Below are 114,407 nucleotides of genomic sequence, written 5' to 3'. Positions count from 1 at the left end.
GCTGCCCTTCTCGCTGTTCAGCGTGGAAGCGGCCAAAGCCGGCTCGCCGATCACCATCACCACCCTGGTGGCCTTGCTGGTCTGCCTGATCCCCACCACCATCGGCGGCCTCTTGTCCGCCATCGGCGTGGCCGGCATGAGCCGGATGATGGGCGCCAATGTGATCGCCACCTCCGGCCGCGCGGTGGAAGCCGCCGGCGACGTGGACGTGCTGCTGTTGGACAAGACCGGCACCATCACCCTGGGCAACCGCCAGGCCTCCACCTTCATCCCGGCTCCCGGCGTCAGCGAGCAGGCGCTGGCGGACGCCGCGCAACTGGCCTCGCTGGCCGACGAAACTCCGGAAGGCCGCAGCATCGTGGTGCTGGCCAAAAAGCAATTCAATCTGCGTCAGCGCGAACTGGCCAGCCATGAAGCCGTATTCATCCCCTTCACCGCGCAAACGCGTATGAGCGGCATAGACTACGACGGCCGCCAGATCCGCAAGGGCGCCATCGACGCCATCCGCCGCCATATCGCCGATCAGGGCGGCCAGTTTCCGGACGCGCTGGCCAAGAGCGCCGATGACGTGGCGCGTCGCGGCTCCACTCCGCTCTTGGTGGCGGAAGGCAACCGCGCCTTGGGCGTGATTGAGCTGAAGGACATCGTCAAGGGCGGCATCAAGGAGCGCTTCGCCGAGCTGCGCCAGATGGGCATCAAGACAGTGATGATCACCGGCGACAACCCGCTGACCGCCGCCGCCATCGCCGCCGAAGCCGGCGTGGACGACTACCTGGCCGAGGCCACGCCGGAGGCCAAGCTCAAGCTGATCCGCAGCCACCAGGCCGAGGGCAAGCTCGTGGCGATGACCGGCGACGGCACCAACGACGCGCCGGCGCTGGCCCAGGCCGACGTGGCTGTGGCGATGAACACCGGCACCCAGGCGGCCAAGGAAGCCGGCAATATGGTGGACCTGGACTCCAACCCCACCAAGCTGATCGAAATCGTGGAAATCGGCAAGCAGATGCTGATGACGCGCGGCTCGCTGACCACCTTCTCCATCGCCAACGACGTGGCGAAGTACTTCGCCATCATTCCCGCCGCTTTCGCCAGCACTTACCCGCAATTGAACGCGCTGAACGTAATGGGCCTGAACAGCCCGGCCTCGGCCATCATGTCGGCGGTGATCTTCAACGCCGTCATCATCGTGTTCCTGATCCCGCTGGCGCTGAAGGGCGTCAAATACCAAGCCAAGAGCGCGGCGGAGCTGCTGCGCGGCAACCTGCTGATCTATGGCCTGGGCGGGCTGCTGGTGCCCTTCGCCGGCATCAAGCTGATCGACATGCTGCTGGGCGCGCTGGGCCTGGTATGAGCACTGAAAGGAAAAACCAAATGAAACTGTTACGTCCCCTGCTGGTGGTGTTTGGCGGCCTGACCCTGATCACCGGCCTCGCCTACCCGCTGCTCACCACCGGAGCGGCCCAGGCGCTGTTTCCGTTCCAGGCCAATGGCAGCCTGATCGAGCGCGACGGCAAGATCGTCGGCTCGCGGCTGATAGGCCAGAACTTCAGCGGCCCGCAATATTTCTGGGGCCGTCCATCCGCCACCGGTCCAATGCCGTACAATGCCGGCGGGTCCAGCGGCTCTAACCTAGGCCCTACCAACCCGGCGCAGCTGGACGCGGTGAAAGCCAATGTGGCGCGCATCCGCGCCGCCCACCCGGCGCAAAGCGGCCCGGTGCCGGTGGACCTGGTCACCGCTTCGGCCAGCGGCCTGGATCCGGAAATTTCCGCCGCCGCGGCTTTCTACCAGTTGGAACGCGTCGCCGCCGCCCGCAAGATGGAGCCGGCCGCGCTGCGCAAGCTGGTGGAAAGCCGGGTGATAGGCGAAACCTTCGGCTTGCTTGGCGAGCCGCGCGTCAATGTGCTGGAATTGAATCTGGCGCTGGACCAGGCCGCCAAAGCCTGATCGCCCTTCGGCGCCGGGGGCGCAGCGGGGCTTGCTCCGCCTCGTCCCCGGCGCCGATGAATGAATAAGAACGTGTTTACGATCTAGCGGGCTAGAGCGAGACAAGGCGTTGCGGCTGAGAAAGCGGAATGCGCAAGTGGCACGTGAGCATTTCCAGGACGATTTCAACGCCCTTTTCCATCCATCCTGCCGACGCGCGGCAGATCGTAAACAGGCGCTAAACAAAGCTCGCATATGACCGATTCCCGTCCCGATCCGGACGCCCTGCTCGATGAGCTCAAACGCGAAGAACTAGACGCCCAGCGCGGCCGGCTGAAGATTTTCTTCGGCGCCTGCGCCGGCGTCGGCAAGACTTACGCCATGCTGGCGGCGGCCCGCGCCAAGCGCCAGGACGGCGCGGCGGTGCTGGTGGGCGTGGTGGAAACCCACGGCCGCAAGGAAACGCAGGAACAACTGGCCGATCTGGAAGTCCTGCCGCCAAGACAGATCGCTTATAAAGGCCACGAACTGGCTGAATTCGATCTGGACGCGGCGCTGGAACGCCGGCCCCAGCTGATCCTGATGGACGAGTTCGCCCACTCCAACGCGCCCGGCTCTCGCCACCCCAAACGCTGGCAGGATGTGGAAGAACTGCTGGCCGCCGGCATCGACGTTTACACCACCCTCAATGTCCAGCACCTGGAAAGCTTGAACGACGTGGTCGGCCAGATCACCGGCATCGTGGTGCGCGAAACCCTGCCCGACCATGTGTTCGACCGCGCCGACGAAGTGGCGCTGGTGGACCTGCCGCCAGACGAGTTGCTGGGCCGCCTGGCCGCCGGCAAGGTCTATCTGCCTCAGCAAGCCGAACGCGCGGTGAAGAACTTCTTCCGCAAGGGCAATTTGCTGGCGCTGCGCGAACTGGCGCTGCGCCGCACCGCCGACCGCGTGGACGCCCAGATGCGCGCCTACCGCGCCGACCAGGCCATCAACCCGGTGTGGCATGCACGCGAGCGGCTGCTGGTCTGCGTCGGCTCCAGCGCCGGCATCGACAAGCTGATCCGCAGCGCCAAGCGCCTGGCCGCCAGCCTGGACGCGGACTGGATCGCCGTCTACGTGGAAACGCCCCAGCAGCGCAAACTGTCCGAGGATCAGCGCGCCCGCGTGCTCAAGGGCCTGAAGCTGGCGCAGGAGCTGGGCGCGGAGACCACGGTGCTGGGCGGCAGCGAGTTGGCGCCCACGCTGCTGGCCTATGCCCGCAGCCGCAACGTGTCCAAGCTGGTGCTGGGCAAATCCGCGCGCGGCGGCTGGTCGCGGCTGTGGCGCCGCCCGTTGGCCGACGAACTGAGCCGCCGTTCCAGCGACGTCGATCTCTTCGTGGTGGCCCATGAGCAGGAAGACGCCTCCGCCAACGCCGCCGCCAAAACCGGCGGCAGCCTGTTGTTCGAAGATCAGGACAGCCCGCGCTCGCGCTTCGGCTACCTCGCCGCCTTCGTCGCCTGCCTGCTGACCACCGCGCTGGCCGGCCTGCTGATTCCGCACGTGGCGCTGGCCAACGACATCATGATCTACCTGCTGGTGGTGGTGCTGGTGTCGGTGCGCTACGGCCGTGGTCCCGGCATGCTGGCCTCGCTGCTGTCGGTGGCCTCCTTTGATTTCTTCTTCGTGCCGCCGCATATGTCGTTCGCGGTGTCGGACACCCAATATCTGATGACCTTCGTGGTGATGTTGCTGGTGGCCTCCATCATCAGCCAGCTCACCGCCCGGCTGCGCTTCGAAGCCAATATCTCCACTTATCGCGAACGCCGCACCCGCGCGCTGTACGACCTGGGGCGCGAACTGGCCGGCGCGCTGACCGCCGCGCAGATTGTCGATACCGCCGTCAGCCGGCTGGAACCGCTGTTCGCCGCCAAGGTCAGCCTGTTCCTGCCCAATAGCGGGGACGAGCTGCGCTCGGCCGGCGAGGGCCGCGGCGATGCCGATATCGGCGTCGCGCAATGGGTTTACGACCATCAGCAGCCGGCTGGCCTGGGCACCAACACCCTGCCCGCCAACGCCGCGCTTTATGTGCCGCTGCGCGCGCCCATGCGCAACCGCGGCGTGATCGCGCTCCTGCCGGAAGTCACCGACCAGGCCTTCCTGCCGGAGCAGCAAAGGCTGCTGGAAACCTGCGCCGCCCAGATCGCGCTGGCGCTGGAACGCGTGCATTACGTGGAGGTGGCGCAGGACGCCATCGTGGCCATGGAGTCCGAGCGGCTGCGCAACAGCGTGCTGTCGGTGGTGTCTCACGATCTGCGCACACCGCTGACCACCATGGCCGGGCTGTCCGAGCGGCTGTGCTCGTCCAATATGGACGACGGCCAGCGCGCCGAGATCGCCGCCGCCATCCAGGACGAGGCGCTGCGCATGAACAAGCTGGTGACCAACCTCCTGGACATGGCGCGACTGCAATCCGGCGTCAAACTCAACAAAGAATGGCAGATGCTGGACGAGGTGGTGGGCAGCGCGCTGCGCGCCGCCGAACGCGGCCTGCGCGGCCGGGAGCTGACGCTGGAGCTGGCGCCGGACCTCCCTGTGCTGGAGTACGACGCCGTGCTGCTGGAGCGGGTGCTGGTCAACCTGCTGGAAAACGCCGGCAAATACACCCCGCCCGGCAGCCACATCACACTGGCGGCGCGGCGCGAGGGCGCGGAGGTGGTGGTGTCGGTCAGCGACGACGGCCCCGGCCTGCCGCCCAATATGGAAGAACGCGCCTTCGACAAATTCTCGCGCGGCGCGGCGGAATCCAGCACCCCCGGCGTGGGGCTGGGTCTGGCGATCTGCCGCTCCATCGTGGAAATCCACGGCGGCCGCATCAGCGCGCGCAACCGCTCGCCTCACGGCGCGGAATTCCGCTTCAGCCTGCCGGCAGGACAAGCGCCGGCGCTGCCGGAAGAACGCCCCGAACCGCGAGCCTAAACCTGAGCGAAACCCTATCATGCAAGACGCACCGATCAGCATCGTCGTCATCGAAGACGAAAAACCGATCCGCCGCTTTCTGAGCGCGGCGCTGGAAGAGGAAGGCCTGACCGTCCACGAGGCGGAAACCGGCAAGCAGGGCCTGATCGAAGTGGCCACCCGCAAGCCGGACCTGGTGATACTGGACCTGGGCCTGCCGGACATGAACGGCCAGGACACCATCAAGCAACTGCGGGAATGGACCGACCTGCCCATCCTGGTGCTGTCGGCGCGCACCCAGGAAACCGAGAAAGTAGCCGCGCTGGACGCAGGCGCCGACGACTACCTGACCAAGCCCTTCGGCGTGGCCGAATGCCTGGCGCGCGTCCGCGTGCTGCTGCGCCGCCGCACCCACGGCAGCGCCGCCGCGCAGCAGGTGTTTCAGTTCGGCGACATCAAGGTGGACTTGGTCAACCGTCTGGTGGCCAAGGCGGAGACGGCGGTGCACCTGACGCCGATAGAATACCGGCTGCTGTCCACCTTGATACGCAGCGCCGGCAAGGTGATCACCCATCGCGAGCTCTTGCTGGCGGTATGGGGGCCGTCGTTCTCGGAGCACAACCAGTATCTGCGCGTCTATATGGGGCATTTGCGCCAAAAGCTGGAAGACAATCCGGCGATGCCGCGCCACATCCTCACCGAGACCGGAGTCGGCTATCGGCTGGTGGAGGGTTGAGCAGGCCGCCGCTTAGAGCGGCTAACAAAAATCAGTTTTACGGCTGAGGCAAGGCGCGCCGACGCAGGCAGTACTTGAGTACGGCAAGTCGGCGCAACTCAGCATCAGGAATTTTGTTAGCCGCTCTTAGAAGCTGTTCATGCTCCAGTGAGCCAGGGGAATGTGCAGCCGCTCAAGCGCTGCGCCCCACCCCGTTCTCCACCGCGAACACCGCCGCCTGCACCCGGCTGCTGAGGCTGAGCTTCTTCAGGATGTTCTGCACATGGATCTTGACCGTGCTCTCCGCCAGGTCAAGGCTGCGCGCGATTTCCTTATTGCTCTTGCCCTGAGCCAGAAAGCCGAGGATTTCGCGTTCGCGCGGGGTCAGCCGGTCCAGTTCCTGCTCCGCCGGTTCCACCGGCGCCGCCGCGCCGTGGCGGAACTGGGCCATCAACTTGGCGGTCATCGAGTCGCTCATTACCGATTCCCCGGCGGCGGCGCGCGCCACCGCCTGGGTCAGAAAGTCCGCGTCGATGTTTTTCAATAGATAGCCGCGCGCGCCGGCCTTCAGCGCCGCGGTCAGGTCGTCGGCCTCCTCGGACACCGTCAGCATCACCACCGCCCGCTTGGGCTGGTCCTGCAGCATCAAGGTCAAGGCCTCCACGCCGGAGATGCCGGGCATGTTCAGGTCCAGCAGCACCACGTCCGGGTCCAGCTGCTTGGCCAGCTTGACACCCTCGGCGCCGTCCGCCGCCTCGCCGACAACGTCGAAGCCGGCTTGTCGCGCCAGCAAGGCCTTGATTCCACTGCGGAACAAGGTGTGATCGTCCACCAGTAGAATGCGTATGCTCTGTTCTGACATCATCGAATCCAGGGGTTTTTAAATTCAGATATGGACAGTATGAGAGCTGTCTAGCCGTCGCGCCAGTGGCTCAAGCGGCCATGCGCCGCGCACGCGGCAGCAGCAGGCTGACCAGGGTGCCCGCCTCCGGGGTGGATTCAATGTCCAGTTGCAAGCCGGCGCGTTGCGCGCGTTCCTGCATGATGGACAGGCCGAAATGGCCGTCGCCCTTGTTCCGCACCGTATCCAGATCGAAGCCGACGCCATTGTCCAGCACGCTTAGCACGAAGACCTCGCCGTCGTCGCTGAGGCTGACCGTAACCTGGCTGGCCTCGGCGTGCTTGCGCACATTGGACAAGGCCTCTTGCAGGATGAACAGGATTTGCAGCTGCTGCTCCGGCATCAGCGGCGCACCGGCCCCGGTGGAGCGCAGTTCCACCCGCAAGCCAGTCTGCTTGCGGAATTTGTCCAGCAAGCTGCTTACCGCCTGACTCAGGCTCTCCGACAGCTTGGAGCGGAAATTATTGAGCAGTTCGCGCACATCATCGTAGCTTTCCTTGACCCCGGCCTCGAACAAGGCCAGCGTGTCGTCCACCAGCCCCGGATCCCCGCTGTCCAGCGCCTGCCGCATGATCTGGGTTTGCAAGTTCAGGAAAGACAGACCTTGCGCGATGCTATCGTGCAGGCCCTGGGCCACCAGGTTGCGCTCTTCCAACACAGCCAGTTCGCGCTCCTTGGCCGCCAGCCTCAGGTTTTCGATCGCCACCGCCAAATGCTGACCCAACATCTCCAGTTGCCGCACTTGTTGCGGCAGCAGAATACGCGCCTGGCGAAAATGCAAATTGAAAATGCCCAGCGTGCGGTTCTGCGTCGCCACCGGAAAGGCGCTGACTACGCGGAAGCCTTCACGGCTGCATTGCTTGTCCGGCAGGCCGCGCATGTTCTCCACCCGGCTCTCGGCCTTGGCGGCGGCTTCTCCGCACAAGCAGTCGCCCACTTTCAAGCAGTGTTCGTCGCGCAGCAGTCCCTCCGGCAAGCCGTCGTCGGCCACCACGAACACCATGCCCTGGCCGTAGTCGGTCAAACGCACAGCGCCACCGTCGGCGTCGAAAGCGCGCATCACCCGGGCCAGAAAACCCTTGCACAGCGCTTCCAGCGGCTGGGATTGATTGCAGAAGGAGGTGATTTCGTACAGCAGCGCCAGCTCCTGGTTTTTCTGCTGCAGGCTGGCGGTCTTGCCGCGCACCCGCTCTTCCAGAGTGGCGTGGGATTCGGACAAACAGGCCGCCATCAGATTGAAGCCGGTGCTGACCTGGCCGAACTCGTCGTCGGTTTCCACCGGCACCCGCACGCTGTAATCGCCTGCAGCCAACTGGCGTATGCCCTGGTGCAACTTGTCCAGCGGCCTCAGCACGATCAGCAGCATCAGATAGATCAGCGCGACGGTGCCCACCACCGCCATGCTGGCGAGCAAGAGCTGCAACAGGCGAAGGTAGTCTGTATTGCGGGCGTTGTAGGCTTCCATGCCGCTGACGAAGGTGTTGATGTCCTCCACGTAGAGCGCCACGCGCTCGGCGAAGCGGGCGGCCTCCGCCGCGTTGTCGCCGGGCCGCGTCAGCGCGTTCAGCAGCACCGGTTTCAGTTGCTCGCGCCACTGCCTTTCCACCTGACTAAGCGCCTGCTGAATGTCGGCCTGGCGGGGCACCAGCAGCGGGCGCGCGGGGTCGCCGCGGCGCAGCCGCTGCAAGATGGCTTCGTAATTGAGCATGTCGCGACGCAAGGCGTCGGCGCGCGCGCCGTCCTGGCCGCTGAGCTGCAAGTCCAGCGCCAGCCGAGTGACGCGCATGCGCAGGCTGCCGGCGTCGTTGATCGCCGCCGCGCCGCCCTCTTGCTGCCAGGACAGCCACAGCGTGGCGCCGATGGAACCCAGCGCCACCAACAGAAACACCGCCAGCACGCCGATGATCTTGGCGCTGAGCCGCTGCCCCAGCGGGCCACCCAGCACCGGGGACACGTTCAGCCGCATCGCCGTTGTCCTAGCCACCGGTCATCGACATGAAGCGCACCAGCTTTTGCGGCTTCTCGCTAAATTCATGACGCTCCGGCTTCAGCTCTATCGCGGTACGGATTGCAGCTTCCAGTTCGGCATCGGAGATACCGGCGCGCAGCAAGGGGCGCAGTTCGAAACTTTCCTCCTGGCCCAGGCACATGTACAAGGTGCCGTCCACAGACAGCCGCACCCGGTTGCAGGTGGCGCAGAAGTGTTGGGATATCGGGGTGATCAGGCCCAGCGAGAAACCGCCGTCCCGGGTTTTCCAGTAGCGGGCCGGACCGCCGCCCAGGGTGGCGGCCTGTTCGACCAGATCGAATTCGGTTTGCAACTGGCGCAGCACCGGCTGCAAGTCCAGATAACTGGCGGCGCGGCCGGTGTCGCCCATCGGCATGGCTTCAATCAGCCGCAGCACGAAGCCATGCTGGATACAGAAGGCGACCATGGCGCCGATGTCGGCGTCGTTGACGTCCTTCATCGCCACCATATTGATCTTGATTGGGGAAAAACCGGCGTCCTTGGCCGCCATCAAGCCTTCCATCACCCGCGGCAGGCTGTCGCTGCCGGTGATGTCGTGCACGCAGTCGCGGCGCAGCGAGTCCAGGCTGACGTTGACGCGGCTCACCCCCGCGGCGCGCAGCGCCTGAGCGTGGCGCGCCAGCTGAGTGGCGTTGCTGGTCAGCGACAGATCGTCGAGGCCGGGCAGCGCGGACAGGCGCGCCGCCAGCTCCGGCAGATTGCGGCGCAGCAGCGGTTCGCCGCCGGTCAGCCGCAGCCGCCGGGTGCCGAGCCGCGCGAACGCCGCCACCACCCGTTCGATTTCGTCGAAGGTCAGCCAGTTGGCTGGCTCCTCGAAGCCTTTGAAGCCTTTGGGCAGGCAGTAATTGCAGCGCAGGTCGCAACGGTCGGTCACGGACAGACGCAGATATTCGATGGAGCGCCCGAAGCGGTCGGTAAGCATGAGTTCCTCCATGGCAGCCAATGATACCGCTTAGTCGCAACCAAGTGGCCCGGCTGTCGCCGCCAATCTGATATTTCCTGATTCAATTTTACTAGCTAGACCGAAAATTCGCAGTCCAACCAAAGCACGCAGGCCCCTAGTCACTTCTAACTAGGGGCCAGTCGGCTGAATTGAAACCTGAAGAGCGGCTTGCGCGGCAGCGTCGAAGCGCAGCGGACCGTAAACCGGTTCTCAGAGCCTGTTCAAAATCTCGCGAGCAAGAGCGAGACAAGGCGAAAACAGCAGAGAAAGCGGAATGTACAAGTGGTACATGAGCATTTCGAAGCGGTACTCACCGTGCGGCGTCTCACGCAGCGCAGCAGATTATGATCAGGCTCTCAGGCGTGCTTGAACTTGTCCACCAACTCCACCAGCTCGCTGGCCGAAGCGTTGAGCCGGTCGGACAAATCCGCCACCTCCTGCACCAGGCCGGAGTTCTCCTCCGCCAGCGAGGCGATCACGCTGATATTGTTGGCCACCTCGCCGCTGGCCGCGGTCTGCTGCGCCATCGCCGCCGCGGTGCCCTGGCTCTTGGCCGCCGCTTCGCTGGCTTCCTGGTGAATTTCGTCCAGATCGTTGACGGTCTGGCCCACCAGCTCCAGGCCCGACTCCATGCGCTGACGCGCCTCCTGCATATGGTGAGCGGCGGTCTGGGTCTCGCCGCGGATGTCTTCGATCAAAGAGGTGATGTCCAGCGTCTCCTTGCCGGTACGTTCGGCCAGCTTGCGTACCTCGTCCGCCACCACCGCGAAGCCACGGCCCATCTCGCCGGCGCGCGCCGCCTCGATCGCCGCATTCAAGGCCAAGAGATTGGTCTGGTCGGCGATCTCGCGGATGGCGGTGATGATGGAGCGGATGTCCTCGGACTTCTGCTGCAAGGACTCTATCCGGCCGCCGGCGTCGTCCAACACCGTCGAGGTCTGGTTCATCGCCTGGGTGGTGCTTCGCATGCGTTCGCGGCCGTCGCTGACGCTGCTCTGCATCTGCTGCGCCACGTTCAACGACAGCCGGGTATTGGCGCTGACCGACTCGATGCCAGCGCTCATCTCCTCCACCGCCGCGGCGATGCCGGCGGCCGACTGGCTCTGGGTTTCCGAAGCCTTGGCGGCGCGGTGGGAAATCGCCAGCATTGCGTGCGCCGCCTCCACCAGGCTGTGGGCGTTGTGATTGACTTGGTTCAGGGTTCGGGCGAAGGCCTCCACCAAGTGGTCGAAAGCCTTGCCCATGCGCGCGATTTCATCATGGCCGCGGATATCGGCGCGCGGCCTCAGATCAAAATCCCGGCTCATCGAGGTCATCAGCAGCTCCAGTCTTTGCACCGGCGCATGAATGCCGCGGTAGATGGAAAAGCCCAGGCCGCCCAAGGCCAGAATCACCAAAGCGGAACCGCCCAGCGTCACCCACAGATCGACGCGAGCCTGGGATACTTTGGACGCTACCTGACCTGCCAGATCGGACAACAATTTGTCCTGCAGCGTTTTCAGCGCGCCGATGCGCTGGGTCGCCGCCTGAAACCACGCCGCCGGCGCCACGCCGACCGGCTGGCCCAGAGCTTGGCCCAATAGCTTATCCCGCAGTGTCTGCAGGGCCTTGGCCTCCTCGCCGCCCTCCACCGCGTCCACCTGGGTGCGCAGCGCTTCGTCCGCCATCAGCCTCAGCTGTCCGGCGCAGGCGTCCTGCTTGGCCTTGAGGCCCACCGCCTGGGCAAAGCTTTTCTGGTCGAAAACGCCGCCGTTGAGCACGCCGTTGACATAGCCGCGCTCTCGGCCGGCGAACTCCTTCTCGCACTGCAGGCTGAGCAAGGCCGCGGTGCTGCGCAGCAGATCGCCGTCGCTATTGGCCTGCGTCAGCTTGGCTATCAAGCCGATCAAGGCATCGATGCGGATGGAATAAGAAGCAAAGGCCTCCAACGCCGGCATTGCGCGTTTCTCCACATCGGCACGCAACCGGGACAGGCTGTCCAACTGGCTGCTCACGGCGGACAGATCGCCTGCCAAGCTGCTGGCGGCGTGGTTGGCCGCCTCGTCGCGGAAGGCGGCCAGGTCCTTGTCGCTGGCCAAACGCGCCTGTTGCAAGGGCGGCGGCAGGCCGGCGGCCTGACCGCTGAGAAAGCCGTTGCTCAGGCCGCGTTCAGTCTGCAAATCATGGATCAACTGGCTGGAACGCGCCGCCACCTGGATCAGGCGATCCGAGCGTTGCAATTCCGACAGGGTCTGGAAACGATCGACGGCCAGCACCGAGGCGAGGCCAATCAGCGCGGCGGAAAAAGGCAGCAGCAGCAATAGCAGCTTGCTGGCGAGGGATAGCCTGGACAGCATGGCGGGCTCCGATCTCTATCGACTGTTTCTCTTGATTTTCCATGACAATGGAAACCAACACCCATCAATATAGATCAAGCCCGGCCCATGCTGAATACGGCGATGTGACTAATGACTATGGTCGACGGGACACTCAGCAACGGCCTTTCTTGGCCTGTCCCGGCGGGCAGAAATAGCCTTTGTCGTGGTGGTGACGATGACGGTGCTTGCGGTAACGACGACCGTCGTCGTCGCGGCGTTCCGACGCCGCCGGCTTGCCGTAGTCGTGGCCGATGGCCGCGCCGGACGCGCCGCCCACCGCGCCGCCGATGATGGCGCCGTTGCGGCCGCCCACCGCCTCGCCCACCGCCGCGCCGGCCGCGCCGCCCAGCGCGCCGCCGACGATGGTGGAGGTGTCCGCCATGGCGGTGGAGGCCAGGCCGGCCAGGCTCAGCGATAAGATGACAAGTGCGCGTTTCATGCGGCTAACTCCTGAATTTAAACGGATGGCCCAGCTTAACCGTTTGGTTGACAGCCGGCTGTTTCGAATTGTTAGGAATTGTTCGCTCTTGTTATCGCTTCACAACTTATCGAGTTTATATGTAGCCGGACGGCATGAAAAACAGCGGGGCATCCAAGGATGCCCCGCCGCGACCTCATGCTGAATCTAGGCAAACCAGCCGGATCAACCCCGCGGCCGCACCAGCTGCCAGGCCCGGCCCAGATACGTCACTGCGCCGAAGCCGCTCCACACGTGCACCAGACGGGTGAACGGGAAGATCACGAACAAGCTCATGCCCATGAACAAGTGCGCCTTGAACACCGGCGAGGCGTCGACAATGAAGAAGGCCGCGTCGCCGCGCAAGGTGACGATGTGCTGAGCCCAGCTCATCAGCAACACCATCTCGTGGCCGTCCAGGTGCTGCGCCGACACCGCGATGGTGCTGAGACCCAACAACAAGGTGGCCAGAATCCACAGCAACACCAGCTTGTCGCGCCAGGTGGTGTTGGCCGCCAGCCTGTCGCAGGTGAAGCGGCGGTGCAGCAGAATCAGAATGCCAATCAGGCACAGGCCGCCCATGATGCCGCCGGCCGTCATCGCGAACACTTGCTTGAAGCTGTGGCTGACGCCCAGCGCGTCCCACACCGCCACCGGGGTCAGCAGCCCCACCAAATGGCCGAAGAACAGGCCGATGATGCCGAGATGGAACAGGATGTTGCCCAGCCGCAACTGGCCGCGATACAGCAGCTGCGAGGATTCGCTCTTCCAGCTGTATTGCTCGCGGTCAAAGCGGATCAGGCTGCCCAGCAGGAACACCGCCAGCGCGATGTAGGGGTAGATGCCGAATACGAATTGGTGCAGATAGTTCATGTTGCTCTCCTGGCAGCGGGATTCAGCCCTGCGGCCGCTGCGGGTAAAAATTCACCGGGGCGATGGCCGGCCGCGCCGGCTTCAGCAGCGGCTCCACGCCGTCGGCGCCGGGGCCGAAGGTCTCCAGCATCTCGTCCATGTCGCGCACCGGCGGCACGGTCAGCGCCTCCGGCGTCACCGGCGACAGCAGCACCAGGCCCTGCAGCACGCCGGCGTAGTGGGAGTGACTGTCGGCCAGCTTGCCGGCCACGTGGGCGATCACGTGCACCGCGTCGGAGAGCAGCCGGGCTGCCTCCTCCGGCTGACACTGCGCCAGAAACTCCAGGAACAGCGGCAGGTAGTCCGGCAGCTCGTTGCCCGCCGGCTCGAAGCCCTGGGCCTGGTATTCGGCCAGCAGGTCCACCATGGCCTGACCGCGGGCGCGGTCCTCGCCGTGGATGTGCTCGAACAGATGCAGCGAATGGCTGGGGTTGCGGTCGAAGGTCTGCACATAGCGTTCTTGCAGGGTGATCAGATCCTCGCCTTCCAAGGACAGCAGCAGCGGCTCCAGCAGCCGGGCGATGCGCGGCTCCGCCGCGACTTCGACGCGGATGTCGTCCGCCGCCGCGACCAGGTCCGGCTCCGGGTAGCACAGCAGGGCGGATAAGGCTTGATAGATGCGCATGGCGTTCTCCCTCACTGACCGGAATTGGACTTGCGGTCGCGCCGCATGTCGTGGAACACAATGGGGGTGGCTTTCTTCTTGCCGAACAAGCTGGCGTCGGACTCGCCGCCGGAGCAGCCGTTGCCGAAGGTGAAGCCGCAGGACGCCTTGTCCTCGAAAGTGTTTTCCACCAGTTCCTTGTGGCTGGACGGAATCACGAAGCGGTCTTCGTAATTGGCGATGGCCATCACCTGGTACATTTCCTCCACCTGGGCCGGATTCAAATGGGTGCCCTTGAGGGTGGCGGCGTCGGACACCTTCTCCACGCTCTTCTTGCGCATATAGCGCCGCATCGCCACCATGGTTTCCAGCGCTTTCACCACCGGCTCTTCCTTGCCTGCCGTCAGCAGATTGGCCAGGTACTGGATGGGGATGCGCAGATCCTTGACGTCCGGGATGATGCCGTTCTCGCCGATCAGACCGTTTTCCATCGCGGACTGGATGGGCGACAACGGCGGGATGTACCACACCATCGGCAGGGTCCGGTATTCCGGGTGCAGCGGGAAAGCCACTTTCCACTCCATCGCCATCTTGTAAACCGGGGAGCGCTGCGCGGCGTCCAGCCAGCTTTGCGGAATGCCCTGCTTCTGCGCCTCGGCGATCACTTCCGGCGCGTTCGGGTCCAGGAACACGCCCAGCTGCGCCTCGTACAGGCTCTTCGGGTCTTCCACCGCGGCGGCTTCGTCTATCTTGTCGGCGTCGTACAAGAGCACGCCCAGATAGCGGATGCGGCCGACGCAGGTTTCCGAGCACACCGTCGGCTGGCCGCCCTCGATGCGCGGGTAGCAGAAGGTGCACTTCTCAGCCTTGCCGGAGGTCCAGTTGTAATAGATCTTCTTGTACGGGCAGCCGGACACGCACATGCGCCAGCCGCGGCATTTGTCCTGATCGATCAGCACGATGCCGTCGTCTTCGCGCTTATAGATGGAACCGGACGGACAGGACGCGACGCAGGCCGGGTTCAGACAGTGCTCGCACAGCCGCGGCAGATACATCATGAAGGTGTTCTCGAAGGCCGAGTACATTTCCTTCTGGATGCCTTCGAACAGAGCGTCCTTGCTGCGCTTGGCGAATTCGCCGCCCAGGTCGTCCTCCCAGTTCGGGCCCCATTCGATCTTGTCCATCTTCTTGCCGGTCAGCACCGACACCGGCCGCGCAGTGGGCGGGGTCTGCATTTCCGGCGCGTTCTGCAGGTGTTCGTAGTCGTAGGTGAACGGCTCGTAGTAATCGTCTATCCCCGGCATATTGGGGTTGGCGAAGATATTGCCCAGGATTTTCAGCCGGCCGCCCTGACGCGGCTCCAGCTTGCCGTTGGGCTGGCGCACCCAGCCGCCCTTCCACTTTTCCTGGTTTTCCCATTCCTTGGGGTAGCCGATGCCGGGCTTGGTTTCCACGTTGTTGAACCAGGCGTATTCAATGCCGTCGCGGCTGGTCCAGACGTTCTTGCAGGTGACCGAACAAGTGTGGCAGCCAATGCACTTGTCCAGATTCAACACCATGCCGATTTGAGCGCGGATTTTCATTGTTGCTCTCCTGCCGGACTATCCATCCAGTCCACTGTGTTCATCTTGCGCACCACCACGAATTCGTCGCGGTTGGCGCCCACGGTGCCGTAGTAGTTGAAGCCCCAGGACAGCTGCGCGTAGCCGCCTATCATGTGGGTGGGCTTGGTCACCGCGCGGGTTACCGAGTTGTGGATGCCACCGCGCTTGCCGGACACTTCCGCGCCTGGCACGTTCACGATCTTCTCCTGGGCGTGGTACATCAGCGTCATGCCCTGCGGCACCCGCTGCGACACCACGGCGCGGGCGGTCAGCGTGCCGTTGACGTTGAACACCTCGATCCAGTCGTTGTCCACGATGCCGGCCTTCTTGGCGTCGTCCTCGGACAGCCATACGTGCGGGCCGCCGCGGCTCAGCGTCAGCATGCGCAGGTTGTCGGAATACGTGCTGTGGATGCCCCATTTCTGGTGCGGGGTCAGGAAGTTCAGCACCAGTTCGTGGTTGCCGTTGCCGTGCTTGCCCAGCACCGCCTGGGTGGTTTTCAGGTCCACCGCCGGCTTGTACACGCACAGGCCTTCGCCGAAGGCGCGCATCCACTGGTGATCCTGGTAGAACTGCTGGCGGCCGGTGATGGTTCTCCAGGGAATCAGCTCGTGCACATTGGTGTAGCCGGCGTTGTAGCTGACTTCTTCGCTTTCCAGGCCGGACCAGGTGGGCGAGGAAATGATCTTGCGCGGCTGCGCCTGCACGTCGCGGAAGCGGATGCTGTCGTGCTCGCGCGGCTTGGCCAGGTGGGTGTGGTCGCGGCCGGTGATCTTGGACAAAGCGTCCCAGGCCTTTACCGCCACATGGCCGTTGGTTTCCGGCGCCAGGGTCAGAATCATCTCGGCGGCGTCGATCGCGGTTTCCAGCTTGGGCTGGCCCTTGCCGGCGCCTTGGCTGGCCACCTGATTCAGGCCGCGCAGGATGTCCACTTCATGGCCGGTTTTCCAGCTGATGCCCTTGCCGCCGTTGCCGGCTTTTTCCAGCAAGGGACCAATGGTGGTGAACTTGTCGTAGATCGCGCCGTAGTCGCGCTCCACCACCGTCATCTTGGGCATGGTCTTGCCCGGCATCGGCTCGCACTCGCCTTTTTTCCAGTCCTTGGGATCGAAAGGCTGGCCCAGTTCTTCCGGGGTATCGTGCATCAGCGGGGTCAGCACCAGATCCTTCTGCACGCCCAGGTAGTCCTTGCCCAGCTCGGACAGCTTCTTGGCGAAACCCTTGTAGATTTCCCAGTCGGTGCGGGACTGCCACAGCGGCTGCACCGCTTCGGACAGCGGGTGGATGAAGGGGTGCATGTCCGAGGTGTTGAGGTCGTCCTTCTCGTACCAGGTGGCGGTGGGCAGCACCACGTCGCCGTACAAGCAGGTGGTGGACATGCGGAAGTCCAGCACCACCAGCAGGTCCAGCTTGCCTTCCGCCGCCGGGCGCACGGTGATCTCGGTGGGCTTGATGCAATCGTCTTCCGAGTTCAGCACCGCGTTCTGGGTGCCCAGCAGGTATTTGAGGAAGTATTCGTGGCCCTTGCCGGAGCTGCCCAGGATGTTGGAACGCCACACGAACATATTGCGCGGGAAGTTCTGCGGGTTGTCCGGGTCGTTGCAGGCCAGGTCCAGCTTGCCGGACTTGAGGCCGTCCACCACGTAGGCGGCGGCGTCCTGGCCGGCGGCGTCCGCAGCGCGGGTCACGTCCAGCGGGTTGGCGGACAGCTGCGGCGCGGACGGCAGCCAGCCCATGCGTTCGGCCTTGGCGTTGTAATCGATCAGCGCCATTCCGGCCATGCGGCCGTCGGCGGTGGGCGCAAGGATTTCGCCCACGCCCAGTTTTTCATGCCGCCACTGGCTAGTGTGCGCGTAGAAGAAGCTGGTGCCGTTCATCTGCCGCGCCGGGCGGTTCCAGTCGCCGGCGAAGGCCAGCGGAGCCCAACCGGTTTGCGGGCGCAGTTTTTCCTGGCCCACGTAGTGGCACCAGCCGCCGCCGGACTGGCCGATGCAGCCGCACAGCATCAACATATTGATGATGCCGCGGTAGGTCATGTCCATGTGGTACCAGTGGTTCAGCGCCGCGCCGACGATGACCATGGATTTGCCCTGGGTCTGGTCCGCGTTCTGCGCGAACTCGCGCGCCACCTGGATCACCAGCTCCGGCTTCACGCCGGTGTGCTTTTGCTGCCAGGCCGGGGTGTAGGGCACGTCGTCCATGTAGTCGACGGCGACATTGCCGCCGCCCAGGCCGCGGTCTATGCCGTAGTTGGCCGCCATCAGGTCGAACACCGTGGCCACCAGGGTTTCGCTGCCGTCGGCCAGGCGAATGCGCTTGGCCGGCACATTGCGGGTCAGCAGTTCATCGTGCTCCGCGCCGAAGTAAGGGAAGCCCACGCCCACCACCGCGTCGCTTTCCTTGATCAGCGACAGTTTGGCGGACACCTCCCGGCCGTTGCCGCCGTCCTTCTGTTCCAGGTTCCACTTGCCGGCCTTGCCCTCGGCCTGGCCCCAGCGGAAGCCAATGGAACCGTTGGGCGCGACGATGTCGCCGCTGACCTCGTCGATCAGCAGGGTTTTCCAATCCGGGTTGTTGTCTTCGCCCAGGCTGCCCTCCAGATGGGAGGCGCGCAGGAAGTAGTCCGGAATGCAGCGCTCGCCGTCTTGCTTCAGCGCCACCAGCATCGGCATGTCGGTGTAGCGGCGGATGTAGTCGGTGAAGTAGCCAGACGGATTATCAAGGTGGAATTCCTTGAAGATCACATGGCCCATCGCCATTGCCATCGCGGCGTCGGTGCCCTGCTTGGGCGCCATCCAGATGTCGCCGAACTTGGCCATTTCGCCAAAGTCGCTGGACACCGCCACCGTCTTGGTGCCCTTGTAGCGCACCTCGGTGTAAAAGTGGGCGTCCGGGGTGCGGGTCATCGGCACATTGGAGCCCCACACCATCAGATAGGTGGAGTTGTACCAGTCCGCGGACTCGGCCACGTCGGTCTGCTCGCCCCAGGTCTGCGGGCTGGCCGGCGGCAAATCGCAGTACCAGTCGTAGAAGGACAGCGGCACCCCGCCGATCAGGCTGAGGTAGCGGCTGCCGGCGGCATAGGACACCATGGACATCGCCGGGATCGGCGAGAAGCCCACCACCCGGTCCGGACCGTATTTCTTGATGGTGAAGGCGTTGGCGGCGGCCACGATCTCGTTGGCCTCGTCCCAACTGGCGCGCACGAAACCGCCCTGGCCGCGCTTGGACTTGTACTGCTTGGCCAGTTCCGGCGTCTGGCTGATCTTTTCCCACGCCTCCACCGGGCTCAGAGTCTGGCGCGCTTCGCGCCACAGTTTGGCCAGACGGCCTCGGATCATCGGATATTTGACGCGCTGGGCGGAGTAGACGTACCAGCTGTAGGATGCGCCGCGCGGGCAACCGCGCGGTTCGTGATTGGGCAGGTCCGGCCGGGTGCGCGGGTAATCGGTCTGCTGGGTTTCCCAGGTGATCAGGCCGTTCTTCACATACACCTTCCAGCTACAGGAACCGGTGCAGTTCACGCCGTGAGTGGAACGCACCACCTTGTCGTGCTGCCAGCGCTGGCGGTAGGCGTTTTCCCAACCGCGATCCTCGTTGACGACGGCGCCATGACCATTGGCAAAGGTGGAGCGGATCTTGCCCAGTAAATTCAAACGGTCGAGAAAGTGACTCATCTTGCCTCCAAATATCGGGGTCCGCGCCGCGCGGGCCGGCGGCTCCAGCCACCGGGGGAAACGGACCTTTTCACTTGATTGCAAGCTTAGAACCTAGCGACAAGCATCGACATTCGCCGAAGGTCGACGCCGGGCGGCGCATTGGCACTAGTCGCGGTTAGTACTTTGGCGAGAAGAACTAGCCAGAAAGAACTAGTGGCGATATTCGACCCTTGCCGTCGAAAAATAAAATGTTATAACATAACAAAAACAACGACAGCCCAGCGCTCTCGCCATCCGCATCGCCATCACTCAATCGGACCCATGCCATGACGCCCACGCCCTCTTCCGCCTCGCTAGACCCCAGACTGCCTGTCACCGTGCTGTCCGGCTTCCTCGGCGCCGGCAAGACCACCTTGCTCAACCACATCCTCAACAACCGCGAAGGCCGCCGCGTGGCGGTGATCGTCAACGATATGAGCGAGGTCAATATCGACGCCGCCCTGGTGCGCGAAGGCGGCGCCGCGCTGTCCCGCACCGAGGAAAAACTGGTGGAAATGAGCAATGGCTGCATCTGCTGCACCCTGCGCGAAGACCTGCTGCTGGAAGTGTCGCGGCTGGCGCGCGAAGGCCGCTTCGACCAGTTGGTGATCGAATCCACCGGCATCGCCGAACCGCTGCCGGTGGCGGAAACCTTCACCTTCGCCGACGAGCAGGGCCGCAGCCTGGCCGACTCCGCGCGGCTGGACACCATGGTCACCGTGGTGGACGCCTGTCACTTCCTGCGCGACTACGCCTCGCGCGACCATCTGCGGCAGCGCGGCGAATCGCTGGGCGAGGCCGACGAACGCACGGTGGCGGATCTGTTGATTGAACAAGTGGAGTTCTGCGACGTGATCGTGCTCAACAAGACCGATCTGATCAACGCCGCGGACCAGGAGCGGCTGGCCGGCATTCTGCGTCAGCTCAACCCGCGCGCCCGCATCGTCGAAGCCCGCTTCGGCCAGGTGCCGCTGGACGCGGTGCTCAACACCGGCCTGTTCGACTTCGACGCCGCCGCCGACGCGCCCGGCTGGCTCAGCGAGCTGCGCGGCGAGCACACGCCGGAAACCGAGGAATACGGCATCGCCAGCTTCGTCTACCGCGCGCGCCGCCCCTTCCACCCGCAGCGCTTCTTCGAGCTGGCACAGCGGGAATGGCCGGGCGTGCTGCGCTCCAAAGGCTATTTCTGGCTGGCCAGCCGCCCGGCCCACGCCCAGCTGTGGTCGCAGGCCGGCGCGGTGTGCCGCCACGAGCTGGCCGGCCAATGGTGGGCCGCCACCCCGCGCGAATACTGGCCGCAGGACGAAGACAGCCTGCGCCAGATCGAAAGCCACTGGCGGGACGGCATCGGCGACGCGCGCCAGGAGCTGGTGCTGATCGGCATCGCCATGAACGAAGCCGAACTGCGCCGGCAATTGGACGACTGCCTGCTGGACGAGGCCGAAATGGCCGCCGGTCCCGCCGCCTGGGCGCTGCTGCCGGACCCATTCCCGCCTCTGGAAAGCGCCGCCGAGGACCCCGCATGAACGCCCCGCTGCCCGATATCGCGCGCAGCGGCGGCGCCGCCGCGCTCTTGCCCTTGAACTGGGTGGGCATGGACGGCATCGCACTGCCGCTGCGGCTGGCGGACGCCGCCCACGGCTGCGTCGCCGCCCGCGCCAGCGTGCAAGTCAATCTGCCCCGGCCGGCGATCAAGGGCATACACATGTCCCGGCTCTACCGGCTGCTGCAGCCCCACGCCGACGCCGCGCCGCTGAGCCCGGCCGCCCTCAGCCGGCTGCTGCAAGAGATGGAGGACAGCCACGCCGACTGCGGCAGCAACGCCGCCCGCGCCGAATTCCGCTTCGAACTCTTGTGCCAGCGCCCGGCGCTGGTCACGCCGGGCCTGTCCGGCTGGAAAGCCTACCCGGCGGCGCTGGGCGCCGAACTCGATGGCGACGGCTGCCGACTGTGGGCCGAGGTGGAAATCGCCTACTCCTCCACCTGCCCCTGCTCCGCCGCGCTGGCGCGCCGGCTGATCGCCGACGCCTTCCGCCAACAGGACGGCGCGGCCACGCCGGACGCGGTTTACGACTGGCTGCTGGAACACGCCACCCTGGCCACCCCGCACAGCCAGCGCAGCCAGGCGCGCTTGCGTTTCGATATCGCCGCCGACGCCGCCGGCTGGGACCTGGCGGCGCGCATAGACCTGGCCGAGCAAGCGCTGGCCACCCCGGTGCAAACCGCGGTCAAGCGCGCCGACGAACAAGCCTTCGCCGCCCTCAACGGCGCCAATCTGATGTATGTGGAAGACGCCGCGCGCCGGCTGCAAGCGGCGCTGGCCGGCCACGGCCTGAGCCGGGTCGACGTCCGCCATCAGGAAAGCCTGCACCCGCACGACGCGGTGGCGGCTAGCCGACTCTCATAACTTATCCACGATCTCGCGAGCAAGAGCGAGACAAGGCGAGAACAGCTGAGAAAGCGGAATGTACATTCGGTACATGAGCATTTCGAAGATGTTCTCAACGCCGTATCGCCGCAGCGCAGCAGATCGTGAACACACTCTCAGGGAGCAGCGCTTGATACGCAAGAACCCCTCCGGCCACCTGCCGGTAATCGCCGAATCCGCCTACGTCGACAAAACCGCCATCCTCTGCGGCAAGATCATCGTCCACGACAATGTCTTCATCGGCCCCTACGCGGTGATCCGCGCCGACGAAGTGGACGCCAACGGCGAAATGGAAGCCATCGTCATCGGCCCCCACTCCAATATCCAGGACGGCGTGGTCATCCACTCCAAGGCCGGCGCCGCCGTCGCCATCGGCGCGCACACCTCCATCGCCCACCGCTCCATCATCCACGGCCCCTGCGCCGTGGGCGAACGCGTCTTCATCGGCTTCAACAGCGTGCTGTTCAACTGCCGCGTCGGCGACGGCTGCGTGGTGCGCCACAACGCGGTGGTGGACGGCTGCGAACTGCCGGCCGGCTGCTACGTGGCCTCCACCGAACGCATAGGCGCGGCCAGCGACACCGCGCGCCTGCCCAAGGCCAGCGTCTCCGCCGCCGAATTCTCCGAAGACGTGCTGCGCGCCAACAGCGAGCTGGTACGCGGCTACAAAGCACTGCAAAACGAGTTCTGAATGAGCGACATCCTGATCCGCAACGCCCGCCTGGTCAGCGACGGCCGCGAGTGGGAAGCCGACCTGCGCGTCGGCAACGGCCGCATCCGCCGCATTGACGCCAGCCTGCCCGGCCGCCCCGGCGACATCGACATCGACGCCGCCGGCCAATGGCTGCTGCCCGGCATGATCGACGACCAGGTCCACTTCCGCGAACCCGGCGCGCCGCACAAGGGCGGCATCGCCAGCGAATCCCGCGCCGCGGTGGCCGGCGGCATCACCAGCTTCATGGACATGCCCAACACCCGGCCGGCCACCACCAGCCTGGAGGCGCTGGCGGACAAGGAAAGCCGCGCCGCCGCCGGCTCGGTGGCCAATTACGGCTTCCATCTGGGCGCCACCCGCCACAATCTGGACCTGATCGCCGCGCTGCCGCCCAACCGCGCCGCCGGCGTCAAAGTGTTCATGGGCGCCAGCACCGGCGACCTGCTGCTGGACGACCCGGCCGCGCTGGAACGGCTGTTCGCCTCTTGCCCGCTTCCCATCCTCACCCACTGCGAACACACGCCGCGCATCCGCGAACGCGAAGCCGCCTGGCGGCTGCGCTTCGGCGACGACATCCCGCCGGACCAACACCCGCTGATCCGCGACGTCGAAGCCTGCTACCAATCTACCCGGCTGGCGGTGGAACTGGCGCGGCGCCACGGCAGCCAGCTGCATGTGTTGCACCTGAGCAGCGCGCGCGAACTGGAGTTGTTCCAGCCCGGCCCCGTCGCCAGCAAGCGCATCACCGCCGAAGCCTGCGTCCACCACCTGCTGCTGGACGACAGCGACTATGCCCGCCTGGGCCACCTGATCAAATGCAATCCGGCGATCAAGAGCCGCGCCGACCGCGACGCGCTGCGCCAGGCGCTGCGCGACGGCCGCATCGACCTGATAGGCACCGATCACGCGCCGCATGCCTGGGAGGAAAAACAGCAGCCCTACATGCAAGCTCCGGCCGGCCTGCCGCTGGTCCAGCACGCGCTGCCGGCACTGCTGGAACTGGTGGCCGACGGCGAACTGACGCTGCCGCAACTGGTGGACAAGACCAGTCACGCGGTGGCCACGCGCTTCGCCATCGCCGAACGCGGCCATCTGCGCGAAGGCTATTGGGCCGATCTGACGCTGGTGGAACGTCTGCCGGCGCCGCGTCCAGTCTGCCATGACCCGTTGCTGGCCCATTGCGGCTGGACTCCGTTTCCGTATCTGGCCTTCCGGCACGCGGTCAACACCACCATCGTCTCCGGCCAATTGGCCTGGTTCCAGGGCCGCATCCAGCCGGACTGCCAGGGCCTGCCGCTGCGGTTTATGCGTTGAGGGCCGGTTCACGATCTTTGCCCAATGCGCTCAGCCTTGTTTAGCAGCACAGGAAACCACGTATCCGACGTGACACGGGTCCCTTCAAGCCTGCCGACGGGTGGCAGGCCCGAGGTTTTAAGCGGCTGCCTGTTCGAGCAGCGCGACGGTAGCGCGCCATCACTGAGCGAGTCGAAGATTCGCACGTAGAGAGTTCAGCCGCGCCTCGGGCCTGACGGGAACCGGCGGGGAGCCGCAGGCCAGGCTTGCAGGGTGGCCTTTAGGAGTGGAGAGGATATTTGGCCACACAAATATCCTTTCCCTGCCCGCCGGGCAGCCCCGGCAATGCAAATCAACATCCGCGCAGCGGATTCCATACGCACGCGGAGAAAGCCGGCACCCCCTGACGGTTGTTAGTGGCCGTCGCCGATGGCTCCCAGCGCGAGAAATAGTCACCAAAAACGCAAAAAGCCGTCGTTTGTCGCCAAACGACGGCTCAAGCTTTCCCCGGCGGGGATCTCCCGCCGCTTGGCCTTGCCATGCCCTGCCAACGCGCTATTGAGACGTCCGCATGCCCCGGCCAAGGCGCCGCCACCGTCTTGCCATGCGGCGCGACGACATACGGGCCAAAGGGCACAGCAAGAGGCTCAGCGCTTAGAGCCTGTTCAAAGTCTGCTGCGCGTCGGCGATACGGCGTTGAAACCGTCTTCGAAATGCTCATGTACCACAAGTACATTCCGCTTTCTCAGCCGTTTTCGCCTTGTCTCGCCCTAGCTCGCGAGACTTTGAACAGGCTCTAAAAACGCGGCGGTAGCCAGCTTACAGCTTGTCAGGGTCGGGGGAAAACAAGGTTCGCGGAACGCGATTCGAATCAATCATGGCTTACACCTCCAAGATGGGTTAAGCCTGTGTCCCGCTGCTAAACGGGAGTGGCAGGCACCTGGCGAGGTTAGCAGACCGGCATCTTGGAACCGGCAGCCCACGGAGGGGCTCCCCGCCGGCACCTGCCATTTGCGCGTGCGCCGACACAAACCAAGCCACGACGAAGTGGCTTGGTCTGTCCAAGATACGAGAAGAGCTGCTAAACCCCTTGTGCCGAGATTGCGACGGCACGCGGGGATTGTTGGCGAGCGGGGAGGATAAGTCAAGGCGGCGCGGTCCGCAGCTTAGCCGTCTCAGGCATTCCTCCTCCAAATACCGTAAATGGAGCGGCAGGCAGCTGACAGGGTTAGCAGACCGGCATATCGGAACCGGCAGCCCGCAAGGGCTCCCCGCCAGCGCCCGCCATTGACGCGTGCACCAACACAGACAATAGATCCCGAATGTTTGTCACCCGGCCAGACTCCATCTTGGACAAGCAAGCGGGAGTGGCAGGCATCTGGCAGGGTTGACAGACCGGCATATCGGAACCGGCAGCCCACAGAGAGGCTCCCCGCCAGCGCCCGCCATTAACGCCTACGCCGACACTGACAATGCCGCAGCGGTACGCAGACGGAAATTGTTGACACGCCGGCGCATTACGTCAAGCCAAGGTGGTCGGATTGAAACCGCATCGCCATTCCGCTTTCCATTCTCTCCCCGCAATAAAAAAACCCTCGCCCAATAAAATGCCATCCACATTCAAAACCCCAGCCATCGAACCAATAGAAAAAACGACAATGTTCTTACACAACTATCTTTATTTAATACTTTCCTAAAAATCAATTTAACAATCAAAATCAATGACATAGAACTGTAATTATTTACCATTGACCTTAAAAAACAAACACCGGAATACTGTAAATACAAAATTCAATCATTTAAAAAAATGATCACAACAATGGCTCGCTCGCTTCATTCCATCACTTAGGAGCGCCATATGCGATTGTATAAAAGCCTTGCCCTTGCCGCGGGCCTGATTCCCTTATTGTCCGCGTGCGAAACCGACGAAGCCAGCCCCTTTGCCGCCGGAACGGCACAAACAGCCAGTTTCAAACAAGCCGCCAGTTCCGTCATCAAAACCGATTTCGAAATCTTCAAACAATGCGTGGACAACTGCATTCTCTCCCCGGCGGAACCGGGTAAATTCATCAGCACCTCATTGCCGCTGCAAATCACCCCGTCGCCGGACGAAGGCGTGCTGTATTACTCGATGTTCGTGCAAGACCGTTTCACCACCGCCGCCAATAACAGCGCCACCATCAAGATCGACGATTTCGCCAAGGTCCGGATCAACGACGGCCAGGGCACCGGTCACGCGCCGGGCACCTTGACCATTGAACTGGCCACCCCGGACGGCAAGGTCAAGAAATTCACGCATAAGCGCCGCACTGAATGGTTCACGCTGAATTGGGCGGTGCCCATCGGCAAAGACGCGCCCACCAGCATCAAGCTGTTCATCATGGACATGGACAGCAATAAGAAGATCGTCGATCACTCGCCACTGTACAGCGTGGACCTGGACGACACCGCGCTGGCGCGCTGGCCGGACAAGGCCAAGCTGGCGTTCAGCTCCGCCAATCCGAGGAATGACATCATCCTGTCTTGGCCGGGCGTGGGCTACACCGCCGCGCCAGCGCAGCACAACCGCCAAAAGCGCTGGAGCGAATGGCATAGCGGCGTCCTGCTGTGCTGGCTGGACCCGCTGGACGCCATCTACAACTACGTCACCCAAAACCGCTGCCAGTTGAACAAGACCTGGGAAGGCGCGCTGTACAAGGTGGTGGCCGGCAAGCCGCAGATCAATGAATTCAAGCCGCTGGCCAAAGCGCCCATCCAGCACCGGGTGCACTTCAGCAAGGAAAACGCACTGGGCGCGCTGTCCGCCCACCGCGTCTGCGGCATCCCGCTGGAGTCGCTGGCCCGCAGCCGCCAGCCCAGGGGCTGGGAAGAGCTGTCCGCTTGCGGCTTCCGGGTGGAAAACATCGTCGGGCTATACATCGCCACCCGGCTGTCCTTCGACCGTTTCCGCCAGGTGGTCGATGACTTGATCCATTCCCGCCCGGTCAGCGGCGCGCAAGACCCGGTGGCGCTGGAGCAATTGGGCACCGCGGTGCGCGAAACGCCGGGACTCGCCCGCGAAGGCCTGGCCGAGGCGGAGGCCCTTCTGGACACCTACCTCGACTATCATCCTGGCGCCAGCGCCGATGACGCGCAAAGAGCGGACGTGCTGTCGCTGACCTGCCCGGCCGACAGCGAGCCTTGCGCCGCCGCCAACGCCGACGGCGCCCACGTCAACCTCGAGTACCACCCCGGCTCAAGCTTCTTCGCGCCGGGCGAGCCGGTGGAATTCCTCGCCAACGGCACCACCCGCAACTGGAGCCAGGAGCGCCTGCTGGCCACCCATCAGCGGCTGCTGGACCAGGGCTATGTCTTCGCCGGCTATCACGGCGGCTCAACCATCGCAGCGAGAAGCATCGTCACCGGCGGCATCACGCCCCGCACCCAGGAGCTACCACCGATCTGGAAGGGCTTCTACATCGCCGGCAATCCGGAAGTCGCTTACGGCTACGCGCTGGACAACGACAACCCCCGCTCTCGCGGCATCATGATGCGCATCTACGTGCCTAGAACCGCTCTACCCCAATTGTTCCGCACCAGCCAGCCGCTCAGCGACGAGGCCGCGGCGCTCAGGGAGATGAGCCGCCTGTTTGGCCGCAACGTCACACTGGATAGCACCTTAGGATATGAATCCATCACCGGGCCACAAGCTCCCGACGAGGCGGATGAAACCGTCCTGGGTTGGCTTATGGCGCGACATTCAGTGGCGATTCCGTCGATGATTCAGGGCAACGGCAACAACGCCGGGAAGATCGACGTGCCGGACTACGAGAAGAAGATCAGCGCTCTGCCCGACTACGTCACCAAGCGCTGACATCCCCAGGCCCAGGGAAAGCGCCCTCCGGCTTTCTCAGGGCCTGTTCAAAGTCTCGTTCTTGCTCGCAAGAACCTAAACAGACTCTCACGGCCCTGGCGTAAAAAAGGCCCGCTGTTTCCAGCGGGCCAAGTCTTACCCCAATTTTGATCAAGCGGCTCAAACCTTGGCGGCGGCCAGTTCCCGGCTCGCGTCCGGCGCCGGCCGCGCCAGCAGCTCCATCCACTTGCGGCAGGCGGAGAGCAGGATCACCAGGCCCAACGCCAGCATGGTGATGGAAATGGCGGCATTGAACAGGTTGTAACCCTTGGCCGCCGGGTTCAGGTAAACGTGCTTGATCATCCAGTAGCCGGCGTAGTTGACGGTGACGTAGAGATAAGCCAGCGGCACTAGGCAGGTCATCATGTAGGCGCGATTGTGCGACAGCCTCAGGATGATGGTGGCGCCTATGATCAGGCCGATGGACGCCATCAGCTGATTGGACACGCCAAACAGCGCCCACACCGAATTGATGTCGCCGGAGTTCAGCAGATAGCCCCACAGCAGGCAGGCCACCACCGAGGCGCCGATGGCGCCGGGCATCCAGTCGGTGCGCTTGAGCGGCGCCCAGGCGTCGCCGACGAAGTCCTGAATCAGATAGCGGGCGACGCGGGTGCCGGAATCGATGGCGGTGAGGATGAACACCGCTTCGAACATCACCATGAACTGGAAGAAGTAGGACGCCAGATTATGGAACCAGGGAATGCGGGTGAAGATGTCCGCCATGCCCACCGCCAGCGTCACCGCGCCGCCGGTGCGGCCGTACAGGTCCAGGCCGATTTCCTGCGACAGCTGCGGCAGGTTCACCACCTGCATGCCCAGCTTGGCGAAGGCGTCCGGCGCGGAGTTGATGGCGAAGTAATCCGCCGGGTGCAGCGCGGTGGCGGCGATCAGCGCCATCACCCCCACCACGCATTCGGCCAGCATCGCGCCGAAGCCCACCGGCAGGATGTCGCTCCAGCGGTCTATCTGCTTGGGCGTGGTGCCGGAGCCGATGAAGGCGTGGAAGCCGGAAATGGCGCCGCAGGCGATGGTGATGGAGATGAACGGCCATACCGGGCCGGCCAGCACCGGGCCGCCGCCGTGGATGAACTGGGTGACGGCGGGGAACTGGATTTGCGGGTTGATGAACACCACGCCCACCACCAACAGGCCGAACACGCCTATCTTCATGAAGCTGGACAGACAGGCGCGTGGGGTCAGCAGCATCCACACCGGCAACGCGGTGGCGAAGAAGGCGTAGACGGGCAGCAGCAGGGACACGGTGGACGCCTTCAGCGTCAGCAGCTCGCCCAGCGCGGTGCCCTGGATGTAAGGGCCGGCGAACACGCAGGCCATGATGGCGGCGACGCCGACATAGCTGGCGTTCTTCATACTGCCGGTGACGCGCTCCCACAGGCCGACGGCGATGGCGATGGGAATGGTCATGCTCACCGCGAACGCGCCCCAGGGATTGCGCTCCAGCGCATGCACCACCACCATGGACAGGCCGGCCATGGTGATGGTGATGATGAACAGCATGGCCAGGCCGGTGCACCAGCCGGCCCAGGGGCCGAGTTCGGTCTTGGCCACTTCCGACAGCGATTTGCCGTGATGCTTCATCGAGGCGAACAGCACCACGGTGTCGTGCACCGCGCCACCGATCACACAGCCTATCAGCAACCACAACATGCTGGGCAGATAGCCGTACTGGGCGGCCAGCACCGGCCCCACCAGCGGGCCGGCCGCCGCGATGGCGGCGAAGTGGCCGCCGAACGCCACCCACTTGCTGGTGGGCACATAGTCCTTGCCGTCCTGCAACTCGTGCGCCGGGGTCACGGCGCTATCATCGACACCCAATACCTTGCGCGTGAAGAACACCCCGTACAGGCGGTAGCAGATGGCAAGTATGCAAAGGGTGGCGATCACGAAGGTCAATGCGTGATCCATTTTTGTCAGCTCCGGTGATAGTCTCACCCGGAACTTACGCGCGGGCGCGGCCTCCGTGGGGCGGAAACCGGCTCAGCGGCAGCATGGCGTCGCCAGCGGCAGCATGGCGTCGCCAGCGGCGGCTGGAGCGGAGCGAGCGGCGCTCAGGGCTGCCAGTCCTGATACGGCTTATGCACCTTGGCGTAGGCTTTCTGCAGATCGCCGCTGGCGCGCGCGGCGCGGATGGCTCGGCTCAACACCTGATTGACGAAATCGCCACGACGGTTGCAATTCATGTACAACATATCGGGGTAATCGTCGAACTTGGCGCGGCGGATATTGCTCAGCTTGAACTTGCGCACCAGGTAATCCGCCTCCTCCTGCGCCCACAACACTCCGTCCACCCGGCCCAGGTTCAGCTTTTTCAGCGACAGCTCCAGATTGACCACGCTTCTGCTGGGAAAACCCCAGTTCACCGGCGGCGCCTCGATATCGTATTTGGCCAGATTGGCCATGCGCAGCACATCCTCCCGGTCCAGCGGCTTGGTCTTGTGGGTGTAGAGCACGAAAGTGACCTTGCCCAGCATCTCCTTGGTGAACTGGTAGGGCGTGGCGTCGTCGGCGCCTTCGCGCAACTTCATAATGGGGAAACGGAAGTCCGCGTTCTTGTCGTTGGTGTCCATGTAGACGCGTTTGACCGGCTCGATGCTGAAACTGATCTTGCCTTCCTTGTAATGCTTGGCCACCGCTTGCAGTAGTTCGGCGAACGGGCTGTTCTGATTGTTCTCCAGCAATTGCGGCAGAAAGACGGCGATGCCGTGCAGGTCCGGCCGGGTGATGTTCGGCGAACTGTCCTGGGTCGCCGTGCCGTTGCAGGCGTGGAGCAGGCCGGGCGCGCAGCCCAGCGCCCAGGCCGCGCATAGCAGTAATTGTTTTGCCATCGAATGTTCCCCCTGGACTGAGGTGTAGCACACCCGCGGCGGCTGCGCGGCGCATTCGGACGGGTGGACGCTAGCTCGCGATACCCAATGCGTCCTTCAAGGGTTTCAGATAACGGCGGCTGACCGGCAAGCTGTGGCCGTCCAGCGTGCAGACGGTGGCCACGCCGTTGTCGCCGAACAGGATTTCCCGGATCGCGGACAAACGCACCAGGTATTGCCGGTGACAGCGGAACAAATCCGTGCGCTCTTCCAGCGTGCGCAGCGTCAGCTCGGTAAAGCGTTCCACACCGGCGGCGTCCACCACGTACACGCCGCTGAGCCGGGAACAGACATAGGCCACCTCTTCCAGCCGGCACAGCACGATGCGATTGACGCCCTGGCAGGGAATCAGGCTTAACGGCGCCAAGCCGCATACCGCCGCCGGCGGCGGCGCGGCGCGCTGGCGCAGCCGCGCCAGAGTCTTGGCCAGCCGCGCCGGGTCCACCGGCTTGAGCAGGTAATCGCAGGCGTGTTCCTCGAAAGCCTGCAGCGCGTAGGCGTCGTAGGCGGTGACGAACACCACTTGCGGCATGGACTCCGGGTCCAGCATCGCCAGCATTTCCAGGCCGCTGATGCGCGGCATCTGGATATCCAGAAACACCACGTCCGGCTTGCGGCGATGGATGAAGGCAATGGCCTCCACCGCGTTGCCGCACTCGCCGACGATGTCCAGGCCGCCGGCGGCTTGCAGCAGCTGACGCAACTCATCGCGCGCCAGCGGTTCGTCGTCCACCAGCAGCGCGCTGGGCAGGCCGGCCGCGCTCATGCCGCCGCTCCGGCGCGCTTGGCGTCCGCCCGCGGACAGCGGCAGGGCAGCAGCAGGCTGACCCGGGTGTAAAGCTCCGGCGCGCAGTCCACCGCCACCCCGTAGGCCTCGCCGTAACGGGCTCGGATGCGGCGGTCCACCAGCGACATGCCCAGGCCGTCGCTCTGCTCCGGCTTGCGGTAGAGCCCGGCGTTGTCCTCCACCGTCACCCGCAGGCCTTGCGCGTCGCAGCGGGCTGCGATGCGGATGCGCCCCGGCTCCAGCAGTTGGGAAGTGCCGTGCTTGATTGCGTTTTCCACCAGCGGCTGCAGGGAAAACGCCGGCAGCTCGGCCCGGCGCGCCGCCTCCGGCGCCTCGATCTCCACTTGCAGCCGGCCGGCGAAGCGGGCCTCCTCAATGCGCAGATAGGCGCTGACATGGTCTATCTCGTCGCCCAGCGTGGCCATCTCGCTGGAGCGCTTCAGGTTCTTGCGGAAAAAGGTGGACAGGTATTGGACCAACTGGCGCGCATGCTCCGGGTTGCGGCGTATCACCGCGGACAGCGTATTGAGCGCGTTAAACAGGAAATGCGGGTTGACCTGGGCGTGCAGCAGCTTGATCTCGGTTTGGGCCAGCAGCTGTTTCTGCTGCTCGTACTTGCCTTGCAGAATCTGATTGGACAGCAGCCGGGCAATGCCCTCGCCCAGGGTCAGGTTGATGCCGGAAAACAGTTTGTTGCGCGTCTCGTACAGCTTGATGGTGCCGATCACCCGTTCGTCCTCGCCGCGCAAGGGAATCACCAGCGAGGAGCCCAGCTTGCAAGCCGGGCTGATGGAGCAGCGGTACGGCGTCTCGTTGCCGTCCGCGTACACCACCTGATTGTCGGCAATGGCGCGCTGGGTCAGCGGCGAGGTGATGGGCGTGCCCGCCAAGTGGTGGTCGGCGCCGGCGCCGATGAAGGCCAGCAGCCGCTCGCGGTCGGTCAGCGCCACCGCGCCCACGCCCAGCTCCTCGTACAGGATGCGCGCCATGGTCATGCAATTGTCGCGGTCGAAGCCGTGGCGCAGCACGCCCTCGGCGCGGGCGGCGATCTGCAGCGCCTTGGAAGAGAAGGCGGAGGAATACTTCTCCGCCAGCGCGCGCCGGTCCAGCAGGATGCGCATGAACATCGCCGCGCCCAGAGTGTTGGCTATCATCATCGGCAGCGCGATGCTGCGCACCAGATGCCAGGCCGCGGCGAAGGGCTTGACCGCCGCCAGCAGGATCAACATCTGCATGCATTCGGCCAGCAGCGCCACCGCTGCCACCGCCAACGGGTCGAACACCCTTCCCACTTGGCCGCGCCGCACGAAGTAAAGATGCACCAGCCCGCCCAGCAAGCCTTCCGCCATGGTGGACGCCATGCAAGCGCCGGCGGTGACGCCGCCCAGCGAATAGCGGTGCAGCCCGCCGGTGAAGCCCACCGCCAATCCCACCCACGGCCCCCCCAGCATGCCGCCCAGCACCGCGCCGGTGGCGCGGGTGTTGGCGATGGAATCGTCGATGTGCAGGCCGAAGTAAGTGCCCATCACGCAGAACACCGAGAACACCAGGTAGCACACCAGCTTGTGCGGCAGGCGGATGGTGACCTGGGTCAGCGGGATGAACAGCGGCGTCTTGGACAGCAGATAGGCGATCACCAGGTAAACGCACATCTGCTGCAACAGCGTCAGGATCAATGAAAACTCGGTCAGCATGCGGGCAGGAAAATAAGGGTGTGCCGTCGAGCATAGGCGACGGTTCGCCGCCCGACCTTGGTCTGGATCAAACCATTTTCAAGCGCCAGCGGCACAAACAAAAACGGCCGCCGAAGGCGACCGTTTCTTTCATCCAGGCTTTACACCGGGATGACCGGGATCTTGCCAATCTTCACGCGCCACTCGGCCGGGCCGGTGTTGTGCACGCTGGACCCACAGGAATCCACCGCCACCGTCACCGGCATGTCCTTGACCTCGAACTCGTAAATGGCTTCCATGCCCAGATCTTCGAAGGCCACGACCTTGGACGCCTTGATCGCCTTGGACACCAAGTAGGCGGAGCCGCCGACGGCCATCAGATAGACCGCCTTGTTGTCCTTGATCGCCTCAATCGCGATGGGGCCGCGCTCGGCCTTGCCTATCATGCCCAGCAAGCCGGTTTGCTCCAGCATCTGGCGGGTGAACTTGTCCATGCGGGTGGCGGTGGTGGGGCCGGCCGGGCCCACCACTTCGTCGCGCACCGGATCCACCGGGCCCACGTAGTAGATGAAGCGGTTGGTGAAGTCCACCGGCAGCTTCTCGCCCTTGTTCAGCATGTCCACCATGCGCTTGTGCGCGGCGTCGCGGCCGGTGAGTATCTTGCCGTTGAGCAGCAGCACGTCGCCCGGCTGCCAGCTTTGCACTTCTTCCGGGGTGATGGCGTCCAGGTTGACGCGCTTGCCGTTGGAGTTGTCGTAAGTGATGTCCGGCCAGTCTTCCAGGCGGGGCGCTTCCAGCATGGCCGGGCCGCTGCCGTCCAGGTGGAAGTGCACGTGGCGGGTGGCCGCGCAGTTGGGGATCATCGCCACCGGCAGGCTGGCCGCGTGGGTGGGGTAATCCAGAATCTTCACGTCCAAGACCGTGGTCAGGCCGCCCAGGCCCTGGGCGCCGATGCCCAGCGCGTTGACCTTTTCAAACAGCTCCAGGCGCAGTTGCTCCACGCGGCTCAGTTCCGCGCCGCTGTCGGCCTTGGCTTTCAAATCCTGAATGTCCACGTGGCTCATCAGGCTTTCCTTGGCCAGCAGCATCGCCTTCTCCGGCGTGCCGCCGATGCCGATGCCGAGGATGCCCGGCGGACACCAGCCGGCGCCCATGGTGGGCACGGTCTTCAGCACCCAGTCCACGATGGAGTCGGACGGATTCAGCGCGTAGAACTTGGATTTGTTCTCCGAGCCGCCGCCCTTGGCGGCACAGGTCACTTCCACGCTGTCGCCTTCGACGATCTCGAAATGCACCACCGCCGGGGTATTGTCCTTGCTGTTCTGGCGCTTGCCGGCCGGATCCAACAGCACCGAGGCGCGCAGCTTGTTGTCCGGGTTCAGGTAAGCGCGGCGCACGCCTTCGTTCACCATCTCCTGCACCGACAATTCGGCGTCCCACTGCACCTTCATGCCCACTTTCAGGAACACCACGGCGATGCCGGTATCCTGGCAGATCGGGCGCTTGCCTTCGGCGCACATGCGGCTGTTGATCAGGATCTGCGCCATGGCGTCCTTGGCCGCCGGGCTCTCTTCCTTCAGATACGCCTGGTACAGCGCGTCGATATAATCTTTGGGGTGGTAATAGCTGATGAACTGGAAGGCGTCGGCAATGCTTTGCACGAAGTCTTCCTGACGGATGATGGCCATTTTCGGGTTTCTCCAGCGTAGGGCGATTTTGGGGTTTGCCCTGTCATTTTATGGAGGCGCGCCGCCCGCGCCAATCCAAACCCTCAACAGTACCCGATAATACCGTCCGCGGCCAGCCAATGCCCCCGCTCCGAACCGGTCCAAAGTCTCGCGAGCAAGAGCGAGACAAGGCGAAAACCGCGGAGAACAGGTCCTCAGGCGCCGCTGCGGTCCTCGCGATCTTCCCTCGGACTACGTCCAAAACGCTTGCGGTAAGCGCGGGAAAAATAGGACGGAGACTCAAAGCCGCAGGCCACGCTGATCTCCACCACGCTTAGCTCCGTCTGGCGCAGCAGCCAGCGGGCGCGGTCCAGCCTCAGCGCGCGGTAGAACTCCGCCGGCGAGGCCTTGAGATGGGCGCGGAACAAGCGCTCCAGCTGGCGGCGGGTGGCGCCGCAGCGCGCGGCCAGTTCCTCCGGCGGCCACGGGTCCTCCAGTTGCTCCTCCATCAGTCGTATCGCCTGCGCCAGCTTCTTGTTGTGCACCTGATAGCGGCTGGCCACTTGCAGGCGCTGATGCTCGGACGGACTGCGCATCTGGCCCTGCACCAGTTGTTCGGACACCGCCAGCGCCAGCTCGCGGCCGTGGCGTCGCGCCAGCAAGGCCAACGCCAAGTCCAGCCCGGCCACCGCGCCGGCGGAGGTGGGCCGCTTCTCGGTCAGGAACAGCTCCTGGCTGGCCGTCACCTGCGGGTAGCGTTCCCGGAAGGCCGGAATCGCTTCCCAGTGCAGCGTCACCGTTTCGCCGCGCAGCAGGCCGGCCTCGGCCAGGATGAAGCAGCCGGTGTCTATCGCCCCCAGGGTCGCTCCCCCGCGCTCCAGCCGTCGCAGCGCCGCGCCCAGCTCCGGCGTGTAATGGCGCAGCGGATGGAAGCTGCTGACCACGAACAGACAGGTGCACGGCCCGGCCTCCGCCAGCGCGCCGTCCACCATCAACGCGATGCCGTTGCTGGCCGCCACCGCCTGGCCGTCCACGGACAGCAATCGCCAGCGGCTGGCGCCGGGCTGAAAACGGTTGGCGATGCGGAAGGGTTCCATCAAGGCGGCAAAGCCGATGAAGGAAAACTCCGGCAATAACAGAAAATGGTATTCGTCCACCGTGCCCTCCCTCCCAGTTCAAAGCCCAGCATAAGCGCGAGCGCCCGGTTCACGTCAATGCCAAATTGTCGCGCAATGAAAAGTAAGCGTCGCCGCCATCCACTCCGCCGCCGCCGGCAGGCCGTTAAATCATCGACAGCTCTCCCCCACTCGCAGGCTTTTGAAGGAGCCCCGCCATGCAACAGTACGCCGCCGTCCAGTTCCCGCCCGCCGCGCCGCAACTGCCCGCCGATTTCTGCAGCGACATCGACCGTGCTCACACCCTGCCGGCGCGCTGCTACACCGCCGACGAAGTGTTCCAGTACGAAAAAGAACAGATCTTCGCCAAGTCTTGGCTATGCCTGTGCCACGGCAGCGAGCTGGCCCGGCCCAACGATTACGTCACCCGTCGGGTGATAGGCGAAAACATCCTACTGCTGCGCGACCGCGACGGCGCGCTGCGCGCCTTCTACAACGTCTGTCCGCATCGCGGCCACGAGTTGCTCAGCGGCAGCGGCCAAGCCAAGAATGTGATCACCTGTCCCTACCACGCTTGGGCCTTCAAGCTGGACGGCCAGCTGGCGCACGCGCGCAACTGCGAGCAAGTGGCGGACTTCGACCGGGCCGGAAACCATCTGAGCCCGCTGCGGGTGGCCGAATACTGCGGCTTCGTCTTCGTCAACATGGACCCGGACGCGCCGGACATTCACGTCGAATACGCCGGCCTGCAAGAGCACTTCATGCAAGTGTGCCCGCAAGTGGCGGACTTGAAAGTAGCCGAACGCGTGGTCACCACCACCCCGGCCAACTGGAAAGTCATCGTCGACAACTATATGGAGTGCTACCACTGCGCGCCGGCCCACCCCAGCTTCTCGCAATCGGTGTCCACCGAGGGCTACACCCACAGCTTCCACGGCCGCTGGACCTTGCAGCGCGGCGCCGCCCAATCCAGCGACAGCAGCTACGCCTTTGACGGAGAGGCCGCCAACCAGGCCTTCAACGGCTACTGGCTGTGGCCCGGCGTGATGTTCAATGTGGTGCCCGGCGACGCGGCGATGACGGTGATCTACGAGTTTCCGGAATCCGCCGGCGTCACCGTCCAGCATTACGACATTCTCTTCCTCAATCAGGATTTGAACGAGGAGCAACGCCGCTTCGTCAACTGGGCGCGCGACGAATTCCGCCCCGAAGACCTGCGGCTGGTGGAAAGCGTGCAGCGCGGGCTGCAATCTCGCGGCTACCGCGGCCAGGGCCGCATCATGGCGGACAGCCAGCGCAGCGGCATCAGCGAACACGGCATCGCCTATTTCCACCAGATGGTGGCCGCCGCTTACCGCGGCTGAACCGGAGCGCCGCGCATGTCCGCCATCGTCACCGAAGTCTGCGCCATCGAAGACGTGGCCGCCGGAGTCAAAGCCTTCACCCTGCGGCCGCTGGACGGCCCGGCCCCGCCTTGTCCGTCCGGCAGCCACATTGTGGTGGACATGCCGCCTCCGGGCCGGCCGGCGGCCTACTCGCTGCTGGACCCCGGCGGCGGGGTCTACCGCATCGCGGTCAAGCGCGAGCCGGATTCGCGCGGCGGCTCAAGCTATCTGCACGCGCTGAAGCCGGGCAGCCGCCTGCGCGTGCAGGCTCCGGCCAACCGCTTTCCGCTGGCCGCCGCTCCCGGCCCGCGGCTGTTCATCGCCGGCGGCATCGGCATCACCCCCTTCATCGCCCATATGGCGGCGCTGGGCAATGACGCCCACTACCAGTTGCACTACGCCTTCCGCGACGCCGCCAGCGCCGCCTTCGCCGCCCAACTGGCCAACCGAAGCGAACGAGGCGACGCCAGAGTCCACCTGTACGAGAGCCGAGCCGGACGCAGGCTGGACCTGGACGCCTTGATCGCCGCCGCGCCAGCGGACAGCCAGGTATACGTCTGCGGGCCGGAACGGCTGATCGCGGCAACGGCGGACGCCTGCGTGCGACGCTTACCCGCCGGCCGGCTGCACTATGAGCGCTTCAGCGCCGACGCGACGGCGGAGGGCGCTAGTTTCGAAGTGGAGCTGGTCCGCTCCGGCCTGCGGGTGCGGGTGGGCGCAGAGGAATCCATTCTGGCGGCGATAGAGCGGCAGACCGCGCTGCGGCCGGACTGCCTATGTCGGGAAGGTTATTGCGGCAGCTGTGAAACCAGGCTGCTGGCCGGCAACGCCGAGCACCGCGACCAATACCTGAGCGAGACGGAGCGCCAGGAGCGCATCATGATCTGCGTGTCGCGGGCGGCGGGGAGCGGGCCGCTGGTGCTGGATTTGTAACTAAGGCCAGCTAACAAAACCCCTGATCCTGCGTTGCGCCTCCTGGCCGTACCACTTGTACTGTAGCTTCGCAGAAACTTCGTTTTCTGCGTCGGCGCGCCTTGACTCAGCTACGCTGCGCGGTTTTGTTAGCAGGCCTAAGAGCCTGTTCACGATCTCGCGGGCTAAGGCGAGACAAGGCGTTGCGGCTGAAGAAGCGGAGTGTACAAGTGGTACATGAGCATTTTGAGCTCGTCCTCACCATGCAACGCCTCACGACGCGCAGCAGATCGTAAACGGGTTCTTAAGAGGCTGAGTGCGACGCGGCACATCCATGGTCAAACAGCAAAATTAACCACTTTTACGGCCGACACAACAGCTTTTCTAGCGCGGTCTTGGCCAGGAAACCGCTGCGGCTATCATATTCCGGGTGGGAAGCGACATATTCATCGATACGGTGCAGAAGGTTGGCCGGCAACGTGACATTGATCTTGGTCGCTTTACCCAGATAGCGAGTGATGTCCACATCCACCAGCGCCCAGAGATGGCCGGCAAACTCGGGTTTACCGACATGAGCCTGCGCACTGCTGGCCAGAGGGATAACGTCCAGGTCTTCCACCAGCCCTTCCAGATGTAGCTCAATGGCTTCGCGGGCATTTCGGATGGCCTCATCCAGAGTGTCCCCGGCGGAAAAGCAGCCGGGTAGATCCGGCACGATGACGCCATAGGCATGTTGGTCATCACCGGGTTCAACTGCAATCGGGTAGTACATAATGGTTCCTTACTTGAGACCCGCTTGTTTCTTGATGCTGTTCAGTGTGCCTATCGGTATGTCCTTCTTGGGGTGAGGCACCGTCACCCGGCCGGTCTTGATCGGGTGTTTGAACTGTTGATGGCTTCCCTTGGCGGCAACCAGATACCAGCCGTCGGCCTCTATCATGCTGATGACTTCTTTGCTGGTCACGGCGTCGCCCCTACGCTTAGAGTCTGTTTACGATCTGCTGCGCCTCGTAAACACAGTACGGTGAGAACAGCTTCAGAATGCTCATGTAGCATTTCTACATTCTGCTTTTGTTTTCACCTTGTCGCGCTCTTGCACGCAAGACATTTGAGCAGACTATCGGCCAGAGCTTATTCTAGCTTCTACGACTGGCCCGTCAATAACCCTGGGGTTATTTGATCGACAGCCAAGCGATCTCGCTCTCTACCCGCTACTCAGCTGCGAGGGACGCCATGCCCCGCCCCGCTCACCCCAACACCGTGCGCGCCAGCTGTATCCCGTGTTTCTTCAACTTGTACTGCAAGGTGGCGCGCGGCAGGCCCAGCCGGCGCGCCGCCTCGGTCAGATTGGCGCAGCCCTCCAGGCAGTCCACCAGCAGCCGGCGCTCATAGCGCGCCATCCGCTGCTCCAGCGTGCCCTCCGCGTCCAGCGGTGGCGCGGCCGGCGGCCGGCGCTCTTCCGCGCGCCGCTGCGCCGCCTCGCCCTCCTCCTCCAACAACAGGAAGTCCAGTTCGTCCCCACCCTCGCACAGGATCAGGCTGCGCAGCAGCACGTTCTCCAGCATGCGCACATTGCCCGGCCAGTGATAGCGCAGCATCCGCTCCATCACCGCGTGGCTGATGCGCTGCACGCGGTGGCCGGTGACCTTGCCGTGCTTGCGTAAAAAGGACTGCGCCAGCAGCGGGATGTCCCGCAGCCGCTCGCGCAGCGGCGGCACCGCCAGGCTGCCCACGTTCAGCCGGTACAGCAGGTCCGGCCGGATCTTGCGCTCGTCCAGCATCCGCTGCGGCGACTCGTTGCTGGCGGCCACCACCCGCACATCCACGCGCACCTCGGCACTGGAGCCCACCCGACTGAAGGTGCCCTCCTGCAAGGCGCGCAGCAGCTTGCCCTGGATGGACAGCGGCAGCGAGTTGATCTCGTCCAGAAACAGGGTGCCGCCGTGGGCGGATTCCAGCACCCCGCGCCGGTCCTCGGCCCCGGTGAAGGCGCCGCGCACGGTGCCGAACAAGGTGCTTTCAAACAGCGGCTCCGGCAGCGCCGCGCAATTGAGCACCACGAAGGGGCGCTCGGCGCGCGGCCCCTCCTGGTGCAGCAGCCGGGCGAACAACTCCTTGCCGGTGCCGGTTTCCCCGTGGATCAACACCTGCACGTCGGCGCGGGCCAGCCGCCGGCCCTGATGGATCAGCTGCTTCATCGCCGCGTCGTCGGTGATGATGCCGGTCAGCCCGCCGTCGCCCTCCTCCGCCACGCCCTGCTGCAAGTCCACCAGCGCCTGATGCAGCGGGCTGACCACGGCCAGATCGCGGGACAACTCCACCGCGCCGACGATGCGGCCGTCGGCGCGCTTCAGCGGCAGCGTGGTGTGCACCTGGTGCACCGCCTTGCCCCTGGGGTTGCGGTAACGCTGGTAATGATTGCGATAGCTGCGGCCCTGCCGCAGCGCCTGCAACAGCGTGCTGCTGTTCTCGTCCAGCTCCGGGTACAGCTCCAGCAGATAAGTCCCCAGCGCCTGCTCGGCAGTGTAGTCGTCCAGCTGCGAGCACTCCTGGTTGTAATAGGCGTAGCGTCCATCCTGGTCGATGATGGCCACCGACAGGCCGATCGCGTCGAAGAAATCGCCAAACAGCGCAATGCCTTGGCTTAGGTCTGCATCCATGTCTCCCCCTTCCCCTTGAGAACCTGTTTCCGATCTGCTGCGCGTCGGCGATACGGCGTTGAAAACATCTTCGAAATGCTCATGTACCACCTGTACATTCCGCTTTCTCAGCCGTTTTCGCCTTGTCTCGCCTTAGCTCGCGAGATCGGAAACAGGTTCTTAGCTGCTTCAAGCACGGGTGCCAAAAATTTGGCGTTTTTATGAATAGTTGCAGTATTGACGGTTTTTGTCGCCACGAGCAAGCGCAAAACCCTTTTAAATTCATGCAATTAAAAAACAGGCCCGCTGGCATGGATGTTGCCACTCCTAACACGGTCGCACCAAGGTGCGGCTGACAACAACAGCAGGCTGCCACAGCCGCAAGGAGGAGAGCCCATGCATCACCCCACCCCCACCATCCACCCACCTCCCACGCCCATCGTCGCGGTGGAAAACCTGCGCAAGCGCTTCGACAGCCAAGTCGTGCTGGACGGCGTCTCCTTCGCCGCCTCCGCCGGCGAAGTGGTGTCGCTGATCGGCGCCAGCGGCTCCGGCAAAAGCACCCTGCTGCGCTGTCTCAACCTGCTGGAAGTTCCTGACGACGGCCGGGTGCTGATCGCCGGCGAGGAAATCGCCCTGCGCACCGACAAACGCGGCCAGCGCGCGCCGGCCGACCCGCGCCAGGTGGACCGGCTGCGCACGCGGCTGGGCATGGTGTTCCAGAACTTCAACCTGTGGCCGCACATGACGGTGCTGGAAAACCTGATCGAGGTGCCGATACGCGTCTTGCGCCAGCCGCGCGCCGAAGCGGTGGCGCTGGCCGAGGCGCTGCTGGAGAAAGTGGGCATGGCGGACAAGCGCCAGGCCTATCCGGCCTTCTTGTCCGGCGGCCAGCAACAACGGGTGGCCATTGCCCGCGCGCTGGCCACCCGGCCGGCGGTGATGCTGTTCGACGAACCCACCTCCGCGCTGGACCCGGAACGGGTGGGCGAAGTGCTGCGGGTGATCCGCCAGTTGGCCGAGGAAGGCTGCACCATGCTGCTGGTCACCCACGAAATGGCCTTCGCCCGCGAAGTGTCCAGCAAGGTGCTGTTCCTGCATCAGGGCCGCATCGAAGAAGCCGGTTCGCCGGAACAGGTTTTCGCCGCGCCGCGCAGCGAACGCTGCCGCCAGTTTGTCAACGCCTGACACCCCAGGGAGAAACCCCATGAAGCCACTCCGCACCCTCATCGCCGCCTTCGCCGTCCTGTGCTGTGCCGCCGCGGCGGCCGCCAACCCGCTGCGCATCGGCATCGCCGCCGAACCTTACCCGCCGTTCACCATCAAGCAGAGCAACGGCCAGTGGAGCGGCTTTGAAGTGGAACTGGTGCGCAAGCTGTGCCAGCGCCTCAAGCAAAACTGTCAGATCGCCGAAGTGTCCTGGGACGGCATCATCCCCGCGCTCAACAGCAAGAAGATAGACGTGATCTTCAACTCCATGTCCATCACCCCGGAGCGGGAAAAAGTCATCGCCTTCAGCCTGCCCTACTACTACACCGCCTCCGAGTTCGTCGGCCCCAAGGGCCAGAAAACCGTGCTCAGCCCGGCCGGCCTCAAGGGCAAGACCCTGGGCGTGCAATCCGCCACCACCAACGCCAACTTCCTGAAGAAATACTACGGCGTCGGCTCCGTCATCCGTTACTACAACACCCAGGACGAACTGAATGCCGACCTCGTCGCCGGCCGCGTGGACCTGATGCTGCTGGACGCGCTGGCCGCCAGCGATTTCCTCGGCGGCAAGGACGGTTCCGGGCTGGAATCCAAGGGCCTGGCGCCCAAGGACCCGCTGTTCGGCCCCGGCATAGGCGCCGGCCTGCGCAAGGCCGACACCGCGCTCAAGCAGCAGTTCGACCAGGCCATCCTGCAACTGCGCGCCGACGGCAGCTTCGACGCCATCCAGAAGAAATACTTCAAGGTCAACATCTCGCCGGACGCCAAGTGACAGCGCCCCGCCAGCCCGCGCCGCCCCAGGGAGAGCCTATATGCTGGATGCACTGCAACAAGCCTACGACGCCGTAGTCCGCGACTGGGGCCCCGCCCTGCTGCAAGGCGCCGTGGTCACGCTGGAAATCTCGCTGGGGGCTTTCGCGCTCGGCCTGGTGATAGGCCTGGCCACTGCGCTGGTCAAACTGGGCGGCCACCCGCTGCTCAAACGGCTGGCCAACGCCTACACCAGCGTATGCCGCTCGCTGCCGGAGCTGCTGCTCATCCTGCTGCTCTACTACGCCGGCGGCGACGCCATCAACGCGCTGGCGGCGCTGCTGGGCCAGCCGCAGGTGGAAGTGAACGGCTTTGCCGCCGCCATCGTGGTGCTGGGCATCGTGCAAGGCGCTTACGCGGCGGAAATCATGCGCGGCGCGGTGCAGGCGATACCGCACGGCCACATCGAGGCCGCGCGCGCCTTCGGCTGCGGCCGCTGGCTGACCGCGCGCCGAGTGATCCTGCCGGAGATGATGCCCTACGCGCTGGCCGGCTTGGCCAATCTGTGGCTGGTGCTGATCAAGGACAGCGCGCTGATCAGCGTGGTGGGCTACAGCGAACTGCTGTTCACCACCAAGCAGGCCGCCGGCTCCACCCGCCAGTACCTGCTGTTCTACCTGACCGTGGCCGCCATCTACCTATTGATGACCCTGCTGTCCAACGCCGGCTTCAGCCTGATTGAACGCCGCTTCCGCCGCTGGCAACCGGCGCTGTGAACGGGAGACCCGCATGAACTTCCAATGGCTGCAAGACTACGGCCCCATGCTCTGGCGCGGCATCGCCGTCACCGTGCAACTCCTGCTGCTCTCCGGCGGCCTGGGCTTCGCGCTGGCGGTGGCGGTGGGCTTTGCCCGGCTGTCCCGCCAGCCCTTCCTGGCCTGGCTCAGCCTGTCCTTCACCAACCTGATCCGCGGCACCCCGCTGCTGGTGCAGATCTACGTGCTCTACTACGGCCTGGGCAGCCTGTTCGCCGGCTTTCCGGCGCTGCGCGACAGCCTGCTGTGGCCTTACCTGCGCGAAGGCTTCTGGTACGTGGCGCTGGCGCTGGCGCTGAGCGTGGCCGGCTATGTGGGCGAAGTGGTGCGCGGCGGCCTGGCCGCCGTGCCCAAGGGCGAACTGGAAGCCGCCCGCGCGCTGGGCATGTCGCGGCTGACCACGGCGCGGCGCATCTGGCTGCCGCGCGCGCTGCTGATCCTGCTGCCGTCCCTGGCCGGAGAAACCGTGCTGCTGCTCAAATCCACCGCGCTGGCCTCCACCGTGGCGGTGATGGACGTGCTGGGCGCCGCCAACCTGGTGCGCGCGCAAACCCTGCGTACCTACGAACCGCTGCTGACCGTGGCGCTGATCTATTTCGCGCTGGCCTGGCTGATAGAACGCGTCTTCCTGCGACTGGAAAAGAGACTGCCAGTCCGCACCGCCTTCTGATACCGCGCTATCCCATTATTACGGAGACCCCCATGCGCTTTTCCCCCCTGGTCGAACGCATCGCCGGCGAACGCGTCGATGCCTGGAACATCCACTTTGCGGCGCAACAAGCCGCCGCCCGCGGCGAGGACGTCATCATCCTCAGCGTGGGCGATCCGGAGTTCGCCACCCCGGCCCCCATCATTGAACGCGCGGTGGCCGCGCTGCGCGACGGCGACACCCACTACAGCCCGGTGGACGGCCGCGCCGACCTGCGCGCCGCCATCGCCCGCCGCCACGCCGCCGCCACCGGCCTGGACATGGACGCCGACAACGTCATCGTGGTGGCCGGCGCGCAAAACGGCCTGTTCTCCGCCGCGCTCTGCCTGTGCCAGGCCGGCGACGAAGTGCTGGTGCCGGAGCCCATGTACCTGACCTACGAAGCCAGCATCCGCGCCAGCGGCGCCGCGCTGGTCCCGGTGCCCGTCAAACCCGCGGACGGCTTCCACCTGGACCTGGCCGCGCTGGAAGCCGCCGTCACCCCGCGCAGCCGCGCCATCTTCCTCGCCACCCCCTGCAACCCCACCGGCGCGGCGCTGCGCCCGGACGAACTGTCCGCGGTGGCCGCGCTGGCCCGCCGCCACGACCTGTGGGTGGTGGCCGACGAAGTCTACGCCGGCCTCAGTTTCGAAGCCCCGCACCACAGCATCGCCGCGCTGCCCGGCATGGCGGAACGCACGCTGACCCTGGGCAGCCTGTCCAAATCCCACGCCATGGCCGGCTGGCGGCTGGGCTGGGCCGCCGGCCCGCGCCCGCTGATCCAGCACATGGGCACGCTGGCGCTGTGCATGCTCTACGGCATCCCCGGCTTCATCCAGCAAGCCGCGCTGCTGGCGCTGCAAGACTACGACGCCTTCGTCGAACCCGTCCGCGCGCTGTACCAGCGCCGGCGCGATCTGGCCCACAGCCTGCTCAGCGGCGTGGACGGCCTGCAATGCCCGCTGCCGGAAGCCGGCATGTTCCTGCTGCTGGACGTGCGCGGCTGCGGCCTGGAAGCCGGGGATTTCGCCTGGAAACTGTTTGAAACCACCGGCGTCTCCGTGCTGGACGCCGCCGCCTTCGGCCCCACCGCCGCCGGCTTCATCCGCCTGGGTCTGGTGGTGGACGACGAACGCCTGGCCGAAGCCTGCCGCCGCATCGCCCGCTTCGCCGGCCAACTGCGCGCCGCCGCGCCAAGACAAAAGGAATCCGCATGAACGCCACCCTGGGCAGCTACCTCACCGCCTGGCTGGCGGCTTACGGCGTCGACACCGTGTTCGGCATCCCCGGCGTCCACACCATCGAGCTCTACCGCGGCCTGGCCGGCAGCGGCATCCGCCACATCGCCGCCCGCCACGAACAAAGCCTGGGCTTCATGGCCGACGGCTACGCCCGCGTCAGCGGCAAACCCGGCGTCTGCTTCGTCATCACCGGCCCCGGCCTCACCAATATCGCCACCGCCATGGGCCAGGCCTACGCCGACTCCATCCCGCTGCTGGTGATCTCTGGCGTCAACGCGCGCGGCAAGCTGGGCTCCGGCGACGGCCACCTGCACGAACTGCCGGACCAGCACGCGCTGGCCAGCCAAGTCGCCGCCTTCAGCCACACCCTGACCGCGGCGGCGGAACTACCGCAAGTGCTGGCGCGCGCCTTCGCCGTGTTCGACGGCGCCCGCCCGCGCCCGGTGCACATTGAAATCCCGCTGGACCTGATGGCCGCGCCCGCCGACGGCCTGCCGCCGCCGCAAGCGCCGGTAATGCGGCTGTTGCGCGGGCCGGCCGCCCCCGCCGCCATCGACCGCGCCGCCCGCCTGCTGTCCAGCGCGGAGCAGCCGCTGCTGCTGATAGGCGGCGGCGCGCGCCAGGCCGCGCCGCAACTAACCCGGCTGGCGGAAATGCTGGACGCGCCGGCGCTGATGACCATCAACGCGCGCGGCGCGCTGCCGAACGGCCACCCGCTGGCGCTGTCCTGCAGCCCCTCGCTGCCGGCCGCGCGCCGCCTGATCGCCGCCAGCGACGTGGTGCTGGCCGTGGGCTGCGAACTGGGGCCCACCGATTTCGACATGTACGTGGACGGCGGCTTCCGCCTTCCCGGCGCGCTGATCCGCGTCGACATCGACCCGGAACAACTCTGCCGAGGCCGCGGCGCGGATCTACCACTGCTGGGCGACGCCAAAGAAACCCTGCAACTGCTGACGCTGCGGCTGACTAACGCCGCCCGCCAGGGCGCGGAGCGCGCCGACGCCGCCCGCCGCCTGGCCGCCGCCGAAATGGAACCGGAAAACGCCGCCGACCTGGCCTGGCTGCACCGCGTGCGCGACATCCTGCCGCAAGCGCGCTGGGTGGGAGACTCCACCCGCCTAGTCTACGCCGGCAACCTGGGCTTTTGCGCGCCGCGCGGCAACAGCTGGTTCAACGCCTCCGTGGGCTTCGGCGCGCTGGGTTACGGCCTGCCCGCCGCCATCGGCGCCGCGCTGGCCGAACCGGAGCGGCCGGTGCTGTGCCTGGCGGGCGACGGCGGCTTCCAGTTCACCCTGGCGGAAATGGGCACCGCGATGGAAACCCGCGCCCGCCTGATCGTGCTGCTGCTCAATAACCGCGGCTACGGCGAAATCAAAAGCGCGATGCGCGCCGCCAAGATGGAACCGCTGGGCGTGGACCTCTACACCCCGGACTTCCCGGCGCTGGCCCGCGCCTACGGCTGGCGCGCCGAAACCCTGGCGCTGGGCACCCCGGAACCGCTGCTGCGCCAGGCGCTGGAACAGGCTGCCGCCGCCGCCAATCCCACCCTGATAGAAATCGAGGCCTAAGAGTCTGTTTACGATCTTGCGAGCTAGAGCGAGACCAGGCGAAAACGGCTGAAGAAGCGGAATGTACATATGGTACATGAGCATTCTGAAGTCGTACTCACCGTGCAACGTCTCACGACGCGCAGCAGATCGTAAACAGGCTCTAAAGCGCGCCGGCCCGGCCCCGGGCCGCGCGCCGCAAACTCAATTTGCATAGAACCCGGCCGCGGCGATAACATGGCCTATCCACGGCGGCACCCGCCCCGCAAGCAATGCGAGACCGGCTCCGGGCATCCCTATGAGAGAACTCGAAATTGTCGAACAACTGGTCCTGGGCGTAGACCCGGCCGGCCGGCGCGACCCGCTGGGCACCCCCAAGGACCCGGCGCTGGACAAGGCGCGCGCGCTGTATTACGAGCAGCTCAAGCGCGTCGCCAAACAACACGCAGCAGACCCGCCCACCGCGCCCGAACCGCCACCGGCCCCCGGCGGCGCACGCCAGGGCCAACGCTGGAGCATAGCCGAAGACAACCGCTTAACCCTGCTGTGGGAAGCCTCCCCCGCGCCGGTGCGCCAACTATCGGAAAAACTGGGCCGCAGCCCGCTGGCCATCGTCTCCCGACTGGTCCGCTTGGGACTGTACGAGCACCAGCAAGCGGCGATGCAGGCCGACAACGCCCGCATGCAAGCACTGGACCTGCCGCCGCTCTGGGACGTGCCCGCCGCCGCGGAAACGCCGCCGGCCAAACCCGCCGCGCCGCCCGCCGCAGACAAGCAAGGCGCGGTCTGGACCGTGGCCGACGACCAGCAACTGAAAACCCTATGGCACAGCCCGGCCCAGCCGGACAGCCAGGCCATCGCCAAGCAACTGGGCCGCAGCCGCGGCGCCATCCTCGCCCGCCTGGTGCGCCTGGGCCTGTTCAGCGACCGCGACGCGGCTTATCAGGCGGACCAGGCGCGGCTAACCGGCTAGCCGCCCCATCCTTTCTAAATCACCAGTTCAAACGACACCATGGCATTCACCTTCGCAAATATTTTCAAGAATCGTCCCCCACAACAAGCAACTAAACCGGCAGCAGTTCCCGCTCCACAGCCAAGCGCCGCGCCAACGCCGCCACAAGCCATAACGCCTATCCAGCCCGCTACCCCAACAAGCGCGCAAACTTCCGCGCCTAGCCTGCCGCCAGTCACAACTCAGCCCTCCGCTCCAGCCCAGCCCGCCCCCAGCTCAGCGGAGAAAAAGGGCCATGAGGGCGAGAAAGCGCTCAACGCCTGGTTCAAGCAGCACAAGCTGGCCTATGTGGGCATCTGCCAGAACAAAAACAGCTTTGCCACCCTATTCCATGGCACGGCCAAACGGCCGGACTTTCTGCTCCTGCTGCCCTCGCTGGGCATGATCGCCATCGACGCCAAGAACTACACCCCATCGCGCGGCGAACTCACCCTCAGCCTGGAGGAAGAACTCAAAAAGGCGCTCACCTTTGAGCGGCTGTTCCGCCTGCCGCTGTGGTACGCCTACTGTGATAAGGGAAACATGGGCCAGAACTGGTACTGGATCAGCGCGCTGAAAGCGCTGGAAGTGGGCGAAGTGCGAGATGGCAGTAATGGACAATTCCTGGCCATCAAGATGGAGCACTTTGAAACCATCGCCAGCCCCAAGGACTTGGCCAAGTTGTATACCCATACCTTGCCGAGTTTGGAGAAGGTGGCGGCGGGGGTTTGATTTGGGAAGTTGATGATGAATATATCGTCAATTTCTATACTTGAATATTAATCACACAGAGATATATGCGACCAACTTTCATGACTTTGTTATAGCTTGAGACTCATCAGCGTCGGTCTGTTATTAGCATATGTAAGCAGAACAATTTCTGGAGCATAGCAATGTATAAAAAGTATCTTGAAGTTGCATGGATGAATGTTACGGAGTTTGTTCCACTCGACCTTGACAGCTTGTCGGAAAATATCCAAATCACTTCAACACTGGAAGAGTGGCCGGCAGCTGATGATGCCAAGCCAAGGACATCCCGTTTCGTCAACTACAAGACCTATAGTCAGGTTGAACGAAGAGGCGATGGGGGCTTTGTCGTGAGAATTACCTATAAACACAACAATAACCTGCATATCCAGTACGAGGATGCCTTATGGGGTGTTTCCACTATCGTGATTCCGCAAGGCGCTCGTAGCGGTGAAGCCAGTTGGACAGGGTTTGATACAGAGAAATACGACGGTACGGTCCAGTGGACGTGGCGCGACAAGGAGGAGAAGCAGAGAACTCGCTCCAGCAAAACAGTCGTGGACCGAGATCAGCTCCGGTTCCGTCATGCGTTGCTGAGCCTGGATAAGTGCTGCGGCATCACCGGTGAAACAACGGAACGTGCGCTGGAGGCCGCACACATTGTTCCAGTGGCCGAAGACGGAATGGAGTGGCTGGAAAACGGAATTTTGCTGCGAGCGGATCTACACCGACTATATGACAAGCATCTGTTTACTATTCAGCCAGATGGCAAGGTGAAATTGCAAGGAGAGTTGTCGGATGCCTACATAGAACTGCTAAAGGATAAGAGACTACCCACATCAGTACTGATACGAGTTAAGGCTGCGTTGGAGGTAGCTAATAGCCTTCAAGGCTGACTGTGGGTTTGTCATAAACTCCGCGTAAATCAACCATTAGCCAACAATCTGTCGTAAAGACAGCTATGGGCGAGTTGCAGCCTATTAGATGAAAACATGGCAGATCGTCGGTCATTTCCGCCGTTCGGCTTGCCGGTCTATCTGGGTTGTAGTGAATCGGTTACCTACCATTAGACAGTCTCGCCGCACTGAACAACAGCCCTTAATCGAGCAAAGATTAATGTCTGACCCAGTACTACCTTTTTCTGATCATAACAGATAACGACAGCAGTGAATCATAATGCCATTATTGCAGAGGTCGACGGGTGGCACCACCATGGAATCCATCATAGATGGATATACGGAAAAACTCATAATTAACACCTTGATAAACATGCAATTTAGCGACGAAAACAGATATCAGCAATATAAATCAACATGCAAATCATCGTGTCCGTATATACGCCACTAGAACCCATACCCGTAAAATCAAGAACACAAGAGATCATGCCAATATAAGCAAGAAAAAACCACTCTACTCAAGTAGTATTTGATAAGATTAAGCCGAATGGCGAGCTACGCCTTCGTCTAATACATGAAAATAGAACACGGCACACACGTATGTGTCACTCACCAAGGGAGCAATAATGTCCGTAAAATACATGGTTAAGGCATTCATTCCAAAAGTTGCTGGTTGCGGAGCGCAAGATAATGGATGGGATGAAGCTCGGTGCACTCAATTTGAAGACTTCTTGAATACGCATGCTGTAGATGGCTGGCGCTTTCACTCAAGCGAATATCGCGAAGTTACGGTCAAGGGCTGCGGAGGCGGAAAGGGTGCCTGGCTCGTTTGCACATTCGAGAAAGCAGAATGAAAAGTCTCGCGATATTCGCTATCCGATTCTATCAAAAACGCTTGAGGCATCTTCACAACAGAAAGTGTATCTATACACCTTCCTGCTCAAACTACGGAATATTGGCGCTACAGAAATACGGCCTCCTGAAAGGGTGTTACTACACCTATTTGAGAATCAAGCGCTGTAACGGAGCTCTGTATCAGGGAGGGATCGATTACCCATGAAGAGTTCGAACTCTACGTTCGAGGTGGTATGCGCGAAAAACTGTGTAGGTGCCTCAACTCCAAGTTGATGTGTAGAAGTTCAGACCTGATCTGACAATCTCCCGTTTTGACGGCGCCCGACTGTCAGATCAGGTCTGAACTTCTACATGTAACGCGTCCACGACGCGCAGCAGATCGTAAACAGGTTCTTAGGCCCGCTAACAAAACCCCTGATGCAGCGTTGCGCCTCCTGGTCGTACTACGTGTACTGTAGCTTCGCAGAAACTTCGTTTTCTGCGTCGGCGCGCCTTGGCTCAGGTTCTCTGCGAGCTTTTGTTAGCGGGCCTTAGTAGTGGTAGCGGCACTGCAAGATGGTCAGAACGTTGCTCAGGACAGCGTAGACCAGCCGATGCTCATCGTCGATGCGACGCGACCAGAAGCCAGCAAACTGGTGCTTAAGCGGCTCAGGCTTGCCGATTCCCTCAAACGGGTTGCGCTGGATGTCCTTGATCAGAGCGTTGATGCGCTTGAGGGTAGGCTTGCTGCTCTGCTGCCAGTAGAGGTAATCCTCCCATGCGTTGTCATCAAACTTGATCTGCATTACTCGCCCTCGTCTTCGAGAAGCGTTCTCTCTTTGGCCGCCCCGCTGTGAAACCTTGCCGCCGCATCGGCCAGACGCTTGGCATTTTCAGGGGAGCGCGTCAGGTAGGCGGTTTCTTCCAGCGCGTTGTAGTCGGCCAGCGACATGATCACCACCGGTTCACCGCGCTGGGTGGTGACGATCACCGGCGCCCGGTCTTCGTTCACTTGACGCATGACTTCGGCCAGGTGCTGGCGGGTGTGGCTGTAGGTAAGCGCTTTCACGGTATTCCTCGCTCAAATCGACAATGATTGTACAAATCATAGCACAACCCAGGCGACATGGTTCACGCACTAAGAACGTGTTTACGATCTGCTGCGCGTCGTGGAGCGTTACACGGTGAGTACGGCTTCGAAATACTCATGTACCACTCGTACATTCCGCTTTTTCGCTCGTTTTCACCTTGTCTCGCCCTTGCTCGCGAGATTTTGAACAGGCTCTCAGTGCGCCGCCGCCGGGTGACACGCGCCCACGCCTCCATCTCAAAATATGTCAGAGCCTGCGGGCCGCACTCCGAAAACTGCCGCCCTGCCGATAAGCAACGCCAAATAATAGGTGGGGTCCAGACAAAAAAAGCCCTCCCAAATGTGGGAGGGCTTTGTTTATATGAGGCCGGCGCTATCAGTGCTGATGCCCGTGCTCGCCATGCACATGCTGGTGAGCAATTTCCTCAGCCGTTGCCGCGCGCACGTCCACCACTTTGACGGCAAAGCGCAGGGTTTTGCCGCATAGCGGGTGGTTGCCGTCCAGCAAAACGGTGGGGCCTTTGATCTTGGTGACGAAATAGTAACGCGGCTCGCCATCCGGGCCGATGCGCTGGATTTGGCCGCCTACCTTCACGCCGGGCGGGAAGTCCGCCTTGGGCATGGTGGTGACCAGGGCTTCGTCGCGCGCGCCGAAGGTGTCTTCGGTAGCCAGTTCCAGCGTGGTTTGAAAACCCGATTCCTGGCCTTCCAGCGCGGCTTCCAGCTTGGCGAATAGGTTGTCGTAATCGCCGTGCAGGTAGGAGACGGGCTTTTTGCCATCATCGTAAACCAGGCCCTGGCTGTCGGTGACTTTCATGCGCAGGGTAACGGCGGTGTTGGCGGTGATTTTCATGGCGAGCAATAACAAAAAAATGGAAGCGGGAAGGTTCTCAGTTCGGCGAGGGAGTGTCAACCGAAACGCCCCTACTTTGCTGGATATGGCTGTTTGCTGGTAAAACCTTCTCCTTCCCCAACAGCCAGCCCCGAAGGGGCCGGCTGCCCTTCCCAGCTTATCCCCTCTTCTTCCGCCCCAACTTACGCGGCAAGGCTTCCAACTCGTCCAGGCTGAGATGGAGGCGGTTCACCGCCTCCACATGCCTCGGCAGGTCCACCTGCTCCACCCCCAGGTTCAACAACAACTCCAGATAGTTGAAGAAGCTTTTGCACATGCGGCGGCGGTGGCCGCGTTGGCTGAAATCCATATCGCTGGCGATGCGGAACAACAGTCCGCGCGCGGAGTGCTGACGGTTGAGTTTCAGCATCTGCGCCAGATGGGCGGCGTACTGATGGCCCAAGGCGCGGGCTTCGAACTCATCCTTGGCTTCGGCCGGCTGCCAGTAATGCGGATAGGTGCGGCCTTTGATGCGGCGGATGAAGGGCAGGCTGAGGTCTTTGGCGTGGGGGCCGGCAAAGCGGTAGCGTGAGCGCGGCCCTAGCGGCGGGAGTTGAGAGGCGTCCTGATGGACGTCTTGGACTTCAGTAGCGGACGGAGTGAGTTCGATGCCGAGCACCGGACGGACAGGCTTTACCATTTGCAACCTCCTGAGCAGAAGGGCCCGGCCGCAAGGCGGCAGGGCGGGCACATGACAAGAGTTGGTCTACCGGTGTGCTACCGTACAAAGCCGGCGCGCCCGCGAGGGCGCCACTTGCCACGGCCCGCCCGAATAGGCAAAGCAATGGCCGCGGATACGCTGTGGAAACAGCGGATCCGCGACGGCAGCACAATTCAGGAGACCAATCCCGAGCGCCGCGATTGCTGCGGCGCGGGGGTTATTGTTGGGGAGGAGCGGGAGGGCGTCAAGCCGGCGGGGTCCGACAAGACAAGAGTAGCCGTGCACCGAGTGCCGTGCGTGGCAGGCCATGTATCCTAAACATCATCCGCGCAGCGGATATAAGAACCTGTTTACGATCTGCTGCGCTGCGGCGATACAGCTTTGAAAACCGCTTCGAAATGCTCATGTACCACTCAACCATTCCGCTTTCTCAGCCGTTTTCGCCTTGTCTCGCTCTTGCTCGCGAGAGCGTAAACACGTTCTAAGACAAGAGATAGGGGAATTAAGAGCCGGTTCACGATCTTTTATCCACAAATGGCCTCCTTGTGCAATACAAAGGAAACCACGTATTCAATGTGCCCCGGGTCACTTCAAGCCTGCCGTCGGGTGGCAGGCCCTAGGTTTTAGCTACGCAGAAACTTCGCTACGCTCGTTTTAAGCGGCAGCCTGTTCGAGCAGCGCGACGTTAGCGCGCCATCACTGAGCGAAGCAAAGATTCGCACGTAGAGAGTTCAACCGCGCCTCGGGCCTGACGGGAACCGGCGGGAAGCCGCAGGCCAGGCTTGCAGGGCGGCCTTTGGGGGACTACGTGCGAATCTTCGATTCGCTGAGTGATACGGATATTTGGCCAAGCAAATATCCTTTCCCTGCCCGCCGGGCAGCCCCGGCAATGCAAATCATCATCCGCGCAGCGGACTCAATGCCTTAGCCTGAAAAGACCGTGAACAGGCTCTTAGCGCTCGCCCCACAAATCGTGCTCGCTACAATCGACGATCTTCACTGAATAGAACTCGCCCACTCGCATGTCCGCGGCATCCTCGACGAACACCAGACCGTCGATCTCCGGCGCATCCGCGTAGCTGCGGCAAATCGCCGTGCCTTCGTCGTCGATCTCGTCCACCAATACCTGCATCGTCTGACCGACGCGGCGCTCTAGGCGACGTGCGCTGATCTCTTCCTGCACCGCCATGAAGCGCTCTTTGCGCGCTTCCTTCACCTCTTCCGGTACCGGGTTCGGCAAATCGTTGGCGGTGGCGCCTTCCACCGGCGAATAGGTGAAACAGCCTACGCGGTCCAGCTCCGCCTCGCGGATGAAGGCCAGCAGCTCTTCGAAGTCCTCCTCGGTCTCGCCGGGGAAGCCTACGATGAAGGTGGAGCGAATCACCAATTCCGGGCAGATCTCGCGCCACTTCTTGATGCGCGCCAGCACATTATCGCTGTTGGCCGGACGCTTCATCAGCTTCAGCACCTTCTGGCTAGCGTGCTGGAACGGGATGTCCAGATAGGGCAGGATCTTACCGTCGCGCATCAGTGGAATCACCTCGTCCACATGCGGATACGGATAGACGTAGTGCAGACGCACCCAGATGCCGTGGCGGCCCAGCTCCTCGCACAGCTCGGTCATTCGGGTCTTCACCGGACGGCCATTGTGGAAGCCCAGCTTGTACTTGGTATCCACCCCGTAAGCCGACGTGTCCTGCGAGATCACCAGGATTTCCTTGACCCCGGCCTTGGCCAGGCTCTCCGCTTCGCGCAGCACATCGTGAATCGGCCGGCTTTCCAAATCCCCGCGCATGGACGGAATGATGCAGAAGGTGCAACGGTGATTGCAGCCTTCGGAAATCTTCAGATACGCGTAATGCTTGGGTGTCAGCCGCACGCCAATGTCCGGCACCAGATCGACAAAGGGATCATGCGGCTTGGGCAGATGGGCATGCACCGCGCTCATCACCTCGTCGGTGGCGTGCGGGCCGGTCACGGCCAAGACCGACGGATGCGCATCCCGCACCACATCGCCCTTGGCCCCCAGACAGCCGGTGACGATGACCTTGCCGTTCTCGTTCAAGGCTTCGCCGATCGCATCCAGGGACTCCGCCACGGCGGAATCAATGAAACCACAGGTGTTGACCACCACCAGGTCGGCGCCGGCGTAACTGCCGGAAATATCGTAGCCTTCGGCGCGAAGGCGGGTCAGGATCTGCTCGGAGTCGCTAGAGGCTTTGGGACAGCCCAGCGACACGAAGCCGATACTTGGAATCTTGTCTGCCATGATGATGGCCTTGCTGAAGAAAAACGCGAGAGTATACAACGATTTGACAGGCGATGCGCAGCGTTGCGAAGGGTTGGGAGTCTGGGCTTGTCGATTCGTTTTCGCCGACCCCGCGCCTGGCAGGATGCGGACGCCGCCTAGCAACGCTCCCCTTTACGACCTCACTTGATAGTAAAATCCGACGCCTCAATATAGGCCTGAAAACCGGTTTACAATCTCGCGAGCAAAGGCGAGTCAAGGCGAAAGCAAGCGAAAAAGCGGAATGGTCGAGTGGCACATGAGCATTTCAAAGGTGAACTCACCGTGTCACGCTCCACAACGCGCAGCAGATCGTGAACAGGTTCTATAAGCCGTCAACCCCTCACACAATACCGATATGAAAACTCTTGTTTCACGCATGGAGTCCCTGATTTTCGCAAGCCGCTGGCTGCAGGCTCCACTCTACCTTGGCCTCATCGTCGCCCAGGGGGTGTATGTCTATAAGTTTCTGCTCGAACTGATCCACTTGGTCGCCGACGCCTCCAGCATGACGGAAACCCAGATCATGCTGATCGTGCTGGGCCTGATCGACGTGGTGATGATCGCCAACCTGCTGATTATGGTAGTGGTGGGCGGCTACGAGACTTTCGTCTCCAAGATCGACAGCCTGAACACTCATGAGGACCGGCCGGAATGGCTCTCCCATGTGAACGCCGGGGTACTGAAGACCAAGCTGTCGCTAGCGCTGATCAGCATTTCCTCCATTCACCTGCTGAAAACCTTTATCAGCGCATCCAATCTGGGCAGCCCCGGCAACCCGCTCACCGAGCAGGGCGTGATGTGGCAGGTGGTGATCCACTGCACCTTCCTGCTGTCCGCGCTGGTGATGGCCTGGACCGACAAGCTGATGCAAAGCAAGCACTAGGAACCGCGGCGCGTCGGCGATACGGCGCTAAAACGGTCTCGCCAAACGCAACGCCTTGTCTCGTTCTGGCTCACAAGGCGTAAACATGTGGGCTCAGTCCAAACGCTCGGCGCAGTAAAAGGCGCCGGGCACCGGACACCCCGCCTCCTCTCGCAACATCATGTCCTGTCGTTCCACCAGTCGCAGCCGGCACGCCGCCAGTTGCGCCTCCACCCAGTCCGGATCATGCAGATAGCGTCCGCAGGGCTGCAGCTGGTGGCCTTCGGGCAAGGCCCTCAGCGCGCGCTCGATGCTGAACAGCAACAGGCCGCCCGGCTTGAGCGCGCGCGCCATCCAGTTTAAGGCTGGCCTCAGATCGCCAAAATAGCTGAGGGTGTCCAGGCAGCAGATCAGATCGCTAGCCGGAGGCAGCTCCGCCAGGAATTCAATGATGTCGCCTTGAGTCAAGGCGTCGTACACGCTCTTGGCTGCGGCGCGCCCTAGCATCTCTCCGCTGATATCCACCCCCTGCAAACGACGCGCGTACGGCCGCAGCGCAACGCCGGCCAGCCCGGTGCCGCAGCCCAGGTCCAGGACCTCCAGAGCGGCCGTTGGCGGCCCCAACCGCTTCAGGCATTGCGCCAGCCACTGCGGCCCCTGGTAGCGCAAGTTGGCCAGGGTCGCGTCAAACGCCTCGGCGTTGGCGTCGAAAGTCCGCCGGATGAACTCGGGACTACATTGCGGCGGCGGCTCCGCGCCGCCGCAGGCGGCAAGCAGGTGCAAAGCCACCGGATCATCCGGCGCCTGCGCCAGCCAGCCGCGCAGCAGCGCCAAGGCTTCTTCGCGCCGGTCCAACTCGCAGTAGGCCTCGATGCGCGCAATCGGCCCATGCTCCGCGGGCCGCGCCACGATGCCCAACGCGTTGTGCCGCCGCGCCTCGGTATGGCGTTCCTGACGCAAATACAATCCAGCCAGCAGAAAGTGCGCGTCGGCGCAAGCTCCGTCCACGGCCAGCGCCTGCCGGCAAGCCTGTTCCGCGGCGGCTAAATCATCGCCCTGCTCGCAGGCGGCGGCCAGGTTGGTCCAATACATAGGCTGTCCGCCGTCCAGCTCCGCAGCCGCGGCGAAAGCCCGCCGCGCGTCGCCCAAGCGCCCCTGTCGCGCCTGGGCCATGCCCAAGCTGAAATGCCAGTCAGCATGGCCTGTTTCCGCGGAAATCGCCTCGCTCAACAAAGATTCAGCCTCCTCCGGACGCTGAGTCTGCAGCAATAGGAAAGCCAGGAAGGATTTGGCGGCGGCGCAAGCCGGCCAATCGCGCAAGCAGGAGCGGTAGCGCCGTTCTGCCTCCGCCCAGTCCCCCTCCAGGTGACTGCGTTGCGCCGCGCGCAAGCAGGCGTTCAAGTCCTCGGCGGACATGTCGGGGCGCCTTGCCGGCTCAGCCTGTTTGAATCATCTATTGAAAACAGGGGAAAACGAAACGCGGCGAACGCCGCTCGAGAGAAATTGACGCCGTCAACGGCGCCCGGCATCCAGCTTGCGGGGGTAAGCATGGCAAGCCCTCCAAGGGCGCTGCGGATGGAAACGGACAGGCGGCCATTCCAGACGGCCGCCTCTGCTCAATCTTTGCTGCGCTTAGCGAAGCTTTGGAAAACTTATCCGCTTTCCGAAGCCGTTTTTAACGCCGCATCGCCAAAGCGCGGCAAATCGTAAACAGGTTTTTAGGACGGGTCTTTGTCGTCCTCGCCGCCCTGCTTGTATGCTGGGAAGGCGAAGCCGCCGAACAGTTGCTTGGTCTGTTCCTGCATCCGGTTCTGCATGTCCAGGAACATGCTGGTGCTCTGTTCCATGTAGTTGGCCATCATGTTCTGCACCGCCGGCCCCTGAAATTTCATGAACTCCCCCCACAGATTAGCGTTCAACATGGTGTTGTCGCCGTAAATCGCGCGGGTTTGTTCCTGCATTTTCTGCTGCAGTTGGGCGAACAGTTGCAGATTGTTCTCCAGGAAAGGCCCCATCATGCCTTGCATGGCCTGGCCGTAAGAGCGGATGAACTGGGTCAGCACCTCGTAGCTGAACATAGGCATGCCGCCGTTCTCCTCCTCCAGGATGATCTGCAACAGCACACTGCGGGTGATGTCCTCCTGGCTCTTGGCGTCGACGACTTGAATATCCACATTATCAAGCACCAATTGCTTCACATCCCCCAAGGTGATGTAGGAACTGGTGGCGGTATCGTACAGCCGGCGGTTCGGGTACTTTTTGATGACCCGCTTTTCAACACTCATGTAACGCTCCCGGTTTATTTTGTTACGGTGTGCCGTGTGCCGGCAATTTATCATAAATACAACACGCTAGAGTAAATCTTCAGTCAAAGCTCCCATTTTTGCTGCAATGCATGATACATTTACTCGTCATTGTGCAGTGCAAAATTTTTGATTCAGACTATCTCCTTTAAGGTCTTACCCCACAGCGGAGGAATACATTATGTCCATCAGCAATGAGCAACTGAACAAGCTGTCCCTCAACGGTCTGGAAACCATTTTCCGCTTTTCGCAAATCACTCTGGATAGCGCCGAGCGTCTGGTCAAGCTGAACCTGGAAATCTCCAAGCAGTCGCTGGAAGAAAACGTCAAAATCGCCAAGCAGTTGAGCGGCGTGACCGACCCGCAAGAAGCGGTCAGCCATCTGAACAAGCTGGCCACCCAGAACATCGACACCGCTCTGGCCAACTCCCGCAATCTGTACGACATCGTTTCCTCCGCTCAAAGCGAACTGACCAAGCTGGCCGAAGAAAACCTGGGCAGCTTCAACAAGTCGCTGATCGGTGCAATCGAGTCCGCGGCCAAGAATGCTCCGGCCGGCTCCGACGCCGCGCTGAACGCGGTGAAGAGCTCGGTGGCCGCCGCCGCCGCCGCGGTCAACACCTTCAGCAAAGCCGCCCAGCAAGTGGTGGAATTCACCGACAGCAGCGTCAAGGCCGCCACCAGCGCCACCGCCGATGCAGTGAAGACCGCCAGCAAGCGCGCACCCACCGCCTAAGCGCAGTTTTAAGGCTAAAGCACAACCCCGTCCAGCCGACGGGGTTTTTCTTTGCCTTGCTTCGGAGGATGGCATGTGAGCGGCGACAGGTTTACAATCTCCGCGTTAAGCACGTTTCAGGAAACCAATAGGTTCAGCGCATGAAAATCAGCAGCAATTTTGACGCCGGCAGCATCGAGATCGTCTCCGCCGACAACTACGAAGACATCCAACTGCGCATCCGCCGCGACAATGCGGCCGATTTCGCCCAGTGGTTCTACTTCCGCGTGCAAGGCGCCGCTTATCAGCACTGCACCTTCAATTTCCTGAACGCCGGCGAAAGCGCCTATCCGGACGGCTGGGTCGACTACCAGGCGGTGGCCTCCTACGACCGCATCAACTGGTTCCGCGTGCCCACCCACTACGAAAACGGCGTGATGACGATAGATCACGTGCCGCTGTCCGGCAGCATCTACTACGCCTATTTCGAACCCTATTCCTACGACCAGCATCTGAACCTGATCGGTCAGGCGCAGGGCTCCGGCCTGTGCCAGGTCAGCGACCTGGGCTTTACCGTGCAGCAGCGCGACATCAATCTGCTGACCATAGGCCACGAGGTGGAATCGGATCTGAAAATCTGGATCATCGCCCGCCAGCACCCCGGCGAAACCATGGCGGAATGGTTTATCGAGGGCCTGCTCAATCGCCTGCTGGACCCGCAAGACCCCACCAGCCGCGCGCTGCTCGACCGCGCCACCTTCTACGTGGTGCCGAACATGAATCCGGACGGCTCGGTGTTGGGCAATCTGCGCACCAACGCCGCGGGCGCCAACCTCAACCGTGAATGGGCCAACCCCAGCGCGGAAACCAGCCCGGAAGTGCTGGCGGTGCGCAACAAGATGCAGGAAACCGGTGTGGACCTGTTCCTGGACATCCACGGCGATGAGAACATCCCCTATGTGTTCCTGGCCGGCACCGAGGGCGTGCCGTCGTGGAACGGGCGCCTGGAAGCCCTGGCCGATCAGTTCCGCCACCACCTGCTGCTGGCCAGCCCGGACTACCAGACCGAACACGGCTACCCGCGCAACGCGCCGGGCAAGGCCAATATGACCATCGCCACCAACTGGGTGTGCGAAAACTTCGGCTGTCTCGCCTTCACGCTGGAAATGCCGTTCAAGGACAACGCCAATCTGCCGGACGACGACTTCGGCTGGAGCGGCCAGCGCAGCCTGCGCCTGGGCGAGGCGGCCTTGTCGCCCATCTATGCGATAGCGCAAAACCTGCGCGCCTGAGCACCAAATCAGGCTGAAACCAAAAAAGCCACGGAGATCCGTGGCTTTTTTCATTTCCATTGCCGCTTAAACGTGATCCAGCAATTGCAGCGGATGATCGATGGCGATGTCGGCGCCCCACTCCGCCGGCCGGTCGCTGTCGGCGATATAGCCCCAATTGGCCAACACCGTTTTCATGCCCACGCTGCGGCCGGCGGCGATGTCGCGCTCGGCGTCGCCCACATACAGGCAATGCTCGGGCGCGATGCCGATCTGATCGGCCGCATAACGCATTGGCCGCGGATCCGGCTTGGGCACGCCCACGGTGTCGCCGCTGACCGTCACCGCCGGCGCCGTGATAAAAGGCAACGACGGCACTAAACGGTCAGTGAAGCGCATCGGCTTATTGGTGATGATGCCCCAGGTCAGCCCCTTGTCCATCAAGCCCTGGATCAGGCCGTTGACGCCGTCGAACAACACGGTCTCGTCGGCGAAGCTGTGCTCGTAGTGATCCAAGAAGCGCAAACGATATTCCTCGAAACGAGGATGTTCGCGGTCTATGCCGAAACCCAGGCTGACCAGCCCGCGCGCGCCGTGGCTGGCGATGGGCCGCACCGCCGCGTACGGCTGCGGCGGCAAGCCCTCCTCGGCCAGCAGGCGGTTGAGCGCGGCGCCCAGATCGCGCGCAGTGTCGGCCAGAGTGCCGTCCAGATCGAATAGAACTGCCTTGATCATGATTCGCTTCAATGAAGGAGCGCGACGTCAGGCTGCCGACCATAAGCAGCCCGCCGGCCCGGTTCAACGTATGGTCTTGCCCAGAAACAGCTTGTAAGCCGGATTCTGGGTTTCCTCGACATAGGGATAGCCCAGATTATCGAGGAAGCGCTGGAACTCGGCATCGTCGCTGGCCGGCACCTGAACGCCCACCAATACGCGGCCGTAATCCGCGCCGTGATTGCGATAATGGAACAAGCTGATGTTCCAGTCCACGCTCATCGCCTCCAGGAAACGCATTAGCGCGCCGGGACGGTCCGGAAACTCGAAGCGCAGCACCCGCTCGTCCTTCAACTGCGGCGCATGGCCGCCCACCAGATGACGAATATGCAGCTTGGCCAGCTCATTATCAGTCAGGTCAATGCTCTCCAGCTCGTGAGCGTTCAGGCTGGCGAGTATGCCTTCCAGGTCCTGCTTGCCGCTGATCTGCACGCCGACGAAGACATGGGCGGTGCCCGGATCGGCGAAGCGGTAATTGAACTCGGTGATGTTGCGGCCGCCGATCACGGTACAGAAGCGCTTGAAGCTGCCCGGCTTTTCCGGAATGGTCACCGCGATAATGGCCTCGCGCCGCTCGCCCAGCTCGGAACGCTCGGACACATGGCGCAGGCGGTCGAAATTCATATTGGCGCCGCAGGAAATCGCCACCAGGGTCTGATTCTCGCAGCCCTCGCGCTCCACATAGGCCTTGGCGCCGGCCACCGCCAGAGCGCCCGCCGGCTCCACGATGGAGCGGGTGTCTTCGAAAATATCCTTGATCGCCGCGCAGATGGCGTCGGTGTCCACCAGGATGATCTCGTCCAGCAATTCGCGACAGATGCGGAAGGTCTCCTCGCCCACCAGCTTCACCGCCACCCCGTCGGCGAACAGGCCCACGTCCTTCAACTCCACCCGCTCGCCCTTGGCAATCGATTGACGCATTGCGTCGGAATCCACCGGCTGCACGCCAATCACCTTGATGTCCGGCTTCAGCCGCTTGATGAAGCTGGCGATGCCGGCGGCCAAACCGCCGCCGCCGATGGCGACGAAGATCGCGTTCAAGCCGTCCGGATGTTGACGCAGAATCTCCATGCCTATGGTGCCCTGGCCGGCGATCACATCCGGATCGTCGAATGGAGGAATATAAGTCATACCGTTTTGAGCGGCTAATTCGGATGCGTGCAGAAAGGCCTCGTTGAAAGAGTCCCCATGCAATACCACCAGGCCGCCGTATTGCTTGACCGCGTCGATTTTGATCTGCGGGGTGGTCACCGGCATCACGATGGTGGCTTCGCAGCCCAGCCGGCTGGCGGACAAGGCCACGCCCTGCGCGTGGTTGCCGGCGCTGGCGGTGATCACGCCACGTGCGCGCTGCTCCGCGCTGAGCTTGGCCATCTTGTTGTAGGCGCCGCGCAGCTTGAAAGAGAACACCGGCTGCAGATCCTCGCGCTTGAGCAGAATCGTGTTGCGATAGCGGCGCGACAGATTGGGCGCCAGCTCCAGCGGCGTTTCGATGGCGACGTCGTAAACCCGCGACGTCAGGATGCGTTCCAGATAGTCTTGCTTCTCTTGCATGGCAAAGCCTTTGTCCCGATCATTATTTTCCTTGAACTGCCAGAGTAGCAGGAACTCCAACTGAACGGGAAGCCTTGATAATATTGGATTGTTGCATTGCGGCATCGCAACGGCTCCAGCCGCCCCGCCCGCAGAAAATCGCCACTTCGCGGCAACCAGACGGCAATCCGCGTGTATAATCAACGGCTACTATTTGGACCTCAACCCCCAGCGTTGCCCATAGGAACAATGAAAACATTCACCAGCATTCTCACTGCGGCGGCGATCGCGCTGCCGTCCGTCTCTTTCGCTTCCGCCGCCTTCCTGCCGCCCGCGCCCGAGATCGCCGGCAAGGCCTATTACCTGACCGACTTCAACAGCGGACAAGTGCTGGCCGAGCGCGACCCGGACTCCCGCGTGGAGCCGGCCTCGCTGACCAAGCTGATGACCGCCTACCTCACCTTCAAGGCCTTGAAGGAAAAGCGGCTGACCCTGGAGCAAACGCTGACGGTGTCGCAAAAGGGCTGGAAGACCGAAGGCTCGCGCATGTTCCTGGATCCCAAGGTGCCTGCCAAAGTCGACGACCTGATCAAGGGCATGATCGTGCAGTCCGGCAACGACGCTTGCGTGACGCTGGCCGAAGCCATCGCCGGCAGCGAAGAAGTCTTCGCACAAGTGATGACCCAGCAGGCGCAGAAACTGGGCATGAAGAACACCCAGTTCCGCAACGCCACCGGCTTGCCCAATCCAGAGCACTACACTACCGTGCACGATCTGGGCATCCTGGCTGGCGCGCTGATCCGCGACTTCCCAGAGTTCTACCCGATCTACTCGATCAAGTCCTTCACCTATAACAACATCAAGCAGCCCAACCGCAACCTGCTGCTCTACCGCGACCCCAACGTCGACGGCATGAAGACAGGCTACACCGACAGCGCCGGCTACAATATGATCACCACCAGCCATCGCGACGGCCGTCGCGTGATTTCGGTCGTGGTGGGCACCGCCAGCCCGGAGGCGCGCGCGGTGGAAAGTTCCAAGCTGCTCAACTACGGCTTGCAGTTTTACGATACGCCCAAACTGTATAGCGGAGCCAAGCCGGTGTCCGAGCTGCCCATCTACAAGGGCGCGGCCAAAACCGTCTCCGTCGGCTTCGCCAACGATGTCTTCGCCACCGTGGCCAAGGGCCAGGCCGCCAAGCTCAAGGCAGATCTGACCACGATGCAGCCGCTGATCGCCCCGGTCAAAGCCGGCCAGGTAGTGGGCAAGCTGGTGGTGTCGCTGGACGGCAAGCCGCTGTTCGAGCGCCCGGTGGTGGCCTTGAAGGCAGTGGAAGAAGGCGGCTTCTTCAGCCGGCTGTGGGACAGCATCAAGCTGATGCTGGGCTGGAAATAAACGGCGTCCGCCGTTGATCGCGGCGCCGGGCATCGCCCGGACGCCGCTGCTGTATTATGATGTGACGTTTTAGTAATAAAGACGACCGTAAAATGTATTGGCGCGGATGGCCCGGTTTGCAGTACAACTGGCTGCTGCGCCTTTGCCCGTTTCGGGCGCGGCGTCTTTAGAACCTGTTTACGATCTGCTGCGCTTCGGTGATACAGCGTTGAAAACCGCTTCGAAATGCTCATGTACCGTGTGTACACTCCGCTTTCTCAACTGCTTTCGCCTTGTCTCGCTCTTGCTCGCGAAATCGTAAACCCGTTCTTAGTGGATTTGATTGAATATGTCTGAAAAACAGGAACTCATGGAATTCCCCTGTCGCTTTCCCATCAAGGTGATGGGCGAGCGCCACGAGGATTTCGTCCTCACCATCACCGAGGTTGTGCGCGTCAACGCGCCAGACCTGGCCGACCACGACGTCACGCTGCGCGAAAGCTCCAATGGCCGCTTTTACGCGCTGACCGTCACCGTCACCGCCACTTCGCGTCAACAGCTGGACAACATCTATCTGTCGCTGACCGGCCATCCGATGGTCAAAATGGTGCTCTAAGCGCCAGGAGATTGCCGTGCCGCGCATCGTCAAACATCTGGGCCGGGTGGATTACGAACCCACCTGGCGCGCCATGCAGGCGTTCACCGACGCCCGCAACGCCGACACCCCCGATGAACTGTGGGTGGTTGAACACCCGCCCGTCTACACCCAGGGCCTGGCCGGCAAGCCGGAGCACCTGCTGCACGCCACCGCCATCCCGGTGGTGAAAACCGACCGCGGCGGCCAAATCACCTATCACGGCCCCGGCCAGTTGGTGGTTTACCTGCTGGTGGACTTCAAGCGCATGGGCATAGGCGTGCGCGAGCTGGTGCGCCGCATCGAACAGGCGGTGATAGACGCGCTGGCGGAACTGGGCATCCACGGCAACGGCGACGTGGACGCGCCCGGCGTATACGTCGCCGGCGCCAAGATCGCCTCGTTGGGCCTGCGCATCAAGAACCACGCGGTCTACCATGGCCTCAGCTTCAATGTGGACATGGACCTGGCGCCGTTCGATTCCATCAATCCTTGCGGTTACGCCAACCTCAAGGTGACCGATCTGAAACAACTGGGAGTGGAGCTGAGCCTTGCCGCCGCCGCCGATACGCTGCTGCCGCATCTGGAGCGCCTCCTGAACAGCACCGAGGAACTGACATGAAGCCGGAAAACCAGGCTGGGGTCAAACACAAGGGCGCGGCCAAAACCGCCCGCATCCCCATCAAGATCGTCCCGCTGGACGAAAAGCTGAAAAAACCGGAATGGATCCGCGCCAAGCTGCCCAACGGCCAGCGCTTCCACGAGATCAAGCAGATCCTGCGCGAGCAAAAGCTGCACACCGTCTGTGAGGAGGCCACCTGCCCGAACATCGGCGAATGTTTCAGCAAGGGCACCGCCACCTTCATGATCATGGGCGACATCTGCACCCGTCGCTGCCCGTTCTGCGACGTGGGCCACGGCCGCCCCAACCCACTGGACCCGGACGAGCCGCGCCACCTGGCGGAGAGCGTCGCCGCGATGAAACTGAAATACGTGGTGGTCACCTCGGTGGACCGCGACGACTTGCGCGACGGCGGCGCCCAGCACTTCGCCGACTGCATCAACTCGGTGCGCGAAATGTCGCCCAACACCCAGATCGAGACCCTGGTGCCGGACTTCCGCGGCCGCCTGGACGTGGCCGTCGACATCCTGAGCCAGACGCCTCCGGATGTGATGAACCACAATCTGGAAACCGTGCCGCGGCTGTACAAGCAGGCGCGCCCGGGCTCGGATTACGCGCACTCGCTGCAATTGCTGAAGGATTACAAGGCCAAGAACCCCGAGGTTCGCACCAAGTCCGGCCTGATGGTGGGCCTGGGCGAAACCGACGAGGAAATCCTGGAAGTGATGCGCGACCTGCGCGCCCACAATGTGGACATGCTGACCATAGGCCAGTACCTGCAGCCCTCCGACGGCCACTTGCCGGTGCTGCGCTACGTGCATCCGGACGTGTTCAAGATGTTCGAGAAAAAAGCCTATGAAATGGGCTTCGTCCACGCCGCCGTGGGCGCGATGGTGCGCTCCAGCTACCACGCCGACGTGCAGGCTCACGAGGCCGGCGTGTAAACGGGCCAAGCCAGGCAGACGCAAGGGAGCCCCAGGGCTCCCTTTTTCATTGCCCTGTCTTTGGTACAGGCTCGCAACGACGACGGATCGTCTATACCACGACATGCGCCCGCCATAGCGTCCGCGCAAGTTTCATCCCGCAAACCGCGCGGTCGCGCCAGCGCCCGCCTGCCGATGGAGCCGCGCCATGTCCGTCAGTCCCGCCTTCCGCCTGCTGCCCTTGTTGCCGCTGTTGCTGGCCGCTTGCGCCAACAACGCTCCGGACAAACCGTTCGCCGATTTCGACGACGCCGCCCGCAGCGTCACGCAAAGCTCCGCCGGCACCTTGGCGCGCATCCAGCAAAACACCCGCCTCAACGCGGTGCTCACCGCGCCCAACGCCCCCTTGCGCGCGGACACCTTCAGGCCTCAAGCCGGCAACGGCGCCAGCTACGATCTCGGCCCCGCGCTGGGACAGCTGCAAGCCACGCTGGACGCGCTGGAAAAATACGCCCGGACCCTGCGCAGCCTCGCCGGCGACCGCGAGGCAGAAGCCCGGGTCGACGCCGCCGCCCAGGACTTGTCCGACAGCGTCCAGGACCTGAAACTGCGCGGCGGCGACGAAACCGCCGCCAAGATTCTGGCCACCGCGGCCGACGCGCTGGGCCGCCAACTCACGATGGCGCAACGCAAGAACGCGTTGCGCAACACCATGACCATCGCCCAGCCCGGGCTGGAATTGCTGGCCGCCAGCAGCCACCGCGCCTTGAGCGCGCTGCCCGGCTACCTGAGCGTGCTCAGGGACAGCCTGCTGCGTCACGCCAACTTCAGCCGGCCGCGCTACGGCAGCTGGGAGCGCTATCAGTTCGACCTCGCCATCGCCGACCGGCTGCGCGAATTCGAACAGATCGAGGCCGCGCTGCAAGCCAGCGACAAAGCGATTCAGGCTTTCCCCGACACCAATCGACAGTTGCTGCAAAGCCTGGACGCGCCTCAATCCAAACTACAAGCGCTGCGCGACTTCGCCGCCGAAGCCAGGCGGCTGCGCAACTTTTATCGCGATCTGCCCGCCAAATAAAGGAGGCAGCATATGGACAGCCACCGAGTGACCGAGCTTGCCAGCGGCCTGGCATCCCGCATCAACAATCTGGCGGTCGCCAGCCTGGGCGCGGACAGCCGAGCCCTGCTGGCGCAGCAGGATGAATTGGCCAACCAGACCCTGGCGCTGATAGCGCGGGACTTGAACGCCGACACAGAAAACTTCCAACACGCTATAGCCGCGCTGCAGGCGGCGACGGATGCCGCCGACCACGCAGGACGGCAGCTGCAACGCGTGGGCGACGCCATCAAACTGACCGCCAAGGCCATAAGCGCGGTGGCCAAGCTGCTGGCCTGATAAGCCAGCGGCTACTTCTGCGCCGGATACGGCCGCGCGCGGCCGTCCGCCAGACTCAGAACCAGCATCAGGCCGGCGCTGGTCAGCAAGCTGAAATAAATCGGTGTATTGGCATCCAAACCATCTCTCAGCATGAAGAACACCGCCGTGCCCAAGCCGCCCAGCATCGCGCTTACAGCGCCAGTGGTCGTGGCCCGCGGCCAGCAAATCGCCGCCAGCAGGGGCACTAGCATGCTGCCCACCAGCAGGTTGTAGGCCAGAGTCAGCGCCTGGATCACGTCATTCACCCACATCGACAGCGCCAGCACCAAGACGCCGGCCAGTAAGGTGGCCGCCCGGTTGCGCCACAAACCGGCCCTCTCCCCCGGCAGCAAATCCTCGGTCAGAGTAGTCGACGCGGCCAGCAAGGCGGCGCTGGCGGTGGACATCATCGCCGCCAACGCCGCTGCGATCACTAGGCCGCGCACGCCGTCCGGCAACACGCCTTTGACGACAGCGGCGAAGGCATTGTTCGGATTCTCCAACTCTGGCAACAACACCCGCGCCGCCATGCCGATCAACGCGCAAACAAGCCCATACAACAAGCAATACAGGCCGGCGGCGCTGCCGGCAAAGCATGCCACCTTGCCGTCGCGCGCGGTAAACACCCGCTGCCACACGTCCTGGCCTATGATGATGCCGAAAAAATAGATCAGGAAATACGTCAGCACCGTCCCCCAGCCCAGGCCCGCGAAACTGAACGCGGACGCCGGCAGCCGGACGGCCAACTGTTCCCAGCCTCCCACCCGCCACAAACAGATTGGCAGCAGCACCAGCATCAGGCCAACCGTTTTGATAACGAATTGCACGATGTCGGTCAGCGTCAGCGACCACATGCCGCCGATGGTGGAGTAAGCCACTACCACTCCGCCGCCGATGATGACGGCCAGCCAGAACGGCAATTCGAATAGCACCTGCATCACCGTGCCTATCGCCAGCACCGAGGTCACGCAGATCATCAGGGCATAGGACAGCATCACCAGCGCGCTGGCTTTGCGCGCCAGCGGATGATAGCGGCGCTCCAACACCTGGGTGACGGTGAACACGCGCAGGCGCAGCAGTGGCTTGGCCAGAAACAGATTGAGCACCACGATGCCGCTGCCCAGCGCGGCGCACAGCCAAAAACCCGAAATGCCGTAAACATAGCCCAGCCGGACCGTGCCCACGGTGGAAGCACCGCCCAGCACCGTCGCCGCCATGGTGCCCATATACATTAGCGGCCCCAGATTGCGCCCAGCCACCAAATACTGCTCCCGGTCGCTGGCACGGCGCATGCCCAGCCAGCCCAGCCACAACATGGCGCCGATATAGGCGGCCACCGTCAATAGATCCAGACTCATCTCGTTCTCCTCTTGTTCTCGGGTCCGCGGCGCATTCTCCGGCGCTCGCGTGCATGGAGTCTGCGCGGCTTAGCGCGCCGGCGCGGGCAAGACGCACAGCATCTCGAACAACAGATTGGCGCCCAGTAAGGCGGTATTGCCGCTGGCGTCATACGGCGGCGACACCTCGACCAGATCGCCGCCCACCAGATCCAGGCCCCGGCAACCGCGCACGATCTCCAGCGCCTGCATCGAACTCAGGCCGCCCACTTCCGGCGTGCCGGTGCCGGGCGCGAACGCTGGGTCGATGCCATCTATATCGAAGCTCAGATACACCGGCGTCTTGCCCATTTGCGCACGTACCTCGGCCATCAGCGGTCCCAGCGAGCGATGCCAGCACTGCTCCGCCGTCACCACCCTAAACCCGCGTTGACGCGACCAGTCGAAGTCCGCAGCCCCGTAACCGCTGCCGCGCAGGCCGATCTGGACGACCCGCCCCTCGGCCAGCAGCCCCTCCTCCCAGGCGCGGCGGAAGGTGGTGCCGTGCGCGATCTTCTCGCCGAACATCTCGTCGTTGACGTCGGCGTGAGCATCCACGTGCACCAAGCCCAGCGGACCATGCTTGCGCGCCAGGGCGCGCAGGGCCGGCAAGGTAACCGTGTGGTCGCCGCCCATGCCCAGCAAACGTACCGGATGCCGCAATGCCAGATCATAGGCCGCCTCGATCCGCGCCACGCTGTCCGCCAAGTTATAGGGATTGGTGGCGACATCGCCGAGATCAGCCACTTGCAGCCGTTCGAACGGCGCCGCGCCGCTACCCAGGTTGTAGGGGCGCAGCAGCGCCGACTGGCTGCGGATTTCCCGCGGGCCAAAGCGGGTGCCGCTGCGATTAGAGGTGCCGATATCCAGCGGCAGGCCGATGAAGGCGGCGTCCAGGCCGGCGGCGCTGTCGGGCAGAGGTAGGCGCATCATGCTGGCGACGCCGCCGAAACGCGGCATCGCATTACCGCTCAGCGGTTGGTTGAGCAAAGGGGCGGACATAAGACCTCCTGCGTCTTGATGGATAGGATCACGCAGTCTATTCGGCCGTCTCCCCGGCTAACATCACCAAGCGCCACGGTTTACATGGATGGAAATGAATGTATTAATCAGTCCATTCCCACCCTTAGCGCCAAGCGGCGCGGAGGCCCATGATCAATACCTTGAGCAGCATGGATTTGAGGCTGATCCGCGTGTTTCAGGCCGTAGTCGAGGCCGGCGGCGTTTCCGCCGCGCAGGGCACGCTGAACATCAGCCAGTCCACCATCAGCAATCAGTTGGCGGCATTGGAAACCCGGCTAGGCTATCGGCTGTGCGAACGCGGCCGCGGCGGCTTCGCGCTGACGGCCAAGGGCGAACGCCTGCTGACCGCCAGCCGGCAGCTGCTGGAATCGATTGAAGTGTTCTGTCAGGAAGCCCGTCAGTTGGACCGGCAATTGGTCGGACAACTGCGCATCGGCGTGATCGGCCATACCGCGCTGGGCACCAATGCGCGGTTGTCAACGGCGATCCGACGCTTTCGCGCGCGGCCGCAAGCGGTGGAGTTGATTCTGTCCATGCTGCCGCCGGGCGGCCTGGAGGAGGCGCTGCTATCGGGCGGCATTCATCTGGGCATCGGCTATTGCTGGCATCGCGCGCCGCAGCTGGATTACCAACCGCTGTTCGTCGAACAGCAGCAGGCCTACTGCGGCCGCGACCACCCGCTATTCCCGCAAGCCGGAGCGCTGGGCCCCGCCGATCTGGCCGCGCACGACTGGGCCTGGCGCAGCTATCCGCTGCCCGATACCGGGCTGCCGGTGGGGGATTGGCGCATCAGCGCCCGCGCCGACAATATGGAGGCGATCGCCGCGCTGGTCTTGTCCGGCCAACATCTGGGCTTTTTACCGGAACACTATGCCGCGCCGCTGGCGGAGCGGGACTTGCTGCGAGCGCTGGACCCGGCGCGCTGGCGCTATCTGGCCGAATTCCAGCTGGTCACCCGCAAACGCGGCCATCCCAATCCGACGCTGCAGGCTTTCGTCGCCGACCTCGTCGCCGCCCACGCCTAGCCGCGCGCCGGACATGAAAAATGCCGCCCCTGTTGCCAGGGGCGGCATTCCAAACTGTTCGCAGCTTTACGTCTAGCCCGTAACGCTTAGAACTTGTGTACGACGTTCAGACCGAAGGCCTTGATCTTGTCGGTGTTAACACCGTTGCTGACCATAGCCTTGGCGTTGCCGTCCATCTTGATTTCGCCGTACTGAGCGCCAACCACGGTGCGCTTGGACAGGCTGTAATCAACGCCCAGCAGGTACTGTTTGTAGCCGCTATCGTTTTGCTTCACGCCGTCAATCTTCACGTCTTTGGACTGAGCGTAGGTGAACTTGGGCATGAAGGCGCCAATCTGGTAGCCGGCGGTCAGCGCGTATTCTTGCGATTCGTACTTGCGACCATCGGTAGCAGCCTCGGAATTGGACAGGAAGTAACCCGGGGTAACAGTAGCGTCGCCCTTGTCGTTACGGTAGCCCAGCGCCACGAAGATGTTATTGGCGTTGTAGCCGGCTTCGATGCGGTGCTTGTTGTTGGCCTTGCTGCTAGCATTCAGACCAACGGTAACCGGGCTTTCGTGGATGTACTGGTACTTGCCGAAGAAGCCGCTGTTCTCGTAGGACAGACCCAGGTTGTAGGTCTCGCGGTCTTTGTTAGCAGCAGCGTTGCTCTTGTCTTCTTTGGTGCCGTACAGGAAGGCGGCTTGGAAGCCGGCGAATTCCGGGGTGTCGAAACGCACGGCATTCTTAACATAGCCGTCGCCGCGGGTGAAGGCGTTCAGTTGCAGCGCGTTGCTGCTGCTTTCCCACGGGTTAACTTGAGCCATGTCGGACTCGCCGTAGTTGGCCAGGTGACCCAGACGGAAGGTACCGAAGTTGGAGGACAGACCCACGAAGGATTCGCGGCTGCCGAAGGTGCCGCTGCTTTCACCGGTGCGGCTCTGGCCGTCGATGCCGAAGCCGGTTTCAACTTGCCAGATGGCTTTCAGGCCATTGCCCAGATCTTCATTGCCCTTGAAACCGATACGCGAACCCAGGTCGTCGATATTGGTTTGCTTGTTGGAGGCGTTATCAACGTACTCAACACCACCTTTGATGGTACCGAACACGGTTACGTCGGCGAAAGCGGCTGCCGGCAGAGTGGCAACCATCAGAGCGATCAGACTTTTTTTCATGATGTGGCTATCCTTCTTGTTTACTTAGGAAGTGAGCGAATACTAGTTGCTGTGTTTCACATTTGCAACTAGCCATGCAAACTTGTGGTCATTAAACAACAGTAGTGTCAAAAAAACAACATCAGACTTCAGGCAATCAGACTGGAACACTCAGGCGAAGTTTCACTCTCAACTTGTTAAAATTCATTAACCACAAGCATTTGAGCAAAAAAATGCCCGCACGCGGCGGGCTTAAGATTGGATAGACTTGACTCGAATTCAAAGAAGCGAAAAAGAATCTGTATCAGTGAATTCTGACACTGATTGTAATCAATCACTTTGTAAAAGTCCATTTACAATACGGCTTTAATGTAAATAAAGTGTGAACACATCGTAAATTTTGAGAATTCGGTAGATACAAAGACACCAGACGGCTATTCATCCCCTTCATGGCCCCCGGCAACGGGACAAGAAAAAAGCCGCGCTAGCGCGGCTGGGCTGTAAGATCAAAATGCTGTCAATGCCCGGCCGGCAAAGTCAGTTGCACGCACAAGCCGCCTTGCGGCCGGTTGTTAAGCTTGAGGTCGCCTCCGTGGTCTCGCGCAATCGCCCGCGCGATCGCCAGGCCCAGACCGCTGCCCCCGGTATGACGCGCCCGGGAGTCCTCCAGACGCACATAAGGCTCCATGACCCGCTCCAGGTCGGCTTCGGCGATGCCCGGCCCCTGATCCTGAATACGCACCTCCACCCAGTCCTCCCGCTGCCGCAGGCTGACCTCGATCGCCCCGCCGCCATAGCGGCGAGCATTCTCCAGCAAATTGCCCAGGCAGCGGCGCAAGGCGCCGACCTTGCCGGCCACCGGGGCTACCGGCTCGCTGTGCAACTGGATGTCGGCGCCGAAAGCCTCCATATCCTCCACCACGCTTTCCAACAAGGCGTTGAGATTGAGCTTCACCACCCCCTCACTGCCGCAGCCGCCTCGCAGATAGGTCAGCGAATCATTGATCAGTTGGTCCATTTCCAGCAGGTCGCGCTCGATCGCCTGTTTTTCCGACGATTCGGCCAAGCCCTCCAGACGCAAGCGGATGCGCGTGATGGGCAAGCGCAGGTCGTGCGATACGCCGGCCAGCATCTGATTGCGGGTCTTCAGCAAGCGCTGCAACTCAGTCTGCATCCGGTTGAAGGTTCTAGCGGCTTCAGCCACCTCTTCGGAACCGGTTTCCGGCAAGGGTGCCTGATTAAGGTTGCTGGCCAGGCCACGAGCCGCGCGCGCGAACAGATCCAGCGGCCGAATCAACTGCCGCACTGCCCAGGCGCCCAGGATCGCCGCCGTCAAGGCCACCAACAAGAGCCAAGCCAAGATACGGATAGGTTGATCGGCCAGCGAAATCGGCCGCGAAGCGTTGAAGGTCAGCACCGTGCCGTCGCTCAGTCGAGCCTGTACCGTTGCAAGGTGGGTCTTGAACTCGGCCAGCGGGCCCAGCGCGGTCAACTCCTCGCTCACAATGGAGCCGCCGACGCCGGCGTCCCGCGTGGGCGTGAAATTCTTCAACCCCAGGCCCCCAACCTTCTCGATCAAGGCCGCGCGCCCCCCTGCCGACGAATCCTGCTGCTTGGACAGCACCTGCAGCGGGTAAGGCTTGATCAGGTCGCGCTTGATCAATTGCTGAAACGAACGGCCATGCAAGCTCAACGGATTTTCCGGCCGCTCCCAGAACCGGTCCATGCGCACCAGCAGCGTGGGCTGGTTCAAGGCTGAAATCACTTGTTCCCGGTATTTGCTTGGGCACTCGTCCAATAGATTGACGATGTCGGCGATGTGTTGCGCGGTGTACTGCACGCGCAAGGAATTGCTCAAGCGGTCGCGGTCGCTGAGGATGAAATAAATGCCCAAGGCGTTGGCCAGCAGCAAGCCTCCCACCAGCGTCAGCAAAATCTGGCCATACAATGTGCGCGGCAACCACCTCATCGCAAGGCTTCCACCTCGCAGGCCAGCATATAGCCGCCGCTGCGTATGGTCTTGAGCAGCATGGGCTCGCGCGCGTCCTCGCCCAGCCGGCGGCGCACCCGTCCTATCATCACATCGACGGTGCGGTCGAATGGTCCGGCCTCCTTGCCGTTCATCGCCTCCATCAATTGGTCGCGCGACATCACCGCGTTGGCGTTTTCCGCCAAGGCTTGCAACAGCTTGAATTCGCCGCCGGACAACGGGGTGACCACGCCGGCCTCGTCCAGCAGATGCTGGGCGTTCAGATCCAGCGTCCAGCCGGCGAAGCGCAACCGGCGCACGCTGGCCGTATTCGCAGGCTGATCCGATACTCGGCGCAGAATGCTCTTGATCCGCGCCAGCAACTCGCGTGGACTGAACGGCTTGGTCAGGTAATCGTCCGCGCCCATTTCCAGGCCGATAATGCGATCCAATTCGTCGCCGCGCGCGGTCAGCATCAGGATGGGCATGCAGGAACGTTCGCGCAAGTTGCGGCACAGGGTCAAACCATCCTCGCCCGGCAACATCAGGTCCAGGATCAACATATTGTAGTTCTGCGCGGCAATCGCCTGATGCATGGCCTGGCCGTCGCCGACGACGTCGACGGCAAAGCCCTGCTTGCCCAGGTAGTCGCGCAGCAGATCGCGCAGATCGGGGTCGTCATCCACCACCAGCAGTCTTGGCAAATCGACAGTCATAACAGCTTTTCTCCATTGCGGCTTTGTTATTAGGATACCGCGCCCGCCCGCCGGGCTGAGGGAGAAATCGTGGGCAAATGAGAAAGGTTTACACAAGGTTTACAAAAAACCGGCCACGCGCATCGCGCGTGACCGGCTTCTCTTTCGCCCTCGGGGCCATGCTCCGGCGCTGACGATGCGCCTACCTCAATCGTTGGGGTTCTGGTCTCGCGTCTTGTGCAGCGAATACAGCACGCCCGCCAGCAGCAAGCCCAGTGTCGCAGCCAGGGACCAAGCGGTGGGGATCTTGAACGTTACCCAACCCGCGTCGTTGAAGAACACCAGGCCCACCTTGACGCCTATCAACACCAACACCAGCGACAAAGCGTACTTCAGGTAATGGAACCGATGCACCATCGCAGCCAACGCGAAGTACAGCGCGCGCAGGCCCAGAATCGCGAAGATGTTGGAGGTGTACACCAGGAACGGGTCTTGGGTAATCGCAAAGATGGCCGGGATGCTGTCCACCGCGAACACCAGATCCGCGCTCTCCACCATGATCAAAGCCAACAGCAGCGGCGTCGCCCACCAGCCACGCGCCAAGCCATGCTTCTCACCGCGCACCAGGAACTGTTTGCCGTGCAAGTCCGGCGTCAGCCGCAAATGGCCGCGCAGCCACTGGTACATGCGGTTTTCCTGGATGGGCGCGTGCTCGTCGTCGGAAAACAGCATCTTGACCCCGGTGGCGATCAGGAACAGGCCGAACAAGACCAGCACCCACTGGAACTGCGCCACCAGCGCCGCGCCCAGGCCTATCATCAAGGCCCTCATCACAATCACGCCGAGAATCCCCCAGAACAGCACCCGGTGCTGATACAGCCGCGGCACCGCCAGGCTGGAGAAGATCAGCGACATCACGAAGACGTTGTCCATGGACAGCGACTTCTCCACCACATAACCGGTCAGATACTGCATGCCGGCGTCCGCGCCCTGATACCACCAGATCCAGCCGCCGAAGGCCAGACCGACGCCGATGTAGAAAGCCGACAGCATCAGGCTTTCCTTAACCCCGATCTCTTTTTCCTCCTTGTGCAGCACGCCCAGATCAAAAGCCAGCAGCGCCAGCACGATGGCCATGAACATCAGCCACACCCACAAGGGATAGCCGGCAAAACCAGCGCTCAACCATTCCATAAGCATTCCTTTCGGCAATAGAAAGGCCCCGGGCCGAGCGAACCGCCCCGGGGCCTGAATTCACAAACGCCGCCCCCGCTGCCGCGGAGGCGGGTCAAGATTTAACGGCCGTGTTCCAGCGCGCCGATGCGCTCCTCAATGCTGGGGTGGCTGGAGAACAGCGCCATCAGGCCGCCGCGTCCGCCGGAGATGCCGGAAGCCGCCATGTTCTGCGGCAGATCGCCGGCGGCGACGCCGCCCAGACGGCGCAGCGCGTTGACCATCGGACGCGCGCCGCCCAGCAGCGTGGCCGCGCCCGCATCGGCGCGGAATTCGCGCTGACGCGAGAAGTACATCACGATGGCGGAAGCCAGGATGCCGAACACGATCTCACAGACGATCACGGTGACCATATAGCCGATGCCAGGGCCGCTGGACTGTTCGTCGTTGCGGCGCAGAAAGCTGTCCACCAGATAGCCGACCACGCGCGCCAGGAAGAACACGAAAGTGTTGACCACGCCCTGGATCAGCGTCAGCGTCACCATGTCGCCGTTCTGAATGTGTGCGACTTCGTGCGCCAGCACCGCCTCCACTTCTTCTTCCGTCATCGAGGCCAGCAAGCCGGTGGACACCGCCACCAGAGAATTGGATTTGCTCGGGCCAGTGGCGAAGGCGTTGGGCTCCCCCTCGTACACCGCCACCTCGGGCATCGGCAGATTGGCGCGGCTGGCCAGCTTCTGCACGGTATACACCAGCCAGCGCTCGGTATCGTTGCTGGGTGTTTCAATCACGCGCGCGCCGGTGCTCCATTTGGCCATGGTCTTGGAGAGCATCAGCGAAATGAAGGCGCCGCCAAAGCCCATTACCGCGGCGAAGCCCAGCAGCGTGCCCAGGTTCAGGCCGTTGCCCGTCATGTAGCGGTTCAGCCCCAACAAGCTGGCCACAATGCTCAGCACCACCATCACGGCGATGTTGGTGGCGATTAATAGAATGACTCGTTTCATGGTGTTGGCCCTTGCGTTGAATTCGACGGCATTCCGTGGAACGCCCGACACAGTGCATTCTAGACGCTGCGTCCCTCGGAAAAAATCAAATATAATCAGAAAATACATCAAGTTTTTTCGAACCATCATGTCCGAACGGATCAACTTCAAGCATCTGCATTACTTCTGGGCGGTTGCCCACGCCGGCGGCGTCACCCGAGCGGCGGAACAATTGGGCGTCAGCACCCAAACCGTCAGCGGCCAGATTTCGCGTCTTGAGCAGAGCCTGGAGCGAACCTTGTTCCGACAACAGGGGCGCCAGCTGGTTCTGACCGAAGCCGGCCATGTAACGCTGCGCTACGCCGACCAGATCTTCATGCTGGGCGAGGAATTGCAGGAAACGCTGGAAGACGCGCAGCTGGACAAGACCATCCGCCTGGCGGCGGGCATCTCGGACGTGTTGCCCAAGGCCATTGCGCTCAAGCTGTTGGAACCGGCGCTGCGGCTGGACGCCAAGGTCAGGCTGCAATGCGGCGAAGGCGATTTCGACGAATTGCTGGCCGACTTGACCCGCCACCGGCTGGACGTGGTATTGGCGGACCGGCCAATGGCGGCTGGCGGATCGCAGCCCTTTCAATCCTGGCTGCTGATGCGCTGCCCGGTAAAGATCGCCGGCGCGGCGGAATTATGGCGACGCCACGCCGCGGGATTCCCCGCCAGCCTGAACCAAGCGCCAATGTTGCTGCCCAGCCGCCACCATGTGCTGCGCAGCCAGCTGGACCAATGGTTTGAAGAACGCAGGATCAAGCCGGACATCGTGGCGGAGTTCGACGACGGCGCCTTGCTGGACGCCTTCGGCCGCCAGGGCTTCGGTCTGTTTCCCACCACGGCGCCAAGCGACGGCAACGCGAACGCGCCGCAGGCGCTGGGCGAGGTCGACGGCGTCTGGGAACATTATTACGCCATCGCCAACCGTCGCCGGCTGCGGCATCCGGGTGTGCAGGCCATGCTGCAAGCCGCCATAGAAGCCGCGTCCTGAGAACCTGTTTACGGTCTGCTGCGCGTCGTGGACGCATTACACGGTGAGTACGGCTTCGAAATGCTCATGTACCATGGGTACACTCCGCTTTCTCAGCCGTTTTCGCCTTGTCTCGCCTTGTCTCGCCTTAGCTCGCAAGATCGTAAGCACGTTCTGAAAAGAAAAACCCCGGACAAGTCCGGGGTTTGGCGGGCGCAACGCTAGCTTATTCGCCCAGGTAGGCGTTGCGCACGCGTTCGTCGTTGAGCAGGTCCTTGGCCGGGCCGCTCATGGTGATGCGGCCGCTTTCCATTACGTAACCGCGCTGCGACACTTCCAGCGCCAGCTTGGCGTTCTGCTCCACCAACAGCATGGTCACGCCCTCCTTGGCCACCATCTGGATAATCTCGAAGATCTTCTCCACGATGATGGGGGCCAGGCCCATGGACGGTTCGTCCAGCAGCAGCAGCTTGGGCTTGGACAGCATGGCGCGGCCCATGGCCACCATCTGCTGTTCGCCGCCGGACAAGGTGCCCGCCAATTGCTTCTGCCGCTCCTTCAAGCGCGGAAACAACTCGTACACCCGCTCGGCCTCGCTCTGGATCGCGGCCTTGTCGTCGCGATAGTAAGCGCCCATCAGCAGGTTTTCTTCCACGGTCAGCTTGGCGAATACCCCGCGGCCCTCCGGCACCATGGCCAGGCCGTGGCGCACGAAGTTGTGCGGTGCGATGGTGGAGATGTCCTTGCCGTCGTAGTGAATGCTGCCGCCGGATTTCTTCACCATGCCCACCAGGGTTTTCAGCGTAGTGGTCTTGCCGGCGCCGTTGGCGCCGATCAGGGTTACCAACTCGCCCTGCTTGATGTGAAAATCGATTCCCTTGACCGCCTGAATGCCGCCATAGGCCACTTGCAGGTCTTTGACTTCCAAAATGCTCATGCGTGTGCCGCTCCCAGGTAAGCCTCGATCACTTTCGGGTTCTTGCGCACCTCTTCGGGAACGCCTTCGGCAATCTTCTTGCCGTAATCCAGCACCGCGATCCGGTCACACAGGCCCATCATCAATTTGACGTCGTGCTCGATCAGCAGCACGGTCACGCCTCCGGCGCGGATTTTGGACATCAGAGCCTTCAGCTCCTCGGTTTCGCGCGGGTTCATGCCGGCGGCCGGTTCGTCCAACGCCAACAGCTTGGGCTCGGTGGCCAACGCGCGCGCGATTTCCAGCCGGCGCTGGTGGCCGTAGGACAGATTGCGGGCGCGCTCGTGCGCAACGTCGGCGATGCCCACGTACTCCAGCAGCTCCCATGCCTTGTCGGTAATCGCCTTTTCTTCGGCCATGGTGCGCCTGTCGCGCAACACCGCGCCCAACGCTCCAGCCTTGGAGCGAATGTGGCGCCCCACCATGACGTTTTCCAGCGCCGTCATTTCGGCGAACAAGCGGATGTTCTGAAAGGTGCGCGCGATGCCGGCGGCCACGACCACATGCGGCTTCTGTTGAAACAGATTGTGGCCGTCGAACTCAAACGTCCCCTCGTCCGGCACGTACAAGCCGGTCAGCACGTTGAACAGCGTGGTCTTGCCCGCGCCGTTGGGGCCGATCAGGCCGTAAATCTCACCCTTGTTGATGGTCAGCGCCACATTGTTGAGCGCGTGCAGGCCGCCAAAGCGTTTATGGATGCCTTCTATCTTCAGCAAAACTTCAGCCATGCTCAACCTTTCTGCCCTGCGGCTTCTCTATCGTCACGGAACTCGGCTTTACGGCGCTTGGACGGCCACATGCCCTCCGGCCGCACCAGCATCATCACCACCATCGCCAAGCCAAACAACAGCATGCGGGCGTTTTCCGGATCGATCAGCATTTTGCCGAAGGTTTTCATCTGCAGCGGGCCAATCACGTCGCGCAGGATTTCCGGCGCAATGGTCAATACCACGGCGCCGAGAATCACGCCCGGGATGTGACCCATGCCGCCCAGAACGATCATCGCCAAAATCATGATGGACTCAAGGAGGCTGAACGATTCCGGCGACACAAAGCCCTGGAAGGACGCGAACAAGCCGCCGGCCACGCCCCCGGACAAAGCACCCAAAGCGAAAGCCAGCAGTTTGATATTGCGGATGTTGATGCCCATCGCCGCGGCGGCGATATCGTCCTCGCGCAGCGCCACCCAGGCGCGGCCTATACGCGAATGCTGCAAGCGCCAGGCCATAATCACCACACCGACGGTCAACACCAGGAACAGGTAGTAGTAGAGATAAACGCTGTGGAAGCTCACGCCGAACAGCTCCATCGTCTCGCCCAGCGATACGCCTCCCACCTTGATCGGATCGATCAGGTTGATGCCCTGCGGACCGTTGGTGATGTTGACCGGGGTGTTCAGGTTGTTCATGAAGATGCGCACGATCTCCCCGAAGCCCAGCGTCACGATGGCCAGATAGTCACCCTTGAGCCGCAATACCGGCGTGCCCAGCAAGATGCCGAAGAAAGCCGCCAGCACCGCGCCCAGCGGGATGGTGATGTAGAACGGCAGATGCAGGCCAAAATGCGGCGAACCCAGCAAGGCGAAGGTGTAAGCGCCGACAGCGTAGAAGGCGATGAAGCCCAGGTCCAGCAAACCGGCGAAGCCCACCACGATATTCAGGCCCAGCGCCAGCATCACGTAGAGCAAGGCAAAGTCGACGATGCGGACCCAGGAGTTGCCCAGCAGGCCGCCCACGAGGAAAGGCAGAACCGCCATCGCCACCGCGGACAGCACGAACAGGCCGACTTTCTTGCCGGTGTCCATCTTATGGATATTGAGTGCCATGGTCATGATATGTCGTCTCCAGGATCAGGCACGGTCGGCCATCTTTTCGCCCAGCAGGCCGGACGGACGGAAAATCAGCACCATGATCAATACCATGAAGGCGATGATGTCCTGATAATTGGAACCGAGGAAGCCTCCAGTCAGCGTGCCGATATAACCGGCGCCCAGGCTTTCGATGATGCCCAGCAGCAAGCCGCCGGCCACCGCGCCGCCCAGATTGCCGATGCCGCCCAGCACTGCCGCGGTGAAGGCCTTCAGACCAATCATGAAGCCCATATAGTAATGAGCCTGCTCATAGTTGGTGGCCACCATCACGCCTGCCACCGCGCCCAGGCTGGAGCCTATGACAAAGGTGGCGGATATGATGGTGTTGACGTTGACGCCCATCAGGCCGGCTACCGCCGGGTTCTGGCTGGTGGCGCGCATCGCGCGACCCAGCTTGGTGCGTTCCACCATCAACAGCAGACCAGCCATGATCACCAGGCACAGTACGATGATGGTGATCTGCAGCTTGGTGATGCTGGCGCCGAAGAAGGACACCACGTCATGGTCGAGGATTTGCGGAAACGGAATGTAGTTGCGGCCCCAGATCAGGATAGCCACCTGCTGCAGCACGATGGACAGGCCGATCGCGGTAATCAGCGGCGCCAGTCTTTGCTTGCCGCGCAGCGGGCGGTAAGCGATGCGCTCTACGGTGAAGCCCAGCAGCATGCAGGCCGCAATCGCCACCAGCAGGCCGATCAGCACCAGAGCGGGACCGGGCAAGCCGGAACCGGACAAGGCATTGATGACGGATATGGTGACCATGGCGCCAAACATCACCACTTCGCCGTGAGCGAAGTTGATGAGCCCCATGATCCCGTACACCATGGTATAGCCCAATGCGATCAACGCATAAATGCTACCCAGAACGAGACCGTTCAGGATTTGTTGCAGAAAAATGTCCACGTTGGGAGATCTCCTTTGTATTGACGACCGGCAGCTTGCGGGGCTTTCCCTCTTATTGGCTGCTGCCTGTTCTTGAGTGCCCGGACGAGCCTTGATTATTTGGATTCTGTCTGACAGGCGAACGGATTATGTAGGTGGATTCCAGCGACTGTCAATCTTAAAGATTGGTTAAAACGGCACCAAATCAAGCCTATTTAAAAACAATTTAACACATTGTTTTTCATGTGTTTTTTTGAAAAAAAAGACAAAACCGGCCAAAGAAATTTTGAATTTCTCCGGATAAAGACAAACCCTAAGTCAGCAGCTCGTTTTTCAGATTTTGATCATGTCTCGGCGCAAAATATGTTCGATTTCGAAAAGACATCCACCAAAGAATTCGCATTACAACATTCGCTCGCTTTCATGATTCGAATGGATACAATCTCCCAAAAAGACGGCCGACGCTGACAAAAAATGCACGGCGCGACACATCGCACATCAAGCAAGAATGAGACCATCGCACTCAACGCCCATCCGACATTCTTCGCTGCGCGATTTTATGGCTGAAACATAGCCCATCCTATTCGTCTTGGCTGCAACTGTCTTAAGAACGGCCGCCACACCCCCCCGGCGCGGGGGGCGCGCCTTCGATGCGCCAGCCGCATTTCATACGGCCACGCCTCCACATAAGGGGTTATCTGGAGACGGCGTCCCCCAGTCTTAGCGCCAATTAGATCGAAATAAGCAACAATTTAGTGCGATTTAGATGGTTTATTCCCATTAAGCGTGCGTTTTATAGTGAGCGTCGCAATCCACCACTCACTGCCCGCGATAGACGTCGGGCCATATGGAGAATGAATCGATGCCCCATCAAATCCTCATCGCTGGCGCCTTGACCCTGGCGGCAACGGCCGCCTTCGCCGCCGAACCGCTGAAGCTGTCCATCTACAACGCCGACGGCAATAGCTTCAATGTCAGCTCGGTGCTGGTCAGCGGCGAAAAAGACGCTATCCTGATCGACACCGGCTTCACCCGCGCCGACGCCCACCGCATCGCCGCCAAGGTGCTGGACAGCGGCAAGCAACTAAAAACCATCTATATCAGCCAAGCAGACCCTGACTACTACTTCGGCGCCGCCGAACTGAAGAAAATCTTCCCCCAGGCCCAAGTCCTCAGCAACGGTCCGACCCTGGCCAAGATCAAGGCCAATATTCAGGGCAAGATCGCCTATTGGGGCCCCAAAATGGGCGCGAACGCGCCAAGCGCCGCGCTGCTGCCCGATGAGCTGAAAGGCGAACGTCTGGAACTGGAAGGCAAGACGCTGGAAATCAAAGGCACGCGCGGCGTACTCGCCCACCGCGGCTATGTGTGGATTCCATCCATCCGCGCGATTGTCGGCAATGTCGGCGTCATCGCTCCCAGCATGCACGTCTGGACCGCGGACACCCAGAGCCGAGCCGAACGCCAGGCCTGGATCAAGCAGTTGGATGAAATGGAAGGCCTTCAACCGGCGATCGTGGTGCCCGGCCACATGCAAGCTGGCGATAAAACCGATCTGAGCGCCGTGCGCTTCACCCGCCAATACTTGCAGCGCTTCGAATTGAATCTGGCCAAGTCGGCCGATAGCGCCCAGTTGATCCAGGCGATGAAGCAAGCCTTCCCGCAAGCGGGCGAAGACATGTCGTTGGAGATCGGCGCCAAAGTCAACAAAGGCGAAATGAAATGGTAAGCGCCACCAAGATTCGACTCCACTACTTTTACGACCCGCTGTGCGGCTGGTGCTACGGCGCCTCGCCGCTGCTGCTGGCGGCCGCGGCGCGGCCGGAAGTCGAACTGGCGCTGCACGGCGGCGGCATGCTGAGCGCGCCGCACAACCGGCGCGTGAACCTGGAATGGCGCGGCTATGTGATGCCTCACGATCACCGCATCGCCGCTCTCAGCGGCCAGCCCTTCGGCGACGCCTACTTCGACGGCTTGTTGCGCAGCGAAGCGCGCCTGGACTCGACGCCGCCCATCGCCTCCGTTCTGGCCGCGCCGGAACTGGGCATTGCGCCGCAAGCCATGCTGGCCCATGTGCAAGCCGCTCATTATCTGCACGGTCTGGAGATTGCCGATGTCGCCGTGCTTGCCCGACTGGCAGCGGAATTGGGCGCGCCCGCCGGCCGCTTCGCCGATGCCTACGCCGGCGGCCTGGCACACAGCGTCGAACATATAGACCATAGCCGCCGCCTGATGAATCGTCTGGGCCTGCGCGGCTTCCCATCCGCGGCACTGGAAGTGGACGGCCGCTTCGAAGCCCTAGATCTAGGTTCTTACTTGGGCAAGCCGGACATGTTCAGCCAGCACTTGGCGCAACTCGGCGCCGCTTCCCGCTCCGGCTTGGCCGACCTGCCGCCGATGTGCGGGCTGGACGGCTGCTAAGAATCTGCTCACGATCCGCCGCGCGTTGTAGAGCGTTACACGGTGAGTATGGCTTCGAACATGCTCATGTACCGTGTGTACGCTCCGCTTTCTCTGCCGTTTTCGCTTTAGCTCGCAAGATCGTAAACAGGCTCTAAGTTCACGTCCATACCCTCCTCGCCAACGGCGGTCCTGTCTCATCATGGCCGCCGTTTGGCTTGCCGGCCCGCGCGGCAGTTGATGACAAACAAATTCACGGGCGCTACAGTATTCGGACACATCAAAACAAATTCACTGTCTACAGCCATTGGCTGAAATAAGGGAACCCGTCCGGATGAAAACCTTAGGCCCCACCCTGTCCCTCACCCTGCTCGCGCTCAGTACCGCGGCAAGCGCCGCTCAAGACCCGTATCTATGGCTGGAGGAGATTCAAGGCAAAGAAGCACTGGCCTGGGTTAGCCAGCAAAACACGAACACGCGCCAGGACCTCGGCCGGCAAGCCGACTATCCGACTGTGCGCCGCGAACTGCTGACCATCCTGGACTCCAACGACCGCATCCCCTCCGTCGAGAAGATTGGCGGGCTGTACTACAACTTCTGGCGCGACAAGGATCACCCGCGCGGAGTGTGGCGGCGCACCACTTTGGACGAATACCGCAAGGCCGCGCCGCAATGGGAAACGGTGCTGGATCTGGATGGGCTGGCCAAGGAGGAAGGGGAAAACTGGGTTTGGCAAGGTGCTGACTGCCTGCGTCCCAATCAAGAGCGCTGCCTGCTGCGCCTAAGCCGCGGCGGCGGTGACGCCGCGGTGGTGCGAGAATTCGATCCGGTCGCCAAAGCCTTCGTCAAGGACGGCTTCCAGTTGCCGGAAGCCAAGAGCGAAGTCAGCTGGCAGGACCATGACTCCCTTTATGTAATGAGCGACTTCGGCCCTGGATCGCTGACTGATTCCGGCTACCCCCGCGTGGTCAAAACCTGGCGCCGCGGCCAGCCGCTGGCCCAGGCGCAAACCGTGTTCGAAGGCCGGCAAGCCGACGTCGCCGTGCACGCGGCCCGGATTGACGCCCAAGGCCGCCGCTACGACGTGATCACGCGCGCGCCCACCTTCTTCACCACGGAAACCCGCCTGCTGGTTGCAGGAGAATGGCGACGGCTGGACAAGCCAGACCACGTCGGCGTCGATTTTTTCGACAACTGGCTGTTGCTAACCCCCAAGCAGGACTGGAAAATCGGCGCAAAAACCTGGCGCAGCGGCTCCCTGCTGGCCATCGATGTTGAAGCCTATCTGGCCGGAGCGCGCGACTTCACCCCTTTGTTCGAGCCAAGCGCCACCGTCTCGCTGGCGGAACAGACGTCCACCCGCGACAGCCTGCTGCTGACCACGCTGGACAATGTCGGCAGCCGCTTGCGGGAGTGGAAGGTCGTGGCCGGTCAATGGCAATCACGCACAGTGGATACCCCAAGCTTCGGCAGCATCAGCGTGCGCGCGGTCGACCCTGATCGGGACAACCGCTACTTCTACAGCTTCACCGACTTTCTAACGCCGCCGACGCTGGCGCTGGCCGAGGCCGGCAGCGATCAACGCCAGACGCTGAAACAACAGCCCGGCTTTTTCGACGCCAGCCCCTACCGCATCCAACAGTGGTTCGCCGTCTCTCGCGACGGCACTCGGGTGCCCTACTTCCTGGTCAGCCGCAAAGACATCAAGCTTGACGGCTCCAACCCCACGCTGCTGTACGGCTACGGCGGCTTCGAAGTGTCGCTGACCCCGCGCTACAACGGCGCGCTGGGCAAAGCCTGGCTGGACCGCGGCGGCGTCTACGCGCTGGCCAATATCCGAGGAGGCGGCGAATACGGCCCGGCTTGGCACGAGGCGGCGCGCAAACACTTGCGCCAGAACGCCTACGACGACTTCGCCGCCATCGCCGAGGACCTGGCCAAGCGCGGCGTGGCCAACGCCCGCCATCTGGGGATCAAAGGAGGCAGCAACGGCGGCCTGCTGATGGGAGTGATGCTCACCCAGCGGCCGGAACTATTCAACGCCGTGGTCTGCCAGGTGCCGCTGCTGGACATGCGCCGCTTCAACCGCTTGCTGGCCGGGGCCAGCTGGATGGATGAGTACGGCAACCCAGACCAGCCGGAAGACTGGGCCTATATCCGCCGTTATTCGCCCTATCAGAACCTGAAGCCGGACGCGCGCTACCCGGCCACCCTGTTCATGACCTCGACGCTGGATGACCGGGTCCACCCCGGCCATGCCCGCAAGATGTTCGCGGCCATGCAGGCGATGGGCGCCCCGGTGCAGTATTTCGAACGTACCGAGGGCGGGCACGGCGCCGCCGCCAACCACCAGCAAGAGGCCGATATCGCGGCGATGGAATACGCCTTCCTTCTGCGTCAACTGCGCTGACGGCCCCCGCCAGACAGGAGACGCGCGAGCGGAGCGTCAAAAATAAACCGCCTGCGGCCGAAACGGCGACAGGCGGTTTTTGCATGGGATACGCGATGTTCAATCATCGCCGGACTCGACCCAACTGGGGCTGCGCTTGGCGATGAAGGCATTCACGCCCTCGATCTGCTCCGCGCCGCCAATCAGTTGACGCACCGCGGCGCGCTCGCGCTCCAGATGCTGGGCCAGCGTCAGGTTGCCGCTCTCCTCGATCAGACGACGCGCCGCGGCCACCGCGCCCGGCGCTTGGTTCGCCACCTTGTTGGCCAGGCTGATCGCCACGATCTTGGCGAAGCCCTGATCCACCACCTCCTCGATCAGCCCGATGGTCAAGGCCTTCTCGGCCGTCACCACTTCGCCGCCCAAAATAATGCGCTTGGCCCAGGAGACGCCCACCTTGTCCGCCAGCGTCTTGGTGCCGCCCGCCGCCGGAATGATGCCCACCTTGGCCTCCGGCAACCCGAGCTTGGCTCCACGCTCGGCCACCATGTAATCACAGCCCAGCGCCAGTTCCAGGCCGCCGCCCAAAGCGTAGCCGTTGATCGCGGCCACGGTGACGCCGCGGTATTGCTGCAAACTGCGCAAAGCTCCGGCGAAGGCGTCGAAGACCTTGTCGGCCTCGACCGCGTCGCCGGAGGCGAATTGCTTCAAATCGGCGCCGGCGGAAAAAAACGCGTCGCCAGCCCCGGTCAGCACCACCGAACGCACAGCCGGATCCGCATCCAGCGACCGCATCGTCGTAGCCAGCTCATTCAGGCTCTCCGTGGTCAGCAGATTCGCCGGCGCGTTTTTGAGAGTCACGATCGCTGACTGGCCCAGCCGCTCAAGTGTCAGATACTTGGCCATATTTTCCTCACTCTATCCCCATGGATTACATCGCTTATGCATATGTTTTGACCAGGTCGAGCGCCTGGATCCTCAGCGTGGGCCCCATTGCGCATAGGTCCGAAGCCAAAGCAGCATTCTCATTGCAAACTGACCTTTTGACCAGTAGTCGGCCAACAAGACCATCATTTTTTTTATAACTTTCTTTAAGGAGATGCCAAGTAAAATTTTGATAAAGGCAATAAATGCCAAAAGCAAATATGACCACCGCGCGCGCAAGCTCAGGCCGCCACTCTGTTACCATAGAGCTTTCTGAGACAGGTTGCGGCATGATTGAAACGAGCGGGTGGATATTGTTTCTGGCGGGCTTGCTGGGCGGCGGCCACTGCATGGGCATGTGCGGCGGCATAGTCGCTGCGCTGACGCTGAATCTGCCCCCCGAAACCGGCCGCTGGCGCATTATGCTGGCCTACAATCTGGGGCGCATCGGCAGCTACGCGCTAATCGGCGCGCTGCTGGGCGGCTTGGCCGCCACCGGCCTCGCCCTGCTGGACATCCGCGGCCTTCAACTGACCTTGGCGCTGTTAGCCAACCTGATGCTGGTGGCCATGGGCCTCTACCTGGCCGGCCTGGCCGGGGCGGTCAATCTGATCGAGCGCTTGGGCGTGCCGATCTGGCGCCGCTTGCAGCCGCTGCTGGGACGCCTGCTGCCGGTCCGCTCACCGCAATCCGCATTGCTGGCCGGCATGGTCTGGGGCTGGCTGCCCTGTGGATTGGTCTACAGCGCTTCGCTGTCGGCGCTGGCCACCGGCAGCGCATCCGGCGGCGCGCTGGCCATGTTGGCCTTCGGCCTCGGCACCTTGCCCAATCTCTTACTGATGGGCGCCTTTGCCGACAGCCTGCGCCGCTGGATGCAACAACGACCAGTCCGCCTCACGGCGGGACTGGTCGTTGCGGGCATCGGCGCCTGGCAGTTGCTGCGGGCGCTTATTTAAACGACTTCAGAATGGTGTCAACATTGTAGCGGAACATCGCCAAGTAGCTGGGCGCAGGACCGGACGGGCCTGACAGCGCGTCGGCGTACAGCTTGCCGCCTATCGTCACCTTGGCCTCTCGCGACAACTGCTCCAACAGACGCTTGTCCGTCATGTTCTCCATGAACACCGCCGACACTTTCTCCTGCCGCACCTGGCGCACCAGACGCGCCACCGCCTTGGCCGATGCCTCGGACTCGGTGCTCACCCCCTGAATGGCCAACACTTGCAGCTGGTAACGCTCGCCCAGGTAAGCGAAGGCATCGTGCGAGGTTAGCATCTTTCGCTTGGCTGCCGGCACGGCGGCAAAGGCCTTTGCCGCCCAGGCGTCCATTTCCTTCACTTTGGCAGCGTACTCGGCGGCGCGGCGGGCGTATTCCTGCTTGCCGGCCGGATCCGCCTGGCTCAGGCCGGCCTCGATGTTGCGGATGTAAGTAAGTACCCGCTTGGGATCATGCCAAGCGTGCGGATCGATGGCTCCGTGATCATGCCCGGCATGGCCGTGATCATGTCCATGATGATCCTCGTCCTCCGCTTCGCGGGTCTTGATGCCCTTGCCCGCCTCCACTTGCACGCCTTTGAAATGAGCGGCCTTGCTCAGCCGCACCATCCAGCCCTCCATGCCCAGGCCGTTGGTGACCAGCAGCTTGGCGCCCGCCACTTTCTTGACGTCGGCCGGCGACGGCTGGAACACATGGGCGTCCTGGTCCGGTCCCACCAGCGAGGACACCTCGACGCGATCCCCGCCGATTTCCCGCGTCATATCGGCCACGATGCTGAAGCTGGCCACAACCGGCAGCTTGGCCCAGGCGGACAAGGGCAGGCCCAGCAACAACAGGGCCATGATTGATTTCTTCATCGGCGACTTCCTTATCAAGGGTTCAGGATTCCAGATGCCGGGCGCGGATGTAGCGCGGCAAAGCCCCGCCCACCGGCGCCAACAGCAGCGACAGCAGATAGACCAGGCCCGCCAGCAGAATGATGGCCGGCCCGGAAGGCAGTTCGAAATGATAGGACAGCAATAGACCGCCCAAGCCGGCCAGAAAGGCAATGGCCACCGACAAGCCGAGCAAGGCCTCGATGCGCTCGGTCCACAAGCGGGCGGTGATCGCCGGCAACATCATCAGTCCCACCGCCATCAAGGTGCCTAGCGCCTGGAAACCGGCTACCAGGTTCAGCACCACCAGCATCAGGAACAACATGTGCCACAAGCCCCCGCGCGCGCCCACGGCGCGCAGGTAGACCGGGTCCAGGCTTTCCAGCAGCAGGGGGCGGTAGATCAAGGCCAGAGCCAACAAAGTGAAGGATGCGACGCCGGCCACCAGGAACAGGGCCGCATCGTCCACCGCCAGCACAGAACCAAACAAGATATGCATCAAGTCCACATTGCTGCCGCCGCGCGACACCAGCAATACGCCGATGGACAACGACAGCAGGTAGAAGGCGGCAAAGCTGGCGTCTTCCTTGATGCTGGTGAAACGCGTGGCCAAGCCGGCCAGCAGCGCCACCAGCACGCCGGCGAAGAATCCGCCCAGGCTCATAGCCGGCAGGCTGAGGCCCGCCATCATGAAGCCCACCGCGGCGCCGGGCAGCACGGCATGGCTCATCGCATCTCCCATCAGGCTCATGCGCCGCATCACCAGAAACAGGCCGATCGGGCCACTGCCCAGGGCCAGGGCCAGACAACCAATAAGCGCTCGGCGCATAAAGGCGAATTCGGCAAACGGCGACACCAGTAAATCGTATAAGTGCGACATCAGGCTTGCGCTCCATCCACTTCGCAGACCGCAGCCTGGGATTGCCAATGCGCGGCGGTGTCCACCGCGCGTTTCAAATTGGCGTCGCACAGCACTTCGGCGGTATCGCCCCAGGCCACCACTTCGCGCGCCAACAACAAGGTGTGCGGGAAATAAGCGCGCACCTGCTCGTAATCATGCAGCACCGCCACCACGGTGCGGCCTTCTTCCCGCCAATGGCGCACCAGCTCCAGCAAGTCGTAGGTGGTCTTGGCGTCCACCGCGTTGAACGGCTCGTCCAGCAGGATCAGGCGCGCATCCTGAACCAGAATGCGGGCGAACAACACGCGCTGGAACTGGCCGCTGGACAGCGCCGAGATGGGCCGCAGCGCGAAATCGGCCAGGCCCACCTGCTCCAAGGCCAGCAAGGCCTGATCGCGGCCGCGACGACTAACGCCGCCTAACACGCCGGTATCGTGCCACAGGCCGGTACATACCAAGTCCAGCACGCTGACCGGCAAAGAACGGTCGATCTCAGACTGCTGAGGTAGATAGGCGATGTCGCGGCGCTGAAAACTGTCCAACTGCACCGAACCGGAATCCGGCGTCAAAGCGCCTATCATGGCCTTGAGCAAGGTGCTCTTGCCGGCGCCGTTGGGACCGAAAATCGCGGTGGCGTCTCCTGCGACGAAACTGCCGCTGACATGGTGCACGGCCGGGTGACGCTGATAAGAAACGGTCAGGTTCCGCAGACTGACGCTCATGCCGCCTCCCTCAAAGCCCAGATCACCAGAACCCATAAGACCGCCAGCGCGGCGCCGGCCAGACCGAGCCGTTGCCAGGCCGACATCGCCAGCAGGCTGAACGGCGGCTTGAAATTGGCCGGAGTCAGATGCCGGTGCGCACGCGGATGTTGATGTTTAGACGTCATTCGAAGCACTCCCGCAACTTGCCCTCAATCGCGGCGGCGTCGAAATCCTCGGCAATCAGTTCAAAACGGCTGTCGCGCCGCCAAGACACCTGGGCCGCGCCCCACTGCCCCGCTGCCCAGTTCAGCCACACCCAGCTGTCCAGCACCTTGAACACCCCCTTGGCGCGCACCAGGCCAGGCACCAAGGTCGGCAGCGCATCGAAAAAGCGGGTCAGTTTCTCTCCGTCAAAAGCCTGCTCCGGCTCGAAAGTCCAGCCCATCGAGCTCCATTGGGCAGCGGCGTCGTCCGGCACAGCCGGCCGGTAACGCGGCTTGGGCGCGGCGGCGGCATTCAGCCAAGCCGGATCCAATTCGCCATTGCGCACTTCGCCCACCAGCGACTTGGGCGGAAACAAAGCCCCCGCCTGTTGGCGGAAAGCCTCCATCGTCGGCACGTCGGCCGTGTCGATCTTATTGGCCACCAACACGTCGGCAATGGAAACCTGGTCTCGGTACAGCGGCTGACGGTGATAATCAGACTGAATGAACTGGCGGGGGTCCACCAGAGTAAGCACCGCGCCCACCTCCAGCGCCTCGCCCAAGGGCTTGGCGCGCAATTCGTCGATGACGCCGGCCGCGTGCGCAAGACCGCTAGCCTCTATCAGCAGGCGGTCCGGGCGTTCGCGGCGCAACAGGGTCGCCACCGTGGCGGTCATCTGCGGACCAGCCACGCAGCACAAGCAGCCGCCGGCGATTTCCGCCACCGCCAGTTCGTCCTGACTCAGAGCCGCGCCGTCTATACCGACTTCGCCGAACTCGTTGACGATGATCGCCCACTTCTCATTAGCGGGACGATGCTCGATCAAATGGCGCAACGCCGTGGTCTTGCCTACCCCGAGAAAGCCGGTGAACAAGTTGACTATGGTTTTTTTCATGGATCAGGGAATTCGTGGATTCAGGCGCTGCAGGACTGGCAACGCCCCGTCAACACCAGGTTTTGCGGGCACAGAGAGAAGGCCACCGCCTGCGCGGCCTGGCGCAACGCGCTCAAGGCCGGCGCGGCATCGATCTCCTGTACCTGGCCACAGTCGCCGCAGACAAGGATCAGCCCTTCATGCTGGCATTCGAAGTGATCGCAGACGATGAAGCCGTTCAAGGCGTCCACCTTGTGCAGCAGGCCGTGTTCCACCAGGAAATCCAGCGCGCGATACACGGTGGGCGGCGCGGCGGCGCCGCGCTCCTGCTGCAGATCCGCCAGGACCTGATAGGCCTTGACCACCCCGCTGTAACGCAACACCAGCTCCAGCACCTGACGGCGCAACGCGGTCAGCTTGCTGCCGCGCCGTTCACAATGCCGCTCCGCCGCGGCCAGATAGGCTTGATGGTCCATGCCGGACACCCGCTTGTTTAATCAGGACGCAATGTTACTGTATAACATCTCAAATTCACAAGGATTAATCATTCATCGGTTTATCATGCCCGCCACTCATGGTAGCTTTGTGCTCCAGAATGTCCATGATAGGCTTATGGCTTACCACCCATCGCTCATATAAGGAAATGACATGAAAAAGCTGTTGATGCTCGCCCTTGCCGCTACTCTCGCCGGCCAGGCCTTTGCCGCCGATCCGATTGCTCAGCGCAAAGACGTCTTCAAGCAATACAAACCGGTGGTTGGCGGCATGGGCAAGATGGTGAAGGGCGAAACGCCCTATAACAAGGATGAGTTCGCCAAGCTGGCCGGCGAGCTGGAAGCTCTGTCCCAAAAACCGTGGCTGCATTTCCCGGCGGGCAGCGGGACCGGCAAGACCGACGCCAAACCGGAAATCTGGAGCAAGCCCGCCGAATGGCAAAAAGCCATCGACAACCACAAAGCCGCCACCGCCAAACTGAAGCAAGTAGCCGCCGGCGGCGATCTGGGCGCAATCAAGGTACAGTTCGGCGCCACCCAGAAGACCTGTAAAGCCTGTCACGACGCATTCCGCAAGGACTAAGTCCTTCGCGTCGGCCCCCGCAGCCCGCTCGCCAGCGGGCTGTTTGCTTGCCTATCCGCAGTCAGACACCACCTCGAAGACCCCGGAATGAAAAAACTGCTGACCGTATTGCTGTTGGGCGCCATCGCGGCGCCGCTGGCACTGGCCGACACGCCGGCCGAAACACGCACCAAATCCTTCAAGAAAGTATTGCTGGCCTTCGAACCCATGGGCGCGGTGGTGCGTGGGCGTGATCCGTACCAGAAAGACGCCTTCATCCGTCAGGCGGACACCTTGAGTCTGATCGCGGCCGAGCCCTTCAATCACTTCCCCGCCAACAGCATCAGCGGAAAAAGCCGAGCCAAGCCGGAAATCTGGAGCCAGCCCGCCAAGTTCCAGGCTGACAAGGACGCCTTCCTCAAAGCCGTGGCCGACCTGAGACAGGCCGCCCGAGGCGGCGACCTCGCCGCCATCAAGAAAAACTACGGCGCGGTGGCGCAAAGCTGCAAGTCCTGTCACGACGCCTTCCGCGGCCCGGAAAAATAAATCGCGACCATGAAAAAAGGGCGGTGTTGACCGCCCTTTTTCTTGCCTGCCTACGCGACGCGGACAGCGCTCCGCGACTTGCGCTCACAAACGCGTCAACAGCACATAAATGCCGCCGCTGGACACCAGCAAGGCCACCAGCGCGATGATGGCCGGCGCGAACTCCAGACGCGGCACATCGCCGGCGATGGCTTTGTTGCCGGTGATCATCGCCTTCACCAGATTGTTCTTCTTGAACAAACGGTAAGCGATGATGGCCAGCAAGTGCAGGCCGACCAGCCCCAGGATCACATTGAAGAAGCCCTTGTGGAACGAGGTAGCGGCTTCGGCCGCGTCGCCGCTCAGCAGCTTGGCCAACGGGCCGTCGTACAAATAGCTGTCGACATCGGCGGCGAACAGTCCGGTGCCCACCTGGGCCAGCAAGGCCAACAACATCGCCAACACCATCAGGCCGCCCAAAGGGTTGTGGCCCGGCTGCTCGTTCTCGGTCAGCTCGCCGCGCAAATAGCGGACAATGCTGCGCGGCCCCTTGATGAAATTGCCGAAACGCGCGGTCTGGCTCCCTATCACGCCCCATATCAAACGAAACAGCAGCAGACTGGCGAGGGCGGAACCGCACCAGATATGGTATTGCAGCCAATCTCCGCCCTGCTCGCCGCTATACCACATGCCGCAGAACAGAATCACCAGCGCCCAGTGAAACAAGCGAGTGGGAACATCCCACACTTTTACCAATTGCGTCATCGCGCTTTCACTCCGTGTATCCAAAATCCGCCCGCCCAAGCATTACCTGAGTTAGTGCATTGCAACATGATATTACCGTGCAGGGCTGACAAACCCTAACCCAAATGGGGTTTTACCCAATTCTACCGACAAAAAGGGGGCAAAAACCACTGGTTTTCGGTTAATATCCTTCACTGGGCTCGCTTGGCGAGTCCGGCTACGCCGCCCGCCAACGGGCGGCCTAACTTTTTGCGGCGGCGCCCTCATCCCGCCATTGCCGCGCATCACCTTGTTGGAGACCCGATAAATGAACCATGCCCCCCTGATTCAGGATCTGCAGGCCCGCGGCCTGATTGCGCAAACCACGGACGCCGTTGCGCTGGAGGAACTTCTGAGCAAGGAGCAGGTAACCCTTTATTGCGGCTTCGACCCTACCGCCGACAGCTTGCACTTGGGCCATCTGGTGCCGGTGCTCATGCTGCGTCGCTTCCAGCAGGCTGGCCATCGCCCGGTAGCGCTGGTGGGCGGCGCAACCGGCATGATAGGCGACCCCAGCTTCAAAGCCGCCGAGCGCAAACTGAACACGCCGGACGTGATCCAGGGCTGGGTGGAGAAGATCCGCGGCCAAGTCGAGCCCTTCCTCAGTTTCGAAGGCGACAACGCCGCCTTGATGGCCAATAACTACGACTGGTTCGGCCAAATGAACACGCTTGATTTCCTGCGCGACATCGGCAAACATTTCTCGGTCAACGCAATGATCAAGAAAGAATCGGTGCAGCAACGCATCAACCGCGAAGACCAGGGCATCTCCTTCACCGAGTTCTCGTACAGTCTGCTGCAAGGCTATGACTTCGCCGAGTTGAACCGCCGCTTCGGCTGCAAGCTGCAGATCGGTGGCTCCGACCAGTGGGGCAATATCACCGCCGGCATCGACCTCACCCGCCGCCTGCAACAGCAGCAGGTATTCGGCCTGACTGTGCCGCTGGTGACGAAATCCGACGGCACCAAGTTCGGCAAGACCGAATCCGGCGCCATCTGGCTGGACGCCAAAAAGACATCGCCGTACGCCTTCTATCAGTTCTGGCTGGGCACCGCCGACGCCGACGTGTACAAATTCCTGCGCTACTTCACCTTCCTGTCGCTGGAAGAAATCGCCGCGATCGAAGCCGCCGACCAGGCGCGCGACGGCAAGCCGGAAGCGCAGCGCATCCTGGGCGAACAGATGACGGCCATGGTGCACGGCGCCGCAGCGCTGGAAGCGGCGCAGCGCATCACTCAAAGCCTGTTCAACAATGACCTGAGCAGCCTCACCGCCGACGATTTCGCTCAACTGGCTCAGGACGGCCTGCCCAGCATCCAGCTTGAACGCGACGCCGACAGCCTGATCGACGCGCTGGCCGCCGGCGGCCTGGCCAAATCCAAGAGCGAGGCGCGCACCTTCATCCAGAGCGGCGCGGTCAGCGTCAACGGCGACAAAGCCGACAGCCTGGAGCAGCGCTTCAGCGACGCGGAACGCCTGTTTGGCCGCTACACCCTGCTTAAGCGCGGCAAGAAGAATTACGCGCTGGTGGAATGGCGCTGAGCGCAGCACTCGCATCAAGCGAAAGCGGCCATGACGGCCGCTTTTTTATCGTCGGAACCCTATTTTTCCACCTCGAAAGCCTCCCCGGTAGCAAAAAAAGCGCCGCCGGCAATATAGTGCAAGCTGCGCTTGGCATCGTCATCGAAGCGCCAATGGCCATCGGCGAACACCTCCGCGTCCGCCTCCGCCGCCACCACTTCTCCGATGAACAGATCATAGCGGGACTCATTTTCCGGTTCGCTGATTACTCTGCACTCCAGATAGGCGATGCAGCCATCCACGCGCGGCGCGCCCACTCGCAGCGAAGGAAGCCGGCTCAGGCCGCTGTGCGCAAACTTGTCCACCCGCCTGCCGTCGGCGCCGCCGGCGCGCAGCACCTCCGCGGCCTGAGCGCGGCAAGGCACGTTGAGCACAAACTCGCCCGAAGCCTCGATCAGCTCCCGAGAGTAGGTTGCCTTGTCGATGACGACCGCCACCTTGGGCGGATCAAAATCCAGCGGCATGGCCCAGGCCGCCGCCATCACATTGCTGCGCTCCCCGGCCGCGCAGGACACCAAGACCGTGGGACCATGGTTCAATAAACGATAGGATTTCGCCAGATCGACTGCGAGCAAACGAGACATGGGCATACTCGAGAAAACATGAAGCGGCTATTCTAGCCGAAGGTGCCGTTAGCCATCCGACGCGGATAAAAAAAGCCCGGCGCTCGCCGGGCGTACAGATTGCTAATTTCAACAAAGGAGAAGTCATCGAGATGACTATCCAGATATAGGACGCTTTATATTGCGTTGCAAGAATCCCGCAAATCCTTCTAAAACAGGAACATCGGCCCGCTGCCTAGCGGATTGCTCTTTCCTTCCAGGCCGATATACACGTTGCGGCCGTAAAAGAAGGGTAAGCCCCAGTCAAAGTAGCCGCTAAGGAAGCCGCTGGACGGCGCTCCCACCGCCGGCAGAGCGGAATAACCTTGCGACAACAGCGTTACGGCGTTGCCAAGATTGAAGCCCACCGCGCTGCTGTTGCCGCCGCTGCTCAAGCTGGCGTTGAGGCTCAAGATGCCGCCGGGGCAGAACCAGGTGCTGCTGCCCACCACGCAGGTGGCGATCGTGGCATCGGGGAAAAACAGCCCATTGGAACCACTATCCAGAAAGCTGCTGTAGCTGAGCGATTTATAGCTGGTCGTGATCGCATCCACGCCATTGCCGTCTAGTGTGGTGGGGAAGGCCTTGGCCGACCCCAAAGCGTTGTTGCTCTGCGTACCCACGCCAAAATACAGCGTCCCGGCCACGCTAGGAGCCCCGCTGATCGCCACCGCCGGCAATTGCAGCATCACCCCGTTATTGTCGCCGGCGAAACCCGCCACAGGATGGGACACCTGCAAAGCCGCGGCCGCCTGAGCCTGTTGACAAGTCAAGGCAGTGGGGCAGGCGTAGTAATAGCCGTTATTGCTAATGCTGGCGCAGTTGCTACCGCAATCCTGCTGCCGCAGGCCAACGCCCAGAATACCGTTGGCTTTCAACGTCGACAGGCTCCCCAAATTGTTCCCCACCCCGCTGCAGGCGGCCGGAATAAAACTGTAGGCGGGATCGCTGATAATCTGGATGGGCAGGGACGACGCTGTCTTGCCCGCCATTTTGACATCGGCGTAGCGGACGCTGCCCCAGGTGAAGCCGCTGGCGAACTGCATGCATTCCACCAGTTGCCGGCTATTCGATGTCACGCCGGGCAGGCTGCCCAACGTCAGTCCGCTCACGGCACTGGCCAACAGGCGCAAACCGCTGGAGCCGGTATCCACCAGCACCCGGCTGATCGTCTGACATTGGCTACCGCCCGGCGCGCAAATCGTCACCGAGACATAGGGCATATTGATCTGATAGACATTGGGCACCGGGCCGCTGTCTATCGTCATCGTCACCGAATTAGCCGTCGACCCGCCGTTGTCCGGCGGCGCAATGCCGCCAGCTCCACCTCCCCCTCCTCCGCACGCCGTCAATAGCAGCACGCACGTCAGCCTCAGCCAAAAGAGAGCCTGTTTCATCTCGTCCCACCCGAATTATTTGAGTTGATCGATGTCGAGTCCCGCCGGCACCAGCGCGGGCACATAGGCCAGACCGAAAAAAGCGCGACCGCGACCGGCTGAGACCACAATCAGCCCCGGCTTGCGCCCCTCCAAGCGATTAAGCCCCGCCTGATTGGACTGTTGAGAGGAAACATAGCTGGAAAAGTAGTCGCCAAGCAGCTGCCTCATATCCGGCAGCGATGCGCCCTGCCACGCCACCGCGAACACCACGCCGTCCGCCTGTCGGGCGAACTCGCGGATGAGACGGCCTGCCTCGTCCCGGCTCTGCGCCACGGAATAGAGCACCGACGGCGCAGCCTTCAAGGCCAGCGCTTGCGGAGCAACAATCGCGCGCCCCGCCGGCAAAGGCTGCCCCAAGGCGGCCAAGGCAGGGCCGGAGAACAGGCTGAGGCCAAGCAACAAGGCGTGCCCCGCCATGAAAGACGTCTGCATGAATACCCCCCATCAAATGGAAACTACAACCGCTCCCGGATGCTTTGTCCGGGACTTCAGAATATGCGCGGTGCCAACGCCGCCATCAAAATATAGCACCTGAGCATGAAAGAGCAGCCCGATTGAGTTGCGGGGAGGCGTGATCGAGAATAAAAAAAGGGGGGCGAAAGCCCCCCAGCGTCCTCAAAATTCAACCAGCTGCCCGCCAGTCAAATCCTGGATTTCTCCATCAATACGCCAACGAATCGTCGTGCCGGGTCGTCACCAGCTTGCCCGCGCCCAGGGACAGCATTAGCAGGGCGACGCGTTCATGGACAATCACCGTATGGGTATTGCCGGAAAACTGCATGTAACGGCGCAAGTCCTCACGAACTTTGCGCGAGCCGGTCACGTCGATGATGATGTCGATGCTGCTGCCCTGCTCGGCCAACTCGATGAAATTATCCGTGACGGAAATGCCACGTTGCTGAGCCAGCAGAATGCCCGGCGAATCCAGGTTCAAGTCCGCCACGCCCACCATTCCGACAAACGGCGCGTCCAACAGCTGCCGCAACAGCGGCGTTCCGGTTTCACCCGCGCCTATCATGCCTACTTTGATCTGTTCCATGCGGCCACCCAAATATGACTATCAAATAAACACCGCACTGTAACAGCTTTGACCCTGGTCGCTATTTGAGCCAAATCAAGCGGAGCCGCAAGGGCCGCCACAATGTAACAGGCCCGGACATCGCCGGGCCTGCTAACGTGAAGCTTCGGATGAAATCAATGCAGATTCTGCTGCGACAGGAAACGTAAATAACCAACGCCTTCCAACCAAAAGCCGCCATCGGCCAGCGGCGTCGCCTCCTCTAGATCCGCCACGGTCAACACCAGCTCCTGACCATCCAGGTTGGCTTCCAACACCACATCATCGTCATCGGAAAACTCTTCGGAAGCCGTGTGGAAATCCGGTTTCACGAACTGATTGTTAACCTGAATATAGTCGGACTCATTCAGCAGACGCAGGATGTTCATGGCGACCTCCTAATGATGCGGTGAGAGACAAGGTCCAACAAGACAGCAAAAGCGGCGCCGGTTCCAAGCCTCGCGAGCGCTCCCCGCAACGGCTCAACGCCTACAACCAGCCTCGCTCGGCAAAGGACTCCGCCCGCGCGCCGGTCACGACGAAGTGATCCAGCAACCTTATATCGACCAACTGCAGCGCAGCTTTTAATGTATTGGTTAGAGAATGATCGGCGGCGGATGGTTCGCAAACGCCGGATGGATGGTTATGGGCAATGATCACCCCCGCCGCGTTGTTGGCCAGGGCCCGCCGCACCAGTTCGCGCGGATAGACCCGAGTTTCGGTCAGGGTGCCTCGAAACAACTCTTCTACCGCTATCACACGATTCTGCACAGTCAAGAATACGGCGACGAACACCTCCACGTCCTTGCCCGCAATCGCCAGTCTCAGGAAGTCGCGCACCTGCCGCGGATTGCGCAAGGCGTCCGTCAGGCTCATATCCTCCGCCAACGCCCGCTGAGCCAACTCCTTGCAAGCCATCAACTGCGCGTACTTGGCGGCGCCCAAACCACGCCGAGCCCGAAACTCGTCAAAACTGGCGTTGAGCAAACCGGACAGCGAGCCAAAGTCCAACATCAACTGTCTGGCCATCTCCACCGCGCTCAGCCCTCGCATGCCGGTGCGTAGAAAGATGGCGAGCAATTCGGAGTCCGACAGCGCGGCCGCTCCTTGAGCCAACAACTTTTCTCGGGGACGCTCGGCCTCCGGCCAATGGGCGATAGACATCTGCACGCTCCTCCTCTGGCTATAGCACTGTTTTCAGGGTCAGACCAAACGCGATGAAGCATGGCCTACCATATCATCGAAGCCTCATGCCGGCCAGCGCGCCCAGTCCGTGGAAATCCGCTAAAATTGGACATTTACCGCCTGTTGCGACAAGCCCATGACAAGCAAGAAAATTCTGCTAGGCATTACCGGCGGCGTCGCCGCCTACAAGGCGGCGGAGCTGACCCGCCTTCTCGTCAAAGCCGGCCACAGCGTGGAAGTGGTGATGACGGAGTCGGCCACGCGCTTCGTGACCCCGGCCACATTCCAGGCCCTGTCCGGCCACGCGGTGTACACCGACCTCTGGGACGAACGCCCCAGCAACGCGATGGCTCATATCGATCTATCCCGCCGCGCTGATGTTTTCCTGATTGCGCCGGCCACCGCGAACACCTTGTTCAAGCTGGCCCACGGCGCCTGCGACGACCTGCTCTCCACGCTGGCCGCCGCCCGCGCTTGTCCGCTGATCGTGGCGCCGGCGATGAACCGGCAAATGTGGGACAATCCGCCTAATCAGCGCAATATGGCGCAGTTGCGCGCCGATGGCGTCGCCGTCTTCGGACCGGCCAACGGCGCCCAGGCTTGTGGTGAAACCGGCGAAGGGCGCATGCTGGAGCCGGAAGAGGTCGCGGAATTACTGGAAGGATTTTTCTGCGCCAAGGTGCTGGCCGGGAAGAAGGTTTTGCTCACCGCCGGCCCCAGCTACGAGGCCATAGACACGGTGCGCGGCATCACCAACATCAGCTCTGGCAAGATGGGCTACGCGTTGGCGCGCGCCTGCCGCGACGCCGGAGCCGAAGTCACCCTGATCTCCGGTCCCACCGGCATGGAGGCCCCGCTGGGCATGCGTCGCGTCGATGCGGCCAGCGCCCGGCAAATGCACGATGCGGTGATGGCCGAAGTGGGACAAAGCGATATTTTCATTTCCGTGGCGGCAGTGGCCGATTACAGGGTCAAGAACCCGTCGGCCCACAAGATCAAGAAAGGCGCCACGCCGCCCACCCTGGAGCTGGAGGAAAACCCGGACATTCTCGCCACCGTCGCTTCCTTGCCCGCCGCCCCGTTCTGCGTTGGCTTCGCGGCGGAAAGCCAGAACCTGCTGGAGTTCGCCGAAGCCAAGCGCCAGCGCAAGAAACTGCCGCTGCTGGTAGCTAACTTGGCGCAACAAGCCATGGGCGCCGACGACAATCAGGTGGCGCTGCTGGACCGGAACGGCCCTCACCCCCTGCCCAGCATGCCCAAGCCGGACGTGGCCAAAGCCATTGTCGAGCATCTGGCCAAGCTGTTGCCGCAAAACCAATAAGCAATCGACACCGCGGCCGCCTCGCGCAGCCGACACGAAAGGACTCTCATGAAGAAACCCGTCATTGACGTCAAGATTTTGGACCCGCGTCTGAAACAAAACCTGCCCAACTACGCTACCCCGGGCTCGGCCGGGCTTGACCTGCGCGCAGCCATCGAGCAGGACATCACCATCGCTCCGGGCGAAACCCAGTTGATCCCCACCGGCATGGCCATCCATATCGCCAACCCCAACCTGGCCGCCATGCTGCTGCCGCGCTCCGGTCTTGGCCACAAACACGGCATCGTGTTGGGCAACCTAGTGGGGCTGATCGATTCCGACTACCAAGGACAATTGTTCGTGTCGGTGTGGAACCGCGGCCATGAACCGTTCCGGCTGACGCCTCTGGAACGCATTGCGCAGATGATCATCGTGCCCATCGTTCAGGTGGGTTTCAATATCGTCGACGACTTCGAAAGCTCGGAGCGCGGCGACGGCGGCTTCGGCAGCACCGGACGCAACTGAGGCCGGCCGCCTCGCGATTGCCTATACTCACTCTGAACGGGAGCGATCCCGCGCGGCCGCGGCGGCCGCACACGCGGCTCCCGTGGGCCCCTGGAGCTTGCGGGGTACGCCACGCCGTCCCCAACCCTCGCAAAGAAGGATGCGCCGGCATGAAGCAAAGCCCTCACGAGGACGACAGCAAGCGGATTCTCGACAATCTTGTCGAACTCACCTCCCAACGCGAACAGGACCTGCTGGAAAGCAGCCTGGCCTCCACGCTGGTCGAGGTGATGCGCGTGGACAAGGTGGAGCTATTCGCCTGTCGTTGGGTCAACGGCGTACCCTACACCCGCCGAAGACTAAGCGCCGCCTCCGTCGACGGCAAGACTCAGATTACGGAAACCTCCAGCGACAGCTGGCTGCCCCCGCCCATCTTCCTCTACGACCTGCTCAACGCGCTGGACAGGGACGACGGCATTTTCCGTATTCCCCACGGTCTATGCCTGCCCTTGCGCTGCATGGGCAGCATCGTATCCCTGCTGGTCATTCATGTGACCTCCGAACAGAAAGTCAACAAGGCCATGCTGAAGGCCATGGCCAGGATTCACGAGAACTTCCTGCGCCTGCTGTTCGAGGCGGACCGGGATATGCTCACCGCGCTGAACAATCGCCGCAAATTCGATTTGCGCCTGTTCAACCTGATGGCGGCTCAGTTGCAATCTCCAAGCGAAAGTCACACCTGCACCTTGGCACTATTGGACGTGGATCATTTCAAAAGGGTCAACGACCAGTTCGGCCACATGGTGGGCGATGAGGTGCTGCTCTTGCTCGCGCAGCTGATGCAGCAGTCGTTTCGCGAAGACGACAGCCTGTTCCGCTACGGCGGCGAGGAGTTCGCCATCATCTTCCAAGGACTGCCTCCGGCCGAAGCGGCGGTGGCGCTGGAACGCTTCCGCCAGCGCGTCGAGCAATACGCCTTCCCCCAAGTCGGACGCCTGACCGTCAGCCTCGGCTTCACCCGCATCCTGCCGCAGCTGTTGCCGGGACAGCTGGTGGAGCAGGCGGATAGGGCCTTGTATTACGCCAAAACCCATGGCCGCAATCTGGTGTGCAGTTACGAAGAGCTGGTGGCAGGCGGCCAGCTCGACAGCGCGCAGCGTTTCGGCGAAATCGACTTGTTCTAAACCAAGCCGCTCCGCTTCCAATCCCTATCTTCCTGGCGTAAAAAAACCGGCTCCAAGGAGCCGGTTTTCAATTGACGCGATCCGCAGGCCGCTTACGACAGCAGATGGTTGCTCAGCTCGCGCATGCCGGCCGACAACATGGCCAAATCCAGCACGCTGAACGACTGCAGTTCCGCGAACATCTGCGCGCAAACCTCCACCTGCTGGTGGCGCTTCTCCATCCACTGTTGCGCAAAGGTCTCCACGCCAGCGGCGTCCTGCAGCGCCTGCCCCACCAGATTGCGATGCACGCGGTACAGATCGTCGCGCAGCGCGGAACGCGCCAGCGACTGCCAGCGATTGTCGCGCGGCAGGCTGGTGATCGCATCGCGCAGCCAATCCAACTGCATCGCGTGACCCAACTGGTAGTAGTTCTTGGCCAAAAGCTCCAGCGGCAGTTTGCTGCCTTCGCTGATTTCGATGATATCCATCAGCGGCACGGCAAACTCCAGTCGCGCCAATACTTGCGCCAGCGGCTGCGGCATGCCCGGCTGGCTTAGACGTTCTTCCAGCACCGCCACCGCCGGGTAACCGCCGGAAGCGATCAACTGGGGCAGCTGCGCCAACAGGGCCTGCACCTTGGCGGCGTACTGTTCGATCACCGCGTTCACCGAGGCGAACGGACGCTTATTACGCAGCACCCAGCGCGTCACGCGCTCCACCAGCGTGCGCACCAGCACCATCATCTCCACCTGACGATCCGCCGGCACCTTGTTGTCCAAAGCTTCGATCTCGCTCCACAGGCGCTCGGCGTCGAACACGCGGCTGGCAATCCACCAGGCACGGGCGATGTCGCCGGCGGAGAACGGAGACTCTTCCTGCATGCGGAACACAAAAGTGGTGCCCATGCGGTTGATGATCTGGTTGGCCAACTGGTTGGCGATGATCTCGCGCTTCAGCTGATGCTGCTGCATCTGCGCGCCAAAACGCTGCTGCAGCGGTTTCGGGAAGTAATGGGTCAGAATCGACAGGAAGTCCGCGTCGTCCGGCACATCGGTGGCCAAAATCGCCTGATCCAGTGAAATCTTGCTATAGGACAACAGCACCGCGATTTCCGGCACCGTCAGACCCTGACGGGCCAAACGTCGCTCATTAATCTGGGTTTCAGACGGCAGGTACTCGATCTCGCGGTTCAGCTCGCCGGTTTTTTCCATGTGCGCGATCATGCGCGCATGGGTAGTCAGCATCGCGGCAGCCTCCTGGCGCTTGATCGCCAGAATCTGGGTCTGCTGGATATTGTTGCGCAACACCAGCTGCGCCACCTCGTCGGTCATTTCCGCCAGCAGCTGATTGCGCTGCTTCAAGGTCATATCCCCGGCCTGCATTACGCCGCCCAGCAGAATCTTGATGTTGACCTCGTGGTCGGAGCAATCCACGCCGGCGGAGTTATCGATGGCATCGGTGGCAATGCGCCCGCCGTTCAGCGCGAACTCGACGCGTCCCAGCTGAGTGCACGTCAGGTTGCCGCCTTCGGCCACCACCCGGGCTTGCAAATCGCGGCCGTCCACGCGCACCGGATCATTGGCGCGATCGCGCGCGTCGGCGTGGCTTTGACTAGACGCCTTGACGTAGGTGCCGATGCCGCCGTTGTACAGCAGATCAATCTTGGCCTTGAGGATCTCGTGGATCAGCTCGTTCGGCGCCATGCTGTCCTTGTCCGTTTCCAGCCAGGCCTTCACTTCAGGCGACAAGGGGATGGACTTGGCAGAGCGCTCGAAGATGCCGCCGCCCTTGGAGATCAGCTCACGGTTGTAATCGGTCCAGCTGGAACGCGGCAATTTGAACAAGCGCGCGCGCTCGGCGTAGCTCTTGGCCGCATCGGGCGTCGGGTCCAGGAAGATGTGCAGGTGGTTGAACGCCGCTTTCAGGCAGATGTGCTCGGACAACAGCATGCCGTTGCCAAACACGTCGCCGGCCATGTCGCCGATGCCGATCACGCTGAAGTCCTGCTCCTGGGTGTTGATGCCCAGGTGGCGGAAATGGCGCTTGACCGATTCCCAGGCGCCGCGGGCGGTAATGCCCATGCCCTTGTGGTCGTAGCCAGCGGAACCGCCGGAAGCGAAGGCGTCGCCCAGCCAGAAGCCATAATCGGCGGAAATACCGTTGGCGATGTCGGAGAACGTAGCCGTGCCCTTGTCGGCCGCCACGACCAGATACGGATCGTCCGGATCCAGACGGCGCACATCCGCCGGAGGCACGATCTGGCCATTCACCAGATTGTCGGTGACGTCCAGCAGCGCGGAAATGAAGATCTTGTAGCAGGCGACGCCTTCGGCCAGGAAGGCTTCGCGGTCGCTAGGCGCCGGCAACTGCTTGCCGACGAAGCCGCCCTTGGAGCCCATTGGCACGATCACCGAGTTCTTCACCATCTGCGCCTTCACCAGGCCCAGCACCTCGGTGCGGAAGTCTTCCATGCGATCAGACCAGCGCAAACCGCCGCGCGCCACTTTGGAGCCGCGCAAATGCACGCCCTCCACGCGTGGGCTGTACACCCAGATTTCGAACATCGGGCGCGGTTGCGGCAGGAAGGGAATCAGATTGGACTCAAGCTTGAACGAGATGTAGGACTTGAACTCGCCGTCAGCGCCCTTCTGCCAGAAGTTGGTCCGACGGGTGGCCAGGATCACGGACAGGAAACCGTTCAGGATGCGGTCTTCATCCAGGTTGGCCACGCCGTCCAGTTGCTCGCGCAGCTTGGCCAGCAAGGCGTCGGCGCGCGCGTCGTCGGCATGCGTCGGATCCAGACGCACGGCGAACAGTTCGACCAGCAGACGGGTGATAGCCGGATAATTAGCCACGCACTGCTCAATGTAAGCCTGGCTGAAGGTCAAACCGCCCTGACGCAGGTACTTGGCCAAGGCCCGCACCAGCGAAATTTCACGCCAGTCCAACCCGGCCACCAGCGCCAAACGGTTGAAGCCGTCGTTCTCGCAACGCTTGGCGAATACCTGGGTCAACAGCTCCTGGAAGTCCAGCTGCACTTCTTCGCTTGCAATCTGCTCTTCCGCAGACCCCACATCCAGGCCGAAATCGCTTATCCACACCTGACGGCCGTCGGCGCGCTGCACGCAGTACGGATGCTCGTCGCGGACCTTAACGCCCATATTCTCCAAAATCGGCAGACTGGCCGACAGGCCCAGCGCCTCGCCTTCACGGAACAGCTTCAGATTGAACGCCGAAGCGCCGCGATGGAACGGCCGGTACAGCTTCATCGCCAACGGGGAATCGGCGTTGACCGATTCGATATGCTGGATGTCCAGCACCGCGTTGCGCACCGCGAACTCTTCGCGATAAGCCACCGGGAACGCGCCCTTGTAGCGGTTGAACAAGGCGTTGCCCAGTTCCTCGCCGTGGGTCTCCACCAGCAGTTGATGCAGTTCCTCCACCCAGCCGCGCACCAAACGGGCGATTTCAGCCTCGATGTCGGCCTCGTGGAATTCCGGCAACTTGGCGGCGTTGGTACGGATGATGTAATGCACGCGAGCCAGCGAGCCGTCGCTGATCTGTACGCTGAACTCGGCGCTGGTGCCGTTGAAAGCGTTCATCAACACTTTTTCGATCTTCAGGCGCACTTCGGTGTTGAAGCTGTCGCGCGGCACGTACACCAGGCAACTGACATAGCGATGGTAGCGATCCTTGCGCACGAACAGACGCACGCGCGGACGCTCCTGCAGGCTGACGATGCCCTCGGAGATGGGCCCCAGCACTTCGGCTGGAATTTCGAACAGCTCGTCGCGCGGATAAGCCTCCAGCACAAAGTTCAAGGTCTTGGACTTATAGCTGTCGTCCACGTAGTCGCAATTGCGGATCACTGTCGCCACTTTCTGGCGCAGGATGGGCACATCCTTGGGCGAGTCCTGATAGGCGCTGGCAGTGTACAGACCCAGGAAACGGCGTTCGCCGATCACTTCGCCCTTGTCGTTGAAACGCTTGATGCCGACAAAGTCGATATAAGCCGGACGGTGGATGATGGAGCGGGTCTGAGACTTGTTCAGAATGATCAACTGCGGCAGGTGAGCCAGCTCGCGCAGCTCCTGAGGCAGCTGTTCAAAGCTGGCGGAATATTCTTTGTCGCCCTGGTCTTTCAAAATGCCCAGGCCGGACGTTTTCACGATCTTCAGGCTGTCTTTACCGTTGCGGCGCACCAGATCGTAATCGCAATAACCCATGAACAGGAAGTTGCGCTTGGACATCCAGGCCAGGAAGTCCACCGCTTCCTTGGCTTCCACCGCGCGCTTGCCTTTGACCTGGGACAGGTCTTTGCTGATATCGGCCAACACTTCGCGCATTGTCGGTTCGTCGCTTACCACCAGGCGGATATCCGAAAGCACACGATTCAGCTCGGACTCCAGCTGCTTGAGGATGGCCGTGTCGGTCACGCGATCAATCTGCACGTGGATGAAGGATTCCAGCGGCAGGCTGCGGTCCTCGGTGCGTTTGACCTCTTGGATCACACCGTTCTTGTCTCTCCCCACCGACAGGACCGGGTGCACCAGCAAGTGCAGGTTCAGGCTATGGCGCGACAGCAGCATGGTGATGGAGTCGATCAGGAACGGCATATCGTCGTTGACCACTTCAATCACGGTATGGGTGCTTTGCCAACCGTCGCGCTCGAAATCGGGGTTGTAAATGCGAGCCTTGTTCTGACCGCTCAAACGCTTGGCGCCAAACGCGTAATGCGCCGACGCGGCGCCGAACAAGTCCAGCGATGAGAACTGTCTAAGGTCGGCGTGCTCGGCTTCTTCGAAGTAGATCGGGAAGAAAGGCTCGAGCTGGTGTTTCTCCTTTTCAGAAAGCTTGGTCTCTGCTACGGCCTGAATATCGGCGATCAGGCTCGCGAGTTCGGTCTTATTGGTAAGCGACATGTTGCTTCTCTTGTTGTGTGCACGGAGTGTGTCGAGGCATTGTAGATACCCCCATCATGCCGGGATTTCCTTAATGCGACGTGGACGTACATTTTCATGGAAAAGCTTGCTCGCCCCCGCCTGATGCCGCAAGAATAAATCGTGGCGGACGCCACTTTTAGCCTTATAGCAATGCGACGGCGGCTTACAAATTTCTCTCCCAGGCTCACATTGTACACAAGTCCAAAAAAGAAATATAACCCATTGATTTTTTTGGAATTTCCCATCAAGCAAGAATATCGGTTAAAATACGAACACTTGCTCACACCGATTGCCAGACAATGGCCCCATCTTGCGCACGGCGGATAACCGTTGCAAGCTGCGGCCAACTACTGGCAAAAGTAGAAATAACTACAATGGTTCCGGCTTGGGCGAGACACCGTGAGCAGCCTCGTTCCAAGCGCCGGGTTTACAAGCTTGGGTTTGCGTCCAACCAAACGACGCGAACACCCGATAGAGAAGTAGAAATCCACGCCATGAAAAAAGTCCTGATCGCCTCCGCAGCGGCAGCTCTGCTGTCCGGTTTTTCCGTCCAAGCAGAGACACTGCGTTTTGGGGTTGACCTCAACTACCCGCCGTTCTCCAAACAAGGCGCCGATGGCAAGCCGCAAGGTTTCGACATCGACATGGCCAATGCCCTTTGCGCCGCCATGAAAGTCAGCTGTCAAATCGTTCCGCAAGACTGGGACGGTCTGATTCCCGCCCTCAACGCCAACAAATTCGACGCCATCCTGTCCTCGATGCAGATCACCGAGGAACGCAAGAAAGCCGTCGACTTCAGCCGCAAGTACTACAACATCGCCAGCCGCATCGTGGCCAAGTCCGGCACCGCCGTCGATCAAAACAGCTTCAAGGGCAAGAAGATCGGCGTGTTGCGCGCGTCCACCCAAGAGAAGTTCGCCAAGGACTACTGGGGTAAATCCGGCGCCACCATCGTACCGTACGCCAAGTCGCCCGAATCTTTCCTGGACCTGAAGTCCGGCCGCGTTGACGCTGTATTCGTCGACGGCGCCGTCGGCGACCAGGAGTTTCTGAAAACCGCCAACGGCAAGGGCTACGCCTTTGTCGGCCCGAACTACGCCGACGTCAAATACTTCGGCCTGGGCGCGGGCATCGCCGTCAAGAAAGGCAACAAAGCGCTGGCCGATCGCCTGAACAAAGCGATAGACCAGGTGCGCAAGGACGGCAGCTACAAGAAAGTCCAGGACAAGTACTTCAGCTTCGACGTCTACGGCGGCTAATCCCCTCAGCTATCGCACCCGTCCCGGCCGAGCGCCCTAAGGCGCTGGGCGGCTTGCTGCCGCCCGCTCCACGCTCAAGCCGGGACTTTTTTGTTCGGCCCCACTTTGGTAGGCCGAGCAAGGACCGGCCTTGCGCGCAAGGCTGATGAATGAGGCAGTAACACCATGTTTTTGCAAGGTTACCTTCCCAGCATATTGCAAGGAGCGGTGCTCACATTGCAGCTGGCCGGCTCAGCACTGCTCGTATCCATCGTGCTGGGCCTGATTGGCGCGTTGTTCAAGTCCGCCCATTCCAAACTACTGGTCTGGCTGGCGGAGCTCTATTCCACTGTGGTCCGGGGCGTACCCGACCTTGTCTGGATGTTTCTGCTGTTCTTCGGCGTCCAGATGATGATCAATGATTTTTGCGGCCGCATGGGCTGGGAAAGCCCCAACATTGATCCCTTCGTCGCCGGCGTGCTGACTCTGGGCTTCATCTTCGGCGCCTATATGACAGAAACCTTCCGCGGCGCAATGATGGCGGTGCCCAAAGGTCAAATGGAGGCCGGCATGGCCTACGGCATGACGCCGCTGCGCGTCTTCTTCCGCATTACCGTGCCGCAAATGGTCCGCTTCGCCCTGCCCAGTTTCTCCAATAACTGGCTGGTGCTGGTCAAATCCACCGCTCTGGTTTCGGTCATCGGTCTCAACGACGTGATGTACCGCGCCGATGCGGCCAAATCCACCACTCAGGAACCCTTCACCGTCTATCTGATCGTGGGCCTTCTGTTCCTGGCGATCACCGGCGTTTCCAACCTATTGCTGGGCAAACTGGAAAAACGCTATTCGCTGGGCGTCAAGGAGAGCGGACTGTGATCGATTTCCAACTGATTCTGGATAAACTGCCCGCCTTTTTCGGCGGCGGCGACGGCCACGCCGTCATGAGCACCCGCGACGGCCTGCTGATGACGCTGGAACTGCTGTTCATCTCCCTAGCCTTGGGCATGGCGATGGCCGTGCCGATGGCGCTGATGCAAGTCTCCAAAAACCGGCTGGCATCCGGCGCTGTCCGCGTCTATGGCTACGTTTTCCGCGGCACGCCGCTCTTGGTGCAGCTATTCATCATCTACTACGGCCTGGCCCAATTCGGCTGGGTCCGCGACAGTTGGGCCTGGAACTACCTGCAGGAGGCCTATTTCTGCGCCATCCTCGCCTTCACTCTGAACACCGCGGCCTACACCACGGAAATCATCGCCGGCCAGATCAGAAACACCCACTGGGGCGAGATCGAAGCCGCCCAAGCCATGGGCATGAGCAAATGGCTGATGATGCGCCGCATCGTGCTGCCCTCGGCGCTGCGCCGCGCGCTACCCGCCTACAGCAACGAAGTCATCATGATGCTGCAAAGCACCGCAATCGCCGGCTTGGTCACGCTGGCGGACATCACCGGCGTAGCCCGCCGCATCTACGCGGACAGCTACATGGCCTTCGAGCCCTTCCTCACCGCAGGCGCCATTTACCTTGCGCTCACCTTCCTGCTGGTCTGGTTGATGAAGCAGGCGGAAAAACGCTGGCTGGCCTATCTGGCGCCACGCAAGCACTAATGCGGATAGCGATACAGGAACATCATCATGCACACACCCACCGATAAGAATCTGAAGCTGCAAGTCAGCGACCTGCATAAGAGCTACGGCTCTCACGAGGTGCTGAAAGGCGTATCGCTGACCGCTCACGCCGGCGACGTCATCAGCATCATCGGCTCCTCCGGCTCAGGCAAGAGCACCTTTCTGCGTTGCATCAATATGCTGGAGCAACCGAACAGCGGCCGCATCCTCGCCGCCGGCGAAGAGCTGAAGCTGGTCTCAGACCGGAAAACCGGCGCGCTCAAGGCCGCCGACGCCCAGCAATTGGCCCGCATCCGCACCAAGTTAGCCATGGTGTTCCAGCACTTCAACTTATGGGCGCATATGACCGTGCTGGAAAACATCGTCGAAGCGCCTATCCACGTATTGGGGCTCAGCCGTGACGAAGCCTGCGCCCGCGCGCGCAAATATCTGGAGAAGGTGGGCCTGCGCGGCGTCGAAGACAAATACCCGGCCCATATGTCCGGCGGGCAGCAGCAGCGCGTCGCCATCGCCCGCGCGCTGGCGATGGAACCGGAAGTCATGCTGTTCGACGAACCCACCTCTGCGCTGGACCCGGAACTGGTTGGCGAAGTGCTGCGGGTCATGAAGGACCTGGCCGGCGAAGGCCGCACCATGGTGGTTGTCACCCACGAAATGGGCTTCGCCCGCGAAGTATCCAACCACGTCATTTTCCTGCACCAAGGCAAGATAGAAGAGCAAGGCCACCCCAAGGAAGTGTTGGTCCGCCCGCAGAGCGAACGATTGGTACAATTCCTCTCCGGCAGCCTGAAATAAATCGTACAATAGAAAAATGTCGCACACCATGCCGGCCTCATGCCCGGCATGGTGTGTTTTTGTAATCTCCATCCTTCGCCGCGAAAACCAATGGGTCAGCATCCGTCCCACCCCGCCAAGCCACTGCCACTGCGCTACGGCTTTCTGCTCTTGCCCCATGCCTCAATGGCCGATTACGCCATCGCCTCCGAGGTCCTGCTGCACGCCAATTGGCTGGCGGAGAAAAAGCTCTACGAAACCCTGCTGCTCTCCCTGGATGGACAAGCTGTGCCGCTCTCCAACGGCACGCGGTTAGCTGTGGACCTGCCCCTGGACGGCGCCCCCAAGCTGGACTGCCTGCTGGTCCTGGCGGACGACATCAATCCGGACTTCAGCCTGGACGCCTTGAGCAAAGGGCTTACCGCCTGCGGCCCGGATAAAATCCAACTGGGCGGCATAGGCTGCGGCAGCTACTGGCTGGCCCGCACCGGGCACTTCAATGGCCTGCGTGCCACCACGCACTGGCGCGAGATCAGCCGTTTCACGGAAGAGTTCCCGGACGTCATCACCTCGTCCAATCTGTTTGAGATCGACGGCAAACGCCTCAGTTGCGCAGGCGGGGCGGCCACCTTCGACTTCATGCTGACCCTGGTCGGCAATCAGCACGGCCACGAGTTTGTCGCTCAGCTGTCAGAATTATTCAGCATGGAACGCATCCGTCCCGGCAATGAGCGCCAACGCATTCCACTGGCCACTCGCATCGGCGGCAGCCAACCAAAGCTGACCGAGGCGGTCAGCCTGATGGAGGCCAATATAGAAGAGCCGCTCAGCACCGACGACATCGCTTACTATGTTGGCGTCTCCCGCCGCCAGCTGGAGCGCCTGTTCAAGCAATACCTGAGCACGGTGCCGTCCAAATACTATCTGGAACTGCGATTGAGTCGAGCGCGCCAATTGCTGCAGCAAACCAGCAAATCCATCGTGCAGATCGGCCTTGCCTGCGGCTTCTCCAGCGGCCCCCACTTCTCCAGCACCTACCGCAATCATTTCGGCATCACCCCGCGCGAGGAACGCTCGCACCGCACTCAAACCGCGGTCCCTGCCGCCAAAAACTAGGCCACTCAGACGCCCGCCCCGCAGCCATCCGGCGACGGCACAGAAGAACGCTCCGGCTCGCCCTGTCGCGACAGCGGCAACTCAATCCGAAAGCAAGCGCCGCTGGCAGGAATGTTCTCCGCCGAGATCAAGCCACCATACTGCTCCACAATCGTCTGGCAGATCGACAACCCAAGCCCCATACCGTTCGGTTTGGTCGAAAAGAATGGGTGAAACAACACTTCCAACGAGTTCGGCGTGATGCCGCGCCCGGTATCGCGCACCTCAAGAATCGCCTTCTTGCCTTCACGCCGGGTATGCACGATCACATGGCGCTTCATCATTGGCTCATCGCGCAATGCGTCCATTGCGTTCGATAGCAGGTTCAGTACCACCTGCTCCAACTGTATGCTATCGGCCAACACGGCGACAGGATAGCCCGACAACAACTGCACGACCTCGATGCCCCGCTCCTTCAGGTCGTACTCGGCCAGGAACATACAATTGCCAACCACCTGATTCAAGTCGATCAGCCGCGTCTCAATCGCCCGCTTGCTAACCAAGGCGCGCAGGCGCTTGATGATCTCCCCGGCCCGTTCCGCTTGCGCCACTGCCAACCGCAGCGCGGCATTCACCTGGGACGGAGCCTCCTCCACTCCCTCCAACAACTGGATACTGGCCTGGCAATAGTTAGCGATCGCCGTCAATGGCTGGTTCAGCTCGTGCGCGATGCCGGACGCCATTTCACCCATCGTATGCAACCTGGCAACATGAGATAGTTTCTCCAAATGCTCTTTAACCTTGCTCTCGCTGGCCTCCAACGCCGCCACCGTTCGCTGCCGCAAGGGCCCCAGATCGCGTAAAGCGCACACAACGCCGATCAAACCGCCCTCTCGAGAGAACAGCGGCGACACCCCCCCTTCAACCGAACGAATCAGTCCTCTCGCCGACGTCAGCTGCATCCGCTCCGCCAACACCACCGGTTGGGCGGTCCGGAAACACTCGCGGATTGGGTCCTCCGCCAACTCCGCGGCTAATTCGGCCTGTAAATGGAACACCTCGTGACAAACCCGGCCAACCACCTCGTCCACCGCCATCCCCATTAGTTCCAAAGCCATCGGGTTAGCCAGTTCGATTGCATGATCCTGGCGCAAAATAATCACACCATCGTGAATCGCGCTCAGCGTAACGGATGCCCGCTCGCTTTGAAGAAAGATCGCCTCGTCCGATTGCTGACGTTCATGTCGTAAAGCCATGCGTTGCAAGTGAACCAAACCAGCGAACACGAAAAAAGCCAACAACAACGACTGCTGCCACAACCACGGTAACAGCGCCAAATCCGTTACCCTGACATCTCTGGCCACACTCAGCACAAAAGACTGCGCCACGCTTGAAAGCGGGAGTCTAGCCTCCAGGCGACGCAACACTGGCCACCAATCACGCTCGGATGAAGCATGCAGACGTTGGAACAGCGGTGCCCTAGGCGCAACGGCGCCCTCCTGGTACAAGGCCAAATCCAATCCGGGCAGCAAACTCTCCAAGGCCTGCGCCTGCAACAGGCGATCGCAAAATACAACCAAGCCCGC

101 protein-coding genes (1 of these 101 running past the window's edge) are annotated in these 114,407 nt (G+C 62.3%); 47 read left to right on the top strand and 54 right to left on the bottom strand.

The window, feature by feature from the left end; all coding sequences use genetic code 11:
• From kdpB to kdpE, 4 genes are all read left to right on the top strand, one after another.
• Positions 1–1,351, top strand: partial view of a potassium-transporting ATPase subunit KdpB gene (gene kdpB, locus MOV80_RS00505; protein ID WP_039756279.1) — the 3' portion only. It extends 695 nt beyond the left edge of the window; the window shows 1,351 of its 2,046 coding nt (coding positions 696–2,046); the start codon falls outside the window, past its left edge; the stop codon is at positions 1,349–1,351.
• 20 nt (positions 1,352–1,371) lie between these two features.
• The gene (gene kdpC, locus MOV80_RS00500) at positions 1,372–1,947 is read left to right on the top strand and encodes a potassium-transporting ATPase subunit KdpC (protein ID WP_043591748.1); all 576 of its coding nucleotides are present in this window, start codon (positions 1,372–1,374) and stop codon (positions 1,945–1,947) included.
• A gap of 234 nt (positions 1,948–2,181) precedes the next feature.
• Positions 2,182–4,884, top strand: coding sequence for a sensor histidine kinase KdpD (locus MOV80_RS00495; RefSeq protein WP_118266792.1), 2,703 nt, complete (start codon positions 2,182–2,184; stop codon positions 4,882–4,884).
• 19 nt (positions 4,885–4,903) lie between these two features.
• On the top strand, positions 4,904–5,599 hold the full coding sequence (gene kdpE, locus MOV80_RS00490; protein WP_019103750.1) for a two-component system response regulator KdpE: 696 nt from the start codon (positions 4,904–4,906) through the stop codon (positions 5,597–5,599).
• 172 nt (positions 5,600–5,771) lie between these two features.
• On the opposite strand, the gene MOV80_RS00485 is transcribed toward kdpE, so the two are convergent.
• From MOV80_RS00485 to MOV80_RS00445, 9 genes are all read right to left on the bottom strand, one after another.
• Complete coding sequence (locus tag MOV80_RS00485) at positions 5,772–6,440, bottom strand: response regulator (RefSeq protein ID WP_019102868.1); 669 nt, start codon at positions 6,438–6,440, stop codon at positions 5,772–5,774.
• A 70-nt stretch (positions 6,441–6,510) separates the two neighbouring features.
• The gene (locus tag MOV80_RS00480; protein ID WP_019102867.1) at positions 6,511–8,445 is read right to left on the bottom strand and encodes a type IV pili methyl-accepting chemotaxis transducer N-terminal domain-containing protein; all 1,935 of its coding nucleotides are present in this window, start codon (positions 8,443–8,445) and stop codon (positions 6,511–6,513) included.
• A 10-nt stretch (positions 8,446–8,455) separates the two neighbouring features.
• The gene (gene moaA, locus MOV80_RS00475; RefSeq protein WP_043593722.1) at positions 8,456–9,430 is read right to left on the bottom strand and encodes a GTP 3',8-cyclase MoaA; all 975 of its coding nucleotides are present in this window, start codon (positions 9,428–9,430) and stop codon (positions 8,456–8,458) included.
• A 377-nt stretch (positions 9,431–9,807) separates the two neighbouring features.
• On the bottom strand, positions 9,808–11,787 hold the full coding sequence (locus MOV80_RS00470; RefSeq protein ID WP_249604754.1) for a methyl-accepting chemotaxis protein: 1,980 nt from the start codon (positions 11,785–11,787) through the stop codon (positions 9,808–9,810).
• A 133-nt stretch (positions 11,788–11,920) separates the two neighbouring features.
• Positions 11,921–12,247 carry a glycine zipper domain-containing protein gene (locus MOV80_RS00465; RefSeq protein ID WP_043593726.1) on the bottom strand — a complete coding sequence of 109 codons (327 nt, stop codon included), beginning with the start codon at positions 12,245–12,247 and terminating at the stop codon, positions 11,921–11,923.
• Between the two features lie 204 nt (positions 12,248–12,451).
• Positions 12,452–13,138, bottom strand: a complete 687-nt coding sequence (gene narI, locus MOV80_RS00460; RefSeq protein WP_019102299.1) for a respiratory nitrate reductase subunit gamma — start codon at positions 13,136–13,138, stop codon at positions 12,452–12,454.
• Positions 13,139–13,160: 22 nt separating this feature from the next.
• Positions 13,161–13,802 (bottom strand): nitrate reductase molybdenum cofactor assembly chaperone, encoded by a 642-nt coding sequence (gene narJ / locus MOV80_RS00455; RefSeq protein ID WP_118266788.1) that lies wholly within the window; start codon positions 13,800–13,802, stop codon positions 13,161–13,163.
• Between the two features lie 11 nt (positions 13,803–13,813).
• Positions 13,814–15,364, bottom strand: a complete 1,551-nt coding sequence (gene narH, locus MOV80_RS00450; protein WP_249604753.1) for a nitrate reductase subunit beta — start codon at positions 15,362–15,364, stop codon at positions 13,814–13,816.
• Positions 15,361–19,062 (bottom strand): nitrate reductase subunit alpha, encoded by a 3,702-nt coding sequence (locus MOV80_RS00445; RefSeq protein ID WP_249604752.1) that lies wholly within the window; start codon positions 19,060–19,062, stop codon positions 15,361–15,363. The genes narH and MOV80_RS00445 overlap by 4 nt, the downstream gene beginning before the upstream one ends.
• 308 nt (positions 19,063–19,370) lie before the next feature.
• Here MOV80_RS00445 and zigA point away from each other — a divergent pair, with 308 nt between their 5' ends.
• The 5 genes from zigA to MOV80_RS00420 all read left to right on the top strand — a co-directional run bounded on the left by zigA (position 19,371) and on the right by MOV80_RS00420 (position 27,372).
• Positions 19,371–20,609: a zinc metallochaperone GTPase ZigA gene (zigA, locus tag MOV80_RS00440; protein ID WP_191186386.1), complete on the top strand. Its 1,239-nt coding sequence runs from the start codon at positions 19,371–19,373 to the stop codon at positions 20,607–20,609.
• Complete coding sequence (gene folE2, locus MOV80_RS00435; RefSeq protein WP_249604751.1) at positions 20,606–21,490, top strand: GTP cyclohydrolase FolE2; 885 nt, start codon at positions 20,606–20,608, stop codon at positions 21,488–21,490. The genes zigA and folE2 overlap by 4 nt, the downstream gene beginning before the upstream one ends.
• A gap of 73 nt (positions 21,491–21,563) precedes the next feature.
• On the top strand, positions 21,564–22,202 hold the full coding sequence (locus MOV80_RS00430) for a hypothetical protein (protein ID WP_249604750.1): 639 nt from the start codon (positions 21,564–21,566) through the stop codon (positions 22,200–22,202).
• Entirely contained in the window at positions 22,203–23,540 is a 1,338-nt protein-coding gene (locus tag MOV80_RS00425) for a dihydroorotase (protein ID WP_118266777.1), read from the top strand.
• A 1,837-nt stretch (positions 23,541–25,377) separates the two neighbouring features.
• The gene (locus MOV80_RS00420; RefSeq protein ID WP_118266775.1) at positions 25,378–27,372 is read left to right on the top strand and encodes an exotoxin A binding domain-containing protein; all 1,995 of its coding nucleotides are present in this window, start codon (positions 25,378–25,380) and stop codon (positions 27,370–27,372) included.
• Between the two features lie 159 nt (positions 27,373–27,531).
• Here MOV80_RS00420 and MOV80_RS00415 read toward each other — a convergent pair whose 3' ends face one another.
• From MOV80_RS00415 to MOV80_RS00390, 6 genes are all read right to left on the bottom strand, one after another.
• Positions 27,532–29,340 carry a carbon starvation protein A gene (locus MOV80_RS00415; protein ID WP_249604749.1) on the bottom strand — a complete coding sequence of 603 codons (1,809 nt, stop codon included), beginning with the start codon at positions 29,338–29,340 and terminating at the stop codon, positions 27,532–27,534.
• A gap of 143 nt (positions 29,341–29,483) precedes the next feature.
• Entirely contained in the window at positions 29,484–30,260 is a 777-nt protein-coding gene (locus MOV80_RS00410; protein ID WP_249604748.1) for a hypothetical protein, read from the bottom strand.
• Between the two features lie 70 nt (positions 30,261–30,330).
• Positions 30,331–31,065: a two-component system response regulator BtsR gene (gene btsR / locus MOV80_RS00405; RefSeq protein WP_240314973.1), complete on the bottom strand. Its 735-nt coding sequence runs from the start codon at positions 31,063–31,065 to the stop codon at positions 30,331–30,333.
• Positions 31,062–32,780, bottom strand: coding sequence for a sensor histidine kinase (locus MOV80_RS00400; protein ID WP_118266772.1), 1,719 nt, complete (start codon positions 32,778–32,780; stop codon positions 31,062–31,064). Before MOV80_RS00400 ends, btsR begins: the two co-directional genes overlap by 4 nt.
• A 140-nt stretch (positions 32,781–32,920) precedes the next feature.
• Entirely contained in the window at positions 32,921–34,447 is a 1,527-nt protein-coding gene (locus tag MOV80_RS00395) for a fumarate hydratase (RefSeq protein WP_107731684.1), read from the bottom strand.
• Between the two features lie 194 nt (positions 34,448–34,641).
• A complete protein-coding gene (locus tag MOV80_RS00390) occupies positions 34,642–35,583 on the bottom strand; it encodes a GlxA family transcriptional regulator (protein WP_240314972.1) in 942 nt (313 codons plus the stop codon).
• 176 nt (positions 35,584–35,759) lie between these two features.
• On the opposite strand from MOV80_RS00390, the gene MOV80_RS00385 reads away from it, so the two are divergent.
• Entirely contained in the window at positions 35,760–36,905 is a 1,146-nt protein-coding gene (locus MOV80_RS00385; RefSeq protein WP_107731683.1) for an aromatic ring-hydroxylating dioxygenase subunit alpha, read from the top strand.
• A 15-nt stretch (positions 36,906–36,920) separates the two neighbouring features.
• Complete coding sequence (locus MOV80_RS00380; RefSeq protein WP_107731682.1) at positions 36,921–37,859, top strand: PDR/VanB family oxidoreductase; 939 nt, start codon at positions 36,921–36,923, stop codon at positions 37,857–37,859.
• Positions 37,860–38,199: 340 nt separating this feature from the next.
• Here MOV80_RS00380 and MOV80_RS00375 read toward each other — a convergent pair whose 3' ends face one another.
• The 3 genes from MOV80_RS00375 to MOV80_RS00365 all read right to left on the bottom strand — a co-directional run bounded on the left by MOV80_RS00375 (position 38,200) and on the right by MOV80_RS00365 (position 40,498).
• Entirely contained in the window at positions 38,200–38,610 is a 411-nt protein-coding gene (locus tag MOV80_RS00375) for a type II toxin-antitoxin system HicB family antitoxin (protein WP_107731681.1), read from the bottom strand.
• A gap of 9 nt (positions 38,611–38,619) precedes the next feature.
• Positions 38,620–38,802, bottom strand: a complete 183-nt coding sequence (locus tag MOV80_RS00370; protein ID WP_043634155.1) for a type II toxin-antitoxin system HicA family toxin — start codon at positions 38,800–38,802, stop codon at positions 38,620–38,622.
• Positions 38,803–39,085: 283 nt separating this feature from the next.
• Positions 39,086–40,498 (bottom strand): sigma 54-interacting transcriptional regulator, encoded by a 1,413-nt coding sequence (locus MOV80_RS00365; protein ID WP_249604747.1) that lies wholly within the window; start codon positions 40,496–40,498, stop codon positions 39,086–39,088.
• A gap of 375 nt (positions 40,499–40,873) precedes the next feature.
• Here MOV80_RS00365 and MOV80_RS00360 point away from each other — a divergent pair, with 375 nt between their 5' ends.
• The 10 genes from MOV80_RS00360 to MOV80_RS00315 all read left to right on the top strand — a co-directional run bounded on the left by MOV80_RS00360 (position 40,874) and on the right by MOV80_RS00315 (position 50,215).
• Positions 40,874–41,665 (top strand): ATP-binding cassette domain-containing protein, encoded by a 792-nt coding sequence (locus MOV80_RS00360; protein WP_249604746.1) that lies wholly within the window; start codon positions 40,874–40,876, stop codon positions 41,663–41,665.
• A 19-nt stretch (positions 41,666–41,684) separates the two neighbouring features.
• Positions 41,685–42,458, top strand: coding sequence for a transporter substrate-binding domain-containing protein (locus MOV80_RS00355; protein WP_249604745.1), 774 nt, complete (start codon positions 41,685–41,687; stop codon positions 42,456–42,458).
• A 40-nt stretch (positions 42,459–42,498) separates the two neighbouring features.
• Positions 42,499–43,212: an ABC transporter permease subunit gene (locus MOV80_RS00350; protein WP_019101254.1), complete on the top strand. Its 714-nt coding sequence runs from the start codon at positions 42,499–42,501 to the stop codon at positions 43,210–43,212.
• A gap of 13 nt (positions 43,213–43,225) precedes the next feature.
• Entirely contained in the window at positions 43,226–43,921 is a 696-nt protein-coding gene (locus MOV80_RS00345; RefSeq protein WP_048414643.1) for an ABC transporter permease subunit, read from the top strand.
• Between the two features lie 32 nt (positions 43,922–43,953).
• Entirely contained in the window at positions 43,954–45,156 is a 1,203-nt protein-coding gene (locus MOV80_RS00340; protein WP_249604744.1) for an aminotransferase class I/II-fold pyridoxal phosphate-dependent enzyme, read from the top strand.
• The gene (locus MOV80_RS00335; RefSeq protein WP_249604743.1) at positions 45,153–46,748 is read left to right on the top strand and encodes a 5-guanidino-2-oxopentanoate decarboxylase; all 1,596 of its coding nucleotides are present in this window, start codon (positions 45,153–45,155) and stop codon (positions 46,746–46,748) included. Before MOV80_RS00340 ends, MOV80_RS00335 begins: the two co-directional genes overlap by 4 nt.
• A 277-nt stretch (positions 46,749–47,025) precedes the next feature.
• Positions 47,026–47,700, top strand: a complete 675-nt coding sequence (locus MOV80_RS00330) for a hypothetical protein (protein ID WP_019101800.1) — start codon at positions 47,026–47,028, stop codon at positions 47,698–47,700.
• Positions 47,701–48,027: 327 nt separating this feature from the next.
• Positions 48,028–48,450, top strand: coding sequence for a hypothetical protein (locus tag MOV80_RS00325; RefSeq protein WP_019101801.1), 423 nt, complete (start codon positions 48,028–48,030; stop codon positions 48,448–48,450).
• Positions 48,451–48,611: 161 nt separating this feature from the next.
• Entirely contained in the window at positions 48,612–49,361 is a 750-nt protein-coding gene (locus tag MOV80_RS00320; RefSeq protein WP_081575924.1) for an HNH endonuclease signature motif containing protein, read from the top strand.
• Positions 49,362–49,987: 626 nt separating this feature from the next.
• Positions 49,988–50,215 carry a DUF4177 domain-containing protein gene (locus tag MOV80_RS00315; protein ID WP_146176064.1) on the top strand — a complete coding sequence of 76 codons (228 nt, stop codon included), beginning with the start codon at positions 49,988–49,990 and terminating at the stop codon, positions 50,213–50,215.
• Between the two features lie 531 nt (positions 50,216–50,746).
• Here MOV80_RS00315 and MOV80_RS00310 read toward each other — a convergent pair.
• From MOV80_RS00310 to rimO, 5 genes are all read right to left on the bottom strand, one after another.
• Positions 50,747–51,001: a Txe/YoeB family addiction module toxin gene (locus MOV80_RS00310; RefSeq protein ID WP_019101445.1), complete on the bottom strand. Its 255-nt coding sequence runs from the start codon at positions 50,999–51,001 to the stop codon at positions 50,747–50,749.
• Positions 51,001–51,264, bottom strand: a complete 264-nt coding sequence (locus MOV80_RS00305) for a type II toxin-antitoxin system prevent-host-death family antitoxin (protein ID WP_019101444.1) — start codon at positions 51,262–51,264, stop codon at positions 51,001–51,003. Before MOV80_RS00305 ends, MOV80_RS00310 begins: the two co-directional genes overlap by 1 nt.
• Positions 51,265–51,661: 397 nt before the next feature.
• Entirely contained in the window at positions 51,662–52,138 is a 477-nt protein-coding gene (locus MOV80_RS00300; RefSeq protein WP_039755364.1) for a peptidylprolyl isomerase, read from the bottom strand.
• Between the two features lie 157 nt (positions 52,139–52,295).
• The gene (locus MOV80_RS00295) at positions 52,296–52,817 is read right to left on the bottom strand and encodes a hypothetical protein (protein ID WP_249604742.1); all 522 of its coding nucleotides are present in this window, start codon (positions 52,815–52,817) and stop codon (positions 52,296–52,298) included.
• 973 nt (positions 52,818–53,790) lie between these two features.
• Positions 53,791–55,107, bottom strand: a complete 1,317-nt coding sequence (rimO, locus tag MOV80_RS00290; protein ID WP_107733104.1) for a 30S ribosomal protein S12 methylthiotransferase RimO — start codon at positions 55,105–55,107, stop codon at positions 53,791–53,793.
• 397 nt (positions 55,108–55,504) lie between these two features.
• On the opposite strand from rimO, the gene MOV80_RS00285 reads away from it, so the two are divergent.
• The gene (locus MOV80_RS00285; RefSeq protein ID WP_232060412.1) at positions 55,505–56,011 is read left to right on the top strand and encodes a TIGR00645 family protein; all 507 of its coding nucleotides are present in this window, start codon (positions 55,505–55,507) and stop codon (positions 56,009–56,011) included.
• 93 nt (positions 56,012–56,104) lie between these two features.
• Here MOV80_RS00285 and MOV80_RS00280 read toward each other — a convergent pair whose 3' ends face one another.
• Both MOV80_RS00280 and phaR read right to left on the bottom strand, forming a co-directional pair.
• Positions 56,105–57,406, bottom strand: coding sequence for a tetratricopeptide repeat protein (locus MOV80_RS00280; RefSeq protein ID WP_249604741.1), 1,302 nt, complete (start codon positions 57,404–57,406; stop codon positions 56,105–56,107).
• Positions 57,407–57,708: 302 nt separating this feature from the next.
• Positions 57,709–58,275: a polyhydroxyalkanoate synthesis repressor PhaR gene (phaR, locus tag MOV80_RS00275; protein WP_019101300.1), complete on the bottom strand. Its 567-nt coding sequence runs from the start codon at positions 58,273–58,275 to the stop codon at positions 57,709–57,711.
• 199 nt (positions 58,276–58,474) lie between these two features.
• Here phaR and MOV80_RS00270 point away from each other — a divergent pair, with 199 nt between their 5' ends.
• Positions 58,475–59,029, top strand: coding sequence for a phasin family protein (locus tag MOV80_RS00270; protein ID WP_019101299.1), 555 nt, complete (start codon positions 58,475–58,477; stop codon positions 59,027–59,029).
• A gap of 140 nt (positions 59,030–59,169) precedes the next feature.
• Entirely contained in the window at positions 59,170–60,300 is a 1,131-nt protein-coding gene (locus MOV80_RS00265; RefSeq protein ID WP_043594227.1) for a M14-type cytosolic carboxypeptidase, read from the top strand.
• Between the two features lie 66 nt (positions 60,301–60,366).
• Here the strand turns inward: MOV80_RS00265 and MOV80_RS00260 are convergent, their stop codons facing one another.
• The gene (locus MOV80_RS00260; RefSeq protein ID WP_043594229.1) at positions 60,367–61,014 is read right to left on the bottom strand and encodes an HAD-IA family hydrolase; all 648 of its coding nucleotides are present in this window, start codon (positions 61,012–61,014) and stop codon (positions 60,367–60,369) included.
• A gap of 63 nt (positions 61,015–61,077) precedes the next feature.
• Positions 61,078–62,607: a threonine ammonia-lyase, biosynthetic gene (gene ilvA, locus MOV80_RS00255; protein ID WP_043594274.1), complete on the bottom strand. Its 1,530-nt coding sequence runs from the start codon at positions 62,605–62,607 to the stop codon at positions 61,078–61,080.
• A gap of 228 nt (positions 62,608–62,835) precedes the next feature.
• On the opposite strand from ilvA, the gene MOV80_RS00250 reads away from it, so the two are divergent.
• The 6 genes from MOV80_RS00250 (at position 62,836) to MOV80_RS00225 (ending at position 67,535) form a co-directional block, all read left to right on the top strand.
• Positions 62,836–63,981: a D-alanyl-D-alanine carboxypeptidase family protein gene (locus MOV80_RS00250; RefSeq protein WP_019101295.1), complete on the top strand. Its 1,146-nt coding sequence runs from the start codon at positions 62,836–62,838 to the stop codon at positions 63,979–63,981.
• Between the two features lie 328 nt (positions 63,982–64,309).
• Complete coding sequence (locus MOV80_RS00245; protein ID WP_019101294.1) at positions 64,310–64,576, top strand: DUF493 domain-containing protein; 267 nt, start codon at positions 64,310–64,312, stop codon at positions 64,574–64,576.
• Positions 64,577–64,592: 16 nt separating this feature from the next.
• Positions 64,593–65,216, top strand: coding sequence for a lipoyl(octanoyl) transferase LipB (lipB, locus tag MOV80_RS00240; RefSeq protein ID WP_019101293.1), 624 nt, complete (start codon positions 64,593–64,595; stop codon positions 65,214–65,216).
• On the top strand, positions 65,213–66,160 hold the full coding sequence (gene lipA, locus MOV80_RS00235) for a lipoyl synthase (protein ID WP_019101292.1): 948 nt from the start codon (positions 65,213–65,215) through the stop codon (positions 66,158–66,160). The genes lipB and lipA overlap by 4 nt, the downstream gene beginning before the upstream one ends.
• Positions 66,161–66,347: 187 nt before the next feature.
• Positions 66,348–67,217, top strand: a complete 870-nt coding sequence (locus MOV80_RS00230) for a hypothetical protein (RefSeq protein ID WP_019101291.1) — start codon at positions 66,348–66,350, stop codon at positions 67,215–67,217.
• Between the two features lie 12 nt (positions 67,218–67,229).
• The gene (locus MOV80_RS00225) at positions 67,230–67,535 is read left to right on the top strand and encodes a hypothetical protein (RefSeq protein WP_019101290.1); all 306 of its coding nucleotides are present in this window, start codon (positions 67,230–67,232) and stop codon (positions 67,533–67,535) included.
• A gap of 11 nt (positions 67,536–67,546) precedes the next feature.
• On the opposite strand, the gene MOV80_RS00220 is transcribed toward MOV80_RS00225, so the two are convergent.
• Positions 67,547–68,914, bottom strand: coding sequence for a sodium:solute symporter (locus tag MOV80_RS00220; RefSeq protein ID WP_118266755.1), 1,368 nt, complete (start codon positions 68,912–68,914; stop codon positions 67,547–67,549).
• A gap of 69 nt (positions 68,915–68,983) precedes the next feature.
• The gene (gene speB / locus MOV80_RS00215; RefSeq protein ID WP_198001589.1) at positions 68,984–69,934 is read right to left on the bottom strand and encodes an agmatinase; all 951 of its coding nucleotides are present in this window, start codon (positions 69,932–69,934) and stop codon (positions 68,984–68,986) included.
• Between the two features lie 149 nt (positions 69,935–70,083).
• Here speB and MOV80_RS00210 point away from each other — a divergent pair, with 149 nt between their 5' ends.
• Positions 70,084–70,980, top strand: a complete 897-nt coding sequence (locus MOV80_RS00210; protein WP_118266753.1) for a LysR family transcriptional regulator — start codon at positions 70,084–70,086, stop codon at positions 70,978–70,980.
• Positions 70,981–71,066: 86 nt separating this feature from the next.
• Here MOV80_RS00210 and MOV80_RS00205 read toward each other — a convergent pair whose 3' ends face one another.
• The 5 genes from MOV80_RS00205 to htpX form a co-directional block, all read right to left on the bottom strand.
• A complete protein-coding gene (locus MOV80_RS00205) occupies positions 71,067–72,134 on the bottom strand; it encodes a porin (protein WP_118266751.1) in 1,068 nt (355 codons plus the stop codon).
• Between the two features lie 496 nt (positions 72,135–72,630).
• Complete coding sequence (locus MOV80_RS00200) at positions 72,631–74,082, bottom strand: ATP-binding protein (protein ID WP_249604740.1); 1,452 nt, start codon at positions 74,080–74,082, stop codon at positions 72,631–72,633.
• Positions 74,079–74,798, bottom strand: a complete 720-nt coding sequence (locus MOV80_RS00195) for a response regulator transcription factor (RefSeq protein WP_019101284.1) — start codon at positions 74,796–74,798, stop codon at positions 74,079–74,081. Before MOV80_RS00195 ends, MOV80_RS00200 begins: the two co-directional genes overlap by 4 nt.
• Positions 74,799–74,984: 186 nt before the next feature.
• Entirely contained in the window at positions 74,985–75,971 is a 987-nt protein-coding gene (locus tag MOV80_RS00190; protein WP_019101283.1) for a TerC family protein, read from the bottom strand.
• A gap of 101 nt (positions 75,972–76,072) precedes the next feature.
• Complete coding sequence (gene htpX, locus MOV80_RS00185) at positions 76,073–76,954, bottom strand: protease HtpX (RefSeq protein WP_019101282.1); 882 nt, start codon at positions 76,952–76,954, stop codon at positions 76,073–76,075.
• Between the two features lie 127 nt (positions 76,955–77,081).
• Here htpX and MOV80_RS00180 point away from each other — a divergent pair, with 127 nt between their 5' ends.
• A complete protein-coding gene (locus MOV80_RS00180) occupies positions 77,082–77,972 on the top strand; it encodes a LysR family transcriptional regulator (protein WP_249604739.1) in 891 nt (296 codons plus the stop codon).
• 205 nt (positions 77,973–78,177) lie between these two features.
• Here the strand turns inward: MOV80_RS00180 and MOV80_RS00175 are convergent, their stop codons facing one another.
• From MOV80_RS00175 to MOV80_RS00160, 4 genes are read right to left on the bottom strand one after another with little or no spacing between them, the layout of a single operon-like run.
• Positions 78,178–78,888 carry an ABC transporter ATP-binding protein gene (locus MOV80_RS00175; protein WP_043594237.1) on the bottom strand — a complete coding sequence of 237 codons (711 nt, stop codon included), beginning with the start codon at positions 78,886–78,888 and terminating at the stop codon, positions 78,178–78,180.
• Entirely contained in the window at positions 78,885–79,655 is a 771-nt protein-coding gene (locus MOV80_RS00170) for an ABC transporter ATP-binding protein (RefSeq protein ID WP_081575728.1), read from the bottom strand. Before MOV80_RS00170 ends, MOV80_RS00175 begins: the two co-directional genes overlap by 4 nt.
• Before the next feature lie 2 nt (positions 79,656–79,657).
• The gene (locus MOV80_RS00165) at positions 79,658–80,758 is read right to left on the bottom strand and encodes an ABC transporter ATP-binding protein (RefSeq protein WP_043594242.1); all 1,101 of its coding nucleotides are present in this window, start codon (positions 80,756–80,758) and stop codon (positions 79,658–79,660) included.
• 18 nt (positions 80,759–80,776) lie between these two features.
• Positions 80,777–81,700, bottom strand: coding sequence for a branched-chain amino acid ABC transporter permease (locus MOV80_RS00160; protein WP_043594245.1), 924 nt, complete (start codon positions 81,698–81,700; stop codon positions 80,777–80,779).
• 841 nt (positions 81,701–82,541) lie between these two features.
• Between MOV80_RS00160 and MOV80_RS00155 the strand changes: the two genes are divergently transcribed.
• From MOV80_RS00155 to MOV80_RS00145, 3 genes are all read left to right on the top strand, one after another.
• Positions 82,542–83,408, top strand: a complete 867-nt coding sequence (locus MOV80_RS00155; protein ID WP_043594248.1) for an MBL fold metallo-hydrolase — start codon at positions 82,542–82,544, stop codon at positions 83,406–83,408.
• Positions 83,402–84,100, top strand: a complete 699-nt coding sequence (locus MOV80_RS00150) for a DsbA family protein (protein ID WP_019101175.1) — start codon at positions 83,402–83,404, stop codon at positions 84,098–84,100. Before MOV80_RS00155 ends, MOV80_RS00150 begins: the two co-directional genes overlap by 7 nt.
• Positions 84,101–84,413: 313 nt before the next feature.
• Complete coding sequence (locus MOV80_RS00145) at positions 84,414–86,489, top strand: prolyl oligopeptidase family serine peptidase (RefSeq protein WP_249604738.1); 2,076 nt, start codon at positions 84,414–84,416, stop codon at positions 86,487–86,489.
• Between the two features lie 99 nt (positions 86,490–86,588).
• Here MOV80_RS00145 and MOV80_RS00140 read toward each other — a convergent pair whose 3' ends face one another.
• Entirely contained in the window at positions 86,589–87,374 is a 786-nt protein-coding gene (locus MOV80_RS00140) for an enoyl-CoA hydratase (protein ID WP_043594254.1), read from the bottom strand.
• A gap of 308 nt (positions 87,375–87,682) precedes the next feature.
• On the opposite strand from MOV80_RS00140, the gene MOV80_RS00135 reads away from it, so the two are divergent.
• A complete protein-coding gene (locus tag MOV80_RS00135) occupies positions 87,683–88,348 on the top strand; it encodes a sulfite exporter TauE/SafE family protein (protein ID WP_249604737.1) in 666 nt (221 codons plus the stop codon).
• On the opposite strand, the gene MOV80_RS00130 is transcribed toward MOV80_RS00135, so the two are convergent.
• The 6 genes from MOV80_RS00130 to MOV80_RS00105 are packed head-to-tail and all read right to left on the bottom strand — an operon-like array spanning position 88,341 to position 92,423.
• Positions 88,341–89,246, bottom strand: a complete 906-nt coding sequence (locus MOV80_RS00130) for a zinc ABC transporter substrate-binding protein (RefSeq protein WP_019101171.1) — start codon at positions 89,244–89,246, stop codon at positions 88,341–88,343. The genes MOV80_RS00135 and MOV80_RS00130 overlap by 8 nt on opposite strands.
• 22 nt (positions 89,247–89,268) lie before the next feature.
• Complete coding sequence (locus MOV80_RS00125) at positions 89,269–90,144, bottom strand: metal ABC transporter permease (RefSeq protein ID WP_019101170.1); 876 nt, start codon at positions 90,142–90,144, stop codon at positions 89,269–89,271.
• On the bottom strand, positions 90,144–90,887 hold the full coding sequence (locus tag MOV80_RS00120) for an ABC transporter ATP-binding protein (protein ID WP_043594257.1): 744 nt from the start codon (positions 90,885–90,887) through the stop codon (positions 90,144–90,146). Before MOV80_RS00120 ends, MOV80_RS00125 begins: the two co-directional genes overlap by 1 nt.
• Positions 90,884–91,054, bottom strand: a complete 171-nt coding sequence (locus MOV80_RS00115; protein ID WP_156038807.1) for a hypothetical protein — start codon at positions 91,052–91,054, stop codon at positions 90,884–90,886. The genes MOV80_RS00120 and MOV80_RS00115 overlap by 4 nt, the downstream gene beginning before the upstream one ends.
• Positions 91,051–91,968 carry a GTP-binding protein gene (locus MOV80_RS00110; protein WP_249604736.1) on the bottom strand — a complete coding sequence of 306 codons (918 nt, stop codon included), beginning with the start codon at positions 91,966–91,968 and terminating at the stop codon, positions 91,051–91,053. The genes MOV80_RS00115 and MOV80_RS00110 overlap by 4 nt, the downstream gene beginning before the upstream one ends.
• A 20-nt stretch (positions 91,969–91,988) precedes the next feature.
• On the bottom strand, positions 91,989–92,423 hold the full coding sequence (locus MOV80_RS00105; RefSeq protein ID WP_019101166.1) for a Fur family transcriptional regulator: 435 nt from the start codon (positions 92,421–92,423) through the stop codon (positions 91,989–91,991).
• Positions 92,424–92,595: 172 nt separating this feature from the next.
• On the opposite strand from MOV80_RS00105, the gene MOV80_RS00100 reads away from it, so the two are divergent.
• Entirely contained in the window at positions 92,596–93,024 is a 429-nt protein-coding gene (locus MOV80_RS00100; RefSeq protein ID WP_249604735.1) for a cytochrome c, read from the top strand.
• 87 nt (positions 93,025–93,111) lie between these two features.
• Positions 93,112–93,549, top strand: coding sequence for a cytochrome c (locus MOV80_RS00095; RefSeq protein WP_249604734.1), 438 nt, complete (start codon positions 93,112–93,114; stop codon positions 93,547–93,549).
• Between the two features lie 84 nt (positions 93,550–93,633).
• Here the strand turns inward: MOV80_RS00095 and MOV80_RS00090 are convergent, their stop codons facing one another.
• Positions 93,634–94,293, bottom strand: a complete 660-nt coding sequence (locus MOV80_RS00090; RefSeq protein ID WP_019101163.1) for a cytochrome b/b6 domain-containing protein — start codon at positions 94,291–94,293, stop codon at positions 93,634–93,636.
• Between the two features lie 286 nt (positions 94,294–94,579).
• Between MOV80_RS00090 and tyrS the strand changes: the two genes are divergently transcribed.
• Complete coding sequence (gene tyrS / locus MOV80_RS00085) at positions 94,580–95,854, top strand: tyrosine--tRNA ligase (RefSeq protein ID WP_019101162.1); 1,275 nt, start codon at positions 94,580–94,582, stop codon at positions 95,852–95,854.
• Between the two features lie 59 nt (positions 95,855–95,913).
• Here the strand turns inward: tyrS and MOV80_RS00080 are convergent, their stop codons facing one another.
• The 6 genes from MOV80_RS00080 to radC form a co-directional block, all read right to left on the bottom strand.
• Complete coding sequence (locus MOV80_RS00080) at positions 95,914–96,477, bottom strand: flavin reductase family protein (RefSeq protein WP_039754581.1); 564 nt, start codon at positions 96,475–96,477, stop codon at positions 95,914–95,916.
• Positions 96,478–96,665: 188 nt separating this feature from the next.
• On the bottom strand, positions 96,666–97,892 hold the full coding sequence (locus MOV80_RS00075; protein ID WP_081575734.1) for a DUF3443 domain-containing protein: 1,227 nt from the start codon (positions 97,890–97,892) through the stop codon (positions 96,666–96,668).
• Between the two features lie 15 nt (positions 97,893–97,907).
• Positions 97,908–98,366, bottom strand: coding sequence for a DUF2844 domain-containing protein (locus MOV80_RS00070; RefSeq protein ID WP_081575735.1), 459 nt, complete (start codon positions 98,364–98,366; stop codon positions 97,908–97,910).
• A 229-nt stretch (positions 98,367–98,595) separates the two neighbouring features.
• Complete coding sequence (locus MOV80_RS00065; protein WP_019101158.1) at positions 98,596–98,973, bottom strand: oxidoreductase; 378 nt, start codon at positions 98,971–98,973, stop codon at positions 98,596–98,598.
• 155 nt (positions 98,974–99,128) lie between these two features.
• Positions 99,129–99,380, bottom strand: a complete 252-nt coding sequence (locus MOV80_RS00060) for a hypothetical protein (RefSeq protein ID WP_019101157.1) — start codon at positions 99,378–99,380, stop codon at positions 99,129–99,131.
• Positions 99,381–99,480: 100 nt separating this feature from the next.
• Entirely contained in the window at positions 99,481–100,155 is a 675-nt protein-coding gene (gene radC / locus MOV80_RS00055; RefSeq protein WP_019101156.1) for a DNA repair protein RadC, read from the bottom strand.
• Between the two features lie 157 nt (positions 100,156–100,312).
• Here radC and coaBC point away from each other — a divergent pair, with 157 nt between their 5' ends.
• The 3 genes from coaBC (at position 100,313) to MOV80_RS00040 (ending at position 103,164) form a co-directional block, all read left to right on the top strand.
• The gene (gene coaBC, locus MOV80_RS00050) at positions 100,313–101,497 is read left to right on the top strand and encodes a bifunctional phosphopantothenoylcysteine decarboxylase/phosphopantothenate--cysteine ligase CoaBC (protein ID WP_107732462.1); all 1,185 of its coding nucleotides are present in this window, start codon (positions 100,313–100,315) and stop codon (positions 101,495–101,497) included.
• A 48-nt stretch (positions 101,498–101,545) separates the two neighbouring features.
• Positions 101,546–102,001: a dUTP diphosphatase gene (gene dut / locus MOV80_RS00045; protein WP_019101154.1), complete on the top strand. Its 456-nt coding sequence runs from the start codon at positions 101,546–101,548 to the stop codon at positions 101,999–102,001.
• A gap of 149 nt (positions 102,002–102,150) precedes the next feature.
• Positions 102,151–103,164: a GGDEF domain-containing protein gene (locus MOV80_RS00040; protein WP_052052289.1), complete on the top strand. Its 1,014-nt coding sequence runs from the start codon at positions 102,151–102,153 to the stop codon at positions 103,162–103,164.
• A gap of 92 nt (positions 103,165–103,256) precedes the next feature.
• On the opposite strand, the gene MOV80_RS00035 is transcribed toward MOV80_RS00040, so the two are convergent.
• Positions 103,257–108,068 (bottom strand): NAD-glutamate dehydrogenase, encoded by a 4,812-nt coding sequence (locus MOV80_RS00035; RefSeq protein ID WP_249604733.1) that lies wholly within the window; start codon positions 108,066–108,068, stop codon positions 103,257–103,259.
• 515 nt (positions 108,069–108,583) lie between these two features.
• On the opposite strand from MOV80_RS00035, the gene MOV80_RS00030 reads away from it, so the two are divergent.
• The 5 genes from MOV80_RS00030 to MOV80_RS00010 all read left to right on the top strand — a co-directional run bounded on the left by MOV80_RS00030 (position 108,584) and on the right by MOV80_RS00010 (position 112,842).
• On the top strand, positions 108,584–109,348 hold the full coding sequence (locus tag MOV80_RS00030) for an ABC transporter substrate-binding protein (protein WP_019101151.1): 765 nt from the start codon (positions 108,584–108,586) through the stop codon (positions 109,346–109,348).
• 165 nt (positions 109,349–109,513) lie between these two features.
• On the top strand, positions 109,514–110,203 hold the full coding sequence (locus MOV80_RS00025) for an ABC transporter permease (RefSeq protein ID WP_019101150.1): 690 nt from the start codon (positions 109,514–109,516) through the stop codon (positions 110,201–110,203).
• Positions 110,200–110,931 (top strand): ABC transporter permease, encoded by a 732-nt coding sequence (locus tag MOV80_RS00020; RefSeq protein ID WP_043594264.1) that lies wholly within the window; start codon positions 110,200–110,202, stop codon positions 110,929–110,931. Before MOV80_RS00025 ends, MOV80_RS00020 begins: the two co-directional genes overlap by 4 nt.
• A 27-nt stretch (positions 110,932–110,958) precedes the next feature.
• The gene (locus MOV80_RS00015) at positions 110,959–111,747 is read left to right on the top strand and encodes an ATP-binding cassette domain-containing protein (protein WP_043594267.1); all 789 of its coding nucleotides are present in this window, start codon (positions 110,959–110,961) and stop codon (positions 111,745–111,747) included.
• Positions 111,748–111,837: 90 nt separating this feature from the next.
• Positions 111,838–112,842, top strand: coding sequence for a GlxA family transcriptional regulator (locus tag MOV80_RS00010; RefSeq protein ID WP_043594269.1), 1,005 nt, complete (start codon positions 111,838–111,840; stop codon positions 112,840–112,842).
• A 5-nt stretch (positions 112,843–112,847) separates the two neighbouring features.
• Here the strand turns inward: MOV80_RS00010 and MOV80_RS00005 are convergent.
• Positions 112,848–114,407 (bottom strand): ATP-binding protein (locus MOV80_RS00005; protein ID WP_249604732.1); only part of this gene is annotated, 1,560 nt, incomplete at its 5' end.

It is taken from the genome of Chromobacterium sp. IRSSSOUMB001 (genome assembly GCF_023507765.1).
GTDB lineage: Bacteria > Pseudomonadota > Gammaproteobacteria > Burkholderiales > Chromobacteriaceae > Chromobacterium > Chromobacterium haemolyticum.
The sequence above is the reverse complement of the archived record's forward strand: the minus strand, read 5'-3'. Positions and strand labels throughout refer to the sequence as shown.

What these genes read in the sequence shown, in the direction of transcription:
- kdpC (WP_043591748.1), top strand. Translation starts at nt 1,372, where the DNA reads ATGAAACTGTTACGTCCCCTGCTGGTGGTGTTTGGCGGCCTGACCCTG.
- MOV80_RS00495 (WP_118266792.1), top strand. Translation starts at nt 2,182, where the DNA reads ATGACCGATTCCCGTCCCGATCCGGACGCCCTGCTCGATGAGCTCAAA.
- kdpE (WP_019103750.1), top strand. Translation starts at nt 4,904, where the DNA reads ATGCAAGACGCACCGATCAGCATCGTCGTCATCGAAGACGAAAAACCG.
- MOV80_RS00485 (WP_019102868.1), bottom strand. Translation starts at nt 6,440, where the DNA reads ATGTCAGAACAGAGCATACGCATTCTACTGGTGGACGATCACACCTTG.
- MOV80_RS00480 (WP_019102867.1), bottom strand. Translation starts at nt 8,445, where the DNA reads ATGCGGCTGAACGTGTCCCCGGTGCTGGGTGGCCCGCTGGGGCAGCGG.
- moaA (WP_043593722.1), bottom strand. Translation starts at nt 9,430, where the DNA reads ATGCTTACCGACCGCTTCGGGCGCTCCATCGAATATCTGCGTCTGTCC.
- MOV80_RS00470 (WP_249604754.1), bottom strand. Translation starts at nt 11,787, where the DNA reads ATGCTGTCCAGGCTATCCCTCGCCAGCAAGCTGCTATTGCTGCTGCTG.
- MOV80_RS00465 (WP_043593726.1), bottom strand. Translation starts at nt 12,247, where the DNA reads ATGAAACGCGCACTTGTCATCTTATCGCTGAGCCTGGCCGGCCTGGCC.
- narI (WP_019102299.1), bottom strand. Translation starts at nt 13,138, where the DNA reads ATGAACTATCTGCACCAATTCGTATTCGGCATCTACCCCTACATCGCG.
- narJ (WP_118266788.1), bottom strand. Translation starts at nt 13,802, where the DNA reads ATGCGCATCTATCAAGCCTTATCCGCCCTGCTGTGCTACCCGGAGCCG.
- narH (WP_249604753.1), bottom strand. Translation starts at nt 15,364, where the DNA reads ATGAAAATCCGCGCTCAAATCGGCATGGTGTTGAATCTGGACAAGTGC.
- MOV80_RS00445 (WP_249604752.1), bottom strand. Translation starts at nt 19,062, where the DNA reads ATGAGTCACTTTCTCGACCGTTTGAATTTACTGGGCAAGATCCGCTCC.
- zigA (WP_191186386.1), top strand. Translation starts at nt 19,371, where the DNA reads ATGACGCCCACGCCCTCTTCCGCCTCGCTAGACCCCAGACTGCCTGTC.
- folE2 (WP_249604751.1), top strand. Translation starts at nt 20,606, where the DNA reads ATGAACGCCCCGCTGCCCGATATCGCGCGCAGCGGCGGCGCCGCCGCG.
- MOV80_RS00430 (WP_249604750.1), top strand. Translation starts at nt 21,564, where the DNA reads ATGAGCATTTCGAAGATGTTCTCAACGCCGTATCGCCGCAGCGCAGCA.
- MOV80_RS00425 (WP_118266777.1), top strand. Translation starts at nt 22,203, where the DNA reads ATGAGCGACATCCTGATCCGCAACGCCCGCCTGGTCAGCGACGGCCGC.
- MOV80_RS00420 (WP_118266775.1), top strand. Translation starts at nt 25,378, where the DNA reads ATGCGATTGTATAAAAGCCTTGCCCTTGCCGCGGGCCTGATTCCCTTA.
- MOV80_RS00415 (WP_249604749.1), bottom strand. Translation starts at nt 29,340, where the DNA reads ATGGATCACGCATTGACCTTCGTGATCGCCACCCTTTGCATACTTGCC.
- MOV80_RS00410 (WP_249604748.1), bottom strand. Translation starts at nt 30,260, where the DNA reads ATGGCAAAACAATTACTGCTATGCGCGGCCTGGGCGCTGGGCTGCGCG.
- btsR (WP_240314973.1), bottom strand. Translation starts at nt 31,065, where the DNA reads ATGAGCGCGGCCGGCCTGCCCAGCGCGCTGCTGGTGGACGACGAACCG.
- MOV80_RS00400 (WP_118266772.1), bottom strand. Translation starts at nt 32,780, where the DNA reads ATGCTGACCGAGTTTTCATTGATCCTGACGCTGTTGCAGCAGATGTGC.
- MOV80_RS00395 (WP_107731684.1), bottom strand. Translation starts at nt 34,447, where the DNA reads ATGGCCATCATCCGTCAGGAAGACTTCGTGCAAAGCATTGCCGACGCC.
- MOV80_RS00385 (WP_107731683.1), top strand. Translation starts at nt 35,760, where the DNA reads ATGCAACAGTACGCCGCCGTCCAGTTCCCGCCCGCCGCGCCGCAACTG.
- MOV80_RS00380 (WP_107731682.1), top strand. Translation starts at nt 36,921, where the DNA reads ATGTCCGCCATCGTCACCGAAGTCTGCGCCATCGAAGACGTGGCCGCC.
- MOV80_RS00375 (WP_107731681.1), bottom strand. Translation starts at nt 38,610, where the DNA reads ATGTACTACCCGATTGCAGTTGAACCCGGTGATGACCAACATGCCTAT.
- MOV80_RS00365 (WP_249604747.1), bottom strand. Translation starts at nt 40,498, where the DNA reads ATGGATGCAGACCTAAGCCAAGGCATTGCGCTGTTTGGCGATTTCTTC.
- MOV80_RS00360 (WP_249604746.1), top strand. Translation starts at nt 40,874, where the DNA reads ATGCATCACCCCACCCCCACCATCCACCCACCTCCCACGCCCATCGTC.
- MOV80_RS00355 (WP_249604745.1), top strand. Translation starts at nt 41,685, where the DNA reads ATGAAGCCACTCCGCACCCTCATCGCCGCCTTCGCCGTCCTGTGCTGT.
- MOV80_RS00350 (WP_019101254.1), top strand. Translation starts at nt 42,499, where the DNA reads ATGCTGGATGCACTGCAACAAGCCTACGACGCCGTAGTCCGCGACTGG.
- MOV80_RS00345 (WP_048414643.1), top strand. Translation starts at nt 43,226, where the DNA reads ATGAACTTCCAATGGCTGCAAGACTACGGCCCCATGCTCTGGCGCGGC.
- MOV80_RS00340 (WP_249604744.1), top strand. Translation starts at nt 43,954, where the DNA reads ATGCGCTTTTCCCCCCTGGTCGAACGCATCGCCGGCGAACGCGTCGAT.
- MOV80_RS00335 (WP_249604743.1), top strand. Translation starts at nt 45,153, where the DNA reads ATGAACGCCACCCTGGGCAGCTACCTCACCGCCTGGCTGGCGGCTTAC.
- MOV80_RS00330 (WP_019101800.1), top strand. Translation starts at nt 47,026, where the DNA reads ATGAGAGAACTCGAAATTGTCGAACAACTGGTCCTGGGCGTAGACCCG.
- MOV80_RS00320 (WP_081575924.1), top strand. Translation starts at nt 48,612, where the DNA reads ATGTATAAAAAGTATCTTGAAGTTGCATGGATGAATGTTACGGAGTTT.
- MOV80_RS00315 (WP_146176064.1), top strand. Translation starts at nt 49,988, where the DNA reads ATGTCCGTAAAATACATGGTTAAGGCATTCATTCCAAAAGTTGCTGGT.
- MOV80_RS00310 (WP_019101445.1), bottom strand. Translation starts at nt 51,001, where the DNA reads ATGCAGATCAAGTTTGATGACAACGCATGGGAGGATTACCTCTACTGG.
- MOV80_RS00300 (WP_039755364.1), bottom strand. Translation starts at nt 52,138, where the DNA reads ATGAAAATCACCGCCAACACCGCCGTTACCCTGCGCATGAAAGTCACC.
- MOV80_RS00295 (WP_249604742.1), bottom strand. Translation starts at nt 52,817, where the DNA reads ATGGTAAAGCCTGTCCGTCCGGTGCTCGGCATCGAACTCACTCCGTCC.
- rimO (WP_107733104.1), bottom strand. Translation starts at nt 55,107, where the DNA reads ATGGCAGACAAGATTCCAAGTATCGGCTTCGTGTCGCTGGGCTGTCCC.
- MOV80_RS00285 (WP_232060412.1), top strand. Translation starts at nt 55,505, where the DNA reads ATGGAGTCCCTGATTTTCGCAAGCCGCTGGCTGCAGGCTCCACTCTAC.
- MOV80_RS00280 (WP_249604741.1), bottom strand. Translation starts at nt 57,406, where the DNA reads ATGTCCGCCGAGGACTTGAACGCCTGCTTGCGCGCGGCGCAACGCAGT.
- phaR (WP_019101300.1), bottom strand. Translation starts at nt 58,275, where the DNA reads ATGAGTGTTGAAAAGCGGGTCATCAAAAAGTACCCGAACCGCCGGCTG.
- MOV80_RS00270 (WP_019101299.1), top strand. Translation starts at nt 58,475, where the DNA reads ATGTCCATCAGCAATGAGCAACTGAACAAGCTGTCCCTCAACGGTCTG.
- MOV80_RS00265 (WP_043594227.1), top strand. Translation starts at nt 59,170, where the DNA reads ATGAAAATCAGCAGCAATTTTGACGCCGGCAGCATCGAGATCGTCTCC.
- MOV80_RS00260 (WP_043594229.1), bottom strand. Translation starts at nt 61,014, where the DNA reads ATGATCAAGGCAGTTCTATTCGATCTGGACGGCACTCTGGCCGACACT.
- ilvA (WP_043594274.1), bottom strand. Translation starts at nt 62,607, where the DNA reads ATGCAAGAGAAGCAAGACTATCTGGAACGCATCCTGACGTCGCGGGTT.
- MOV80_RS00250 (WP_019101295.1), top strand. Translation starts at nt 62,836, where the DNA reads ATGAAAACATTCACCAGCATTCTCACTGCGGCGGCGATCGCGCTGCCG.
- MOV80_RS00245 (WP_019101294.1), top strand. Translation starts at nt 64,310, where the DNA reads ATGTCTGAAAAACAGGAACTCATGGAATTCCCCTGTCGCTTTCCCATC.
- lipA (WP_019101292.1), top strand. Translation starts at nt 65,213, where the DNA reads ATGAAGCCGGAAAACCAGGCTGGGGTCAAACACAAGGGCGCGGCCAAA.
- MOV80_RS00230 (WP_019101291.1), top strand. Translation starts at nt 66,348, where the DNA reads ATGTCCGTCAGTCCCGCCTTCCGCCTGCTGCCCTTGTTGCCGCTGTTG.
- MOV80_RS00225 (WP_019101290.1), top strand. Translation starts at nt 67,230, where the DNA reads ATGGACAGCCACCGAGTGACCGAGCTTGCCAGCGGCCTGGCATCCCGC.
- MOV80_RS00220 (WP_118266755.1), bottom strand. Translation starts at nt 68,914, where the DNA reads ATGAGTCTGGATCTATTGACGGTGGCCGCCTATATCGGCGCCATGTTG.
- speB (WP_198001589.1), bottom strand. Translation starts at nt 69,934, where the DNA reads ATGTCCGCCCCTTTGCTCAACCAACCGCTGAGCGGTAATGCGATGCCG.
- MOV80_RS00210 (WP_118266753.1), top strand. Translation starts at nt 70,084, where the DNA reads ATGATCAATACCTTGAGCAGCATGGATTTGAGGCTGATCCGCGTGTTT.
- MOV80_RS00205 (WP_118266751.1), bottom strand. Translation starts at nt 72,134, where the DNA reads ATGAAAAAAAGTCTGATCGCTCTGATGGTTGCCACTCTGCCGGCAGCC.
- MOV80_RS00200 (WP_249604740.1), bottom strand. Translation starts at nt 74,082, where the DNA reads ATGAGGTGGTTGCCGCGCACATTGTATGGCCAGATTTTGCTGACGCTG.
- MOV80_RS00195 (WP_019101284.1), bottom strand. Translation starts at nt 74,798, where the DNA reads ATGACTGTCGATTTGCCAAGACTGCTGGTGGTGGATGACGACCCCGAT.
- MOV80_RS00190 (WP_019101283.1), bottom strand. Translation starts at nt 75,971, where the DNA reads ATGGAATGGTTGAGCGCTGGTTTTGCCGGCTATCCCTTGTGGGTGTGG.
- htpX (WP_019101282.1), bottom strand. Translation starts at nt 76,954, where the DNA reads ATGAAACGAGTCATTCTATTAATCGCCACCAACATCGCCGTGATGGTG.
- MOV80_RS00180 (WP_249604739.1), top strand. Translation starts at nt 77,082, where the DNA reads ATGTCCGAACGGATCAACTTCAAGCATCTGCATTACTTCTGGGCGGTT.
- MOV80_RS00175 (WP_043594237.1), bottom strand. Translation starts at nt 78,888, where the DNA reads ATGAGCATTTTGGAAGTCAAAGACCTGCAAGTGGCCTATGGCGGCATT.
- MOV80_RS00170 (WP_081575728.1), bottom strand. Translation starts at nt 79,655, where the DNA reads ATGGCTGAAGTTTTGCTGAAGATAGAAGGCATCCATAAACGCTTTGGC.
- MOV80_RS00165 (WP_043594242.1), bottom strand. Translation starts at nt 80,758, where the DNA reads ATGACCATGGCACTCAATATCCATAAGATGGACACCGGCAAGAAAGTC.
- MOV80_RS00155 (WP_043594248.1), top strand. Translation starts at nt 82,542, where the DNA reads ATGCCCCATCAAATCCTCATCGCTGGCGCCTTGACCCTGGCGGCAACG.
- MOV80_RS00150 (WP_019101175.1), top strand. Translation starts at nt 83,402, where the DNA reads ATGGTAAGCGCCACCAAGATTCGACTCCACTACTTTTACGACCCGCTG.
- MOV80_RS00145 (WP_249604738.1), top strand. Translation starts at nt 84,414, where the DNA reads ATGAAAACCTTAGGCCCCACCCTGTCCCTCACCCTGCTCGCGCTCAGT.
- MOV80_RS00140 (WP_043594254.1), bottom strand. Translation starts at nt 87,374, where the DNA reads ATGGCCAAGTATCTGACACTTGAGCGGCTGGGCCAGTCAGCGATCGTG.
- MOV80_RS00135 (WP_249604737.1), top strand. Translation starts at nt 87,683, where the DNA reads ATGATTGAAACGAGCGGGTGGATATTGTTTCTGGCGGGCTTGCTGGGC.
- MOV80_RS00130 (WP_019101171.1), bottom strand. Translation starts at nt 89,246, where the DNA reads ATGAAGAAATCAATCATGGCCCTGTTGTTGCTGGGCCTGCCCTTGTCC.
- MOV80_RS00125 (WP_019101170.1), bottom strand. Translation starts at nt 90,144, where the DNA reads ATGTCGCACTTATACGATTTACTGGTGTCGCCGTTTGCCGAATTCGCC.
- MOV80_RS00120 (WP_043594257.1), bottom strand. Translation starts at nt 90,887, where the DNA reads ATGAGCGTCAGTCTGCGGAACCTGACCGTTTCTTATCAGCGTCACCCG.
- MOV80_RS00115 (WP_156038807.1), bottom strand. Translation starts at nt 91,054, where the DNA reads ATGACGTCTAAACATCAACATCCGCGTGCGCACCGGCATCTGACTCCG.
- MOV80_RS00110 (WP_249604736.1), bottom strand. Translation starts at nt 91,968, where the DNA reads ATGAAAAAAACCATAGTCAACTTGTTCACCGGCTTTCTCGGGGTAGGC.
- MOV80_RS00105 (WP_019101166.1), bottom strand. Translation starts at nt 92,423, where the DNA reads ATGGACCATCAAGCCTATCTGGCCGCGGCGGAGCGGCATTGTGAACGG.
- MOV80_RS00100 (WP_249604735.1), top strand. Translation starts at nt 92,596, where the DNA reads ATGAAAAAGCTGTTGATGCTCGCCCTTGCCGCTACTCTCGCCGGCCAG.
- MOV80_RS00095 (WP_249604734.1), top strand. Translation starts at nt 93,112, where the DNA reads ATGAAAAAACTGCTGACCGTATTGCTGTTGGGCGCCATCGCGGCGCCG.
- MOV80_RS00090 (WP_019101163.1), bottom strand. Translation starts at nt 94,293, where the DNA reads ATGACGCAATTGGTAAAAGTGTGGGATGTTCCCACTCGCTTGTTTCAC.
- tyrS (WP_019101162.1), top strand. Translation starts at nt 94,580, where the DNA reads ATGAACCATGCCCCCCTGATTCAGGATCTGCAGGCCCGCGGCCTGATT.
- MOV80_RS00080 (WP_039754581.1), bottom strand. Translation starts at nt 96,477, where the DNA reads ATGTCTCGTTTGCTCGCAGTCGATCTGGCGAAATCCTATCGTTTATTG.
- MOV80_RS00075 (WP_081575734.1), bottom strand. Translation starts at nt 97,892, where the DNA reads ATGAAACAGGCTCTCTTTTGGCTGAGGCTGACGTGCGTGCTGCTATTG.
- MOV80_RS00070 (WP_081575735.1), bottom strand. Translation starts at nt 98,366, where the DNA reads ATGCAGACGTCTTTCATGGCGGGGCACGCCTTGTTGCTTGGCCTCAGC.
- MOV80_RS00065 (WP_019101158.1), bottom strand. Translation starts at nt 98,973, where the DNA reads ATGGAACAGATCAAAGTAGGCATGATAGGCGCGGGTGAAACCGGAACG.
- MOV80_RS00060 (WP_019101157.1), bottom strand. Translation starts at nt 99,380, where the DNA reads ATGAACATCCTGCGTCTGCTGAATGAGTCCGACTATATTCAGGTTAAC.
- radC (WP_019101156.1), bottom strand. Translation starts at nt 100,155, where the DNA reads ATGTCTATCGCCCATTGGCCGGAGGCCGAGCGTCCCCGAGAAAAGTTG.
- coaBC (WP_107732462.1), top strand. Translation starts at nt 100,313, where the DNA reads ATGACAAGCAAGAAAATTCTGCTAGGCATTACCGGCGGCGTCGCCGCC.
- dut (WP_019101154.1), top strand. Translation starts at nt 101,546, where the DNA reads ATGAAGAAACCCGTCATTGACGTCAAGATTTTGGACCCGCGTCTGAAA.
- MOV80_RS00040 (WP_052052289.1), top strand. Translation starts at nt 102,151, where the DNA reads ATGAAGCAAAGCCCTCACGAGGACGACAGCAAGCGGATTCTCGACAAT.
- MOV80_RS00035 (WP_249604733.1), bottom strand. Translation starts at nt 108,068, where the DNA reads ATGTCGCTTACCAATAAGACCGAACTCGCGAGCCTGATCGCCGATATT.
- MOV80_RS00030 (WP_019101151.1), top strand. Translation starts at nt 108,584, where the DNA reads ATGAAAAAAGTCCTGATCGCCTCCGCAGCGGCAGCTCTGCTGTCCGGT.
- MOV80_RS00025 (WP_019101150.1), top strand. Translation starts at nt 109,514, where the DNA reads ATGTTTTTGCAAGGTTACCTTCCCAGCATATTGCAAGGAGCGGTGCTC.
- MOV80_RS00015 (WP_043594267.1), top strand. Translation starts at nt 110,959, where the DNA reads ATGCACACACCCACCGATAAGAATCTGAAGCTGCAAGTCAGCGACCTG.
- MOV80_RS00010 (WP_043594269.1), top strand. Translation starts at nt 111,838, where the DNA reads ATGGGTCAGCATCCGTCCCACCCCGCCAAGCCACTGCCACTGCGCTAC.